This is a genomic window from Brucella sp. NBRC 14130 (assembly GCF_040371715.1).
Classification (GTDB): Bacteria; Pseudomonadota; Alphaproteobacteria; order Rhizobiales; family Rhizobiaceae; genus Brucella; species Brucella intermedia.
In genome coordinates, this window is sequence record NZ_BAABTE010000009.1 from 54,459 (window position 1) to 167,623 (window position 113,165).

Below are 113,165 nucleotides of genomic sequence, written 5' to 3' on the forward strand. Positions count from 1 at the left end.
TGACGCATTTGACGCCATCTGTATCGACTGTGGTTTCTCACAACGTACAGAACGGAACGGTCAAAGCTGCGACGACCGCTCCCAACCGAACGACGCGAAAAACGAAAGCGGCGGGTTTGCCCGCAGCGCAAGGACTTTATGATCCGCGCAATGAACATGATGCGTGCGGCGTTGGTTTCATTGCGCATATGAAGGGCAAGAAGTCGCATCAGGTCGTGGAAAGCGGCCTCCAGATGCTGGAAAACCTCACCCATCGCGGTGCGGTCGGTGCCGATCCGCTGATGGGCGATGGCGCTGGCATTCTGGTGCAGATTCCAGATCGCTTCTTCCGCGAGGAAATGGCGCGTCAGGGCATCGATCTGCCGCAGCCGGGTCACTACGGCGTGGGCTATCTGTTCATGCCGCGCGATGCGCAACTGCGCGCCCATATTGAAGAGATCGTCAAGGAAGTAATCGCTGCCGAAGGCCAGACCTTCATCGGCTTCCGCGAGGTTCCGGTCGACAACTCATCGCTCTCCAAGGCGCCTGACATTGCCGCAACCGAACCTTTTCACGTTCAGGTCTTCATCGGACGCAATCCGATGCTGGAGACGGATGACGATTTCGAGCGCCGCCTGTTCGTTCTGCGCAAGGTCATTTCCAACCGCATCTATCAGGAAAACGACGGCGACGATAAGGGCTTCTATGTCGTGTCCATGTCGGCCCGCACGGTCGTCTACAAGGGCATGTTCCTGGCCTATCAGGTCGGCGCCTATTATCAGGATCTGAAGGACCCCCGTTTTGAAAGCGCGGTGGCGCTGGTGCACCAGCGCTTCTCCACCAACACTTTTCCATCCTGGCGTCTGGCGCATCCATACCGCATGGTTGCGCATAACGGCGAGATCAACACGCTGCGCGGCAACGTCAACTGGATGGCGGCGCGTCAGGCTTCGGTCGACTCGGAACTGTTCGGCAACGACATTTCCAAGCTGTGGCCGATTTCCTACGAAGGCCAGTCGGATACGGCCTGCTTCGACAATGCGCTCGAATTCCTGCATCAGGGCGGCTACAGCCTTGCCCATGCGATGATGATGCTGATCCCGGAAGCGTGGTCCGGCAACAAGCTGATGTCGGATGAGCGTCGCGCATTCTACGAATATCACGCAGCACTGATGGAGCCGTGGGACGGACCCGCCGCCGTTGCCTTCACCGATGGTCGCCAGATCGGCGCGACGCTCGACCGCAATGGCCTGCGTCCCGCACGCTATATCGTCACCGACGACGATTTCGTCATTCTGGCTTCGGAGGCAGGCGTGCTGCCGGTCGAGGAAAAGAAGGTCGTCAAGAAGTGGCGTCTCCAGCCGGGCCGTATGCTGCTCATCGATATGGAAGAAGGCCGCATCGTCTCGGATGAGGAAATCAAGTCGCAGATCGCGCAGAAGCATCCTTACAAGCAGTGGCTCGCCAATACGCAGCTCATTCTGGAAGAGCTGAACCCGGTCGAACCGCGTGCGCTGCGCAAGGATGTAAGCCTTCTCGACCGCCAGCAGAGCTTCGGCTACACGCAGGAAGACACGCGGATACTGATGGCTCCCATGGCCACGACCGGTCAGGAAGCCATCGGTTCGATGGGCACGGACACGCCTATCTCGGCCATGTCCGACAAGTCGAAGCTGCTCTACACCTATTTCAAGCAGAACTTCGCGCAGGTCACCAACCCGCCGATCGATCCGATCCGCGAAGAACTGGTGATGAGCCTGGTCTCCTTCATCGGCCCGCGCCCCAACATCTTCGACCTTGTCGGCACGTCGCGCCGCAAGCGTCTGGAAGTGCGCCAGCCGATCCTGACCAATGGCGATCTGGAAAAAATCCGCTCCATCGGCCACACGGAAGACCGTTTCGACACCAAGACGCTCGACATCACCTATAATGTCGGCGAAGGTGCTGCGGGCATGCATGGCGCAATCGAACGCCTTTGCGACCGCGCGGAAGCAGCCGTCCACGGCGGCTATAACATCGTCATCCTGTCGGATCGTCAGGTCGGGCCGGACCGCATTCCGATCCCCGCCCTTCTGGCAACGGCAGCCGTGCACCATCACCTGATCCGCAAGGGCCTGCGTACCTCGGTCGGCCTTGTGGTTGAATCGGGCGAGCCGCGCGAAATCCATCATTTCTGCTGTCTTGCCGGTTATGGCGCGGAGGCGATCAATCCTTATCTCGCCTTCGACACGCTGCTGGACATGCACCGCCGTCGCGAGTTTCCGCCGGAGGTGGACGAAGATGAAGTGGTCAAGCGCTACATCAAGTCCATCGGCAAGGGCATGCTCAAGGTCATGTCCAAGATGGGCATCTCGACCTACCAGTCCTATTGCGGCGCGCAGATTTTCGATGCGGTGGGCTTGCAGTCGAGCTTTGTCGATAAATTCTTCTTCGGCACGGCAACGAGCATCGAAGGCGTCGGCCTCGATGAAATCGCGGAAGAAACCGTACGCCGCCACCGCGACGCCTTCGGCAATGATCCGGTTCTGCTGACCGCGCTGGAAGTGGGCGGTGAATATGCATACCGCATGCGCGGCGAAGCGCATTTGTGGTCGCCGGATGCGGTGGCAAGGTTACAGCATGCGGTGCGTACCTCCAATCCGGAGACCTTCACCGAATATACCTCCATGCTTGACTCCAAGTCGGCGCAGGCGAAGACCATTCGCGGCCTGTTCAATATCCGCTTCGCCGAAGAACGCGGTCTGAAGCCGGTTTCCATCGATGAGGTTGAACCGGCGGCGGAAATCGTCAAGCGCTTCTCCACCGGCGCGATGTCGTTCGGTTCCATCTCGCGGGAAGCGCATACCACACTTGCCCGAGCGATGAATGCCATTGGCGGCAAGTCGAACACGGGTGAGGGCGGTGAGGAGCCGGATCGTTTCTATCCGCTGCCTGACGGCACGCCGAACCCCGAACGCTCCGCAATCAAGCAGGTGGCATCGGGCCGTTTCGGTGTGACCACGGAATATCTGGTCAATTCCGACCTGATCCAGATCAAGGTCGCACAGGGCGCCAAGCCCGGTGAGGGCGGTCAGTTGCCGGGTCACAAGGTCGACGCGACCATTGCCAAGACCCGACATTCGACGCCGGGTGTCGGCCTCATTTCGCCGCCGCCGCACCACGACATCTACTCCATCGAAGATCTGGCGCAGCTGATCTACGACCTGAAGAACGTCAATCCGGCTGCTGATATTTCGGTCAAGCTGGTGTCGGAAGTAGGCGTCGGAACTGTTGCCGCGGGCGTCGCCAAGGCGCGCGCCGACCATATCACCGTGTCGGGATATGATGGCGGCACGGGTGCCTCGCCGCTCACTTCGCTCAAACATGCTGGTTCCCCTTGGGAAATCGGCCTTGCCGAAACCCACCAGACGCTGGTGCTGAACGGGCTTCGCTCCCGCGTGGCATTGCAGGTGGATGGCGGCTTGCGTACCGGTCGCGACGTCATCATCGGCGCGCTGCTCGGTGCCGACGAGTTCGGTTTCTCGACCGCACCGCTGATTGCGGCTGGCTGCATCATGATGCGCAAGTGCCATCTGAACACCTGTCCGGTGGGCGTGGCCACGCAGGATCCGGTTCTGCGCAAGCGCTTCAAGGGTACGCCGGAACATGTCATCAACTTCTTCTTCTATCTGGCGGAAGAGGTGCGGGCGCTTTTGGCCGAAATGGGCTTCACCAGGCTGGAACAGATTATCGGCGAAACGGAGCTGCTCGAAAAGCAGGCCATGATCGATCATTGGAAAGCCAAGGGGCTGGATTTCAGCCGCATCTTCTACAAGCCTGAGGCCGAAAAGCACGAGATCTACTGGACCGAGCGTCAGCATCATCCGATTGAAGATGTTCTCGATCGTAAGCTGATTGCCGAGGCCATGCCAGCGTTGGAAGACCGCCAGCCGGTGAAGATCGACGTGGAGATCAAGAATGTTGACCGTTCTGCCGGTGCTATGCTTTCCGGCGAGGTGGCAAAACGCTTCCGCCACAAGGGTCTGCCGGAAGACACCATCGCCGTTACGCTTCGCGGTACGGCTGGCCAGTCCTTCGGCGCGTTTTTGGCGCGCGGCATCTCGTTCGAGCTGATCGGCGACGGCAATGATTATGTCGGCAAGGGTCTTTCGGGCGGTCGCATCGTCATCCGTCCGCCGGAAGACACGCGTATCGTTGCCGAAGATTCCATCATCGTCGGCAATACGGTGCTCTATGGTGCGCTTGAAGGTGAGTGCTATTTCCGTGGCGTGGCAGGCGAGCGTTTTGCCGTGCGAAACTCTGGCGCGGTGACGGTTGTCGAAGGTGTGGGCGACCATGGCTGCGAGTATATGACCGGCGGCGTTGTCGTGGTCATCGGGCAGACCGGCCGCAACTTCGCGGCGGGCATGTCAGGCGGTGTCGCCTATGTGCTCGACGAGGAAGGCGATTTCGCCCAGCGTTGCAACATGGCGATGGTTGAACTCGAGCCTGTGCCGGAAGAGGACGACATCCTCGAAAAGCTGCATCACCATGGCGGCGACCTCATGCATAAGGGCCGTGTGGACGTTTCCGCCAACATGACCCATCATGACGAGGAACGTCTCGTGCAGCTGATCGCCAATCACCTGCATTACACCGGCTCGACGCGGGCGAAGGACATTCTCGACAATTGGGAGAGCTATCGCCCGAAATTCGTGAAGGTCATGCCGGTTGAATACCGCCGCGCTCTGGAAGAGATGGAGCGTATGCGGATCGGTGTCGCGGCTGAGTAAGTGCTATCGTCAAAACGCAGTGCTTGTGCGCCTGGGATGGCGCACGGCACGGCGAGCCTCGCACAGCGAGAGGAGAATAATATGGGTAAGGTAACTGGTTTTCTTGAAATCGACCGGCAGGTGGCAAAGTACCAGCCAGCGTCGGATCGTATCCGTCACTTCCGCGAGTTCACCATTCCAATGACGGATGGTGAAGTGCAGAAGCAGGCGGCACGCTGCATGGATTGCGGCATTCCGTTCTGCCATGGGCCGACGGGCTGCCCGGTGCACAACCAGATCCCGGATTGGAACGACCTCGTCTATAACAACAACTGGGATCAGGCGATCCGCAACCTGCATTTGACCAATAATTTCCCGGAATTCACGGGTCGCGTCTGTCCTGCGCCCTGCGAGGAAGCCTGCACGCTGAACCTTGAAGATACGCCGGTTGCGATCAAGACGGTCGAACAGGCGCTCGGCGACAAGGCATATGAGTTGGGCTATATCGTGCCGCAGCCCGCCGCCAACAAGACCGGCAAGTCGGTCGCCATCATCGGTTCCGGCCCGGCGGGTCTCGCGGCCGCGCAGCAGCTGGCCCGCGCCGGTCACATGGTCGACGTCTATGAGCGCGAAAGCCGTCCCGGTGGCCTGCTGCGCTACGGCATTCCCGATTTCAAGATGGAAAAGCACCTGATCGACCGCCGCATCGCACAGATGGAAGGCGAGGGCGTCCGCTTCCTGTGCGGCGTGAATATCGGCGTGGATAAGCCGCTGCGCGGCCTCCTCGATACCTATGATGCCGTGCTTTATTCGGGTGGATCGGAAACGCCGCGTCCGGCGGGCATTCCGGGGGCTGATCTGGAAGGCGTGCATGATGCCATGCCTTATCTGGTGCAGCAGAACCGCCGGGTGGGCCGCGAAAATATCGAATCCGTCGCCTGGGCTTCGGCTCCAATTCTGGCTGGCGGCAAGCACGTCGTAGTGGTCGGCGGCGGCGATACGGCTTCGGATTGCGTGGGCACCGCGTTTCGTCAGGGCGCGGTCAACGTCACCCAGCTCGACATTCGCCCGCAACCGCCGGAAAAGGAAGACAAGCTCAGCGTCTGGCCCTATTGGGCGACCAAGATGCGCACGTCCTCCAGCCAGGCGGAAGGCGCATCGCGCGAGTTTCAGGTGGCGACCTTGGAATTCATCGGCGAAGACGGTCGTCTTACCCATGTGAAGTGCTGTCAGGTCGATGAAAAGCGCAAACCCATTGCCGGCTCTGAGTTCTTCATCAAGGCCGACCTCGCCTTCATCGCTATCGGCTTTGCCGGCCCGGCAGAAAACAGCGTGGTCAAGGAACTGGGCGACAAGCTCGAAATTGCCACCGACCGCCGTGGTTCAAAGTCGGTCAAGGCCAATGAGCGGGATTACCGCACCAATGTCGACAAGCTCTATGCGGCGGGCGATGTGCGCCGTGGCCAGTCGCTCGTCGTCTGGGCCATCCGCGAAGGCCGTCAGGCAGCGCACGCCATCGATGCCGATCTGATGGGGAGTTCGGTCTTACCGCGTTAAAGCTGCGATATTCCGCCTCTGGCGGCCTGCAAATGGCGTTGTTTTGCGCTTCCGGTGCTCATGTACCTTTAAGTACACTCCGCTCCGGTTCTCAAACTCCACCATTTTCGGCTCGCCAGCGCCGCAATCTCATCAGCTTTAAAGAGCGCACTGAAAATAAAAAACCCGGGGTCTCCTCCGGGCTTTTTCGTATCTTGGAGCATTTCCAGCAAAAGTGTGAAACGTCTACGCGGGGAAATCAGTTCATTGGACCGATTTCTTATCCCGCTTCGATGCGTTGGATAATGCGATAAAACAAATAGTTAGAGCGGTTCCGGCGATTCTGTTAGAACAGGAACCGCTCTAGCCGGTCAGCTTTGGCTGCGCCGTGACTTCATCACCAGATAAGCGACGGCGAGAAGCACGAACCACACTGGCGTGATTTTCAGTGCTGCCGCAGTATCCGGCTTTTGTGCCAATGCCCAGAGAATGAAGGCGAAGAAGGCAAAAACCATCACAACGGCTGCGCGTCCACCGGGCATCTTGAATGTAGACTTTTCATGCAGGTCCGGGCGCTTGCGGCGATATTGAAGATAAGACGCCAGAATGACCGACCAGATGAAGATGAAGAGCAACGCCGAAATCGTCGTGACGATGGTGAAGGCTTCAATGATGCTCTGGCCAGCATAAAGCAGCACCACGCCTGCGAGCAGGAAAATGCACGAGAAGAACAGAGCGTTGACCGGTACTTTTCGCTTGTTCAGCTTGCCGAACGCCTTTGGCGCGAGTTTGGACGTGGCGAGACCGTAGATCATGCGCGACGTCGAATAGATGCCGGAATTCGCGCTCGACGTTGCCGAGGTCAGCACGACGAAATTCACGACATGGGCGGCGATGCCGAGACCAGCGAGCGAGAACATGGCGACGAACGGGCTTGAACTCGGGTCAACCTGATCCCAGGGAATGACGGTGATGATGACGAAGAGCGCGCCGAGATAGAACAGCACCACGCGGATCGGAATGGAGTTGATCGCCTTGGGCAGATTGCGCACGGGGTCCTTGGTTTCCGCAGCGGCGGTGCCGACCAGTTCGATGCCGACGAAAGCAAAGACCGCGATCTGGAAACCGGCGACAAAGCCTAGGAAACCATTGGGGAAGAACCCGCCATGGTTCCAAAGATGCGCGACCGATGCTTGGCTGCCGTTCGGCAGGGTGAAGCCGGTCGAGAGCATGTAGACGCCGGCAATAATCAGGCCGACAATGGCAACGATCTTGATGAGAGCGAACCAGAATTCGATTTCACCGAAATTGCGCACCGTTGGCAGGTTGAGCGCCAGAAGCGTAAAAATCAGGCCGAGGGCCGGTATCCAGAGCGCCAGTTCCGGGAACCAGAACGAGACATAGCCCGAAACGGCGACAACATCGGCCACGCCGGTCACAATCCAGCAAAGCCAATAGGTCCAGCCGGTGAAGAACTGCGCCCAAGGCCCCAGATAATCGCCAGCGAAATCCGCGAAGGAGCGATATTCGAGATTGGACAGCAGGATTTCGCCCAGTGCGCGCATGACGAAGAACAGCATGAAGCCGATCACCGCGTAGACGAGCAGGATCGAAGGGCCTGCCAGCGAAATGGTCTTGCCCGAGCCCATGAAAAGGCCGGTGCCGATGGCCCCGCCAATGGCAATCAGCTGAAGGTGCCTGTTGGACAGATTGCGTGCAAGATGGGGTTCCTCCTCCCGATGTGGATCGACAGAAGGCTTTGATGCAATATTCATTCAAACGCCTCTTGTTTTCTGATGGACGCCAAGAACAATTCCCCGCTCATGCGAGTGATTGCGCCCTCCCTTGAGCCTTTTCAGGCCGACGGTGCCTCCTGATAGACGATGCAGACGCTTCTGGAAACAGCGCGGAATGTAGCAATTAGAATCATATTGGGTAGAGGAAGCCGCTGGCTATCAGTTAGGTGATAGTTCAATCATACTGATATGGGTGCAGAAATTAGGGATTTGCGCTCTTCTGCGGCCAGGAAAAATCATCTGCCCGACCGGGGGACGGCTTGCCGTCATTTCGGGGGAGGCGTGCGGCTTGCGGGCGCGCTGCGAGGCTGCCGCCCAGCAGGACTCCGCTTTCATCCTTGTCGATATCGCGAATGCTGACCGGCGCTACGCGATCAACCGGTTTAGACGGATCGTGGGCGCCCGCCGCGGGCAGGGGCTGATCCTCTTCCTTCGCCCCGCCGAGATAGGCGCGAAGCGGTTTTTCGGCATAGAAAGCAAGCTTGCGCTTGCCTGCCGAAGTGATGTTGATGCCGTCATTGCCGCGCAGGCGTGCGGTCTGGCCGTTGATATCGAAGCCAGTCTGGGTAAAATTGCCTTCTTCATCGACAAAACCATCCCAGACATCGGCGAATTTGCCTCCCGCCTTCTCGGTGGCGGTGCGGTGGATTTCGTTGAGCGCCAGCATGTCCTGCGACATGCCCTTCGGGCGGAAAGGCGGCTGGCCGATCCAGGCGAACGGGACGTGCCGGTCACCGATCGCCTTGATGAAAGCCGCGACGCGCTTCTGGTATTCTTCATTCCATTCCGGTGACCGGGGCGGCAGGCTCACGCCCTTCTCTGTCATTGCCTGCCTGTCATTGGAGCCGATCATCACGACAAGGGCAGCAGGCTTCTCCTCATCCAGTATCTTGCCGATATTGTCTGGCCAGTCGAAATGGTCATTGCGGACAAAGCCGGAAGAGCCGTTTATGCGCGATACGACCTTGAGATCGGGGTCAGAAGCGAAGGCAAGGTCGAGCCCTTCCGCAAGACCATTGCCAATGAAATCTCCGACAACCAGAATCTTCCTGGCATCCGGCTTCTTGTCCACGAATTCGACAGCGGGGCTCGCCACTGGCGGCGGTGTCGGGCGTGATGCGGGCGACGCCGCCTTGGGTCGTTTCGGCTTAGGCCGTGCACGCTGGGGAGCGGGCTGCTGATATTGCCGCTGCGGTTGCGCTTGCCGGGGGCCGAACAACAGATCGAAAAGCGTGCGCGGGCGCTCCTGCGCAGAGGCCGTGGCGACGGCTGAAAACAGCAGCGCTGCCAGTGCGAGCACCATGCCAGCAGCTTTCATCAGCTTCCGCAACTTTCGATTTTCGTGCATTCGTCTCGCCTTCATGCCTGTATATTAGCTCGACGATGTTGAAAAACAAAATGGGCGCACTTCTGTTGAAGCGCGCCCATTTGATCAATTCGCCAGTTTAACGGCGGCGCAGGACCGACAGAACTTCCTTGCTCGGATGGCCATCCGGCTGAAGTCCATTCCGCTGCTGGAAGGCTTCGATGGCGGCCCGGGAGGTGGAGCCGATCTTGCCGTCGATATTGCCGTCATAATAACCGAGCGCCTTCAGATGGGTCTGCAATTCCAGCCGCTCATTCATGGAAATGGGCGTGAACGGGCGGTTCCAGTCCTGCCGAAGCCCCTGATAGCCGCCGATACGGTCCGCGAGCAGGCCCACGGCCAGCGCATATTTGTCGGCGTTGTTATAGCGCTTCAACACGAAGAAGTTCTTCGTCATTAGGAAGGCTGGCCCCTGACGGCCATCGGGTACTTTCAGTGTCGCCTTTTCATTCGGATCGGGGAACGGGCGTCCGTTGGCCCGGACAATGCCGATCTGCTGCCACTCGGCAATCGAGAGCGAGCCGTTGGGGAACTTGCGTCCCTGCGGCAGGGCGACTTCGTAGCCCCAGGTGCGGCCGGGCTGCCAGCCATTGCGATGCAGCAGGTTCGCAGCCGTACCAAGCGCATCGGGAACCGAGTTCCAGATGTCACGCTTGCCATTTCCGTCCACGTCGACGGCATAAGCCTGATAGCTGGTCGGGATGAATTGCGTGTGGCCGAGCGCACCGGCCCACGAGCCGGAAAGATGGCCGCGGTCGATATCCCCGGTCTGGAGAATCTTCATTGCGGCAATGAGCTGCGTGCGGCCGTACTTGGCGCGGCGCTGGTCCGCATAGGCAAGCGTTGCCAGCGAACGCACTGCATCCCGCATGACGTCGTCGCGCTTGAGGATTTCGCCGTAATTACTTTCCATCGACCAGATCGCAAGCAGGATATTGCGGTCAACCGAGAAACGCTGCTCGATGCGCTGGAGCCACGGACCCCATTTGCGGGCCATGCTCTGGCCAACGGAGACCGACTGCTCGTTCACGCGATTATCGATGTAGTTCCAGACAGGCTCGGTAAATTCAGGCTGATAGCGCGCCTTCTGCAGCACCACCGGGTCCGGCGCATCCACGCCGCGAAATGCGCGGTCGAACGTGGAAGGCGAAACACCTGCCTTTATGGCGACAGGACGGAAGCTCGCGACCCATTGGCGAAATTGCGCATCAGCCAGTGCAGAACCGGTCGTAAGAGTTGAGGCGAGCGCAGCTATCGCAACCGTTGCAGCTTTCAGCTTCATTGACGGGCTCACCGTGAATGGAAATCGCAGCATTCTGTGTTTCCCTTCTGCAATCAAATTTAGCCGATACCGGCGCGTTTCCCTTCGACCTGGATTCTGCTCGCTCCGGATTGCATTAATCAATTAATACCATCCTGTGTTGAATTTGAGCCAGCGGAAAATTCCTGGTCGAACCGTTGAACGTTCAAATTAGAACCTGTCGGTTAGCAATTGGTTTACCATCGCCGCTTCAGGTAAGAATTTGCCCGAAGTTTCGAAAAATTTTTGAATCAAGCAACATTAAGGGCGGGTCATTGAATGTGATGGGATCGGTCCCGCAATTTCGTCGTTCTTTAATGAAAAGGCCTTATTTGAAATTCAGTCGTTTCAATGCTTTGATAGCAAATCTGAAATAGTGAAATCGAGGAGAGGAATGAGTTCGATCCGAAAAATTCGCAAGGCCGTGTTCCCTGTCGCAGGTCTTGGCACCCGTTTCCTACCCGCCACCAAATCGATCCCGAAAGAAATGCTGACGGTCGTTGACAAGCCCGTCATCCAGTATGTAGTCGATGAGGCGCGCGAAGCTGGTATCGAACATCTGATTTTCGTCACCGGACGCAACAAAGCAGTTATCGAAGACTATTTCGATGCGCAGGTGGAGCTTTATTCCACGCTCGCCGAGCGCGGCAAGACGGCGGAACTGGAGCATCTCCAGGATATCCAGCCGCAGCCGGGAACGACCAGCTTCACGCGCCAGCAGGTGCCGCTCGGCCTTGGCCATGCGGTCTGGTGCGCGCGCGAACTCGTTGGCGACGAGCCGTTTGCATTGCTGTTGCCGGATATGGTCATGCAGTCCAAGAAGGGCTGCCTGAAGGAAATGGTCGAGCTTTACGAAAAGACTGGCGGCAATGTCGTAGCCGTGCAGGAATGCGATCCGGAAGAGGCGCATAAATACGGCATCGTGGGCAAGGGCGAAACCATCGGCAGCGGTTTCGAAATCACGCAGATGGTCGAAAAACCAGCCAAGGGCACAGCGCCATCCAATCTCTACATCAATGGCCGCTACATCCTGCAGCCGGAAATCTTCGAGCTTCTGAGCAAGCAGGAAAAAGGTGCCGGCAATGAAATCCAGCTGACCGATGCGATGCTGAAGCTCGCTGACGCCCAGAAATTTTTCGGCTTCAATTATCAGGGCCTCACCTTCGACTGCGGCTCCAAGGCCGGCTTCATTGAAGCCAATGTCGCTTTCGCCTTGTGGCGCAACGATATTCGCCCCTCGGTGGAAGGCTCGATCGGCCATCTGCTGACTACAATCAAGCCAGCCTGATTAAATCCGGTCTGGACTCTGGTCGCGCCCCCTGAAAAGGGGGCGTTTTTTTGTGATTTGAGCACTATTTCGTGAAATTTGCTTTTCCGGACGACGATAGTAGGTATTTTGCCTAGTATGCATCCCAAAAAGTGTGAAACACCTTTTGGGCGCAATGATAAACGGGCTCCTCCCCACATAAGGAATAAAGCATGCAGGAATTCCAGCAGACGATGGGTGCGGGTGCGCTCATCTCGATAGCGGTTGGCGCTGTCCTCTTATTGCTTTTGCTCATCATCCGGTTTCGCGTTCATGCTTTCGTGGCGCTTGTGATCGTCAGCCTTTTAACGGCGCTCGCGACCGGCATCCCGGCGGGCAACATCCTGACCACCATCACATCGGCCTTCGGATCTACCCTTGGCGGGGTGGCGCTTCTGGTCGGCCTTGGAGCGATGCTGGGCCGTTTGCTTGAAATATCGGGCGGCGCGCAGGCGCTCGCCGATGACCTCATCCGGCGATTCGGCGAAGAACGCGCACCCATGGCGCTTGGCATCGCATCGCTGATTTTCGGCTTTCCGATCTTTTTCGACGCGGGGCTGGTCGTGATGCTCCCGGTGGTCTTCACGGTCGGGCGGCGCCTCAAGGGAAGCCTGCTGCTTTATGGTATCCCGGTTGCCGCAGCCTTTTCGGTGATGCATGTTTTCGTGCCCCCGCATCCGGGTCCGGTAGCGGCATCCGAGCTTCTGGGCGCTGACGTGGGGCTTCTCATTCTCGTCGGGATCGTCGTCGTCATCCCGGTCTGGTTTATCGCCGGGCACCTTTTCGGTGCGTGGATCGGCAAGCGGATCAATCTTCCCATCCCGGACAATTTCGATGCCGGAAGGGACGTGGAAGAGGCGGCGAACCCTCCGAGTTCCAGTCTGGTCGTATTGCTTCTTCTTCTGCCGCTGGTCCTCATTTTCATCAATACCGGTCTCGACTTCGCCCGCGCGCAAGGCTGGGTCAACGCCGATGCAAACTGGTATCAGCTGGCGCGAATGATTGGATCGACGCCGGTTGCTCTCCTGATTTCGGTGCTGGTGGCTTCCTACGTGCTGGGACCACGGCGCGGCACAGATGCAGCCAGCGTGGAACGCATACTCGATTCGGCGCTGGGCCCGGTCTGCTCCATCATCCTGATCACGGGAGCAGGCGGCATGTTCGGCGGCGTCCTGCGCGCTTCTGGCATTGGCGATGCCTTGTCCACTGCGTTCGCGAATACGGGATTGCCCGTCATCGTGGCGGGATTCCTGCTCGCAACGATTTTACGTGTAGCACAAGGGTCGGCAACAGTGGCGCTGATCACTGCTGCCGGGCTTGTTCAGCCTGCCGTTCAGGCTGCCGGATATCACGGACTTGAAACCGCAGCGATGGTGATCTCCCTTGCTGCGGGTTCTGTCATGCTGTCCCACGTCAACGATTCCGGTTTCTGGCTGGTCGGACGTTTCTTCAACATGGATGTGAAGACGACGCTGAAAACATGGACGGTTCTGGAAACCCTTATCGGGCTTCTGGGATTCGGCATCGCCTGTTTGCTGTTCTGGCTCGCCTGAACGCACCACAGCACGGCATCCCGGAAGGGATGCCGTTCTCTTTTCTAGCGCTGAACTTTTACGCCAAGATAGACACTGTCGGCTCTATATTCGCGGTCGGAGATGCGGCTCGTCAGGAATTCGTGACGCAGGCGCGCATCCAGTCCGACGAACCGGTTGATCCAGTAGGTTGCACCAATCTGTGCGCCGAGGGTGTAGTCGGTGCCGGTCCCGTCCTTGTTCTGCCGGATATTCGCGTCGAGCCTGCCATTGAGGCTAAGGTCGGAACGTATGCGGCGGGTCACCTCCAGGCTTGCGAAATGCAGGAGCGACCCGGCAATACCCGGCGTGGTGGAAGTATCGACCGTACTCTGGGCATAAAGGCGCACATCGGTTCCGCGCAGCGGTGACCAGTTGAGCGCAGCATTGACAGACGGACCGCTAACGTCGCCGAGACGGGAATCATCGCTGTTGGCGCGCATGTATCCGGCAGCGAACTCGCCGCTCAGTTTTTCGCCCATGTCGAGCATCAGGCCGCCGCGCAGTGCGAATTGCGATCCGCTGCGCTCATAGCCGTTGCTGTCCACCTTCTCGTCGAAGATGCGCTTGCCCAATTCGACTTCCGCGAAGGGTTTGATCGCCGGCGACAGGCTGAAGCCGCCGCGCAGCGTAATGCTGGCATAGGTGTTGTCGCGGTCCTTCTGGCTGACAGTGCCGCCGGACGACAGTTCGGCGTCACCATAGATATTGTGCTCGACCTGCCCGGTAGCGCTGCCGAAGAGCAGACCCATATCGCGTTCGATGCCGAGACTTCCATTGATGGTATGAACCAGCGGGCGTTGCAGCGCGCCGACCACCCCATTCGGGCTGGACGCGCTTTCACGACGCAACTGATAACCGGCACCGGTATTGACCGTCGTCTGGTCGCCGAGATCGAGCCGAAGCTTGCCCTGAATATCAACGCGCGGTTCGGAAACGTCTTCTCCCGAAATGGACTTGGACCAGGTGCCCGATGCGTCGAGCGTTGCCTGATGGCGCGCCCAGTCCGACTGCGCATTGAGCCGCAATGTTGTTTCATTGAGAACGGCGCTGGAACCGGCAGCGCTATTGTCGCCGTTGGTGGTAGCCCGGATACCCTGTTCGAGCGAGGGTCGCAGGACAAACGAACCGGTGCGAATGCCGAGCGGTGCGAACGGATCGGCGTCCTGTGTAGAACCGCGCCCTTGCTCGGGCAACTGCCGCAGATTTTCGCGCTGTGTCCGGCCCGTTTCCTCACCTGCCTCGGTATCGACCGAGCCGGCACGCATGTTGTCGGGTGGAATGGGCTGGCGGTCCTGCGGCACGGGAACCGTCGGAGCGGTTTGGACTGTAGTGGCCGGGTCAGCCGCCGTGGTGTTTTCAGGCGGGGTGTAACTGTCGTTGTCGGTCGTCTCGCCAGACCCGTCATCATATCCCGGCGCGGCAAGTCCGCGATTTGCCAGTGTCTCCGGCGAGGAGGCCGAAAGCACGTCCTCGGCAACGCTTCCGCGCAGATAGGCTTCCTGGGCAAATGCAGAACCATGACAAATTGCCAGCGCCACGCCCGACAAAAACAGGCATCGCAGCCTGCGGGCAATGGGCGTCGAACCGCCAGATGGGGTCTTGGCAAAAAGCATGTCGTGTTTTCAAACCGTCGCAACGTGGTGGATGAACGGTAAAGGCACATGGTTAATTCTTGGTTGCTGCGGCTCGCATCACGACGGTTCGGGCCACACAAATGTTTGGACAAGCGCCTGCGAAGAAGCTAACCCTTGCGGCCATGGAAAAGCTCGATCAGATCACCCCTCCGGCAAACGCAGAAGCGGCCATCGCGTCAGCGTTGCGTACCATAAAAACCGAAAATGCGGGTCTCGCCGCGCTGGAAGACGCGCTGAACAATGGCCTTTCCGCCCCATTCGTCGAAGCGGTGAAGCTGATCGTCGCTTCGCGCGGACGCCTGGTCGTGACCGGCGTCGGCAAAAGCGGCCATATCGGTTCCAAGCTTGCGGCCACCTTTGCCTCCACCGGCACCTCGGCATTTTTCGTACATTCGGCAGAAGCCAATCACGGTGATCTCGGCATGATCGGCCGCGATGATGTCATTCTGGCCATCTCATGGTCTGGCGAAACGGCGGAACTGAAGGGCATCGTCAATTATTCGCAGCGCTTCCGTATTCCGCTGATCGCGATCACTGCAGGCGAGAATTCGGCCCTCGGCCGCGCGGCGGATGTCGTGTTGCTGCTGCCGAAGACCGCCGAGGCCTGCCCGCATGGTCTGGCGCCCACGACCTCGACCATGATGCAGCTCGCCATCGGCGACGCGCTGGCAATTGCGCTGCTGGAAGCGCGCGGCTTTACCCCGAGCGACTTCAAGACTTTTCATCCCGGCGGCTCCCTGGGCGCAAGTCTGATCCATATCCGCGATATCATGCATCGCGGCGAGCGCCTGCCGTTGGTAAAGATGGGCACCTCCATGCCCGATGCGATGAAGGTACTGGCCCAGAAGAGCTTTGGCTGCGTCGTGGTTGTGGATGATGGCGGCGATCTGGCCGGCATTGTCACGGATGGCGATATCTCGCGCAATCTGAGCCGCAACCTAGCCGCGTTGTCGGTCGATGAAATCATGACGCGCAAGCCGAAAACGGTTGACCAGAACATGCTGGCGACCGCAGCCCTCAATACGATCAACGAAAATCACATCGGTGCGCTGATCGTCGTTGAGGCCGGTCGCCCGATCGGTCTCGTGCATTTCCACGATCTGTTGCGCATAGGCGCAGCCTGATAAGGCGTTCAAGCCGTTTATTTTCGCGCCAATGCGCACGCAATCCGGCCATCGAAACGATAGCCGGATTGCGTGAAAGTCGATTTGCGAGCCTCATAGAGGCTCATTTTCGGGAACTACCTGCAGTCGTCGCCCGGCCAGCAACCCGACGGGGCGACGATGGTTCCACGATCAGGGACGGACTGCGGGGGTAACGTCCTCGATCTTTTCATTGCCCTGGATCGACACTTTCACCATGTCCTTCCCGTCGATATCCATCTTCATGAGATCAACAGAACGGATCTGGCTGTTGTCGTAAGTGCGGAAGAAGTAGCGCTTGCTCTTCAAATCGCTGGCGCCTGTCCAGATCGTATAGTCAGCCATTACATTGCCGTTCGCATCCTTTTCGCCGTCTCGCGACGAGCCCTTAGGAATGTCGAACTGGTTGAGAATCTTGAAGACCTGAAGGACGGCGTCCTGTTCAGTCTTTGGCTGGAATACCGATTGTGAGAATGCAACCGCGCGAACGAAGCGCGATGGCGGCGTGAAATCGCCCGGCAAGCCAAGCATGCCCGAGCCCTGACCCGTCGGGACAATTTCAACCGAGCCGAGCTTGATCGAAGGCTTTCCCGTCATGGAAAAATTCGTGTACTGGCGCAGATTGTTCATATGGAAATCGAAGCCCGGTGTATTCGTGATAACGCCGAGGGGATTGTCATAGACATTCAGCTTGCCGCCGACATATTCAACGACAATGCTTTTTCCCGTCGCATCATGCACGATGTAATGTGCTTCCGGGGCAAAGCCCCATTGGGAGAATACCGAGGACGCTACCACGATATTCCCGATATTTTCCTTCACTTCATCGACGGTAGCAAAATTTCCGAGGACATATGACACGAATTCCCATTGGGAGATTGTTCGGTCAGAAACCTCAGCCGTATAGGGCATATAACCTGCGGAAGTGGGGAAATAGAACATTCCCGCACCCAGTCCCTTTTCGTTCAGGCCATCGAACAGGTCGGGCAGGCCCGCTCCATTCATGCCGACAGATGCGTATTTGGCAGTCCATTTCAGGCCGCCCTTGCCGTCAGGGGTGGTGCCGGTGCGCGAAAAGCCGCGCGGCACCATCATGATTTCTGACTTGAGGTCGAGGCCGAATTCGAGGGTTCGTGCGTAAACGACACTGCCGTCTGCCGCGATCAACCTGATGCCGGTGCACGCCTGGGCTGCCGGAATTACATTTCCCAGCATCAAGGCGCAGGCTGCGGCGATGGACGTAAACTTTTTAAAGGCTCGCCTTTGCATCATTTGTACTAGTCCTCATTGTATGTGGATAAGACGTTGTGGGTGTCCGGTTGGTCGTCTGTGCCGAACCTCGGCTGTCCTGTTGCCCGCGGTGACACGATCCCTCATTGGAGCGAAAGCGCTTCGCCCGGTTGGGTGTCCTTGATTTCATCTCATAACAAAACAAGCAATTGTATCAGTTAGAAGAAGTCCTCACGGCGGGACGTCTCATTTTATTCTTCATTTTATCTCACGAATGTGCTTTAACGTGCCTGCGCTTGCATAAATAAGTGCCCGCTATTTGTAGTTTTAGCGGTCATGCGTGCGAACGAAGGCTTTGCTCTCATCCCGCGCCGGGAATGAAAGTTGGCTGGCGTTACGTCTGTTATCGGTGTCTTGGCGGCGCGTTGCATGGTGGCAGGGGCAATGAGTAACGAAACCTTTATCTCAATCGCTATGGTGGAAGTCGAAGCGCGCAATGATTTCTGGCGCGAGGCCACTCGGCCCGTATTCGACACCATGCCCCTTTCGCCAGACAGCAAGGAACCGCTGGAGGGAGCGATAAGTTCTCGTCCGCTGGGTTCGATTGCAATCGGAACGGTATCGTTCAACGGCCAGCGATATATCCGCGATCACCGCACTATCGTGCACAGCGATCTGGATTATTATCTTATCCAGCTCTTTACATCGGGAAAGATGAACGGCGATTTCAACGGTCTCGGCGTGCGCGCCGACGTTGGCGATATCTGCTTTCTCGACCTTTCGAAAGCCTTCAAGAGCGAGGTCGATGCGGGCTCCAGGATTTCGCTTGCAGTCTCCCGGCGCGATCTTGAAAAGGTGATCGGGCCGCGCAGCCTCCATGGGGTCGTCCTGCGTGGGGATCAGCCAATGACCCGGCTGATCGCAACCTACCTCAAGGGGATACGGTCTCTTGAACGCTCCCTTTCGCCGGTGGAGGCTCTGGCATCGGAGGAAGCACTGATCGCGCTTTTGGCGGGAGCCGTGAAAGGGGATGCGCTGGAGTCCCTGGAAGATTACCCTTCCATGAGCATAGCTCTTCGTCAGAGGGTCCTGGCCTTCATCGATCAGAATATTGGTGAGCAGGAGCTGTCACCCGAGCTTATTCAGCAAAAGCTCAGGGTTTCGCGCTCCCATCTTTATCGTGCATTCGCAGAGGATGGCGGCGTGGCGAAGATCATTCGCGACCGGCGACTGGATGAAGCATTCAAGCAATTGGCCAAGCCGTCCAAGCAATCCCGTTCGGTCAGCCAGATTGCGTATAGTTTAGGGTTTTCGAGCGGTAACCAACTGCTGCGCGGCTTTCGTGCGCGTTTCGACATGACGCCGAAAGAAGCGCAGATCGAACGGGAACGTCTCCAGTTCGAAAGGCAGGCGAACAACGATCTCCACGGATATTTCACGGAGATGCTTAATCGCACCGTCAAGTCGTAGTGCATTTCGACGGGCTAATACACGCCGGTGCCGTCTTACTCGGCAACTTCGATTTCCAGCGAGAGCGGATCGAAGGCAATCACGCGGACTTCAGTGCCGACTGGCAGGTCGGGTCCTTTCACACGCCACATCGTATCGTTGATACGGATACGTCCACGCCCGTTGACGATGGGTTCCGTCAATGTGGCGCGCCGGCCGACCAGCTGCTCCCCGCGACGATTGAGAAAGGCCTCGTCGGCATCGGTGCTGCGCGAGCCGAACAACCGGCGCCCCGCCAGCACGAAGATGACAGCCAGAACAAGGAACACCACGGTCTGAAACTGCCAGCCGAATGCCGCCGTTGAAGACAGGAGAAAGGCGAGGCCGCCTGTCACGAGAGCCGCAAGCCCGAACCAGATGAAGAAAAAACCGGGCGCCAGAATTTCCAGAATGAGCAGGACCAGCCCGAAGACGAGCCAGTTCCATATGCCGAGACCGGATAGAAACTCAATAATCATGGCGCCCTCTTTCCTGGTTTCAGCGCGTTGCTGGCGGAACGCTGCGTGGGCGGGACGGGGCTGGCGACTGCGGCGTCGGATCGACCGGCCGGTTGCCATCGCCAAAGACTTCCCTGGCAATTGCGCCAATGCCGCCAAGCGAACCGATGAGAGAGCTTGCCTCAAGCGGCATCAACACGACCTTCTGGTTCTTGGCGCTCGCGATATTGCTCAGGGCTTCGGTGTATTTTTGCGCGACGAAGTAATTGAGCGCCTGCACATTGCCATTGGAGACAGCTTCGGAAACCATGGTCGTGGCTTTCGCCTCGGCCTCGGCAAGACGCTCGCGTGCCTCCGCCTCGCGCTTGGCCGCTTCCAGCTTGCCTTCTGCTTCGAGAATCTGCGACTGCTTCTGGCCTTCGGCGCGCAGAATCTGCGCGTTGCGGTCGCCTTCCGCTTCCAGAACCTGTGCGCGCTTGTCGCGCTCGGCCTTCATCTGGCGGGCCATTGAAGTCACTATGTCTGCCGGCGGGTTGATATCCTTGATTTCCACGCGGGTCATCTTGATGCCCCACGGATGGGCGGCCTCGTCGACGACACGCAGCAGGCGGTCATTGATCGCATCGCGGTTGGAAAGAAGCTCGTCGAGGTCCATCGAACCCATGACGGTACGAATGTTCGTCATGGTCAGGTTGAGGATTGCATATTGGAGGTTGGCGACCTGATAGGCCGCCTGAGCCGCATTCAGCACCTGATAGAATGCCACGCCGTCGACGCCGACGATGGCATTGTCGCGGGTGATGACTTCCTGCGTCGGGACATCCAGCACCTGCTCCATCATGTTGAGGCGGGCGCCGATGCGGTCGAAAAACGGCACGATCAGATTGAGGCCGGGATTGAGGGTACGCGTGTAGCGGCCGAACCGCTCGACCGTATAATTAAAACCCTGCGGCACGGTCTTGATGCCGGCAAACAGTGTCGCCAGAACCAGCGCGGCCAGAATGAGTAACGTGATATCGAAACCGGTCATTGTTTTTCCTTAAGGCAATAGGGCAGTAGGGCAATAAGGCAGTAGGCGGAATCTAGCACAGATCGGAACATACTGCCTTACTGCCCTATTGCCTTACTCCCTTCAATCTAGACCCAACCCTGCAATTCGCGACGTACCAGCGTCTCGATCACTTTCATGCCGTCCTCGCCGTCATTGAGACAAGGAATGTGGCTGAAATTCTCGCCGCCATTTTCAAGAAATTCTTCGGCTGCTTCGTTGCCGATCTCATCCACCGTTTCCAGGCAGTCGGCAACGAACCCCGGATTGAGGACGGCCATCGACTTCACCCCGTGCTTGGCCAATTCCTCCACCGTTTCGTCCGTATAGGGCTGGAGCCATTCTTCAGGCCCGAAACGCGACTGGAAGGTGGAACGAAACTGGCTATCATCCAAACCCAGCCGCGCCTGCAGCAGGCGTGATGTTTCAAGGCATTGCTGGCGGTAGGGATCGCCCTTGTCCGAATAGCTTTTCGGAATGCCGTGATAGGAAGCGAGGATCACTTCCGGCTTGAAGGAAAGCGTTTCCAGATGCTTCTCGATGGAACGTGCCAGCGCCTCGATATAGACCGGTTCCGCTTCATAGGATGGCACGATGCGCACTGCTGGCTGGAAGCGCTTCTTCATGAGCGCTTCGAAGAACTTGTCGTTCACCGTCGCGGTGGTCGTCGCCGAATATTGCGGGTAGAGCGGGAACATGACGATCCGCTCGCAACCCTGCTCCAGCAGGCGGTCGGTGACGCTTTCAATGGACGGCTGGCCGTAACGCATCGCCCAATCCACCACCACATTGGGATATTCAGCGAGCGCCCCGGCAAGTTTCTCACCCTGCGCGCGGGTATAGGTCCGCAAGGGAGATTCGTTCTTCTCGCGATTCCAGATGCGGTCGTAAAGCCTGCCAGACCGTTTCGGGCGGGTGTTGAGAACGATGCCGTAAAGAATCGGGTACCAGATCAGGCGCGGCCATTCGATGACGCGGCGATCCGAGAGAAACTCGGCCAGATAGCGGCGCATCGGGCCATAACTCGTGCCATCCGGCGTGCCGAGATTGACCAGCAGAACACCAACTTTCGGCAGCTTTCCTTGCGCCTCCGGTCTGGTTGTCTGGTTGGGCTTCTCCTGCACTTTGTCCATCTCACTCATCGTCCGACTCCTGTTCAGCCGGAAAACTAGAGAAAAAAAGACAAATTACAATCCTGACAATTGCCGCTGGCGAAATTCTATCGGCGCGGGTGTTGCCCGCGCCGTCATTATTCGAGATTTACGCGAAATATCCGCTGCTTAACCGGCTGCGCGACGCGTGAGGGAGAAGCGCGAGCCCGACGAGGACGTGCAGTTCAGCTGCGTCGGCGAGACGAGGGCGCAGTTTACCTTCGACGAGGTGCCGCGCACGATGGAGCGCATGTCGATTTCAACAAGCTGTGGCGACTGATAACGATAGTTGCCTTCGGCAAGCTTTTCGTTCGTGTCGGTGGCGCGGGTCTCGAAAATGCCGCCATTGAAGGACGAAACGATGCCGTTGGGATCGACCCAGCTGCCTTCGATGCCAGCCGGCGCGCGGGAGACGACCGGGACATTGCCGCCGACCGGTCCAGTCGTTTCGCACGCTGCCAACGCCAGCGACATGACTGCAAGAGGGGCAATGATGCGGAAGCGTTTCATATCCATGCTCTCCATTAGAGCATTCCGAGCCAGAACCGTAGCTTAGCTGGCATCTGAAATGCGTAACCAGATATTTAGAGCGGTATCAACGATACCGTGCTGATGGGAACCGCTCGGGATGATTAGTTTGATGTATGGAAACTTGCACGAAAACAAGTCCTCAATGCGAGGAATAGGTGCCGGGCTTGTCGATTTGTTAGCAATGATGCAAGATCGCCGCGCCCGGCAAAGGGTGCGCCGGGTCCTTCTGCTTCGCGATTACGACCCCAAAACGAGCATGACGGATATCGCCAGCATGACGGTTGCGATGACCGACGACGTTGCAAGCATGCGGTGGAGATAGCGCCCGGCCGCACTATTGCTCCTGAACGAGGCTTTGGACGCAAGGGATTTCGCTATCTGATAAAGAACGAGATAGACGACAATCGAGATCAGTCCGATTGTCCATCCAAGCCGTACCATTGGCTCAGGGTGACCGGGGACGCCCAGAATCCAGGGCAGAACGAGCAGCCCGCAGATCAGAGCCACCAGATCGGGAAACCGGCTTGCGATCAGCCTCGTCATGTTGCGGGCAGAGAGGGACAGACGCCTATCCTCATGGAATGGCCCGGTCGAAACCGGGCCGGTTCAATCAACGCACCAGAATATTGCGGAACTGCCATGGGTCCTTGGTATCGAGATCTTCCTTGAACAGGTGGCCGCGACCTTCCAGCGGCGTCCAGTCGGTGTAATAGCCCTTCACGGGGCCCAGATACTGCATCTGGACTTCAAGGCAGCGGCGGTAATCCATTTCGTCCGTCTCGACGATCCCGCTCTGCGGATTTTCCAGTGCCCAGACCATGCCAGCCAGAACGGCGGAGGAAACCTGCAGGCCGGTTGCGTTCTGATAGGGCGCAAGTTTGCGCGCCTCCTCGACAGTCAGTTGCGAGCCATACCAATAGGCATTCTTGTCGTGGCCATAAAGCAGCACGCCGAGCTCATCGCTGCCATCGAGAATTTCATGCTCTTCAAGCACATGCTGCACCGGCTGCGCTTTGCCGCCCGCACCGAACATTTCGTCAAGCGCCAGAATGGCGTCGTTGCTGGGGTGATACGCGTAATGGCAGGTCAGGCGGAAGTCGAGCTTGCCCTTCTTGTCGCGCAGCGTGAAAAAATCGGCGATGGAAATTGCTTCATTATGGGTGACCAGCAGGCCATATTGCGCGCCGAGCGTCGGGCACCAGGTGCGGATGCGGGTATTGCCGCCGGGCTGCTCGAGGAAAATCGCGGCCTTGTTGCCCTTCTTCTGCTTGCGGGCGTTCTTGGGCATCCATTTTTCGTGGCTGCCCCAGCCGAGTTCCGCCGGTTGCAGGCCTTCGGCAATAAAGCCCTCGACGGACCACGTGTTCCAGAAAGTGTTGAAGGGCTTGGGCTCCTTGGCGCGCTGAGTGTCACGCTCCGCGATATGGATGCCCTTGACACCAGCCTTCTTCATCAGTTTCGCCCAGCCGTGACGGTCATCCGCCGCCGGTTCGGTGAAATCGAGCTTCAGATCGGTCGCGAGGTCGACAAGCGCTTTCTTGACGAACCAGGAAACCATGCCCGGATTGGCGCCGCAGCAGGAAACCGCGGTCGTTCCGCCGGGGTTCTTGCGCTTTTCAGCGCGGACTGTTTCGCGCAGCGCGTAATTGGTGCGCGAGGCATTGTCGGCTTTTTCATCGAAATAAAAGCCGAGCCAGGGTTCCACCACCGTGTCGATATAAAGCGCGCCATGCTCGCGGGCGTAACGCATCAGATCGAGCGATCCGGTATCGACCGAAAGATTGACGACGAAGGGCTGGCCCTCCGTTCCCTTCAGAAGGGGACCGAGAACCTTCTTGTAATTTTCTTTGGTGATCGCTTCCTTGAGGTAACGGATGCCCTTGTCGTCGAGGATCTTGCGGTTGGCTTCGCTCGGATCGATCACGACCATGCGGGATTTGTCGAATTTGAAATGACGTTCAATCAGCGGCAGGGTACCGCGCCCGATCGACCCGAAGCCGATCATGATGACAGGGCCAGTTATCTCGCCATAGACTTGCCATTTCGCTTTCGCCATTTTCTTCCTCTCAGATGCCGCAGAATTGCGGTCAGATTATCACCCGCTTTAGCTGATGTGCCGGAACGATAACACAACTTCATAGAAAGAAAGAAACGTCACAAGGCTATGACATCAATACATGTTTAATGGATATTAGGATTTCAGAGGTCGACAAGCTTTGCGCGGATCATGCCGCGCAACGAATTGCCGACAAGAATGTTGCGCGCGTTTTTCAGCGTCTCGACGGTCACGATACCTTCTTCAACGACGTTGTCGTTCAGCAATTCACGTCGCAGCACCCCGTCGAGCAGGCCGCATGAAAGCGCGGGCGTCATGCAGGCCGCGCCGCCGATATCGAGAAATATCGACGTGATCGTGCCTTCGCAGACCTCGCCCCGATCATTGAGCAGGATGACTTCGTCAATCTCTGCGGGCGAATATTCCTCGCGAGCCGCGATATAGGCCTGCCGCCGGGTCGTCTTGTGGCGCAACAGGGGATCGTTGTGATTGAGATGCGTGCGGGCTATCGCAACCCGCCATATCGTCTGGGACGGCAACGGTTCGTAGGGAGCGCTCGAGACAGTGGCGACACCGTCCGGAGCGAGCGTCAGCCGCAGTTTCAAGGCCTGTTCGCCAGCCCCGGCTTCCGCGACCTTCTGCCGAATGGCTTCCATGTTGCAGGCAAAGCCGAGTTCACGGGCGGAATTCTCAAGGCGCGCCATGTGCAGGTCGAAGCGCAGAATGCCGGAGAGCGGTTCCGAGCGCATCGTTTCGATCAGTTGATAATCGGGTTCCATCGTCACGGCTTGCGCCCCTTGTGGCTCGACAGTGCCGCGAACCGTGCTTTCAGAAGACATTCCTCGTACTCCGCTTGCGCCGTGGAATCGAAGACCACACCGCCCCCGACATTGAAGATCGCACGATTTTCATCCAGAAGCGAGATCGTACGAATGGCAACGTTGAAACGCATGCGTCCGCCCGGCTCGATCCAGCCGAGCGACCCGCAATAGATGTCGCGCGGCCCGGTCTCCAGTTTACGCAGGATTTCCATGGCGCTGATCTTGGGCGCGCCGGTGATCGACCCGCACGGGAAGAGGGCAGCAAAAAGCGAGCGCAGCGGCAGGTTCTCTTTCAGACGGGCGCGCACACGGCTGATCATCTGATGGACGGTGGGATAGGTTTCGACGCGGAAAAGTTCCGGCACGTCGAGCGAGCCAACCTCGCTGACGAGCGAAATGTCGTTGCGAAGAAGATCGACGATCATGCGGTTTTCAGCCTGATTCTTCGGATCGTTCAGCAGGAACTGGCGGTTTTGCTCGTCTTCTTCAGGCGTGGCACCGCGCGGCATGGTGCCTTTCATCGGGTGGGTCTCGATCCATCCATCGCCATCGACCTCGAAGAAAAGTTCAGGCGAGCGCGACAGGATGATCGGTCCGCACAGATCGCAATAGGTGGCGTAGCGAACCGGCTGACGCTTCGCAAGCATGTTGAACAGGACCAGGGGATCGCCGCCCCATTCCGCGTGGATGGGAAAGGTGAGGTTGCCCTGATAGCAATCGCCTTCGCGTAAGTGCCGGTGCAAGCGCTCGAAACGCGGCGCATAGTCATCGAACGACCATTGCGCGACCGGATTGCACAGGAAGGTGGCCAGGGAGGCGGCGTTGTCTTCGCTGCGACCGTGCATCCGTTCATCGGATGGGCCGTCGAATACGCCGAAGCAGAGAAGCGGCGCCTTGCGTCCTTCGGGCAGAAGCGGCTCGAGCTTGGGTTCTAGAAAATAGCCGGCTTCATAGGAAAGATAGCCCGCAAGCCATCTTCCGGCCTCGTGCGCTTCTTGCATTGCATCCCATGCAGGCTCGAATTCATCCGGCGTGTCGGCACGGATGATCAATGAAGGGGCCGCGAAAAGCACGTCGCGGCCCGCCTTGTCGTCTCGAAAGAGAATGAGCGGTTTGTTACCCGTTCGGGTCACTGTCGCCTCAGTCTTCCATGGCTTCAAGCTCGTCAATAATGCCTTCGATCACCGACAGGCCCTTGCTCCAGAAATCGGGATCGCTCGCATCAAGACCGAATGGCGCCAGCAATTCCTTGTGGTGTTTGGTGCCCCCAGCCTTCAGCATGTCGAAATATTTCTCCTGGAAGCCCTTTTCCGAGTTCTGGTAAACCGCATAAAGCGAGTTCACCAGGCAGTCACCGAAAGCATAGGCATAGACATAGAACGGCGAGTGGATGAAATGCGGGATATAGGTCCAGAAGGTCTCGTAACCCGGATTGAGATTGACGGCATCGCCAAGGCTTTCGCGCTGCACATCCATCCAGATTTCGCCGATGTGCTCAGCCGTCAGCTCGCCTTCGCGCCGTTCGGTGTGGACGCGACGTTCGAACTGGTAGAAGGCGATCTGGCGCACGACCGTGTTGATCATGTCTTCGGCCTTCTGGGCCAGCATGGCCTTGCGTTCACGCTTGTCCTGTGTAGCGGCCAGAAGCGAGCGGAAAGTCAGCATTTCGCCGAACACGGATGCGGTTTCAGCGAGCGTCAGCGGCGTTGAAGCCATCAGAGCACCCTGGCTGCCCGCCAGAACCTGATGTACCCCATGGCCCAATTCGTGCGCCAGCGTCATCACATCGCGCGGCTTGCCCATATAGTTGAGCAGCACATAGGGATGCGCCGACGGAACCGTCGGGTGCGCGAATGCGCCCGGTGCCTTGCCGGGGCGGACCGGCGCATCGATCCAGTTCTTGTCGAAGAACTTCTTCGCGATCTCGGCCATTTCCGGGGCGAAGTTGCCATAGGCGGAAAGCACCGTTTCGCGTGCATCGTCCCATGGGATCAGCGCCTGCGGCGTTTCCGGCAATGGTGCGTTGCGATCCCAGTTCTCAAGCTTTTCAAGGCCGAGCCATTTGGCTTTCAGGGCGTAATAGCGGTGCGAAAGACGCGGATAGGCGTCTTCCACCGCCTTTGCCAGAGCATCCACAACGTCGCGCTCCACGCGGTTGGCAAGGTGGCGGCTGTCGGCGATGTCCTGAAAACCGCGCCAGCGATCGGAGATTTCCTTGTCCTTGGCCAGCGTGTTGGTGATCAGCGTGAAAGTGCGCAGATTGGCTGCGAAAGTCTTTGCCAGCGCTTCCGATGCCTTCCTGCGCACAGCGCCATCGGCGTCCTGAAGCATGTTCAGGGTCGGCTCGATGCTGAGTTCCTTGCCATCGATTTCAAACCGAAGTCCCGACATGGTTTCATCGAACAGCCGGTTCCAGGCGCTATAGCCCGTGATCGACTTTTCATGGAAGAGCTGCTCCAGCTTGTCGTCGAGCTGGTAAGGCTTGTCCAGGCGCAGATCGGTCAGCCATGGGCGGTAATGACCGATTGCCGCATTGTCGTTCATAGCCTTTTCGAGAACGGCGTCCTCGATGCGGTTCAGTTCGAGACCGAAGAAAATGAGATGCGTGCTGGCGTCGGTCAGCTTTTGCTGCGTGTCGCCGAAAAGCTTCATGCGCTTCGGATCTGTGGTGTCGCCGTAATAATAGAGGCCGGCGAAAGAGCCGATACGGCCCATCAGCTCGTCCAGAGCCTCGAATTCCTTGATTGCATCGGCAAAGTTACCGCCATTTGGCTTGGCCGCTTCTTCGCCGAGTTTGCCTTTCCAGCGCTCCTCGAAGGCCGCTGCATCCTTTATGGCTTTTTCAATATCGTTTTTCAGTTCCGGGCTGTCGGCAGACGGATAAAGATCGCCCAGATTCCATTCCGGCAGGTTGCCGAGATCAGCCTTTTCGGCCGCAGCCGCATCGCCGGCAGGCGTATGCGAAGCTTTGTTGAAGAAAACGGATTCTGAAAAACGGGTCATGAACATTCTCCAAGAGCATTTCCAGAAAAAGTGCGAAGCGGCTTTTCGTCGGATAATGCGTACAAACAAAGAGAGAGCGCGGCTCCGCGATCCGGCGCTGACCGGAGCCGCTCTGTCAGGCTCCTTCTCGCACGTCTTGTCAGGATCGCCAAGAGGTGGGAAAAGGGCTTCGATCATTTGTGATGGCCCCCCGATCAGGCCGCTGGATAAGCGGATGGTTGAAGCAGGGAGTGGATTCAGGATACAAATTTTGTGAAATGGGACACCGAGGCACATTTTAGTACCTTGCATTCGCTGAAGGCTTGGCACCAAATAACGCGCCTAGAATATGAGACATTTAAACTGTTTAAGTATTTCGGGCGCGGGAACTCCATAGGTAATGATAACGGTTAATGGCCACGCGCATTCTCATAGCGGATGACGATCCGATCCAACGACGCAATCTGGAAGCGGTAGTCATGCGCATGGGCTATCGGACCATCCTGGCGGATGGCGGGGCCAGCGCACTCAGCTTCGTCAGCCAGCGCAAGGACATTGTGCTGATGCTGCTCGATCTTTCCATGCCGGATATGGATGGCCTGACCGTTTTGCGGCGCATGCGTGAAGCCGGAAATAGCGTGCCGGTGATCGTTCTCGTCCAGAACGATGATCTCCAGCCGGTTCTCCAGGCTATGAAAATGGGCGCGGTCGACTTCGTGACCAAGCCGGTCGCCTTCGAGCGCGTTCAGGTTTCCGTTTCCAATGTGTTGAAGATCGATGCGCTGACGCAGGAAATCCGCCGCGCGCGTTCCTCTCTGAAGGCTCATCTGACGCTTTCCGACATGGCGATCAAGAGCCCCGAAATGGAGCGGGTCGGGATTCTGGCGCGTCGGGCTTCGGCGCTGGATGCGCCGCTTCTGATCGAGGGAGAGCCCGGCAGCGGCAAGGAGACGCTGGCGCGCGCCATTTGCAGCGGCAGTGTCCGCTGGCGCGGCCCTTTCGTGACCGTCGATTGCCGCACCCTGACGGTGGATAATGCCGACGAGGTTTTTTTCGGCGTTTCGACAGCACGGCGCGACCGTCGCGATGGCGATGCCCTGCGCAGCCTTGGAAAGCTTGCGGAAGCCGATGGCGGCACGCTTTTCCTTGACGAAGTCGGCGCGCTGCCCCGCCACACGCAGATCAAGCTTTTTGCCGCAATGCAATCGGGCCAGTTCGAAAGCGGCGGCGAGCGCACGCTTTCCAATGCGCGCATCATGGCGTCGAACAGCCGTCCGCTGGCCGATCTCGTCGATATGGGACGTTTTCATGCCGGGCTTTATCATCTGCTCGGCTCCTTTGCGGTAGCCATGCCGCCCCTACGCAATCGTCCGGAAGATATTCCGATCCTGCTGCATCAGTTCATGATGCGCTTTGTCAGCGAAGAGCGCATGGGACATATCACCGGCATCACCACCCATGCGCTGGAAAAGCTGAAGGCCTATCATTGGCCCGGCAATGTGCGGGAACTGAAAAATGCCGTTTACCGTGCGGTGATCCTCTGCGACACTGGCGAGCTGACAGCGGGTGATTTCGCGCAGATAGGTGCGGGCAGCGAGGCCATGAGGCCTGCACAGCAATCCGCCCGGTTCAACCTTGTCGATCAGGATCCAGGCGTGACTTCGGCCGGTCTGTTCAGTGGAATAGACGGAGCGGGCGAGGTTCGCACGCTTGCCGCAGCCGAGGAGGAAATGATCCGGTTCGCCATCGCTCATTATGACGGACAAATCAGTGAAGTGGCCCGGCGTCTGGGTATCGGAAGAACCACGCTTTACCGGAAGCTGAAGGAATATGGCATCGATGTGGCGTCGATTTCCGGCAAGGGATCAGGCGCCGAGGAAGAGGCAGGTATCACCCCTTTCAACCGCGTTGCGGGCTGATCGATCCGGCCTAACATATTGAATTTCAGTCATTTGTAATAGACATACTGTCGGTCCTCGCAGGTACTGTTGCGAATTAAAGACTGTTAATAATTTTTTAACCATGGCGAAAATAGATGCACGTGTGTGGCTTTTTTGCCATGGTGTTTCCTCATTTGTTGTTCACTAAGCGTCCATTAACCATTAAATCCGACAATCGGAGTTCAAGCGGAACTGGGACGCAGGCTTTTTGTGGCACCACAAAGAAAGCCCCGAGGGAAGCCTGGAGAATGCCTCTGGGGGCGGAAAACGGTAAGGCGATACGATTCGATGAACAGCATATCGACCATTAAAGCGCGCTTTGCGAAGGTTTGGACCGGAATAAAGGCCACGATGAAGGTATCTGTGTCCGCTCCGTCTGCCCTTGCCGTCGCTGCGGTTGTCCTGGCGCTGTCTCCTTCGCAGGCTTCGGCTGAAACCCGCTCTCTCAAGCTTTATTACGTTCATACCGGTGAAAAGGCCGAAATCGTCTTCAAGAGAAATGGTCGCTTCGATGCGCAGGGCTTGAAGAAGCTGAATGTTTTCCTGCGGGACTGGCGTCGTAACGAGCCTACCAAGATGGACCCGCGCCTGTTCGACCTGATCTGGCAGGTTTATCGCTCCACCGGTTCGAGCCAGTATATCACCGTCGTCTCCGCTTATCGTTCCCCGGCAACCAATGCCATGCTGCGTTCGCGTTCCGCCAACACCGGCGTTGCCAAGAAGAGCCAGCACATGCTTGGCCGCGCGATGGACTTCTACATTCCCGGCGTTCCCCTGGCCAAGCTGCGCGGCATCGGCATGCGCTACCAGATCGGCGGCGTCGGCTATTATCCGCGCTCCGGCTCACCCTTTGTCCATATGGATGTCGGCAATGTCCGTTCCTGGCCGCGCATGAGCCGCCGCGAACTGCTCGCGCTGTTCCCGGATGGCAAAACCGCCCACCTTCCCGCCGATGGCAAGCCATTGCCCGGTTATGAGCAGGCACTGGCCATGATCGAAAGGCGCAAGGCTGGTGGCGGCGAGGTCATGGTGGCCAGCAATACATCCCCACGCCGTAGCAAGAGCCTGTTCGGTGCACTGTTTGGTGGTGGTGCCGACGAAGAAGAGGAAAGCGGCGGTGAGGTGAGTGCTCCACCGGCATCCGCACGTCCTGCCCGCGCAGTGCCTGCGCGTCAGGCTCCGGCGGTTCCGGAAGAACCGGTCCAGCAGCCGCGGGAAACGATGATTGCCGCCTTGCCCGCCCGTGAGGCTCCGGTGCCGATGCAGGCGCCGCGTCCCGAAGCCGGGCTCGATGCCCAGGCGCAGGCCGCAGCCGAAGTTCCGGTGGCCGCGCTCAATGTTCCGATACCGGCTCGCAAGCCGGCGATGGCGCCGCAGGATGCCGTGGCGCTTGCCGCAGCCGAACCGGCCGCCGATGCTGCTGCCGCGGCTCGCGCCGCCGTGGCCGCGAACACGGTTCAGGTTGCCGAGGCCGGTACGCCTTCGCCGCTGATGAACGGTTTTGTGCCGGTGCCGTCGGCCCGTCCGCAGCTTGAGACGGATAATATGCAGCTTGCCGCCGCAGTGATCCCGTCAGCACGTCCGATGCGCCCGGGCGAAAAACCTGCCGCAAGCGGCCAGGATGCGATTGCCGCGCTGGTCAACAGCGAGCAGAACGAACCGACACAGGTTGCAGATGCTGGCACTGTAGCCGTGCCGCAGCCGGGCGAAACGGCAGCTTTCTCGCTGCCGAAGGAAGCGCCGCGCGCCAATACACAGCTTGCCCTGCTTTCCAAGAAGGATGAGATCGGTGAGCTGATCGCACCGCCTTCCGACGATTATTATGACAGCAAGCCGGTTGTAGACGCCGCACCGAAGCAGGCGCCGGCAGCTGTGCAGACGGCTTCTGTGGCCCGGACCGCGTCAGCCAAGGCGACTGCTACGGCTTCCGCCGCAGTCCAGAAGAAGGTCGCAGCGATTGGCAAGGCTGCCGAGACGGGCGTTCGCGCCACAGCAAAGGGCGGACGCTATATCGCCAAGGCCCAATCCACGCCGCGTGCGGTGGTTCAGCCTGCCGTAATGCCGACTTCGGAAGTTGCCCTGTCGGCGGAATCCGTTTCCAGCGCCGTACCGGTGACAAACCCGGTCCTCCGCAACGATGCGCTGCGTTCCGCACCGGCCATGGTCTACACGGCAGGTTTCCAGCCTGGCAATCTGCCTACCGAACGCGCCAACCAGTTCAGCGGCAATGCCGTTACCTTCCTGACGGTGGCCAAGTTCACGGAAACCAACTGATCGTCGGTCAGATCGAAACAATGCAAAAGAAAAAGGGCCCTGAAGGCCCCTTTTTATTTTCCCGTTTGGGCTCGCTCAGCCTTTCAGGCCAGCCGCTTCGCTCGCAAGCCGGGTAATCGCATCCCAGTCACCTGCCTCAACGAGTTCCTTCGGTGCAACCCACGAGCCGCCGACGCAGACAACGTTCGGCAGTGACAGGTAGTTTTTTGCATTGGCGAGGCTGATGCCGCCGGTTGGGCAGAAGACCGTTCCAGCCAGGGGTGAGGACAACGCCTTCAGGAACGATGCGCCGCCAGCCTGTTCAGCCGGGAAGAATTTCAGATGGGTGTAGCCTTCTTCGCGCAGCGCCAGCATCTCGCTCGGCGTGATGGCTGCGGGCAGCAGCGGCACGTCGCTGTCATTGGCGGCTGCAACGATATATTTGGTCGCGCCGGGGCTGACGATGAAGCGCGAACCCGCCTTCGCCGCATCCTCATATTGCTTGGCGTTGAGGATAGTGCCAGCGCCGACGATTGCTTCCGGCACTTCCGACGCCACTGCACGGATGGCGTCAAGCGCCGCAGCCGTGCGCAAGGTGATCTCGATAGCGGGCAATCCACCCTTGGCAAGCGCCCGTGCCAGCGGAACAGCATGTTCTACCCTGTCGATCAACAAAACCGGAATGACCGGCTGGCCTGTCATGATGGGAACGAGAAGGTCGGTTTTCTGGGACATCGGCTTGCTCGGCTGTTTGAGTGGATAAATCGATTTAAATCCCTGTCGGCAGTTTGTCCACCACCGAAAGTTACTGGTTCATGCGGCTCTTTTAAGCGTGTCGAGCTGTTTTTGCCAGCGCTGATAGGCTTCGGCCATCCGCTTGTCATATTCGTTGCGGGCAAAGGCAGGGCCATTATAGCGGCGGGCGAAATCGCGCCAGTTGCGGGCCTTCAACACTTCAAGAAGCTCCGCCTTTTCGATAAAGCGCAGCATCAGCCGCGCTTGCCCGGCAACCGACCCGCGTGCTTCCGCCACAAGATCGTCAACCGTCATGTAGCCAAGCCATTCCCAATGTGCGCCCATGACCTGTCCCAGCCCCCAGGAGGTGGATTCAAGCGCTGCCTTCTTGTTCAGGCCCATTGCCCGTTCAAGCAGAAGCCAGCGTTCGCCCTGCGATTTGGGATTGCGTATCCGCCCTGCAATGGGCGATGACAGGCCGTTGCTCCTTGCGTAATCGCGCAAGCGCCCGGATAGCCTGCGGTCGAAATAATGTCCCTCGAACCGGATGGCGGGTTCCTTGCCGCCATTGACGTTGTGAAGTGCGCGACCGCCGCTTTCCACTTCCGCGATCGCCAGCAAGGCCGCCGGTTCGATTTTCGCCTCCTTCGCCATCATTGTCAGGGCTGCAATCGTCTGGCTCTCGAACATCTATTGCTCCTCGAAAAGTTGATCTGCGAGGCCGATTTTGGGGCGACTTCGACGCAGGAGGATAAAGTTGACTTGAATTCGCCGTTTGCCGGGATTAGTTGCGAGGTGAATTTTCAAAGAAGACAGAACCGATGAGCAATTTGCCTTTCACCGTTGCCGCCCTTTATTGCTTTGCGCCGCTGCCGCAATATGAGAGCCTGCGCGAGCCGCTGGCTCAGCTTTGCTGCTCGAATGGCATCAAGGGAACGCTGCTTCTGGCGGCGGAAGGCATCAACGGGACGGTTGCGGGCACAGCCCAGGCGATTGAAAAGCTCGTGCAGCACATCACGGTCATTCCCGGCCTGGCAGAGCCCGAACTCAAATATTCCCATGCCAGCGAAATGCCGTTCCATCGCATGAAGGTGCGCTTGAAGCGCGAGATCGTCACCATGGGCGTCGAGGGCATCGACCCGTTGAAAAGCGTGGGCACCTATGTCGCGCCGCAGGACTGGAACGCCCTCATCGCGGATGAAGACACTGTCGTGGTCGATACGCGAAACGACTACGAATATGCCATAGGCACATTTGAAGGGGCGATCGATCCGCAGACCAAGACTTTTCGCGAGTTTCCCGAATGGGTCGAGCAGAACCGCGACAAGCTCGAAGGCAAGAAGATCGCCATGTTCTGCACCGGCGGCATTCGCTGCGAAAAGGCGACGGCCTTCGTCAAGGGGCTGGGCTTCGATGATGTCTTCCATCTCAAGGGCGGTATCCTGAAATATCTTGAAGAAGTCCCGCGTGAAGAAAGCATGTGGAACGGCGAATGCTTCGTGTTCGATGAGCGCGTGGCCGTTGGCCACGGCCTTGCTGAAAGCGACGTCGAACTCTGCCGCGCCTGCCGCCGTCCGATTTCGCCGGAAGACAAGCTTTCACAGTTTTTCGAGGAAGGCGTTTCCTGCGCCGGTTGTTATGACGAGCGGACGCCGGAAGATCGCGCCCGTTATGCGGAGCGCCAGAAGCAGGTAAAGCTTGCCGAGAAGCGCGGGGCGCACAAACATATCGGTAGCTGACGGCATTTTGCGGCAATGATCTATTGCCGCATATGCCCGCATAGGGCTGGTCAAACGGGTTTCACCGCATTATGGTGGCTCTGGTTCCGGAACGATCTGAATTCGTTACGGAATTTTGGGCGGCTTTTGCATGGACGCCCATGCATCAAGGGTTTGACGGCATCCGGGTCGCGTTTGCCTCCATCACACCCATCATCGCAAGTCAGGGCATGGAAATTTCCCATGTCCGAACAGAAACAGCGCCGGTTTTCCGGCGGATGATGGTTTGCCTGCTGTTGCAGGTGATATGGAGGATATTCATGAAGAAACTGATCGCCGCATTTCTCATCACTGTTGCTGCTGGTGCTGCCTCGGTTGCTCATGCTGCCGAAAAGGTGACCGTTTTCGCGGCCGCCAGCATGAAGGACGTTATCGAAGAAGCCGCCAGGCAGATGAAGGCCCGGGACGGCACCGAAGTGGTCGCGTCCTTTGCTTCTTCGTCGGTTCTGGCCAAGCAGATCGAGCAGGGCGCTCCGGCGCAGATTTTCATCTCCGCCGATCTCGACTGGATGGATTATGTCGAAAAGGCTGGTGCCATCGACAAGGCTTCGCGCAAGGTGATGGCAGGCAATGCGCTGGTGATCGCAACGCAGAAGGACACGCCGAAGGGCGAGGCCAAGGAGCTTTTGGGCGGTGGTCGTTTCGCCATGGGCGACCCATCGAACGTGCCGGCGGGCAAATACGGCAAGACGGCGCTGGAAAAGCTCGATATCTGGAAGGATGTCGAAAAGAATGCGGTCTTCGCCGAGAATGTGCGCGTTGCGCTGCAATATGTCAGCCGTGGCGAAGTCGGGGCGGCCATCGTCTATGCATCGGACCGTGCGGCGGCACCCGGACTGGTCGAAGCCTATCGGTTCCCGGCTGACAGTCATGCGCCGATCCTCTACCCCGCGGCGCTTGTAGCGAAAAACGAAACCGACGCCGCCAGGGCTTTCCTCGCTTTCCTTGAAAGCGATGCCGGTCAGGCGATCATCAAGGACAAGGGGTTCGTGGGCGCGTCGGAGGCTGCTGAATAAATGATCGCCAAAAATGATTGAGAGTAATGTCTGGCAGATTGTGTCTCTGTCGCTCCGGGTTGCCGGAATAGCCATTATTGTCGCTCTGCCGATTGCCTTTGTCGTCGCATGGATTCTTGCCCGGTTCAATTTTCCGGGCAAGTCTCTGGCGCAGGCTATCGTCACCATGCCGCTGGTTCTGCCCCCGGTGGTGACGGGCTATCTGCTTTTGATCCTGTTTGGCGCGCGGGGGGCGCTTGGCGCTCCCTTGCAGGAATGGTTCGGCCTTTCCTTTTCCTTTCGCTGGACGGGTGCTGCCCTTGCCGCCGGTGTGATGGCGTTTCCGCTGCTTGTCCGCCCGATCAGGCTTTCGATAGAAGGGCTTGACCGCGGGCTGGAGGAAGCTGCCCGCACGCTTGGTGCCAGCCGTTTCACCGCCTTTTTCACCGTCATTCTGCCGCCGCTTCTGCCCGGTGTGCTGGCAGGCGCCGTGCTTGGCTTTGCCAAGGCGCTGGGCGAGTTTGGCGCCACGATCACTTTCGTGTCCAACATTCCGGGCGAAACGCAGACCCTTTCGCTTGCCATCTATGCCCTGATGCAGACCCCATCCGGCGACGCGGAAGCATTCCGCCTGATTGCGATATCTGCTGCCATTTCAGTGGTTGCCGTGGTGCTGTCCGAATGGCTGCAGCGCAGGCTTGCGGGAGCAACGAAATGAGCGGGCTTGCTATTTCGATTAATGGCCGCAACGGCAAGTTCATTGTGGAAGCCGATTTCGCAGCCGATTGGGGCGTGACCGCTTTGTTCGGCCACTCCGGTGCGGGCAAGACGACGCTCCTGAAAATGATTGCCGGAACGCTTCGCCCCGAAAGCGGGCGTATCGCTGTTGGCGACTTCACGCTGTTCGATGCCGAAAGAGGCATAAACCTGCCGCCGGAAAAGCGCCGCATCGGCTATGTGTTTCAGGAGGCACGGCTTTTTCCGCATATGAGCGTCAAGCGCAACCTGACTTACGCGCGCTGGGCAGGCCGCAGGCAGGCGACGCGCAGCTTTGACGAAGTGGTGGCGCTGCTTGGCATTGGCCATCTTCTCGACAGGCGGCCATCGACGCTTTCGGGCGGTGAGCGTCAGCGTGTCGCCATCGGTCGCGCGCTTCTGTCCGATCCGGCGCTCCTGCTACTGGACGAGCCGCTTTCCTCGCTCGACCACGCGCGACGACAGGAAATCCTCCCTTTTATCGAACGTCTTCGTGATGAAAGCCATGTGCCGATCGTCTATGTGAGCCATGAGATCGATGAGGTGGCGCGGCTTGCCGACCAGATCGTGCTTCTGTCCGCTGGCCGGGTGACGGCAAGCGGTGCGGCGGCGGATGTGTTTCCGCTGATCGACGCCGAGGGCGAGGGCGGCGGCGTGCTGCTGGAAGGGACGGTTTCGTCCTATGACGAGCATTACAAGCTGGCGGAGATCGATCTTGGCGGCGCATCGTTTCAGCTCAGCGATGCGGGGCTGAAACGGGATATGCATGTGCGGCTGCGCGTGCGTGCGCGCGATGTTTCCATTGCCCGCAAGGCGCCGGAAGCGATCAGCATTCGCAACGTGCTGCCGGTGACGGTCACGGCCATCACGATGGATAGCGGTCCCAACGCCTATGTCGCGCTCGACTTCCGGGGGCGTCATCTGGTTGCGCAGCTGACGCGACGCTCGGTCGACGAACTGGCATTGCGCGCGGGTGATGAAGTGGTGGCGCTGGTGAAAGCCGTTTCGGTTGATCGCGCGGCCATTCGGGAAAAATGACACGGAAACAATAATCCGGTTTTCGTCCCGCTTCTTTTATGCTCCTGTCCGGTCGAATGGGAGAATTGGCATGACTGATTTGCAGAACTGGACGCCGCGTCCACAGCCGGAACGCAAAGTGCTTGAAGGCCGCTATGTGCGGCTGGAACCGCTGAACCCCGGAAAGCATGGTGACGAATTGTTTGCTGCTTCCTCGGTTGAGGATGCGGACCGGCGCTTTACCTGGCTGTTCGAAATTCCGCCTGCAACGCGCGACGAATTCGAGCCGTGGCTGGAAAAGGCGTCCAAAAGCGACGATCCGCTGTTTTTCGCCGTCATAGACAAGGCGAGCGGCAAGGTGGCGGGGCGGCAGGCGCTGATGCGCATAGATCCCGTCCATGGCGTCATCGAGATCGGCAGCATCTATTGGGGGCCGCAGATTTCGCGGAAACCCGCCGCCACGGAAGCGCAGTTCCTGTTCATGCAGTATATTTTCGATGAGCTTGGCTACCGCCGCTACGAATGGAAGTGCCACAATGAAAATGGGCCTTCCAAGCGTGCCGCCGAGCGTTTCGGGTTTCAGTTCGAGGGTGTATTCCGCCAGCATATGGTGGCCAAGGGCCGAAACCGCGATACGGCATGGTTTTCCATTCTCGACAGCGAATGGCCTGCCTTGAAGAAAGCCTATCAGGCATGGCTTGCACCGGAAAACTTTGATAGTGACGGCCAGCAGAAGAAGAAGCTGGAGGAGTTTCGTGACCGTGGATGAGCGCAAGAAGAGCAATCCGGCAATTGCCGCCGCCGTCATCCTGATCGGCTTCGGGGTGCTTGCCTATTTCGTGCCCAGCATCATGCTGGCGCTGGGCGAGCGCTCACAAATCGCGGCGATCATCTTCTCGATTGTCTTCGTTCTGGGCTTCTTCGCAATTTTCTGGCTGCGCTCGAAGCGGCAAAATAAAGATTAGAGCGCATCCCGAAAAGTGTGAAACGGTTTTCGGAAAAGATGCGCATCAAAACAAAGAGATAGAGCGCCGATCTGATTCACTCAGATCGAAACGCGCTCTAACTCACCAGCGAAGCGCTCAACAACAGCGCACCGGTCAGAGCGATGAACAGGGCGGCGGCCACCTCGATTGCCGCCTTCAGGCGACCCGACATGGCCTTGCTGCCCGCAAAGCGCAACGCCGTGTTCTTGGCGGTGACGGCCAGGGTGGCAAGAACAGCCACCGTGATGAACGTGCCGAAGGCCATCGCGAAGACCGAAAGCAGACCGCCAACCATCAAGCCATTCAAAAGCGCAAATGTCAGCACGATCAGCGCGCCCGAGCATGGGCGCAGGCCCACCGACAAAATCGCCGACCACGCCGTCTTCCAGTTGAAATCGTCGCCGAGCGTCGAAGGATCGGCAATATGGGCATTGCCGCATGCGGCGCACACGTCCCCTTCGCCGATGAAGATATGATCCGATGCAGCAGCGGTTGCGGGCTTGTAATTGAGCTTGACCGCGCTGCCGGTCGCAGCCGCGCGTGTGGCTTGCGAAATCGTACCCTGCCATGCCGGGCCGGAAGCCATTGCCGGCTCGGGCGCGGCGGCAAAGAGCGATGCGGTCGGGCCGGGGCCTGCATCCTCGCGCTTCCTGAAAAGCAGCGGCAGCTTGCGCGCCAGCAGCCAAAGGCCGAAAAACAGCACAAGCGCAAAACTGGCGATCTCCATGTAGCGCGCTGTCTGGTTCATCGAGATGCCGGTGCCGCGCAGCAGGAACCATGCGAGGCCGACGACGGCAATCGCCATGAGTGCCTGCAAAAGCGACGAAATGAACGAAAGGAAGATACCGCGCCGCAGCGCCGTTTCATTGGCGATCATATAGGACGAGATCACCGCCTTGCCGTGGCCCGGCCCCGCCGCATGAAAAATGCCATAAACGAAGGAAAGTCCAACGAGAACCGAAGCCTGCCATGGGTCTTCGCGCATGGCTTTCAGAGCGTTGGTCATGGCGAGATAGAAAGAGCGCTGCTGTTCGTTCATCCAGAGGATGATATGCGCGAAAGGCCCGGTCGGCTTCATCGCCACCTCATTCGCGCCGATACCGAGCGAGGACTGCGCATAGGCTTGCGCAACGATCATCGTAAGGCAGAGGGCCAGAACGAAGGCTGCCGCTTTTCTCATCAGCCGGTCTTTCCTTTCGGTTCGCAGTCTATCTCGAGACGGGTTGCAAATATCTTCGACATGTCCGTGCCCGTCGGATCGTTGAAAAAGGCATCGGTCAGTGTCGCCTGGTTCTGGGCAAGCGCCTCGTCCGGATCGGGACGGACAACCTTGGATGTGCAGCCTGCGGGCAGGCCCTTCACGATCAGGTCGCTGTCATTCATGTAATCGATGGCGGTATAGAAGGTCGGGTCATAGACACCGAAGCTGATCTTGTGACCCGCGGCAAGCTTCAACGGTTTGTCGGGCTTGCTGGTGAAGATGATGAGCAGGCGATTGTCCGTGAAATCAGCGGCAAGATCGGTCGGCCTTGCCATTTTCACATCCTTGCCATTGTCCAGAACGGTCTGGAAATATTTGAATTCGGCAATGGAGCCATTGATGACATGGCCAAGGTCGATCAACTCCTGTTTGTCGAGCTTGAGATCGCCATTCTTGTCGAATTCCATGAGGACGGTGGAGGAAAAAACGTCATCAAAGCGCCAGACATGGGCAAGCTGCTGCACCGTGCCGTCGGGCGATATGGAGAGTTCCAGCCGCGCCTCGGCAAAGACATGCGGGTGGGCAAGTGCAACCGTGGGCAAACAGCCCGCCAGCAATGCGATTGCTGCAGGCCGGATGAAACCGCGCTTGAACAAGGATGAAACCACCATCGAAAATTCCATTAGAACACGCTTATGCCCGAAGGCGGCGAAAGTGCGACGTCTCTGGAAAATCCAGAGCATGTTTCCCAAAAGTTTGACCCGGTTCGGGAGGAGGCAAACAGGAACGCTTTACTGCATTTCCCTGGAGTTGTTTTCCCTGTCCTTGAACCATTGGGTCAGAAAATCGACCAGCGCCCGGATTTTTGCCGGCAGATAGCGCCGATGCGGATAGACAGCGTAGATGCCGCCATCCTTCACGATAAATTCGTCCAGACAGGAGACCAGCCTGCCGCGCTCGATTTCTTCTTCGGCGATGAAGGCGGGCAGCATGGAAAAGCCAAGACCGGCGAGTGCGGCGTTCTTTGTGGCGACGGGGCTGTTCACTTCAATCGGGCCGTTGACGGGAACCGTCATCATCGAGCCATCCGTATTGCGGAAATGCCAGTTGTTGCGCGAGCGTGCATTGGTGTCGATGATGCAGGGCCGGTCGGCCAGATCTTCGGGGCGCTCCGGTTTGCCGACACGGGCAATCAGTTCCGGCGCGCCGCACAGGACGGAGTGGAAGGGCGACAATCGCTTTGCGATGAGGGAAGAGTCCTGCAAGCGCGTGATGCGGATCGCAAGATCGAAGCCTTCTTCCACCAGATCGACAAACCGGTCATCCAGCCGTACGTCGAGCACGATTTCGGGATGGGCGAGACAGAAATCGATCAGGGACTGGCCGATGACGGCATCGGCGAAGGTGCGCGGGGCGGACAGCTTGATGCGTCCGCGCGCATCGGAACTGGTTTCGCTGACGGCATCCTGCAGCGCGTCGATCTCGCGGATGATTTCGACCGCCCGGTGATAATAGGTGTGCCCGGCTTCGGTCAGCGAGAATTGCCGCGTGGTGCGGTTGAGAAGACGCGCTCCAAGCTCGTCTTCCAGCTCGCGCACATATTTGGAAAGGAGTGCCTTGGAACGCCCGATTTTTCGCGCTGCGGCGGAAAAGCCTTCCGCCTCGACCACGTCGATGAAGGCGCGCATACGTGTGAGGGTGTCCATGGTCTAGCCCCGCTTCCCGATGATGTTTCTGGCCAGCCCGATCAGCGCCCGGTCGCTGCCGCGTGGTCCGATGAAAGAAATGCCGAAAGGTGCGCCCTGCACCCGCCCCAAAGGTAATGTGATTTGCGGCAGACCGGAAAGCACCGAAAGGCAGAGCAGGCGCAATGCCTGCTCGCGATAGGCCTGCAAGGTTTCGAAAGGTTCCTTTGCGAGCGGAGCCGCACCCGGTACGGTCGGCAGCGCCAGCACGGCGTCGTTCCCGATGATCTTCTCAAGTTCCTGCGTGAATTGCGCCCGGCGCACGCGCTGGCTGGCAACGAGATCAGCGGCGATTTCCGCGCCGAAGGCAAAACGGTCCGCGACGCCGGGCCCGAGCTTGCGATCACCCGAGGAAATCCAGCCACCATGCGTTGCCCAGGCTTCCGCACCCTGAATGTGGCGGAAGACCAGATAGAGTTCATCTATTGAAAGCGTCGGCTGGCTTGCCGCCTTGAGGCTCGTAAAGTGCGGGCGCACTTCGGCAAACATCGCGCGATAGGCATCCGTTTCGGCCTCGCCCAGCAGAAGCTGTTCGAGAACCGGCATATAAAGAAGCTTCGTCAGACTGAATTCTCGGGCGTCGTCGCCAAGCAGGATGGCGCCAACCCGGTCATAAAGCTCAATGTCGCGCGCAAACCATCCGATCGTGTCGAGCGAGGGCGCAAGCGGCATGATGCCCTGGAGCGGAATGCGGCCATGGGTGCTGCGCAAGCCCACGAGACCGCAGAAGCTGGCAGGAGCGCGAATGGAGCCGCCCGTATCCGAACCGAGCGCAATGTCGGCGAGCTTGCCTGCAACGGCCGCCGCCGAGCCGGAGGATGAGCCGCCGGTAACGCGGTCCGGCGCTGCCGGATTGATCGGATAGGGGAAATGCGAATTCTGCCCCATCAGGGAAAAGGCAAGTTCGTCGGTCTGTGCCTTGCCGACAAATTCCGCCCCGGCGGCGAGCAGCCTTTCCACCACCGGAGCCGATCTTTCGGCGCGCGGTGATTCGGCCTCGATCTGCGGATTGCCGCATCCCGTCACCATTCCGGCAACGTCATAAATGTCTTTTACGGCGAGCCGTTCGCCTTCAAGCGGCCCTTCCAATGCGTGAACGGGCGGCTTTTCAGCTTTTGCAATGATGGCGTTGAAGGGATCGAAACTGGCCATTGTTCACAACATGCAACAATTAACGGGATATTTACGCTCTTTCGAGACGGATTTGCCTGTTGAATGTTTCACTAATATTGAACAATGGCAAGCGTGCAGCGCACTGCGATCCTGCCAAAAATAAATTCGCTCAACGAATTTTTTGTCATTGAATGGACACGACTTTGCGCTTATATCGCGCTTGCCCAAAGTCGCACGTGCCTGTGGGTGTCCGCCGATCCTCGAATGGTGAGGAATTCGGTACGGTACCTGGACCTAACCGCTCCAGTCGATCTGATGGCCAACCGCCAGATCGAGGACATCTTGAAGCAACGACGGTGCGGGCCTTTCTAGTGTCTTTCGGCTGTCCAAAAGCCGAAATTACTGAAGAGGCACACCTTCATTGCCAGAAGTGCGGATGCGGTTCTCCAATTCCAATCCAAGGCAGACAAAGCGGAGTAACGCGGGTTTAGCGTTGTTCCATCGCCGCATGAGTTTTCGCGTGACATCAGCACCTCCAAAGGCTGGCTTCACGGCGGATGCGTTCATGCACACTTTGTCCCTTTGAAAGCGGTGAAGACAACCGCGCGGGAGAACGACCATGGCAACGCAGCGTATTATCGACTTCCTCAACACCCGTCGTCCGGACGGTCCTTGCCTCGTCGTCGATACCGACGTCGTGCGCGACAACTATCTGAGCTTCGAGAAGGCTTTACCCTATTCGCGCATCTTCTATGCGGTGAAGGCAAATCCTGCGCCGGAAATCCTGCGCCTGCTCGCTTCGCTCGGCTCGTGCTTCGATACCGCTTCGGTCGCCGAAATCGAAATGGCGCTGGAAGCCGGCGCGACGGCGAACCGCATTTCCTATGGCAACACCATCAAGAAGGAGCGCGATATTGCGCGCGCTTTCGAGCTGGGCATTCGCCTTTATGCGGTCGATTGCGTGGAAGAAGTCGAGAAGGTTGCGCGCGCCGCCCCCGGCAGCCGCGTGTTCTGCCGCGTGCTGACGGACGGTGAAGGCGCCGAATGGCCGCTGTCGCGCAAGTTCGGTTGCGTGCCTGCGATGGCCATCGACGTTCTGCGCCATGCAAAGTCGCTGGGTCTCGATTCCTATGGTGTGTCGTTCCACGTCGGCTCTCAGCAGACGGACCTCACCGCATGGGACCGTGCGCTCGGCGATGCGGCCAAGGTGTTCCGCACCCTTGCCGATGAAGGCATCGTGCTGCGCATGGTCAATATGGGCGGCGGTTTCCCGACCCGTTACCTCAAGGACGTGCCGACCGCGCAGGCCTATGGCATGGCGATCTTCGACGCGCTCTCCAAGCATTTCGGCAATCGCATCCCGGAAACCATCATTGAACCGGGCCGCGGCATGGTCGGCAATGCAGGCGTGATCAAGACCGAAGTGGTTCTGGTCTCGCGCAAGGCGGACAACGACAATGTGCGCTGGGTCTATCTCGACATCGGCAAGTTCGGCGGTCTCGCCGAAACCATGGACGAGGCGATCCGCTACCAGATCGTGACCCCGCATGACGGCAGCGAAACCGAACCATGCGTGCTGGCTGGCCCGACCTGCGACAGTGCGGACGTTCTTTACGAAAAGACGCCGTATCCGCTGCCGGTCTCGCTGACCATCGGTGATGAAATCCTCATCGAAGGCACGGGCGCATACACCACCACCTACTCGGCGGTGGCGTTCAACGGCTTCGAACCGCTCCGATCCTACGTCATCTGATCTTTGGGGCTGGGGTATGATCCCGGAAAGCGCGAACGCTTTCCGGCCTCGATCATACCTTTGAAAGTCTGAAAGATCCTCTCAATCCGCCCGGTGCTGCAAGGCGTCGGGCGGGGTGTGCTGCTGCCGCTTTGCGGGGATAGATGTGATGAACGCAACTCTTGAAATTCAGGAAAACACCGTAACCCTCGTTGCCCCGGCTTTCACGATTGCGGGCGAGGCGCTGCAGCATGTGCTGGCGCGCGAAGCCTTGCTGGATCGCGCGATGGGTGAAGGCCGCCGCCGCAAGTCATCGGAAAAGCTGCGTCGCGGTCGCCTGCCCGCAGAGGGGCTGGCCTTTGCCGCGCTTGGCGAAGATGGAGCGCTCGCAGGCACCGTGCGGCTGTGGGATGTCCATGCCGGGCTCGACGCCTTCGGCTTTCCCGTGTCCGCCTTGCTGCTCGGTCCGCTGGCCGTTGAACCTTCCGCTGCCGGTTGCGGCATCGGTTCGGCCCTGATGCGTCATGCCATCGATGAAGCCATGCGCCTTGGCCATGGCGCGATCCTGCTCGTGGGCGATCCAGAATATTACGGGCGCTTCGGCTTTACCGCTGAAAAGACCGGCGAGCTTGCCATGCCCGGCCCATATGAAAAGCGCCGTTTTCTGGCGCTCGAATTGAAGCCGGGCCATCTGGACGGCGCACATGGTGTCTTGCGCGCCAGCGGGCGCAAGGTGCCGCGCGCCGAGGTGCTCGCACGCCAGTCGGCATGAGTTGATCGATAAGATTATACTTCAAATGGAAGAGATTGGAACATTTCCAGCAAAAGTGTGAAACGTCTAGGCGGGGAAATCAGTTCACTGGACTGATTTCCTATCCCGCTTCGATGCGTTGGATAATGCGATAAAACAAAGAGTTAGAGCGGTTCCGGCGTTTCTGTTAGCAGGAACCGCACTAGAGGCGCAGCAGCCGTCCGAAATTGCGGACGGCTGTGATCGCAAGCCCTGCTAGGAAGCCGGCAATCAGCCCGGCGATGACGATCAGCTTGCGCGATGTGCTGGCCGGATCGAGCGGCGGGCGTGCTTCCGACAACACCCTGACATTGGCGGTATTCAGCCCTTCCTGTTCGTTCGTCTCGCGCGAGCGCAGGAGGAAGGCTTCGTAGACGGAGCGGCGCGCGGTCGCCTCGCGCTCAAGCTCGCGCAATTTCACCAGATCGCCGCTATTGTTCGCCTGCTGTGACTTGAGCTGCGCCAGACGCGCGGTCAGGTCTTTTTCCTGCTGCACGGACCGCGAGACTTCGACTCGCAGCGAGGAGCGGATGCGCCGCAATTCAGCGTCGATGTCGTTCAGCACCGTGCCCGCCTGCGACTGCGCCTGAATGAGCGCCGGGTGACGGGGGCCAAGCTGGGTGGACAAGCCGCTTGCCGTCTGGCGCGCCTGCGCATATTGCGCCCGCAGCGCCGTCAGCGTGTTGGATCGCAAATCCTCCGGCAAAGTCCCAGTCACCACGCTGTCGGAAGTGGCGTTGCTCAGCACCTGTACGCGGGCCTGAAGCCGCATGGTTTCGGCGCGCTGGTTGGTCAGTTGATCGTTGAGCCGCGTCAGGTCGTTATCGCTGATCAGCTTGCCATCGACATTGACGAGATCGTGCGATGCGCGGAAATCAGCCGCTGCGCGCTCCGCCTGTTCGACATTGGCGCGCATGTCGGCAAGCCGGTTCGACAGTTCGTCCGAAGTGCGCCGCGCGGCATCGGATTGCAGCGATGCAAGCTCGCTCTGGAAAACGGTGCTGATGGTGTTCGCAAGCGAGGCCGATTTCTGCGGATCGCGGGTTTTCACCGAGATCGAATAGATAAAGGTCTTGGCGTCGCGCCCGATGGCGATGCTCTTGTGCAGGTTATAGAGAACGCGGGTTTGCTGCGTCTGGCTGTCGCTCGCCTTTTTGGGGGACAAGATATCCTTGATCTGCGCAAACAGTCCGGCAATGCCGGTCGGAACCAGCGTGCCGTTGAATTCGGGGTCTTTTGTCAGGTCCGTCCTGTCGATCACTTTCAGCAGAACACTGCTGGAATCGATGATGCGGGCCTGGCTTTCGGCGACGGCAAGCGACGCATCGGTCGGGAGTTGCCCCGGGGTCAGTTCGTCTCCAACCGTCTTGATGTTGCGCGGATCGACCAGAATATCGGTCGAAGCGACGTACATCTGCGGCAGCGACAATGCATAGAGCGCGGCGACCACACCGCCCAATATCGTGCTGACCAGCAGGAGCCTGCGCGATCCCCGCACCACATCGATGGCGATGCGCGGATCGATCAGCGGCTTCCATTCGGCATCCGGTGCCGGGCGGTCGGCAACAGGATGCTCGCGCATGACGGGTTCGCGGGCCGGCTCGGGGGTTGGAGCGTCAGCCTCGATTGCGATTTTGCGACGTTCGCGTTCCTGAACCTTGCGCTCCAGTTCCGCTTCGATCAGGGCCACGCGTTTTTGCAACTCGGCCACGTCCGCATCGTCCAGTTCTTCCTCGATAACGGGTTCTCGCGTTTCTTGCGCATCATGGTCGTGTTCATGAAAGAACGCAGCGCGTTCATCCGATGTCGCGGGCGGTGTCCATGGCGGTGCGGCTTCGCTATCACGTGGAGCAGGCGGGCGACCGGTTGGGCGACCCGTCGGGCGCACGTCGGAAAATGCGAGAAGAGGTTTCTCAACTCCCGCCTTTCTGCGCCCCTCATGATCGCTCATTGTCGAATTCGTCCGTATCTGTAGCCGTTGGGCCGTTTCCGATGCAACCGCCGCCATGAAATCCATAAAACAGGGCTTGCGCATGCCAAACCGGAATCCGCTTGCCCCAAACCTGATGGCCGAATGTAATTTTTTATAGAAAACAAAAAGTTAAAATAATGTCGGCCTGAGCCGCGAAATGCTTGGCCCTCTTATTTTAGCTTTTGCTTGTCTTCTCTTTGAGCTTGCAAAGAAGAGTTTAAGTCTTTTTAGCTAAATCTCTTTATCTCGTCCCGCTCCGATGGGTCGAACGCACCACGAGACCACGATGGATGAGGCTCCCTGTTGATAGCGAAAGCGCTGCGGAAACTGTCAGGCAATAATGCCGGAATAGTGCGCGATTACCTGTCCCTGTTTTCCGGCTCCGCTGGCAGGCTGGTGGTTTCACTCGTCTATTTCATCGCGCTTGCAAACACGCTGCCGACGGGCGATTTCGGCATATTCGCCACTGCGTCGGGCACGGGCGTGGTGCTGTCGCGTATCGTTTCCCTCGGGTTCAGTTCGCCGCTTTACCGCATATCGACAGTGAAGCCGCGCCTGCTCGGCATCTATACGGCGGGTTTTCTCGTCGCCATTCTGGTGTCGCTGCCGCTGTTCGCGCTGGCGTCCTGGCTGGTTTACTTCGTCTTTTTCAGCCGCGATATCTCCTTCCTGCCCTTTGCCGTTGTGGTGTTTGCCGAGGCCCTGTTCTGGCGGTCGACGGAAATCGTCATCATCGTCAATAACGGCCTGCGCCGCTTCGGCATATCGGCGGGACTGGTGATTTTCGGCACGACCACGCGAGCCGTCGCAGCCCTTCTGTTCATGTGGCTGGCAAGCGCCCACGATATCGCGCATTGGGCATGGTGGTATGCGGCTGCAAATGGGGTCGCGCTGCTTGCTGCGCTGCAATTTTACCCGTCGATCCGGCTTCGCTTCAGACCATCGCTTTATATGCGGCGGCTTTCCGATGCGATTGCCGTGATGGGGGCCGAACTGCTGTTCTATATCCAGGCCGAGCTGGACAAGCTTCTCGTCTTGACTGTCGGCGGGCCTGCGACGGCGGGGCTTTACGCGATCATCATGCGCCTTGTGGATCTTACTGCCCTGCCGGTTCGCTCCTTCAACATGATGCTGGTGCAAAAGCTCATGCGCGCGCCGGACATGCTGTCTTCCTTGCGCATCCGCGCCGGACTGGAGCTTGCGGTCTTCTCCGTTTCGGTGGCGGGTCTCGGCGCGATGGTCGTGTTTCTGCAAATCTTCCCGAACGCACTCGGTTCAAGCGTTGCGCCCATTGTGGGCCTGTTGCCGCTGGTGCTGCTCGTACCCGGTTTCCGCAACCTGATCGAATACCAGACCGAAATTCTGTATGCGCGCGGCCAGTCCGGTCTCAGGACCTTGAGCATGGTGCTGATGACTGCGGCCAAGGCGTTCTTCGTCTGGCTGTTGCTGGTGAACTATGCCGACAGTCACGACTGGATTCTGGGGCTCAATATCGTGTTTGGCGGCCTCTATCTGCTGTCGCTGGTTTTCACCTATTCCAGCATCCGTTTGCCAGCTAAACGAATTTGAGGTTCAGGCTCCGATAATGCGCCGGATATCGTCGACCGAAAGGCCGAGAAAGGATTGCATGCCGATGGCGACCTGATGCGGTTCCATTTCGGCGATGAAGGTGCGGAATTCCTCTTCGCTCGGTGGCGGGGCGAACCATTGCATCCGGCAGAGATCATGCGTGTCGCTGAAATGGCCCGAGCCTTGCAGCACGTCATCGACATAGCGGCCATAGATGAAGCATTCGGAAAAGCGTCTTATATTGCCAAGGGCCGCCACCCAATGCTGTCCGGTATGGGCTTCGATCCGCTCGCACATCGAAATCACGCTGTCGCGCCGCCATGAAACAAGCTGGCCGATATAGTCGTTAAGCCCGCTTTTGCCGTTTTCGATGCCCAGCAGTTTCGCTGCATTGGCCGCCCAGACCGGATGCTCCGGCCATTCGGGATTGGCGAGCGCATTGGGGCGCACGAAAAGCCGAAGCTTTTCACCATGCCAGAGTGTGCCGCAGTCGAAGGGGCGCAGAAAGGCCGTGTCGGAATCCGTGTAGAGAAAACCGTCTTCCTCCACGGCAGCAGCAAGCGCGATCCGGCGCAACTGCTGCACATGCCAGCCACGCAGCGGCTTGGTCCGGAGCGAAAGCCAGACCCGTCTGCGCCAAAGATAGGTCGGGTCCCAGAAGGCGTGCAGCCAGGAGGGGAGAAGATCGCGCTCATCGATGATGACCCGGTGCGCGCTTTCGAGCTTGCGAAACAGGGCAACATCCTTGCTGTCTACGAGGATGTAGTGCTTCGTGAAACCGCTGACATATTTGTCCACGGTTTCGCAAAGCAGCCTGCAGCGCTCGAAATCCTGATCCCAGCTGGCCGTGACGATTGCGGTTCTCACCGGGGTTCTCCCTTCACCCAGCCTTTGGCGACGCGCCACAAAAATACGGGATTGCCGATGAGATAGCGTTTCGCGAGCCTTCGCGGTTCCTGCAACAGCCTGTGCGCCCATTCCATCTGGATCTTGCGCATCCAGTGCGGTGCGCGCTGCACCCGGCCCGTATGCAGGTCGAACAGCGCTCCGACCGCACTCGCTATCGTGCAGTGCTCCGCGGTGATATGCTTGTCGATGAAGAGTTCCTGGCGCGGGACGCCCATCGCGACGAGCAATAGGTCGGCGTGGAATTCCTTCAATTGCGCCAGAATGCCGTCGAGATCGGCGGGCTTGAAGAAGCCGTCGGAAATGACGCGATATTCATGGTGGGGTATCTGCTGCCTGAAAAGCTGTGCGGCGTCGGCCGCGACGCCCGGACCGCCGCCGAGAAGTGCGACCTTCAGCGGGCGTTTCATGTGCTGCAAAAGCCCCGGAATGAAGTCCGTTCCGTTGAGATTGGCAGGGAACTTGCTGCCATAGGCGACCTTGCTGGCAATATCGACACCCACCCCGTCGGGCAGGATCAGGAAATCCTGCAACGCAGCGCGATAATCCGGGGTTTCATCCGCAATGTTGGAATTGTTGGCGTTGAGCCAGCCTTGCTTCATGAACCGGCCTTCAGTGATGCGGTTCTCGAAGAAGGCGAAGGCGCCGTCCCAATCAAAACAGGCGACCTTCACGCCAAGGATGTTCCGGTAGGTTACATTTTCGGTATGCATCATGCCTGGTCCGTCATTCTATTTTCGCCGCGAAGTGCTTGCAGACCGCGGGCAACCGCGCGGTCCATGCCTTCGATTTGTGACCGGGTGAAGGCCTTGCCGTCCAGTCTCTGACTGTCCCCCGATCTTGCCTTCCCGATCCGTTCGATGATTGCCGCCGCGAAGGCTCGCGGGTCATCTGCAATGGTGCAATTGGCCGGGATATTGCCGATACCGCGCACGGAATGCGTCGTGGCGACGCTTGGCATGCCCAGCTCGAATGTTTCAATGGTTTTCAGCTGCACCCCGGTCCCGGCGCGGCTGACGAGCGGAACAAGCGCCCCGCTTTCCACGAATTCCGTCGCATCCGGCACCTTGCCGACGAAGTTGACGCCAGACCAGGCAGAGACGAGATCAGCGGGCGTGTTGCCTGCAATCGCGATGGAAATATCGCCAGGGAGATGCGGCTTTACCTCGCGCAGGAACCATTCCAGCCCGATGCGGTTCGGGTGCCACGTCCATGTGCCGATGAGGGCAAGGTCGTATTTTGCCGGGCGTGGCTGCGCCGCCTGCGTTCCGCCCGGCGTGACGAGCGGCATCGTCGCAAACCGGTCGGGACCAAGTCCAAGCGCCGGGCCGTCATCTTCGGCAAAGGTGAAGACGAAACGCGCTTTTGCGCTGAGGCGGCTTTCCAGCCCTTTGAGAATGCGCGCCTCGCGGGCGAACAGGAATTTCTGAATGAAGCTTCGGGCGTCGGCGGCATTTTCCTCCGCCGAGCGATATTCCACATTATGCGCCACGAAGAGCGACGGCTTGTCCTTGAAAATATCTTCAAACGCGCCGGGCAGGGTCACGCCGTTCAGCACATAGGCATCGAAAGCGCCGATCTGTCCGATGGCCTCGCGCAGTTTCTGTGCTGGAATCACCCGCAACTTCGCCGAGGAGACAGTCAGGCCGGTCAGGAATGATTTCACCACCCAGCCGATCTTGCGCCTGATGCCAGCGCCTTCGGTTCGCACTTCCACCTCGCCCAGCACGACCGTATCCGCAGCATCGGCTTTCGCGCCCGGCCATGTGAAACCAAGCACGGTCACCTTTGCACCCGAACGCCGCAGGCCATCGACCACAGCCGAATTCGCCACTTCATAACCGGTAGTCGGGATTCCATGCGGAACAATCGATGTTACGAAAACAAGGTGAGGGGACGGCAAGTCAGCTCCTGCATATTACGGATCAGCGTTCTCTATGATAGTTTCAGGCTGTGCTTACAACCACGCGGTGAACTTTTCTTTAATTGTTTTTGAATAGGCCCGGTGAAAACATGGGTCGTTAAATATTGGGTGGCGTAATGTCTGTATTACCGGATCATATACAAGTAATTGCTAAAACACCTAAACTTCGTTTCGATGAAGTAGAGGTGGTGGTGACCTTGCCGACATTTCGCCGTCCGGAGCATGTCATCCGCACGCTGGATACGCTCAACGCCCAGGTCACCAGCCGCCGCTTCGCGGTCGTGGTGATCGAAAACGAGGCGGAGGACCGGGAAGGCGCCAAGGTTGCTGCACCGCAGTTCGAGGCCGGTAAATATAACGGCATGCTGATCGTGGAATCCCATCGCGGCAACTGCAATGCCTACAATGCGGGCTGGCTGACGGCGACGACCTATTTCCCGAATTTCAAATATGTCATCGTCATCGATGATGACGAACTCGCCGATCCGGCCTGGATCGAAAACATGGTGGCAACCGCCGAGCGCTATAATGCCAGCCTCGTCGGCGGTCCCCAATATCCGATCTTTGAAAAGCCGGGGTCGGAAAAATGGGCAAGGCATCCCGTTTTCCTGCCGCATTACAGCAAGACCGGGCCGGTTCCAATCATCTATTCATCCGGCAACCTGTTGATCGCCCGCCCGGTTCTGGAAGCCATCGGCTATCCGTTCATGGACCTGAAGTTCAATTTCACCGGCGGCGGCGATTCCGATTTCATCAACCGCTCCCGCGCCAAAGGCTTCACGATTGCCTGGTGCAACGAAGGCATCGTGCGGGAGACCATTCCGGCACGGCGGCTGGAGAGCGACTGGATCACGGCGCGGGGCCTGCGCAACGGCGTCCTGTCAACGCTGATCGAGCAACGCCAGCGCAAGGACGAGCCTTTGGGTCAGGTGCGTGTTTTTTTGAAAAGTCTCGCTCTTTTGGCTTATTCTCCGATCAAGGCCCTGCGGCGCGGCATCGCGGCGCGCTTCGTGCCGGTCGGGACTTACTTCATCCATATCGGGCTGGGCCGCGTCATGGCCCATTTTGGATATCTGAATGAGCAATATCGCAACCCGGACAAGAACTGACGCGCGTTCCGATGTTGCGGCGCAAGCCAACGTGCGGGCGACAGTCCGCACGATTGCGCTCGTTATCGCCACGATAACATTCTGCATTCTGCTGATTTCCTTCCGTCCCTTCAATCCGCTCAGCGCCGCGGCGAGCGGGGATGCGTCGGGCGGCGGCGATGCCATCAACCAGCTCGGTTTCGGCTGTCTCGGAGCCGTATCCCTGCTGTCGCTTGCCATGTTCGCCGATCCGAAGAAGGTGGCCAAAATCGTCAGCCCCGGCTGGCTGCTGATGTTTGCCTTCCTGTTGGCGTCGGTTTTCGCAAGCCCCGATCCGGCAACCGCGATACGCGGCGTATTGTTGACCATGATCGGCATTCTGACGGTCATTGCCGTCCTCAGCCTGCCGCAGGATGGCGACGCCTATTCGGCCATGCTGGTCACCGTGGCTTCGATCGTCATCGTCGTTTCCTATGCGGGCGTCGTGCTTCTGCCAAATCTCGGCACCCACGGCGCCGACGCGCTGGAGCCGCAAAACGCCTATCTCTGGCGCGGTGTCTTCACGCACAAGAACATTGCCGGTCCGGTCATGGCAGCCTTTTCCTTCGCCGGTGTCTATCTGTGGCGGCGCGGCTGGCGGGTGAGCGGATTCCTGATTGCGGTATCAGCATTGGTCTTCGTCTCGCAGACCGGATCGAAGACGACGGCGGCACTGGTGCCGCTGGCCATGCTGCTCGTGATCACCCCCGGTCTTTTCGGCCTCCGTTTCCTCGCGCCGGTGGCAGTCTTCACGATCCAGTTTCTGCTTGCGCTGTTTACCTTCGGCACGGTCCTGTTCGAGCCGATGCATCAGCTTGTTCTGCAACTCGACGTCGATCCGACCTTTACCGGGCGCACCTCAATCTGGGCCTTTGCGGTGGAAGCGCTGTCCCAGCGCCCCTGGACCGGCTTCGGCTATGAAAGCTTCTGGGGCACACCGATCGCGAAGCAAGCCGCCAATCCGTATTATCTCGACTGGGATGTGCGCGGCATCGTGCATGGGCACAATGGTTATCTCGATATCGCGCTGTCGATGGGGATTCCGGCGCTCATCTGCGCCATTTTCGTCATCATCGTCATGCCGCTGGTCAATTACGCGCGCTGCCGCCCGGTGCGGGAAAACCTGCTGCTTGCCGATTTCTTCCTGATGGTCGTGTTCTTCGGAACGTTGAACGCCATGCTGGAAAGCTTCTTCTTCCGCCGCATGGACCCGGTCTGGCTCACGCTCGTCTTTGCGATCTTCGGCCTCAGGCTGACCGCGAAAATCATCATCCCGAAACGATAGAGCGGTTTCAGTGAAAACAGAATCGTAGAACCGCTCTATCTCTTTGTTTACACGCATTATCCAACGCAGGACCGTTTCGCACTTTTGCTGGAAATGCTTTTAGCCGGAGCCACTTCATGAATATCGCAATTGTCGGGACTGGATTTGTTGCCGACTACTACATGACCACGCTGCGCAATTATCCCGAACTGACGCTGCGCGGCGCCTATGACCGCTCTCCCGAGCGGCTGAAGGCGTTCTGCGCGCATTACTCGGTCAGCGCTTATGAGAGTTTCGAGGCAGTCCTCGCCGATCCGGACGTAGAGATCGTCGTCAACCTGACCACGCCTGAAAGTCATTTTGAAATCTCCCATGCAGCGCTTTCGGCGGGAAAGCATGTCTATTCCGAAAAGCCGCTGGCGATGAATTATGACGATGCGGAAGCGCTGGTCGCTTTTGCGCGGAAGGCAGGGCTCACGCTCGCGGCGGCTCCGGCCAATGGCCTCAGCGATGCCTATCGTCTGGTGGCAAGCGTAATGAATGGCATCGGCGTGCCGCGTCTTGTCTATGCGGAAATGGAAGACGGGCCGGTATTTCGTGACAAATGGTCAAGCTGGCGTTCGCAGTCGGGAGCGCCGTGGCCCGGCCTGCACGAATTTGAGATCGGCTGCACGCTGGAACATGCGGGCTATGCGCTGTCATGGCTGGTGTCGCTGTTTGGTCCGGTTGAAAGTGTCTCGGCATTTTCCGCAATAACCTTTCCGGACAAGGGGCCGGGAACCGAACATCTGCATATGGCGCCTGATTTTTCGGTCGGCTGTCTCGTTTTCAAGTCGGGGCTGGTGGCACGTCTCACATCGGGGCTTGCCATGCCGAAGGATCGCAGCCTGACGATTGTTGCCGACAAGGGCTCGATAGTGGTGGATGATCTCTGGGATAATCGTTCGGCTGTTCGTCTTGAACGCACGGAGGAAAAGCGCCGTTTTCTCGCGCGCCTGTTCGGCATCATCGAAATGCGCGTCGGCAAGTTTCTGCCATGGAAACCGACCGTCGGCACAAAGCTGTCCTATCCGAAGGCCGACAAGCGGTCGCTGCCCATGTATCCCTCACAGATCGATTTTGTGCGGGGCATCGCCGATCAGGCCCGCGCAATCCAGACGGGCGACAAGGCATTCTTTTCTGGCGATGTGGCGCTGCATATCACCGAAATCGCGCTTGCCCTGAACAATGCCGGTCAAAATGCGCAGCCCTACAGGATGAGAAGCAGTTTCTAGAGAGCCGATCTCAGCTCGTCTTTCTGAAAATTTGTCCTGGCGCGCTTCTTATCCGAGAACCGTTTCACTTTTCGGGATGCGCTTCTAACCCTTCGACAGCACCTTGCGGACGATGTCGGCAACGGCTGCACTGTGGTCGAGCGGCATGATTGCATCGGATATCCGGCCGCTTCGCACCGCATCGCGGACCGCTTCGGCCTGAAACTGCAATCCATTGCCGGAAAAGGCATAGGTTTCGATGGTGCGGCCCGGCAGGGGCAGGCGATTCATGACCTTGCCTACAAATCCCTTGCCGCCATTCGGCCCAAGCGATGACCGCGCGGCAAAGGCAGAAAACAGCGTCAGCCTCTGGGCCTTCAGAAATGGCGCATGGATCAGGATCGTGCCTTTGGTCCCCTCGATCAGCATGCTGTTCTCGCCGTCGCGGTCGAAGCCGCAGGAGAGGCTGGCTGTAGCGCCCCGCCAGCCGAGTTGGAAATCGGTGCGCATGTCGACGCCGCTTCTGGCGCGCTGCCAGCGGCCGTCCGCATGATCCGGCAAGCCAAGGAAATACAGTGCCAGCGAAACCGGATAGACGCCGAGATCGAACGCAGCGCCGCCGCCAAGTTCCGGGCTGAAGAAGCGGCTTTGCGGGTCATAGGCACGGATATAGGACAGATCGGCTTCGATGCGCGTCACCGCTCCGATGCGACCGCTGTCGATATGCTTCCTGGCGGCGCGGATCGCTGGCAGAAAGCGGCTCCACATCGCCTCCATGGCGAAGACATTTTTTGCTTTTGCAGCGGCTTCGATCTGCCGTGCGCCAGCCGCATCCAGCGACAGCGGCTTTTCGATCAGGCATGGCTTGCCCGCCGCGATTGCCTGCATGGCCTGCAGCACATGCATCGCGCTCGGAGTGGCGATGTAGATGGCATCGATATCCGGATGGGCGAGAAACGCGCCTGAATCGCTGAACGCCTTGTCAGCGCCGATGCGCCGGCGGAAAGCTTCGGCGGTCTCCGCCGCGCGCGAGCAAACAGCGGTGACACGCATCCCCGTGCTTGCCTGAATATCGTCCGCAAAGGCGTTGGCTATCGTGCCAGTGCCCCATATGCCCCAGCGAAAGTCTGTCTTTGCCTGCCTGTCGTGATTCACGTGCTTGCCCCGCAGCTTCATACAGGTGCTATATAGCTCATGTAATGCGGCTAACGAAGTTTCTTTGTCCTGTCAGGATGTCTTTCACAAGGTGGATTTGATGAGCGGATTTGTCGTGGCTGTAGCGCGGGACGGTGAGCATCGTTTTTCCAAACAGGTCGTGCCGGAAATCCGCATCATCACGGGGCATGGCGTCGAAGGCGATGCGCATCAGGGCGTGACGGTAAAGCACCGTTCCCGCGTGCGGGCCGACCCGACACAGCCCAATCTGCGGCAGGTGCATCTCATCCATGCCGAGCTTTTTGACGAGCTGGCCGAAAAGGGGTTCGATGTCGCACCCGCCGACCTTGGCGAGAACATCACCACGCGCGGTGTCGATCTGCTGGGTCTACCCCAGGGTGCGCTGATCAGGATCGGCGGTGAAGTCGTTCTGGAAGCGACCGGCCTGCGCAACCCTTGCGCCCAGATAGAGAATTTCCAGGCCGGGCTGCTGGATGCTGTGCTGGACCGCACCCCCGATGGCGAACTGGTCCGCAAGTCGGGCATCATGACCATCGTTCTTGCAGGTGGCATGGTGAAGGCGGATGACGCGATCACTATCGAATTGCCGCCGCTGCCGCATCACAAGCTGGAACGGGTGTGAAAATCGCGAAACACGGGGTTTTCAGGCCAGCTAACCGATTTAAGAAGGCGGTTGTGCGGGCAAAACCGGTGATTTTCGTGACGGGAGGTCTATCAACTTTGCGTCATATGCCCTAGATCATCCCACAATAGGATACAGATTGACATGCGCTGCCGCCGAAATCCGGCGGCGGCCTATTCTTATCGGTTCGGCTTGTCGGCGTTCGATGTTCTGCATGTGTCTAGACGACGGCCGGTCGGTTGCATTTGCGAAGGGCACAAAATGGAAAAAGCAGATATCGGAATGGTCGGCCTTGGCGTCATGGGCTCCAACCTGGCGCTGAACATAGCCGAGAAGGGCTATACGGTAGCCGTCTATGACCGTGATGAGCCTGTGCTGAAAGCCTTCCTCGAAAAGGCTGGCCCGCTGCGCGACAAGATCATTCCTTGCCCCACTTTCGAGGATCTCGCGGCGAATATCCGCAAGCCGCGCCCGATCATCTTCCTCATCAAGGCAGGCGCTCCCGTCGATGCTGAGACCACCCGCCTCAAGGCCTATCTTGAGAAGGGCGACATCATGATCGACGCCGGCAATTCCGATTATCGCGACACGGTGCGCCGCCTGAAGGCGCTCGGCCCCAATGATCCGACCTTTGTCGGCATGGGCGTTTCCGGCGGTGCGGAAGGTGCGCGCCACGGTCCGTCGATGATGGTTGGCGGCACCGAGGAAGCCTATGAGCGCATCGCGCCGATCCTGCTTGCCGCTGCCGCCAAATACAAGGACGAACCGTGCTGTGCGCTGGTGGGGCCCGATGGCGCCGGTCACTTCGTCAAGACGATCCACAACGGCATCGAATATGCCGACATGCAGATGATTGCCGAAATCTACGGCATCCTGCGTGACGGTCTCGGGCTTTCCGCCCCTGCCATCGGCGATGTGTTCGAAAAGTGGAACCAGGGGCCGCTCAACTCCTATCTGATCGAGATCACCGCCAAGGTGTTGAAGGCGACCGATCCGGAAACCGGCAAGGCGATGGTCGACATGATCCTCGATGAAGCCGGCCAGAAGGGCACGGGCCGCTGGGCGGCCATCGAGGCGCAGATGCTGGGTGTTCCGGCAACCGCGATTGAAGCCGCGGTCGCTGCCCGCTCCCTGTCCTCGCTGAAGGCGGCGCGCGCGCTTGCCGCAAAGGCCTACAATCCCGGCCAGCGCAGCCTCGAGATTTCCGATCAGGCAAAATTCCTTGCCGATCTGGAGCAGGGCCTGCTGGCGGGCAAGATCGCCGCTTACGCTCAAGGGTTCGCGGTGATGGAAGCCGCATCGCAGGAGCACGGCTGGAACATCCCGCTTGCCGAAACCGCCCGCATCTGGCGTGCGGGCTGCATCATTCGTTCGCAGCTTCTGGACGATATCGCCCACGCCTTCGAGGACAGCGAAAGCCGCAATCTGCTGCTGGCGCCCGCCTTTGTCGAACGCATGAGCAAGGCTTCCAACGGCCTTCGCCAGATCGTCGCCAAGGCGGCGCTCGCTGGCCTGCCTTTGCCTGCACTGGGCTCGGCGCTCAGCTATTTCGACAGTTTTACGCAGGCGCTTGGCACCGCCAATCTCATCCAGGGCCAGCGCGATTTCTTCGGCTCGCACGGCTTCAAGCGGATCGACAAGGACGGGGATTTCCACGGTCCCTGGGGCGAATAAAATTTCGCTGTAATTGAAAAAGCCGCCCACTGGGCGGCTTTTTTGTCTCAGTCTGCCAGGACCAGAAGATCGCGCGAGGCGAAATGCACGGTCACCTTGTCGCCGCGCTGCGGTGGCGGATGGGTCGGATCGTTGAACGTGTCGAACGAAAGGCGGTTCTTGCCCAGCGTCACGCGCGTGCGAATGACGGAACCGAGGAAATGCACATCGTCGATCGTTGCTTCCAGCGCTGTATCGTGGCTCTTGCGCGCTTCGAGGCTGACAGCTTCCGGGCGCAAGGCCAGCGTCAGCGGCTTGCCCTTCGGATGATGATCGAGCGTTTCTTGCACCGTGATGGTGCGGCCGTCGAGCTCGATGCTGTTCCGGCCCGGTTCGCTGACCGAGGCTTCCAGCATGTTGAGCGTGCCGACGAACGACGCCACGAAGCGCGAGGCAGGGCGGTTGTAGATGTCGAAAGGCGATCCGATCTGGTCGGCGCGGCCTTCATGCATGACCACGATGCGGTCGGAGATCGACAGCGCTTCTTCCTGATCGTGGGTGACGAAGACGGTCGTAATGCCGAGCTTCTGCTGGATGGCGCGGATTTCTTCGCGCAACGAGATGCGGATTTTGGCATCGAGTGCCGATAGCGGCTCGTCGAGCAGAAGAACCTGGGGCTTGGTGGCAAGCGCGCGCGCCAGCGCCACGCGCTGCTGCTGGCCGCCTGACATCTGGTAGGGATAGCGGTCCGCCAGATGGTCGAGGCGGATGAGGCCCAGCATTTCCTTCACCGTGGCGTCGATTTCCGCCTTCGGCTTTCCGGCAACGCGCAGGCCGAACGAAACATTCTGCGCAACCGTCATATTCGGAAACAACGCATAGGCCTGAAACACCATGCCGATATTGCGCTGGTTGGGCTTGAGGTCCACCACATCCTTGCCGTTGATTTCTATGGCGCCGCTGTCGGGCATCTCGAAACCGGCGATCATGCGCAGAACGGTCGTCTTTCCGCAGCCTGACGGGCCGAGGAAGGAGACGAATTCGCCCTTTTCCACGGCAAGGTTGAAATCGTGGACGACGGTATTGGCGCCGAAGCTCTTTTTCAGGTTTTTGATATTCAGAAAAGCCATGAATCTTACCCGGCGGTTGTCTTGAATTTATTGAGGCGCGAGACGAGCTGCAGCATGATGATGCTGAGCCACGTTATGCCAAACGAAATGATTGCCAGCGCTGACGGTTCGTAGGCGCGGTTTGCGCCGACAAGCTGCAGATAGGGACCGAAGGCAGGGCGGTTCAAAAGCGAGGCCAGCGTGAATTCGCCGATGACGATGGCGAATGTGATGAAGGCACCGCTCATCACGCCGGAGATCACATTCGGAAAAATCACCTTGAACATGATGTGGCCCCAGCCAGCGCCAAGGCTTTGCGCGGCTTCCGTCAGTGTATTAACGTCGATAGTGCGCATTGCCGTATCGACGGCGCGATACATATAGGGCAGCGAAAGCGTCATATAGCCGAACATCAACAGGAGGTCGGTCGCTCGTGTGGATGCCGTGAACGGCAGCCAGGATGACGAGTTGTAGATGCGCAGATATCCGAACACGATGACGATGGCCGGAATGACCAGCGGCAACAGCGTGATGAATTCCATCACCGGGCGCAATTGCGGCAGGCGCAGGCGCACCCAATAGGCGGTCGGCACGACCAGAAGCACGCCGAAGATGATGGTCAACAGGCCAAGCAGGATCGAATAGCCGAAGGTTGCCTGGAAATTCGGGTCGGAGAACACGACGCGATAGGCGTCGAAGGAATATTCGCCGCGCCGCATGCGCAGCGAGAATTCGAACGTGCCGATGAGCGGTACGAGGAAATAGATCGCGCCAATCAGGAAGGCGATCCAGGCACCGATTTTCTGGGCATTTATGCCTTTCTTTTTCATCGCTGCCACCTCTCGGCGCGAATGCGCAGCCAGATATAGATGAGGTTGGAAATACCTGTGATGACGATCATGCCGAGGGCCAGCGCATAGCCGAGGTTCTGGTTATGCAGAACGTCGCCGCGGATCTGGGCAAAGAGCAGGATCGGTACGATGTTGAGCGAGGAACCCGTCAAGGCGTAGGCGGTGGCGATGGCGCCGAAGGCGTTGGCGAACAGGAGAAGCGTCGTGCCGAGCAGGCTCGGCCACAGGATCGGAAAGGCCACCATGCGCCAATATTGCGCGGTGGTCGCCCCCAGAATGGAAGATGCCTCGCGCCACTCTTTCTTCAGCCCGTCGAGGGCGGGCGTCAGGATCAGCACCATCAGCGGTATCTGGAAGAACAGATAGGTCAGCGTCAGGCCGAAGAAGGAGAGCAGGTTGAAACCCGTCGCATAGAGGTTGAAGCCGAACCATTCCTTGAGAAGGATCGTCACGAAGCCGGTTCGCCCCAGCGTCGCAAGAAAGGCGAAGGCAAGCGGCACGCCTGCGAAGTTCGAGGCAACGCCCGAAAAGGTCAGCACCGTCGGCCGCAGCCAGGAGGGCAGGTTGCCGAGGACAACCGCCCAGGCCAGAAAGAAGCCGATGATCGCGCCGCCGATGGCCGAGGCCAGACTGACCTTGATGGAAATCCAGTAGGCGCTCATGATCTGCGGCTGAAAGAGATCATGGATGTTCTGGAGCGTGAAGTTTCCAGCCGGGTCATGAAAGGCGCCGATGATGAGGTACATCGTCGGCCAGATCAGAAACAGGATGGCGAAGATGAAAAACGGCGTCACGCCAAGCCATGACAACGGAAGCCGGCGCTTGCGCACTCCGCTGGGGGCTGATGTTTCGGCAATTGAACTCATAGGTTCTTTCTTTGGACCGGTTCCCGGCAGAACGGAACTGACAGAACCGTTCCGACTTCTTGTTTATATCTTGCGATCGGCAGGGCCGTCATTCGCCCCTCGGGGAATTTCATTGCATCTTTGCAGTCTGCCCATCCTGTTTGCCAAAGAGCGCGGCGCTGTTTGGAAAAGAGGACGGGAGGGCAAATGAAACCAGTTTGATGTCGCGCCGACCGTTTGAGGCCGACGCGACATGTGTTCGATGCGACAGAAGCGCTTACTGGACGTTTGCGCCCACGACGCTGTCCCATTCCTTGGTGATCGTGGCCTGTGCTGCCTCGATCTGTTCCAGGGTCGGGAAGATAGCCTTTTCATAGGCTGCTGCCGGCGGCAGCTTGTCGAGCAGTTCCTGCGGGATCTTGCCAGCCTTCGCCATCGCGTTGAAGCGGATCGGATGGCAGTAGCCCTTCAGGTAGCCGAGCTGGCCTTCATCCGAATAGATGTGCTCCATCCACAGCTTCGCAGCGTTCGGATGCGGTGCGTAGGCGCTGATCGCCTGCACGTAGACACCGGCGATGACGCCCGTCTTCGGGATGACGGTTTCGATTTCCGGATTGCCCTTGAGCGTATCGCGGTCGGCGAGCGCGTTATAGTCCCAGCGGATGACGATAGGGGTCGAGCCCTGCGCCAGCGAAGCGGCCTTGCCGATGACCGGAACGAAATTGCCGTTGGCGTTCAGTTCCTTGTAGAACTCGAGGCCCTTCTTGCCTGCGGCTTCGCCCGGCTCACCGCCACGGGCGATGCCGGCGGCATGAACGCCGAGAATGGCCTGTGCGGAAACGCGCGGATCGCCTGCAAGCGCAACGGAATTTGCGTAGTCGCTCTTGAGCAGGTCTTCCCAATCCTGCGGGATGTCCTTGACGATGTCCTTGTTCACTTCGAAGGCGAGCACGCCGTAATAGTCGCCATACCAGTGGCCTTCAGGGTCCTTGGCGCTGTCCGGGATTTCGTCCCAGGTCGCGACCTTGTAAGGCTGGATCAGGCCGTCCTTCTTGGCCGAAGCGCCGAAGGCGAAGCCGACGTCGATGACGTCAGGAGCCTGTGGGCCCTTGTTGTCCTTGTTGGCCTTGATGGCTTCGATTTCATCGCCCGAACCGGCGTCCGGGTTCAGTTCGTTGACCTTGAGGCCGTACTTGTCCTTGAAGCTCTTGATGATTTCGCCATAGCCGCACCAGTCATGCGGGAGTGCGATGGTGGTCAGTTCGCCTTCCGCCTTGGCAGCGGCGATCAGTTCGGCTGACGGTTCGGCAGCGGCGATGGAAACCCCGGCAACGGCGATTGCCGTCGAAAGCGACAGCAGACGCGCTGTGTAAGCAAGCATTGTTTGACTCCCCTGTTTAAGGTCCGGCGAACGCCCCCGGTCGATTCCGGTGCTCGCGCATTCCCGATACCCGCCCTATATGACGGTTGGATGACAGTTTGTGGCTTGTCACAAACTGCCAGCGGTGGAAAGTGAAACACGTTTTCAGAGACTTAGCAATTCATCCGTTTGCGGGAGCAGCATTTTTATGACAGGAAATGTGACAGTAAATTCGTCGTTGTCATAATTCTGCAAGAGGCTTTTCCCTGCGCGACAGGGGTTTGTCTCCGCGCGGCATCACGGTCGAATAGCTGCGATAAACGAAAATTTCTGAAAGATGATCGAACCCTAATAGGTTTCGTATGAAATTGGGAGGCGGAGAGCTAATGCCCTCCACCGCCACCGCCGACCTGCTTGGGTTTGCGCAGCATGATGGCGCAGACGGCAAGCGAGCAGAACATCATCGTGAGGATGAAAAACACGTCGATGAAGGACAGAAGGGTGGCCTGCTGGCGCACCATGCCGGAAAGCTTGGCGATGGCAATCGTCGCGCCGTCCATGCCTGCCGCATTGTATTTGGCGGTCAGGTTGGCGATCATCCTTTCCGCTTCGGCATTGCCCCAGCGAACATGTTCGGCCAGCCGCTCATAATGCATGTCGCCGCGCCGGGTCAGGATCGTATTGATGACGGCAAGGCCGACGGCGCCGCCCAGATTGCGCGTCAGGTTGAAAAGGCCCGATGCGTTTTTCAGCAGGGAAGGCGGAAGCGTGCCGAGCGCCAGATTGTTGATCGGCACCATGCACAGCATCAGCGAGCAGCCACGCAGAATCTGCGGCAACAGCAATTCGTGGAAATCCCAGTCGGCGGTCAGACCCGTCACCATCCATGTGCCTGCCGCAAAGCCGAGGAAGCCGATCATCATCATGAGGCGCGGGTCCATCCTGTTGGAAAGGAAACCCGCCACCGGGGCGGTGAAGAACATGGCGAGACCGCTGACGAACAGCGCTTCGCCGATCATCAGGGCATCATAGCCGCGAACAGTGCTCAGATAGAGCGGATATAGATATGTGAGGCCATAAAGACCGACGCCCATCACGAAGGAGAACACCGAGCCGAATGCGAAATTGACATTCCTGAAGGCTCGCAGGTCCACGATAGGCTCTTCGGCGGTAAAGGCCCTGAAGAAGAAGAGAATGCCGCCGACGATCATAACGCCGGTCAGGACGAAGATGGCTTCATCCTGAAGCCAGTCATTGCGCGGGCCTTCTTCCAGAACATATTCCATCGAACCGAGGAATGCGGCCATGCCGAGAAGGCCCCACCAGTCGAACTTGCTCAGAAGGGAGCTGTCGCCTTCGTCGAAGTCGATGAGGTTCCATGCGGCGATGGTAACGAGGATGCCGGGGCCGACATTGACCAGAAACAGCCAGTGCCATGAGAAGGCGTGGCTCAGATAGCCGCCGATCGTCGGGCCGATGGTTGGCGCAAGCGTTGCGACCAGACCGATCATCGGCGAAACGATGGAACGCTTGGAAGGCGGGAAGATGGTGAAGGCGGCTGCGAACACGCTCGGGATCATGCCGCCGCCGATGAAGCCCTGAATGGCGCGGTAGACAATCATCTGCTCGATGTTCGTCGCCGTCGCGCAGAGCATGCTGGCCAGCGTGAAGCCTGCCGCGGAAACGGTGAAGAGCACGCGCGTCGACAAAAGGCGTCCAAGGAAGCCCGACAGCGGAATCATGATGACTTCCGCAATCAGGTAGGACGTCTGGACCCAGGAGATTTCGTCGGAACTGGCGCTGAGACCCGCCTGGATTTCAGCCAGCGAAGCCGAGACGATCTGAATGTCCAGGATCGCCATGAACATGCCGAACACCATGGCCAGAAAGCCGATGGCCTTCTTGGGGTCGATGCGGTCTTCTGCCGGGGCCATTGGCCCCATTGTCGTGTCTGCGGCCATGACGGCGCACTCCGGAATGGAAGAGAAAGGCGGCGCGAAATCCGTTTCGCCGCGCCGCCATCTGTTATTTCAATTGAGCCAAAGGGCTCGATCAATCGGCCTTTTGCTCGGGGGCCGTGCGCGTGTCGATATCGACCACGACGCTGAGGCCCGCGCGGATCTTGCCGGATTCCAGCGCTTCCTTCGGGATCATGATGCGCACGGGAACGCGCTGCACGATCTTGGTGAAGTTGCCGGTCGCGTTTTCCGGCGGCAGCAGCGAGAACACGGCGCCCGAAGCCGGAGCGATGGACGCGACCTTGCCGTCGAACTTCGTGCCGTCGATGGCGTCGACATAGATATGCGCGGTTTCGCCGGTCTTGATCTTTGCGAGCTGCGTTTCCTTGAAGTTCGCGTCGATATAAAGCTCATTGACCGGGACAAGCGCCGCAATCTTCTGGCCCGGCGAAACGAGATCGCCCTTCTTGCCGGAAAGATTGCCGACCACGCCGTCGAAGGGCGCGCGCAGCGTCGTGAAGGATAGGTCGCGTGCGGCTTTGTCGCGGGCAAGTTCCAGCGATTTTACCGTGCTTTCGGCTTCGCTATATTGAGCGTTGAGCACTTCGATATTGGCCTTGGCAGAAGCGATCTGCGCATCGCTGCCGGCAACCTTGGCGCGCGCCTGGTCCAGCGAGGACTGGGCCGTGTCGAGTTCGGCCTGCGCGACGAAACGCGTGTCGTGCAGCTTCTGCACGCGCGCGATCGTGTTCTGCGCATTGGTCAGGACAGCCGTTGCGGCCTGCTTGTCGGCATCGGCCTGTTGCAGGGTTGCCTGCGCGGCGTCGGTCTGGGCCTTGATGCGAACGAGGGTCTGTTTCTGGGTCGCGAGCTTGGCTTCGGCTTCGTCGAGCGCGATCTGGTAGTCGCCTGCATCGAGCTGGAAGATCACATCGCCAGCCTTGACCTGCTGGTTCGCGGCCACGGGAATGTTTTCGATATAGCCGGTAACCTTCGGCGCGATGGACGCAATGTCGCCCTGCACATAGGCGTCGTCGGTCGAAACCATGAACCGTCCGACCGTCCACCAGTCATAGGCGAACCAGAGGCCGCCTGCGACCGCGACCGCCAGAATGCCGGGCAAAAGGACGCGTTTGCCGAAGCCCTTCTTCTTGCCACCCTTGGCGGTTTCCCCGGTTTCCCTGGGTGCGGCTTCCTGCGGGTTCGGCACGGTATGGGGCTGCGATCTCTCGCTCAGCGGCACCTCATTCGTCGCCGGCTGGGTTGCCGAGGCGAAGTTCTTGGCGTTGGGAAACGGATGAATATCGGCCTTATCAACGGACTTCGGGGCGGACATAGGGAAACTCTCTGGACATCCTTGGGATTGAACCGCTCGGTTCGATGTTGACATAGATCAATAAGATGCGCATATCAAGAGCATATCGAACCGCTTGGTTCGAAAAAATTCAAGAGTCTCTAAAATGAAGCCTGATCGCAAGACCAAAGGAACAACGGATACGATGATGCATGACCGGAACCGGCATGATGGGAAAGATGTCGGCATTATGGGTCAAAGCAAGTCGTCCTGCTCCGAAACGGAATGCGGTCGCACGCGGCTGGGTGCCGGTCAGGACCCTGCAAAACGCCGCCAGATTCTCGAAGGCGCTCAGGACGTGTTCCTTCGCATGGGTTTCGATGCCGCCAGTATGAACGACATCACGCGTGAGGCTGGCGTGTCGAAGGGCACGATCTACGTCTACTTCAACAGCAAGGAAGACCTGTTCGTCGCATTGTGCGAACACTACCGCCACACGATGTTCAGCGAATTGATCGCCACCCTCGACAGCGGTTTCGGGAACCGTCAGGAGTTGACCGATTTCGGCGTGGCGCTGGTGACGCTCATCACTTCCTCCACCGCCATCCGCGCCCAGCGGATCGTGCTGGGCGTGAGCGAGCGCAAGCCGGAGCTTGCCGCGCGGTTCTATGAACGTGGCCCGAAGCGCAGCCTCGTGGTGATGGCCGACTATCTCAGGCGGATGATCGAAAGCGGCAAACTCAAGCCTTTCGATGCCGACCGGATGGCCTATCAGCTTTCCGATCTTTTCCTGTCGGGCCTCTACAGGCCGCGGCTGTTCGGGGCCTTGTCGGAGCCGCCATCAGCGGAAACGATTCGCAGCAATGTCGAGCTGGCAGTGGATTTCTTCTACAGAGCTTACGGAAATGAGAATGAAACTGTTCTGAAATAGAACAAGTTGAGCATGGCATTGCTTGATTCTCAAAAAAAGTTTACCGCCACACCAATTAACTTCTCATTTAGGCCTTATTTCGGCACCGCTTTTGTGTGCAATTCTTTGCTATCGATTAATTGAAGGTTGTCAGACCCCCTGTTTTTTTTGTCACTTATACAAAAGATTGAATGGCTCCAGGCCCCGATTCGGCCCCCTTTTTGGACACGGTAATAATCGCCTGCCAGCATTAAGGACATTATATTAATGACACTCGATCTGATTCATTTTCCGAATTTTAAGAAGACATTTTTTGGCACTTCCTTCCAGAGCGATACGCTTGCTCTGCTGACACGAATTCGCGACGAGATCGGTTGTCGTCACATCTTGCACACTTATCGTGGACGGATGGGCGATTGCTCGAAAACCAGTTCTTCCGACATGACGGTTGTGATGACCGTGCCCGCCAACTGGGCTGCCCGCTACTCCACCAAGAACTATTTCGTTGTCGACCCGATCTTTCAGGAAGATGCGCCCTATTTCAAAGACGATGTAAGCGGCATCGTTCGCAATCTACAGGAAGACGCAGACCGGTGTCCGGCTGTCGCCGACATGCTGCAGGATGCGGAAAAGCACGGGCTGGGCAATATTTTCATCGCCGTCTCGGCCCGCGGCCAGAAAGGTGCGGTCGGCTGTTCCCTGTTCAGCTTCGAGATCAGCCCGGACGAAGACCGTGAACAGTTCGTGGCGAAGCTTCGCCCGCGCCTGTTGAGCCTGTCGGGCATCATCCATTCGGCGCTGTGCGGCTGCAAGGATGTGGCGACGGTGTCCAGTCTTCTGACCCCGCGCGAAGTCGACTGCCTGCGCTGGGCCGCAAATGGCAAGACGGACGGCGAGATCGCGGAAATCCTGAACATCGCGCGTTGGACGGTGGTGACTTATCTCCAGAACGCCAAGATCAAGCTCAACTGCTCCAACCGCACTTCAGCCGTGGCGACGGCGCTGTCGCTCGGCATCATCGAAATGCCGGAAGTCCATCATCTGAACTGATGCCAGCGGACTTGCAGAGACAAGAACACCGGATGTTTCAGGCATCCGGTGTTTTGTGCTTTCAGGCCCTTTTTCTGAGCGGCAGGCGGGCGGCGTCGAAGGCGTTGGCAAGCCGCGCCGTGTTCCTGGCCGGGTCTTCGTCGGCGTCCTCGAAGGCGATGTGGTTCAGCTCAATCCCCGCCGTCTTGTCGGTCAGCGTCAGCCGAAAATAGGCGTAGACGCCCTGATTGCGAAACTCCATGTCGAGCACGATGGCCGGTGGCGACTGCCAGTCGCAGCGATATTCCCCGCCATGTCCGAGTTCCAGCGTGCCGGGAAAGAAATAAAGCTCGGTCGCCGAACTGACGATATCGGCGATATTGGCAAAAAGCTCGCAGCGTATGAAGGCGATGTAGTCGGACGGATCGACCAGACGAAGATCGGTTGCGACTTCGCGCAGGTTTCCGGCAATGATCGCCTCGCGCTCGTTGGAGAATTGCAGGCTTTTCATGGTCTCACCGCCAATCTGGGGAACAGGCCGTCACTGTTCCGGAACATATAAATATCATGATTATCCATTTGTTCTTATGCATGTCTCACTCCCAGTTCCCACCTTTGAGACATGCTCTAATGTAATGCATGCCGTGTATTGATGACCCGGATCAGCTCGGCCACGGCCTTGTAGAATTCCGGTGCGATCATCTGGTCGACATTGACCTGTTTATAGAGCGCGCGCGCCAGCGGAACGTCCTCGAATATCGGGATGGAATGCTGCGCGGCGATCTCTCTTATTTTGAGAGCGATCAGATCCTGCCCCTTTGCCACGACGACCGGGGCCGCATCCTGATCGGGCTTGTAGCGCAGTGCTACGGAAAAATGAGTCGGATTTGCGACGATGAGCGTTGCCGTCGGAACCGTGTTGATCATGCGGCGGCGCGCACGGTCGCGACCGAGCGATCGCAGGCGAGACTTGACCAGCGGGTCGCCTTCCGACTGCTTCAGTTCGTCCTTCACCTCCTGCCGGGTCATGCGCAGTTCCTGCCGCCAGTGAATGCGCGACCAGGCAAGGTCGAAACCGGCAATTGCCGTGATGGCCAGAACATTGGCGACCAGCAGGCGCACCATGTTCTCGCGCAGGAATTCGGGCAAGGCGCTGGGGTCCGAGGCGACCGCATCGGTGAAAAGGCTGTTGCCACTGAAAAAGACGACGAAGACGATGACGCTCGCCGCCAGAAACTTGGCCAGCGACTTGAGAAACTCGACCTGACCGCTGCGCCCGAAAATACGCTGCCATCCCTTGAGAGGCGATATGCGCGAGGCCTGCGGGCGGATGCGCTCACCAACGAAGCGCGGCGCATTCTGGAACGCGGAGGCCGCAATGCCGGCAAGCGGAATGATGATGAATACCGGCACGAGAGCCGCGCCGACGGCGAGCGCCAGAACGCCGAACAGACGGCTCGCATCCTCGGCGCTGTTGAGGAGCCAGTCTTCGGGACGGTCGATCAGTTCCCGCAGGAAGACGGCAAGCTTCGTGGTGGCAGGTCCAGCGACAAAGACTGCGATAATCAGAAAGGAAGCGATGCCGGCGAGGATCGGCGTTTCGCGGGAGAAGGGCATATTGCCCTTTTCCAAGGCGTCGCGGATCTTCTGTTCGGTGGCTTCTTCTGTTTTGCTTTCCTTGTCAGCATCATCTGCCATGGGTCACCGCAATCAGGACGAAGCTTCGCCAGCGTCAAGCGTGATGATGCCGCGTTCGGAAAGATCGATGGCGATACGGGCTATCGTGCGGCGCGCATCGGCAATGTTCTGCGCGGTTATGTTGCCCTGCTCGGCGCCCAGTTCGGTTTCCACCATGCGGCGGCCACGGGTCGAGAGCGAGGAGAGAACGAGTTCCTGAAGCCTTGTGTCCGCTCCGCGCAGCGCCGTTGCGATCTGTTCCGTCTGCACTTCATCGAAGAGCAGCAGGCGCGCGCGCTGCGGCAGGCGCTCGATGTCCTCAAAGGTGAAGAGCTTGGCCTTGATGCGGTTGAGATCGTCGCGGTTGAGGTCTTCAAGGCTCGCCATCAGTTCTTCCATCTCGCTTCTGTCGAGCTGGTTGAAGATATTGGCGATCTGGCCGTGATGCGCCTTGACCGGTCCTGAATCGCTGCGGCCCAGAAGATCGCGCCGCAGCACGTCTTCGAGAAGTTCCGCCGCAGCCGGTGCGACATTGCCGATATGGAGCGAGCGCTGCACGACGGCGTTGCGCAGCTGCGGCGGCAATACCACGAACAGCCGGGCTGCAAGGTCGGACGGCAGCTTCGACACGATATAGGCGATGATCTGCGGATGCTGGTCCGTCAGATAGGCCTGCAGGCGTTCCACCGGCAGGCGGCCGAGCTGCACCCAGACGGATTCCTGAACGAGTTGCGGCTGGACACGCTCTTCCAGAACCGCATCGACCTCTTCCTGCGGCAGCGTTTCGCGCAGCAGACCCTCGAACCGCTGGGCAGCTTCCGAAACCGGCGCGCCCTCGGCAAAGGAATCCTCGAACTGCTTGACCAGCTGTTCGAAATCGAGCGGTGAAATCGGCTCCAGCGTGCGGGCATGACCGGCAAGCTTGCGCAGGTCCTCGGCATTGAAATGCTTGAGAAGACGCGCGGCGGCAGGGCGACCGATGGCAACGAGGATCGCCGCCGCCTTTTGCGGGCCGGTCAGCGTATCGACGAGGCCGCTGGCGGTTCCTTCAAGGTCTTCCGCGAGGGCTTGCTGTTCATTGTCGGCCATGGTCACGTCCGTTACTTGCCGATGATTTCGGTGAGGCTGACACCGAAACGCGAGGAATCGTCTTCAAGGACGATCACTTCGCCACGGGCGATGACGCGGCCATTGACCACGATATCGACCGGATCGCCGATCTGCTTGTCGAGCGTGATGACCGCACCGCGACCGAGCTTCATCAGATTGGCAACCGGCATGGTCGTGCCGCCAAGTACAACCTGCACATCGACGGGAATGCCCATGATGAGTTCGAGATTCGGCTTGGATGGCCCCTTCTGCGCGCTGCGCGGCTTTTCCTCACGCAGTTCCTCAATGGCTTCGTCCAGTTCCTGCTGCATGTTCTTGTCCTCGGTTTCCTTGCTCATGCCTGGCCTGCGAGTTCGACCGTTGCCTTCCTGACCGTGCGGCGCACGAAGACCGGCAGTGCGTTCTTTTCCTTCGGGAGCGATTGTTCGGCGGCGGCGGTCCGGTCGTCGGTGCGCCGCGCGCTGTCGGCGACATTGCGCGCATGGCGGATGTCACGGGTCAGCGCCTTGCGCAGCCGGTTCAGCTCCTCGATCGCCTCTTCCATTTCGCGGCGCACGCGCTGCGTTTCGGCAAGACGGGCTTCAAGCCTGGTGTTTTCGTCAGCCAGGGCAGTGCCAAGATCGGTGCGCTCGCTCTGGATGGCCTTGACGGCGCGCTCCAGCCCGTTGGAGGCGGCTGCGACGCGCAGCGCCAGCAGCTTGCCGAGCTTGATCGTCTCATTGGCCTTGCGGCCAACCACGATCAGGGCCGCGAGCGAGGCGAGAGCCATCAATGTGGAAAGCACGTTAGCCAGCAACAAGCTCATCGATGAAATCCTCTTCCTGATTGACGGGGTCGCCGACCTTGACTGTGAAATGAATGCCCGATTTGCCGAGCGTGCACTTGAAAAGCTGCTGATCGCCGGCGCGCAGGCGCACCTGCTCCATGGCGTCGGCGGGCAGTTTCAGAACCTGGCCGATTTCCAGCATCGACAATGCGTCCAGCGTCATCGATCCCTGCTGGATGAATGCCTCAAGCTCGATGCGCGCGCGGCTGACCTCGTGCCGCATCTTCTTCGCCCAGCTCGGATCGGCCTGATTCATCGGGCGGCGCAAAAAGGCGGCCACGGCATCCTGCATCGGCTTGTGCGTGCTGCGCGGCAGCAGCAGGTGCACCCGGCCGGTCTTGCCCGCGGCGGTAACATCGATGCGGCAGGCGAAAAGGCGCGAGCGCTCGAAATTCTCCCGGTCGAATTCGGCGGTATCGATGCATTCACCGGCAGCAAAAAGCGCCTGCCCGTTCCCGGCGAACACCTGATCGAGCGATTTGGCAAGATGACCGGCCAGAAGTGCAGAAATCTTCTGCTCCAGCATGCCGAAGGGACGGTCCTCATCGACGGAACCGATATTGCCCCCGATATTGCCTTGCGCACCGAACATCGCCTCGATCACGGAGAAGACGAGGGTTGCATCGGCGGTCAGATAAAGCGTGCAGCCCCAGCGCTCGGCCTTCAGCGGCGCGATGATCGCAGCCTTGTCGAGAATGTCGGCAAAGGCGGCATCGTCGGTGCTTTCCACCTGACCCGCATCAATGTCGAACGCGGCGGCGCAGCCATGTTTCAGCCGGTCGCAGAAATGCGTCGAGGCATCCTTGAACACATGGGCAAGCGATTTCAGGTCGTCGCCGGAAAGGCCGGCTGCGCGCAGCACATTCTCGGCCAGAACATCGGTTTTGCGGTTTTGTCCCAATGCGGCGGTTTCGGCGGTGGTCATCTTATGCGGCCTGCTGTGTCGGCGCGCTCGCCATGGTTTCCTGCTCGACCACATCGATGGTCGGGCGATCATAGGCGGAGATGGTCTTGCGGCCATATTCCACGGCGATCTGCGGCAGGGAGCCGTTCATATAGGCGAGCAGCGTCTGCTTCACGACGATATAGAGGCGGTTGTTCTTTTCGCGGGTCGATTTGATCTTGGCTGCGATCGGGCCGACCACGCCATAGGAGAAGAAGATGCCGGCGAAGGTGCCGACGAGGGCCGCGCCGATCAGGTGGCCCAGCACTTCCGGCGACTGGTCCAGCGCGCCCATGGCCTTGATCACGCCAAGGACTGCGGCAACGATGCCGAGCGCCGGAAGCGCTTCGGATATGCTGACCATGGCATGGTAGGGCTTGAGCTTGTCGCGGGCGATGGTGTGGATTTCCTCGTCCATCAGCGCCTCGATTTCATGCGAGCGCACATTGCCGACGATGATGAGGCGGCAATAATCGCAGATGAAATTGGTGAGGTCCTCTTTCTTCAAGACGCTTGGATAGGCCTGAAAGATCGGCGATTCCTTCGGATTGTCGATATGCACTTCAACTTCATTGCGCGACTTGGCGCGCAGTTCGCGCATCAGGCTGTAGAGCACGCCCAGAACGTCCAGATAATCGCGCTGCTTTGGGACGGCATTGCTGAATGCTTCCATGCAGGCGCGGCCCGTGTCCTTCACGAGCGAAAAGGGGTTGGCGATGAAGAAGGTGCCGAGTGCGGCACCCAGAATGATGACGAACTCCCAGGGCTGGATAAGCACGCTCACATGTCCGCCCATGGCGATAAAGCCGCCCAGCATACAGCCCAGTGTGATGACAAGACCGACAATAATGCCCAAAGCTCGAGACTCCCGCCTACATTCTGTTTGCCGGGAACCTAAGCGCTGCGCCTTGCGCGAACCTTGTCTGCATCGCGCAGATAAAATCAGCTTCGGACAAGCTTGGTCCTGCATAAGGATCGAAATAGAGTCAGGGGGGCATGCGCATGGTCGATACGATGACGAGCTATCGCCTGATCGCGTCGGATATGGCGCGGTCGTTGCAGCGTGTTTCGAAGGAACCGATGGTGGAGCGGGAAACCGCCTACTACAAGGAGAATATCGGCAAGGTGAAATCCGTGGATGATTTCATGGCCGACAGCCGCCTTTATAATTATGCGCTGAAGGCGTTCGGGCTGGAAGACATGGCCTTCGCCAAGGCGTTCGTGCGCAAGATATTGACCGAAGGCATCAAGAGCGATGATGCCATGGCCAACAAGCTGACCGACAAGCGCTACAAGGAATTTGCGACGGTCTTCGATTTCGAGGGCAAGGGCGCGGAGGCGACCCAGAGCACAGCGGCGCAGCAGGGCGTGGTCGACAAATATCTCCGCCAGACGCTGGAGACGGAAGCCGGAAGCCAGAACGAAGGCGTGCGGCTGGCGCTCTATTTCCAGCGCAAGGCGCCGACGCTGACCAATGCCTATGAAATTCTGGGCGACAAGGCGCTGGTGTCGATGATCCAGACGACCTTCGGCTGGCCGTCCACCATCTCCAATGCCGATATCGACAAGCAGGCGAAGATGATCGAGGACAAGATCGACTTCACCAAGATGTCGGACCCCGATTACGTCTCGAAGCTCATTTCGCGCTTTACCGCCATGTACGAGATGAACAACCCGACCGCGAGCAGCCCGGCGTCGATTGCGTCCCTGCTTCTGGGCGGCACTTCCTCCGTCGGCATTTCGATGGATATTCTGAGCACCTTGCAGAACTTCAAGCCGGGCGGGCGCTAGGCGATGCAGAACAATTCTATCTATGTCGGGCTTTCCTCGCTCATCACGCTGGAACGGCGGATGGATGCCATTGCCCATAATGTGGCCAATGTCTCCACGGTCGGCTTCCGGGGCGAGGGCACCAAGTTCAGCTCGATTGTTTCGGACAAGGCCAGCGACGATGTGAGTTTCGCGACCGCAGGCAAGAGCTTCATCCGCACCGAGGCGGGCCCGATGATCAAGACCGACAATCCGCTGGATGTTGCGGTCAAGGGCGATGCGTGGATGTCTGTCTCCACGCCGCAGGGCCAGATCTATACGCGTGACGGGCGCATGAACATGCTGCCGACGGGCGATCTCGTCACCGTCACCGGCCATCCGGTGCTGGATGTCGGCGGCGCGCCGATCGTGCTCAACCCGGCAGGCGGCGCACCGAAGATTTCAAGCGATGGCGCGATCTACCAGAACGGCGCGCAGATCGGCGCGATCGGTCTCTTCACCATCCCCGCCGATGCGGAGCTGACTTATGCCGGTACATCCGGCGTGATCCCCAACAAGCCCGCCCAGCCGGTGGCCGATGACAACAGCGTTGGCGTCGTGCAGGGCATGATCGAGGGATCGAATGTCGATGCCATGACGGAGATGACGCGCCTCATCAGCGTGAGCCGCGCCTTCGAGCAGGTCAACAACCTGCTGGCGCAGCAGGAGACGACCGTCTCCGAAGCCATCAAGACCCTGGGCTCCAGAAACGGATGACGCCTGATCTGCCGCTCTCCCGCCTGGCCGCCTTTGCCCGCCGGCAATCGGTAGCGCCGAAGCCGCTCACCGGTATCGGCGGAACGGTAAGCGACGTGTCGCGTTCGGCGATTGCCGTGCGCGGGCTTTCGCGGGATGCGCGGCTGGGCGATGCGGTGGCGATCCACGCGCAGGGCAGCCAGTGTCTTGCCGAGATCATCCGGGTGGCGGACGCGCAGGTGCTGGTGAAACCCTTTGACGACCGCATCATTCCCTCGCTTGGCGCTGCGGTTTTCGAGGAAGGCCCGCTGCAGATCCGCCCCGCGCCGGAATGGCGCGGCCGGGTCATCAATGCGCTGGGGCAGGCGATTGACGGTAAGGGCGCGTTGCAGCCCGGAACCCGGCCCATGGCGTCCGAGAGCCTTGCGCCCGCCGCCTTGCGCCGTGCGCGGGTGGATCGGGGTTTGCGCACCGGCGTCAATGTCATCGATATTTTCACGCCGCTCTGCTTCGGCCAGCGCATCGGCATCTTTGCGGGTTCGGGTGTGGGCAAGTCGACCCTGCTCGCCATGATGACGCGTGCGGCGGATTTCGACACGGTGGTGCTGGCCTTGACGGGCGAACGCGGACGCGAAGTGCGCGAGATGCTGGAAGAAACCATGGCTGGCCATCTCGACAAGACCATCACCATCGTCGCGACGGGCGACGAAAGCCCGATGATGCGCCGCCTCGCGCCCAACACCGCGACGGCGATTGCCGAATATTTCCGGGACCTTGGCCACAATGTGCTGCTGATTGTCGATTCCGTCACGCGCTTTGCCCATGCTGCGCGCGAGGTGGCGATTGCGGCGGAAGAGCCGCCGGTTTCGCGCGGCTATCCGCCGAGCGTCTTCAGCCAGCTGCCGCGCCTTCTGGAGCGGGCAGGGCCGGGCATTACAGAAGCTGGCGGCAGCATCACCGGCATTTATTCCGTGCTGGTCGATGGCGATGATCATAACGATCCGGTTTCCGACACCATTCGCGGCACGCTGGATGGCCACATCGTGCTCGACCGCGCAATTGCGGCGCAGGGGCGCTTTCCGGCGGTCGATATTCCGGGCTCGGTTTCGCGCCTTGCCAAGCACAACTGGACGCCGGAGCAGCGCAAGCTCGTCAGCCAGTTGCGGGGCATGGTCGCCCGTTTCGAGGAAACGCGCGATCTGAGGGCCATCGGCGCCTATCAGAAAGGCCATGACGGCCTTTTGGACCAGGCGGTCGATCTCGTGCCGCGCATATATGACGCCTTGCAGCAATCGCCGGAAACCGGCCTATCGGACGATCCCTACAACGACCTTGCCGCGGCACTGCGCGGCGACAGACAGGCGCAACACGCATGATGACGGGCTTTCAAAAGTCGAAGGAAGACAAGAACCTTGCCCAGCTTACGGCGGAGGTGGAAGCCGCCGCACGGCTCGAGGGCATGAAGAAACCGCAGAGCAAGGTGGACCGCTATCTCAAGATTGCGGCAATCACGCTTGCCGCCGGAAGTGCGATGCTGCCCTTCATCACCTATTTGCAGCGGGCCGATCTGGGCGCGCCGGAAAAGGCCGAGCGCAAGATCATCGATCCTCTCGACCGTTCCGAACAGAAGACGGTGCGCCGCTTTCCGTCCTTCCGCCCTTCCGAACAGGTCGCGCCGAATGCGGATGTGGACGATACGATGACGGGTTCCGTCATGTCGAACGGCAAGGGCCTTCCGGGAACGGCCGCTGGCGGCGGCGACGGCAATGGCGGCGACGGGCAGGCCATGCCCAAGCCGGTTTTCGCATTGCGCGAGGTGGTCGGCGGCATGGCGATGATCGAGGATACGTCCGGCTACTGGTTCGTCGAAAAAGGCTCGCTGCTGCCCGATGGCAGCCGCCTCGTTTCCATCGGTCGCGGTGCGGGAACATGGCAGCTTACGACGTCATCGGGCGATGTGATCCAGAAGGCGCCGTAAGCCATTTTCAGGTCCCCGCTCCCCCTCCCCGAGGGCGGGGCAGCTAGAGCATTTCCAGCGAAAGTGGGAAACGTCTACGCGGGGAAATCAGTTCACTGGACTGATTTCTATCCCGCTTCGATGCGCTGGATAATGCGACAAAACAAATAGTTAAAGCGGTTCCGGCTTTTCTGTCAGAACAGGAACCGCTCTGGTCAGAACTCATATTTCATGATGAGTTCGCCGCCGATGACCTCTCCCGTCATCCGGAAGCCTGTCTGCTCATAGAGCCTCCGGGCACCATCGTTGCCCGGCTGAAGGCCGAGGATGACGAAAGGGCAATCCGGCAGTTCCGACAGCAGGCCCAGCAATTGCCTGAGGGCTGCGCGCCCATAGCCCTTGCCCTGATGGCGCGCATCGATCATGAGGCGATAAATCCAGTAGTTTCCATCGTCCTCATCAAGGGCATACATGGCAAAGCCGACCGGCTCGCCTCCAGCCCTGACAAGGAGCGGAACACAGGCCGGATTCTCCCCGGCATCTTCAAGCGATTCCTCATTGCTGGCCACGAAGTCCTGCTGATGCGGATGGGGATTGAGGGCAATCACCTGCTGGTAGTCCTTCTGCCTGACCGGTTCGAGGGTCACGGCGATATCGTCTGCAGCGCGAGGCTGTCCATTCTGTTTCATGACAGTGGGTTCCTGTAAGGCGCATGTGCGCGCCATGAAGCGACTTCATGCATCCGGTGGATGCACGACGCTCCGGGTTTCGATGAAGAATGCCCGCTGGCCGACAGGAAACGTCGGAAACGCCTTAAACGGTCGCGCCTCCGCGCGATCCGAAACCAGCGAGCGCGGCAAATTCTGTCTTGTTCAGCATGTCGCACCTCCCGGTTCGCGTTGACGATGGCTCGCAGTTAACCGGTTTCCCGGCATCACGCAAGTCTCGCACAAGATTCGCCCTGTAGGTTAACGAACAGTGAATATGGATGGCGGGTAATAGATATGGGGCCGATTCATCTCTTCGATCTGGCCGCAAGGCAGGCGCAATGGCTGTCGGTAAGGCAGGCCACGGTGGCGGGCAATGTCGCCAATGCGAATACGCCGGATTTTCGCGCGCGTGACGTGCAGCCCTTTGCGGATGTGCTGGACAAGACGCAGCTCACCATGGCTGCCACCAGCCCTTTGCACCTGGAAGCCGAGGCCGACGGGATCGCCGGCGCGCGCCTGCGCCCCGACGACATCACCGAGCAGACCCATTCCGGCAACACGGTCGATGTCGAACAGGAAATGATGAAGGCCGGTGAGATCGCCCGCGAATATTCGCTCAACACAAGCATCGTGAAGGCGTTCCACCGCATGATGCTGTCGGTAGCGAAGGGATAGTCATGTCTTCCGATGCCTTGCAGAGCACATTGAAGATCGCAGCGTCGGGCCTTTCGGCCCAATCGACGCGTCTGCGCATCGTTTCCGAAAACATCGCCAATGCGCAGTCGACTGCCAAGACCGCCGATGCCGATCCCTATCGCCGCAAGACGGTTTCCTTCCGCACCGAGCTGGAACAGGGCACCGGCGCCGCCGAAGTCCGCATTGCGGAAGTCGGCAAGGACACGTCGCCCTTCATCGAACAATACGAGCCGAGCCATCCCGCAGCGGATGAGCGCGGCTATGTCCGCTATCCCAACGTCAACATGGTCGTTGAAATGGCGGACATGCGCGAAGCAAATCGTTCCTACGAAGCCAATTTGCAGGTCGTGAAACAAGCCCGTGAGCTGATTTCCATGACCATCGATCTCTTGAGGAGCACATAATGTACGACTCGATCATGAGTATTTCGGCGCGCAATGCCCTGTCGCGCCTTTCCGAGACTGTCGCCGAAAAGGGCGTGGGCTCGGCTTCCGCGCCGCAGGCCGTTCCGGCGGCGCCGGGCGCTTCCTTCGGCGAGGTTCTGTCGCAGATGACGGATTCCGTCGGCCAGAAGCTGCAGGCCGCCGAAGCAACCTCCATCCAGGGTATCAAGGGCGATGCGCCGGTGCGCGATGTGGTCAGCTCCGTCATGGAAGCCGAGCAGTCGCTTCAGACCGCCATCGCGATCCGCGACAAGATCGTGCAGGCCTATCTCGAAATCAGCCGTATGCCCATCTAGCGTCTGATCCGGGGTCGCCGTTTGCAACCCGCAGGGCGACTTGTGATTCAGACTTCTGTCCAGACGAGAGATTAAGGACGCGCCATGAAAGCCCTGACGATTGCCGCAACAGGCATGAACGCCCAGCAGCTCAATCTGGAAGTGATCGCCAACAACATCGCCAATATCAACACGACCGGCTTCAAGCGCGCACGTGCGGAATTTTCCGATCTTCTGTACCAGTCCGAGCGGACGGCAGGCGTGCCCAATCAGGCAAACCAGTCCATCGTGCCGGAGGGCGCGCTGGTCGGCCTTGGCGTGCAGACGGCGGCGGTGCGCAACCTCCACATTCAGGGCAGTTTCAACCAGACTGGCAATCCTTACGACGTGGCGCTGACCGGGCGCGGCTGGTTCCAGATCCAGAGCCCGACCGGCGAGACGCTTTACACGCGCGCCGGTGCGTTCAACAAGAACCCCGACGGCCAGCTCGTGACGCTCGACGGCAATCCGGTCGAACCGGCGATCACCATTCCGCCGGATGCCATTGAAGTGACGATCACCGATACGGGCCAGGTTTTCGCGAAATTGCAGGACCAGATCAATCAGGTCGATCTCGGCCAGCTCACCCTTGCGAACTTCACCAATGAAGCAGGTCTGGAGCCGCTCGGCGGTAATCTCTACCGCGAAACGGAAGCATCCGGCGGCCCATTGGTCGGCGTTCCGGGCGATCCCGGCTACGGCTCGATCAAGCAAGGCTATCTCGAAGCGTCGAATGTCGATCCGGTGAAGGAAATCACCGATCTCATCACGGCGCAGCGCGCCTATGAAATGAATTCCAAGGTCATTCAGGCTGCCGACGAAATGGCGGCAACCGTGTCGAAGAACCTGCGCTGACGGTGATGGCGATGGGGCTGGCGAAAGCAATCTTCCGGAAAACAGGGCTGGCGCTTGCAGGCGGCTTGCTGCTCGCGGCAACAGCCGGTGCGAATGCTGCCGACCGCATCGCGTTTGTCGTGCCTTCGGCGACCGTCTATCCCGGCCAGATCGTGAGCGACACGGCCCTGCTGGAAAAGCAGTTCTTCATCAATGCGCCCGCAGCAAGCCAATATGTGCTGTCGCTCGATCAGGCGGCGGGCAAGGTGGCGCGCAAGACGCTGCTTCCGGGCAAGCCGATCCTCGTTTCCGCATTGGGCGAGCCGTCGCTGGTCACGCGCGGCGTTCCGGCGCCGCTGGTGTTTACCGCCGGTACGCTGACAATCACCGCCATGGGAACGCCGCTCGAATCGGGTGCGGCTGGCGATTTCATCAAGGTTCGCAACGTCGATAGCGGCATCATCGTGTCCGGAACGGTGCTGGCCGATGGGCGTATTCAGGTGGGGATGCAGTGAGAAAGACTTTCGCCACCCTGCTCGCCGTCCTGGCCCTCGTTTCCCAGCCTGTCGCAAGCCTTGCGGACGAGTCGTCCAAGAATGCGCGGGAATTCGGCTCCGCGGTTGATGCCGATGCCGATTGGCTCGGCTCCGGCGGCGATCCGTCCAGAATGGCTTATGCGGAGCTTGGTCGCGGCAGCGCGGTTGCCCGCCTGAAGGACATCGCCACCATTCAGGGCGTACGCGAAAACCAGCTCGTGGGTTATGGCCTCGTCATCGGCCTCAAGGGCACGGGCGACAGCCTGCGCAATTCGCCTTTCACCGAACAGTCCATGCGCGCCATGCTGGATAATCTCGGCATCAGCGCGCCGCGCAATTCCACCCGTTCCAAGAACACGGCCGCGGTCATCGTGACCGCCAACCTGCCCGCCTTTGCCGGTGCCGGTTCGCGCATCGACGTCACGGTATCGTCGCTTGGCGATGCGACCTCGCTGCAAGGCGGCACACTCGTCATGACCCAGCTCATGGGCGCGGACAACCAGATTTATGCCGTCGCGCAGGGCAACATGATCGTGTCCGGCTTTTCGGCCGAAGGTGAAGCTGCAAGCGTGACGCAGGGCGTGCCGACCTCCGGGCGCATTCCCAACGGCGCGCTGGTCGAGCGCGAAGTGGCCGGTAATTTCGGCAAGGAAAGCGAAATGATCGTCGAGCTGCGCGATCCCGATTTCACCACTGCCGTGCGCGCTGCCGATACGATCAATGTCTTCGCCAAGCGCCGTTATGGTCGCGGTGTGGCCATTGCGCGCGATGCCAAGACGATCCGCCTGTCACGTCCGAAGAATGTGCCAGCGGCGCGTTTTCTGGCCGAGCTCGAGGGCCTGCCGATCACGACCGATGAAGTGGCGCGTGTGGTGGTGGATGAGCGGACGGGAACCGTTGTCATCGGCGAGAAGGTGCGCATTTCCAAAGTCGCGATCAGCCACGGCAGCCTGACGGTCCGCGTGACGGAAACGCCGATGGTCGTCCAGCCAGAGCCGTTCAGCGACGGCGTGACGGCGGTCGAGCCGAATACCGATATCGCCGTGAAACAGCAGAACGCCAAGATCGGCATCCTGACCGGCGCCAACCTTGAAAATCTGGTGAAGGGCCTGAACCAGATCGGCGTGAAGCCGACCGGCATCATCGCGATATTGCAGGCCATCAAGACATCCGGCGCGCTTCATGCGGAACTGGTGGTGCAATGACCAAGGCTCGTAGAATGATCCGGTATGGTTCGGCGGTGGCGCTGTTTCTGGCGGCGTCCGTTCCCGCTTTCGCCGATCCGCCATCACTCGGCAATCTCGATGAAATCCGCAAGTTCTGCGGCAATATCGACGATCAGGCGGCAGATGCCCGCTATGCGCTTCAGGCCAGACAATTGACCGAGCTGAAGGCCGATGTCGAGGAGCGGATGCGGGCGCTTGAGGAAAAGCGCCGGGAATATGAGATGTGGCTGAAGCGCCGCGACGAGTTCGTCAGCAAGGCGCAGGATTCGCTGGTCGATATCATCTCGAAGATGAAGCCGGAGGCGGCGGCGGCGCAGATGACGCTGATCGGCGATGAAGCGGCGGCGGCCCTGATCCTCAAGCTTAATCCGCGCGTCTCCAGCATCATCCTCAATGAAATGTCGCCGGAAAAGGCGGCCAAGCTCGCCCGCGTCATCGTCGGCTCGCAGCGCACCTCGACCGCGCCGCAGCCTGTCAGCGACCAGCGCGCCGCAGCGCAGACCGGGAATACGGTGCAATGAAGAACAACATGAACAAAGCCACCCTTGCAGCAGCAACCCTGGTCCTTCTTGCCGGTTGCGCGACCAAGCCGGAGGAAATCGGCCGCGCGCCCGACCTGTCCCCCGTTGCGGCCAATCTCGGCATGCAGAACAATCCGCAGTTCAACGGCTATCCGGCGCGCCCGAGCAAGGCGTCCTATTCGCTCTGGGATCAGCGTTCGACCAATTTCTTCAAGGATCCGCGCGCGGCGACGCCCGGCGATGTGTTGACGGTTATCATTTCCATCAACGACCGCGCAAATCTGGATAACAAGACGGATCGCGAGCGCGTGTCGAAGGGCATTTACGGCGCGGGCGGTTCCTTCGCGACCAGCAGCAGCACAGGCGCTGGCGCCGGCGGCGACATGGACGCTTCGGTCAACACCCATTCCGACAGCAAGTCGAAGGGCAAGGGCACCATCGAGCGCAGCGAAGACATCCGCCTGCAGGTCGCGGCCATCGTCACCGACACGCTGCCGAACGGAAACATGATCATCCGCGGGTCGCAGGAAGTGCGCGTCAACAATGAACTGCGCGTGCTGAACGTCGCCGGTGTCGTGCGCCCGCGCGATATTTCCGGCAACAACACGATTTCCTACGACAAGATCGCCGAAGCCCGCATTTCCTATGGCGGGCGCGGACGACTGAGCGAGATTCAGCAGCCGCCTTACGGCCAGCAGATTCTCGATCAGGTTTCTCCCTTCTGAGGCATGCCGGATATGAGCGACACGACGACAACGGAAACGGACGGCAAGGCGAAAAGCTCGCTGACGACGCTGCTTGCGGCTGTCGCGGTCCTGACCGTCATCGCCGGTGGCGGCGGCTGGTATCTGGGCGGCATGATTTCCGCCGATCAGCTGGCGTCGGCAAAGGTCTCCGGCAAGGAAGACAAGCCGAAAAAGGGCGACTTCGAATCGCGCTCCATCGGCACGGTGGTGCCCCTGCAGCCGATTGTGACCAATCTCGGCATTCCGCAGGATACATGGGTGCGCCTCGAAGCGTCGCTGGTGGCAAAGCCCGGACATGAAATTCCGGCGGCGCTGGCGGCAAGCGTCGGCGACGATTTCCTGAGCTTCCTGCGCAGCGTCAATCTCATGCAATTGCAGGGCGCGGCGGGGCTTGCCTATCTGCGCGCCGATCTGGAAGAACGCGCGCGCCTGCGTTCGGAAGGCGCGGTCGACCGCGTCTTCATCTCGGCGCTGGTGGTAGAATGAAAAAGCTCCTTGGCCTCGGCGTCGTCCTGACGCTCGCCCTCACGGTGTCCGCTCAGGCGCAGCAGGCGCTGACGCTCGACAACCTGCTTCCGGCAGGCAGTGGCGCGGCGAGCGGCCAGATCGTGCAATTGTTCGGGCTGCTGACGGTGCTTTCCATCGCGCCGGGCATTCTTATCATGGTGACGAGCTTCACGCGCTTCGCCATCGCCTTTTCGCTTTTGCGTTCGGGCCTCGGCCTCCAGACCGCGCCCGCCAGCATGGTGATGATTTCGCTCGCCCTGTTCATGACGTTCTATGTCATGGCGCCCGCCTTCGACCGCGCGTGGAACAACGGCGTGCAGCCGCTGATGCGCAATGAAATCACCCAGCAGGCGGCTTTCACCGAAATTTCCCAGCCTTTCCGCGAATTCATGCTGGGGCAGGTGCGCGACAAGGACCTGCGGCTCTTTGAAGATCTCGCCGATCCATCCTTCCGCACAGGCGAGGACGGCATCGTGGATTTCCGCGTGCTGGTCCCCGCCTTCATGATTTCGGAACTGCGGCGCGGGTTTGAAATCGGCTTCCTGATCGTGCTGCCCTTTCTGGTGATCGATCTCGTCGTGGCCACGCTCACCATGTCCATGGGCATGATGATGCTCCCGCCGACGGTGATCTCGCTGCCGTTCAAGATTCTGTTCTTCGTGCTGATCGACGGCTGGAACATACTGGTCGGAAGCCTGATACGTTCGTTCTCGTAGACTGGAACGAGCTGACAAACCGCAGCTCGTTGTCGTCTTCAGTTATTGATGCGGACGGTCAGCTTGTAGTCGCAGGTGTCATGATTGACCTCTTCGGCTACAAGAGTGCAGGTGGGGCTGCTACCGGTACCATCGGATTTCAAGAAATGCCGACTATAACCTGCAGCCTTGCATCCAGGTGTTGGGTTGGTGAAGCTCGGTCCTTCAGCATAAACCGTCAACTGACACGACTTATAGACGGTGTTGTCGGAATAGCGATACCGCGCAATCATCGAACGCAGATATGTATTATCTTCCGCCTTGTGTGTGAGGACGCCCGTTGCACCATTTGCGATGGTCGACGGTCGCGTGCACTTTCCATCCGGATTGCATGCGCCTTGCGTATAACTGATAGACTTGCCCGCATTGTTGATCCAGTTCACCGTGATTTGATTGTCGGCCAGTGCGGTCGACGCGGCTACAAGCGAAACAGCCAGAGTTGAAAAACGAAGCATTGATCTTCCCTCCATTAATTGATGCGGAAGGAACATACAGCGAACATTGCGGGTGGGGATAAATTTGGAGCGGTGAACCGCTTGATGAAAAAGACAGTCCTAATTAAAATTTGAGCAGATTATTTAGTAATCTCTTAATATTTGAGGCTTACGACGATCTTCATGGTGGGTTTCCGCGCGTTACGCGGCAACAGGCATGATGCCGCTCCACCATGCCGGTAATCTGAAACCCGGCCTGTCCCTCAGATTGTTTTTCCCAAGGGGCAAAAAACTATGGCAAGTCTTCTGACTAATTCTTCCGCTCTGACCGCTCTCCAGAACCTGGCTTCGACGAACCGGTCGCTGGAAACCACTCAGGGCCGTATTTCCACCGGTCTGCGCGTTGGCGAAGCCGCCGACAACGCTGCTTACTGGTCGATCGCGACCACGATGCGCTCTGACAACAAGGCAAACTCTGCCGTTCAGGACGCTCTGGGCCTCGGCGCCGGTAAGATCGACACGGCTTACACCGCCATGAACAAGGCGATCGAAGTCGTCGACAAGATCAAGGAAAAGGTTGTTTCGGCAATCGGATCGAGCGCTTCCGACAAGGAAAAGATCCAGTCGGAAATCAAGGTCATGATCGACCAGCTGAGCAGCACCGCCAAGGGTGCGAACTATGCCGGTTCGAACCTGCTCGCTTCCGACACCGCAGGCGCAGCCGCTGGTTTCAGCGTTGTGTCGTCCTACGACCGTGCATCTGACGGCACCGTCAAGGTTGGCAAGATCGACGTCGACACTTCCAATCTCGTCCTGACCAAGGCTGACGGCACTGCTGGCGGCGTTCTGGTCGACGTGATGGCCATCGACGTCGAAGCAGCAGCCGACGACGCCGCAATCGAAGCTTTCCTGGGCACCATCGAAACCGCAATGGGCAAGATGGCCAACGGCGCAGCTGAACTCGGCGCAGCAAAGTCCCGCATCAACATGCAGAAGGATTTTGTCTCGAACCTTTCCGACTCCATCGAAAAGGGCGTTGGCCAGCTCGTTGACGCTGACATGAACAAGGAATCGGCTCGTCTGTCGGCTCTCCAGGTTCAGCAGCAGCTCGGCGTTCAGGCTCTCTCGATCGCCAACTCGTCGAGCCAGTCGATCCTGTCGCTGTTCCGCGGCTAATCATAACTGATCCAGCATGGGAGCGCGTCCCGAAATGAGACGCGCTTCTGCAACGGGCGCCGGGTTGCCGGCGCTCGCGAGTTCTCAGGCAAATCAGGGGTTCGCATCCGAACCGACCTGATCGGATCGGATGTCTTTGGGCGGAAAACGGGGCGCGGGATTCATTCCGCGCCCCAATTCTTTGCGCTCATTTCCAGTTTCCGGAAGCACTTGCTTCATCAGCCGCCACTTTCGCGCAAGCTTCGCGGGCTAGGTTGCATGCAACATTATGGCGGTGGTGTGGATGCAGCAGAATTTCCAGCAATTGATCGAACAGCTCAAGGGTACGCTCGGCAAGCTTGGCGCGCGAAAACTCGTGGCGCTCGGACTTGTGGGCGCCGCGCTCATGGCCGCGATCCTCTATACGAGCATCTATCTGAGCCGCCCCTCCTATGAGACGCTCTATGTCGGTCTTTCGCGTGACGACGTGAACCGCATGGGTCTGGCGCTTGGCGAGGCAGGCATTCCTTTCGATGTGAAGGCCGATGGCTCGTCCATTCTCGTGCCCATCGGCAAGGCGGAAAACGCCCGCATGTATCTGGCCGAAAAGGGCCTGCCGACCTCGAACAATGCCGGTTATGAACTCTTCGACAATATGGGTTCGCTCGGCCTGACCTCGTTCATGCAGGAAATCACCCGCGTGCGCGCGCTGGAAGGCGAAATCGCCCGCACCATTCAGGCCATTCGCGGCGTGAAGGCCGCCCGCGTCCACATCGTGCTCGCCGAAAAGGGTTCGTTCCGCCGTGGCGACCAGAAGCCGTCGGCCTCGGTCGTCATCCGCGCCGAAGGCGGCTTTGCCGCCGAATCCGCCCAGTCCATCCGCCAGCTGGTTGCCGCCGCCGTTCCCTCGCTCGATGCTTCCGCCGTGACCGTCCTCGACACCAATGGCCGCCTCCTCGCGTCAGCGGGCGAAGCCGCCAATGGCGCAGCGCTGATGACCGCCTCGCTGGAGCAGCAGGTCGCAGGCAATGTAGACGACAGCATCCGCAAGGCGCTGGCGCCCTATCTCGGTATGGGGCATTTCCAGACGAGCGTTCAGGCCGTGCTCGATACGGACCGCCGCCAGACCAACGAAACGATCTTCGATCCCGAATCCCGTGTCGAACGTTCGGTGCGCGTTGTCCGTGAAAGCGGCGATTCCCGCAACAATCGCAACGACAACGCAACCGGCGTCGAACAGAACATTCCGCAGGAAGAAATCCAGAACCGCAACGGCGAAAGCTCGTCGGAAAAGACCGACCGCCGCGAGGAACTGACCAATTACGAAATGAACAGCAAGACGGTTTCCACCGTCAGCGACGGCTATACCGTCAAGCGCCTGTCCATCGCCGTGGTCATCGATCAGGCGCGGCTTCTGGAAACCGCAGGCACCACGCCGCCGCCCGCCAATTTCGTCGACCAGCAGATCGCCAAGATCCGCGACCTCGTGGCAACCGCCGCCGGCCTCAACGCGGATCGCGGCGATGTCATCAACGTGACCGCCGTCAACTTCCTCGATCCTGCCGGTGCCGATATGGAACCGGTCTCCACGCCGTGGACCGACACGGTGCTTCGCCAGAGCGGCTCCTATGTCAATGCGCTTGCGATCCTTGCCGCTGTCGGTCTGCTGATCTGGTTCGGCCTGCGCCCGCTGCTGCGTGACCAGAATGCCAGGACTGCGGGCACTGAAGTCGCCATCCGCGAGACAAGCGACGTGGCTGCCCCCGATTTCGTGGGCGGTCAGGCGGCAGGCGAAGGCGTACAAGGGGCACAGGGCGTACAGGCCGTCATCGGCGGGCCGGAAGCCTATGCCGACCAGATGAAGACAAGCCTCAGCGATCTTCGCCAGCGCATGCGCATGCCCGCAAAGCTGCGACTGGAACAGATGATCGACATGGACGAGGAGCGCGTCGCAGCCGTTCTCAAACAGTGGATTCACGAAACCGCCGCCAGCCGTGAGGCCCAGCCATTGAGGGAATCGACCGCAAAGGCTTCGGTCATGCCGGAGCTTGAGGCGGCCTGACGATGAGCGCGCTTTCCCTCAGCCGTTATCTTCCCGATTTCTCGACCCATCACATTGAGGATGAGGCGGTCGAGATCATTGCCGCGCCTTTGCCGCCGAAACCGCTGAAGGAAACGCCCGCGCCGCACGCTGGAAGCGAGGCGCCGAAGCGTGCGGCTTCCTCCGAAAAGTCCGCTGCCGCCGAGCAGGCGGAAGTCGCGGCCATCATCGCCGGCGAGGAAGAAAGGCGCGCTGCCTTTGAAGCCGGGCGGGAAGATGGACACCGCGAAGCCGAGGCGCTCTACGAGGCGGAGAAAACGCGGCTTCTGCGGGAGCATGAGGCCGAAATCGAAACGTTGCGCGCTGCATTCTCGCGTGAGCAGGCCCTGCTTCTGGCGGGAAGCCTTACCGAAGCGCTGGCGGCGCTGGAGCGCAGTTTTTCCGGCCAGATCGCGGAAATCCTGATGCCATTGCTGGCGCAAAAGATGGAGCGCGAGGCGGTTGCCGAATTTGCGCGCGGCATTGCGGGGCTGGCGCTCGACGGCGAAGCGCCGGAAATTTCCGGCCCGGCGCGGCTGGTTGCGCCGCTCCGCAATCACGCCGCCCTGCTGCCGTCCGGCTGCCGGTTCTCGGAAACCGGCGCGGACGAACTTTCCTTTTCTTTTGGCGACCGGGTGCTTGAAACGCGCATCGCGCCGCTTGTTGAAGAATTGAAGGCTGCGGTTCAATGAACATCGATCCCGAAACCAAGCGCGAGATCATCATTGTGCGCCGCGGCGGGCATGACGACCATGACAGCCACCATGGCGGCGTGTGGAAGATCGCCTATGCCGACTTCATGACCGCCATGATGGCCTTCTTCCTCGTCATGTGGCTCATCAATGCCGCCAATGAGGAAACCAAGGCGGCGGTTGCCAGCTATTTCAATCCCGTCAAGCTGATGGACCGGCATTCAAGCCCGAAGGGCGTGCAGGATGTCGAGGAGAAAGACGGCAAGGTTCGCTATGAAAGCGACCAGAAGATCGAAAACAGCACCAAGGTCATCAACGATACGACCGTCGCGCCGCCCAGCGAACAGGAAGAGCGCCAGCTTTTCCGCGAACCTTATGCGGTGCTGTCGGAACTGGCCCACGAAACCGGCGTTCTGCAGAACCAGTCTGCCAAGGGCGATGGCGGCACGTCGAAATCCGGTCCCGCAACAGGCGCCGATGGCGGCGAAGCCTATCGCGATCCATTCAGCCCCGATTACTGGTCGAGCAAGGCTGTCGAGGATCTGACGCCGCCGGATGCGGCACCGGCCACGCCGCCCAAACCGGAAGCGGCCCAGCCGAAACCGGAGGAAGCTGCAAGGCCTGCGGAAGCGCCAGCAGGAACGCCAGCAGAAAAGCAGGAGCAGCTCATCGCCGATCTGAAAAAGGCGGCTGAGGGCGAAACCGCGAAGAAAGGTGCGGCGGCAAAGAAAGCCGAGCCGATGCCCGACGTGACGGTCGTTCCCGTCGATGGCGGCGTGATGATCCAGCTTACCGACAAGATCGACTACGGCATGTTCACCATCGGCTCCGCCAAGCCGGATGCCCGCGTGGTGCAGATGCTGGAGCGCATCGCGCAGGTGATTTCCCGCCAGCCGGGCGAAGTCATTATCAGCGGGCATACCGATGCGCGTCCGTTCAAGAGCGCGACCTATGACAACTGGCGTCTCTCATCGGCGCGCGCGCAGATGGCCTATTACATGCTGGTTCGCGGCGGGCTTGATGAAAAGCGCGTGCTGCGCGTGGAAGGCTATGCCGACCGCCAGCCGAAGAACGCCAGCGATCCGAATGCGGCTGAAAACCGCCGTATCGATATTTTCCTCAAGTCCGCGCCATGAAGCGGTTCGCCACGCGCTCACTCCTGGCATGTGTGGCAGGCCTTTCCCTGGCGGGAGCGGCCTCTCCGGCCTTTGCGCAAGCTCAAGTTCCAGCACAGGCGCAGACGCCAGCCGAGACGCGCACGCTGCCGGTGCTGGAACCCTACAAGCTCGTGCGTTCGCTGCGCATGCTGCAGGACCAGATCGTCGCCGGAAAGCCGGAAGCAGTGGTCATGCTCAACAAGCTTCTGGGCTTCGTCAGCACGGATATGGGGCGGGCGCCGGGCGACGTCTGGAACAATCCGGAAAATGTCTACGCGGCGATCATCTATCTCTTCAATGGCGGCAATCCGGAAGCGGTACGCAAGGTTCTTGCCGACCTCAAGACGGATGCCGTGCCGCCGGAACTGGTCAAGGGAGCGCTTGCCTATGCTTCCGGCCAGACGATTGAAGTGGTGAAGCTTTTCTCGGTTCCGCTGTCGCCCGATGTTCCTTCGGAACTGAAGGCATCGATCGTGCTCGTGACCGCCAGCCAGATGACGGCCTTCGATCCGGCGACGGCCCTGATGCGGCTCGATCAGGTGCGGCTTGATGCGCCGGGCACCCTGTTCGAGGAAGCGGCGATCCGCCGTTCGATGCCGATTGCAGCCCGGCTTGGCGATGCCGACAAGATCAGGCTTCTGGCGCGAAATTATCTCCAGCGCTTTCCCCGTTCGCCCTATATGCGTGATTTCATGGCGCAATTTGTCGACGCGGCGGTGAAACTCAACGACCGGATCGGCAATGCGGAACTGGCAAGGCTGATCGGTTCGGCTGATCCGGTGATGCAATATTCGCTCTATCTGCAAATCGCGCGCGGAGCGCTTGTCGATGGCCAGACGGAGCGGGCGCGTTTCATGTCGGCGGAGGCGAAAAAGCTTGCCGACAAGCTGAAAACCGACCCCACCCGCGCCAATCTCTATGCTGCGGCAAGCGATGTTGCCTCGGATTCGGCAGGCAGCGCGCTGCGGGAACTGTCGCAGATTTCGCCCGACAAGCTGCAGGAACCGGACCGCAAGCTGCTGAAGGCCGCCGAAGCGGTCGGCACCGTCGTCACCCGCACGCCGGATGCCTCGCCGCCCGCAAAACCGGCCCTTACCGAAAGGGATGTGCCGCCGATGGCGACAGCGAATCCGCCGGAAAACCGGGCGGAAAAGCCGGTTGCGAACCCCGCGCCAGCTCCGATGGCCGTCAGCCTGAAGCCCGCCAAAAACCAGCCGGAAGACGATTTGCAGAAAACGATGGAAGATGCACGGCGCAAGCTTGCCGAAATCGATGCCTTGCTAGGAAAGACCGTTCAATGAGCATTGATATTTTGCTGAATTCGACCAGCCGACTTGCTTCGCTCGCCCGAAATTCCGGTCCGTCGCAGGCAAAGGCGGAGGCGGAAAGCGAGGGGCAGGCCGACCCGGCGAAATTGTTCAGTTCGCTTCTGGAACGACCGCAGGGCAAGGTCGAAAGGAAAGATGAAAACGACGACACAGCCAGGGCGGACGAGGCTGAAACGAGGGATGAAGACGGGGCGAAACAGGCTGCGATTTTCGCTCTGCCACAAAATCTCCTCTCTTTGGCCACTTCTTCGCCTGATTTGAAGGGGGCAAATCACAATTTTGCCACAGGAAATATCGCGAAAAACGACAAAAACCCCTCTGATCCGCTCTCTGCCTTAATTAAGGAAGCGGGTCCGGAAGGGGGAGAGAAGCAGGCTGGCGAACTGCCTGATGCGCATGTCGAACCGAAGAAGGGGCAAGCCCCGGCGACGCCTCCGGCCAGCGCGAGGGCGGAGCAGTTTATCGCTCCTGACGCATCGAAGGCGACCGGCGGCAATCCGAGCGAAAACGCTGCGGACGATCTCGCCAGCCTCGCGACCGCGGACAAGGGACAAGCGCGGCAGTCGGGCCAGACGTCCGACAGGGCCGATATCCAGCCGCTGCAACCGGCACCCAAAAGCAGTGTGCCGGGAGAAAGCAAGGCAGCCGCCACGCCGTCGCAAGGCGCGGCACGGATCGCCGACATTCAGGTGGTTTCCGAACGCAGCTTCGGCACGGTCAAGACCTTGCAGATCAGGCTCGACCCGGCAGAACTCGGGGCGGTGACGGCGCGCATCCGCGTGGGATCGGAAGGGGTGGAGGTGCATCTCGTCGCCGAAAAGACCCATGCGGCGGAAACGCTGGCCGCCGACCGCTCCATGATCGAGAAAGCCCTGAAGGGGGCAGGCGTCGCGGACGATGCGAAAATTTCCGTGACCGTCACCGACCGCAATGCGGCGGGCGCGGTGCAGCAGGCGCAGGCATCGCAGAATGCGGGGCAACAGCAGGCCAGCGGCCAGCAATCGGGCCAGCAGCAGGCTTTCAGCATGCAGCAGGGTTTTGACGGGCGAAACGGCAGCGAGACGCAGGCGGGTCTCATGGGCGGCGAGGGCAGGCGGAATGATGAATCCGGTCAGGCAGGACGCGAGCGTTCGGACATGCAGGGCGCGCAGGATGGCGGGAACGGTATTGTTCGCAATAACGACCGCAATCGCGGCTTGGTTGTCTGACAGTCGCCCGGCCAGCGCCGAGAATATCTGCGAGCGCGAAATGCACCGGGCATCGGCCCGCTACGATGTCCCGCTCGGCATTCTCTACGCGGTCGGGCTGACGGAAACCGGCCGCAAGAACTCCCTGCAACCCTATGCGATGAACATCGAAGGGCGCGCCGAATTCATGCCGTCGCAGATGGCGGCGGTGAGGCGTTTCAACGAGGTCAGGGCCGAAGGCGCAAAGCTGATCGACCTCGGCTGCATGCAGATCAACTATCACTATCACGGCAAGGAATTTCCGTCGGTCGCCGCGATGCTGATGCCAAGCCTCAATGTCGATTACGCGGCCCGATTCCTGAAGCAGCTCCGCCAGCGCGAAGGCAACTGGACGATGGCCGTCGCGCGCTATCACGCGGGGCCGAACAACGACCCCGCCCAGAAGCGTTACGTCTGCCGCGTGATGACGAATATGGTCGCCACCGGCTTCGGAAACTGGACGCCGCAGGCGCGAAACTTCTGCTTCGGGTAAACCCGATTCCTGCGAATTCTAACAGGTTGTAACACAGTGTCAGGTGCACCCATGTTGCGCCTGTTCAATTGGCGGTTGCAGCCTTCGGCAAGTGCTGTTAAAGCGACCGAAATTTTAAGCCCTTGTAAAGAATCGTAAATGTTCGTGAGCCGTTAATATTCGGTTAAGGTTTCTGCGCCTAAAGGATGAGGCGCGTTGCAATCAATGCGATTCCCTCTATTTTAGCATCTACTAAAATGCCTCCCAATTTATTGCGGGCAACTAATTGCCATTGTTGCTGATTCCTCTCGCCAGTTATTGCTAGCGTGCTTGGGCTAACATATTGATTCGGAAGGCGGGCCGATGATCGTTGTCGTAGACGACAGAGATATTGTGACTGAAGGATACTCATCCTGGTTCGGTCGCGAAGGCATCACGACGACAGGTTTTACCCCTACCGATTTCGATGAGTGGGTGGAGAGCGTTCCACAGCAGGACATCATGGCTGTCGAGGCCTTCCTGATCGGTGAATGTGCCGATCAGCATCGCCTTCCGGCCCGAATTCGTGAACGCTGCAAGGCGCCCGTGATCGCCGTCAACGACCGTCCGTCACTGGAACATACGCTGGAGCTGTTTCAATCAGGCGTTGACGATGTTGTGCGCAAGCCGGTGCATGTGCGTGAAATCCTCGCGCGCATCAATGCGATCCGCCGCCGCGCGGGCGCTTCCGCCGCTTCCAGCGACGATGGCACCGAGCTTGGCCCGATCCGCGTTTTCTCCGATGGCCGCGATCCGCAGATCAACGGCGTCGATTTTCCGCTGCCGCGCCGCGAGCGCCGCATCCTGGAATATCTGATTGCCAATCGCGGCCGCCGCCTGAACAAGGCGCAGATTTTCAGCGCGATCTACGGCATTTTCGACAGTGAAGTCGAAGAAAACGTCGTTGAAAGCCATATCAGCAAGTTGCGCAAGAAGCTGCGTGAGCAGATGGGTTTCGATCCGATCGATTCCAAGCGCTTCCTCGGCTACTGCATCAATATCGAATGAGGTTGATGCGCACTGTCTCTTTGTCTTCACGCATGTTCTCACCGCATTGCAGCGACATCAGAGGCCAGGCCGGCGGACTGACTTCCCCGCCAAGGCGGTTCCCACTTCCGGGAGACATGCTTTCAGTATCGCGATTTCGAGCAGGTCTGCGGATTTCCGAAACCGCATCGGTTCCCCAGTAAAAGCGTAAAACATCCCGAGGCTACAGTTTCACGCAAGCGTGGCTCATTAGCTTGATCGCGGATGAGTGGGTCGGGTCGCCGATTCCATCGCTGGACTTCACGGATTCCGGCCCAGAACTCTTGGATTTTGGCCGGTGACACAATGATGGTGATACAACCAATCAGGAGCTGCTAATGAGCCTCTACGGTATGATGCGGACCGGTGTTTCGGGAATGAACGCGCAGGCGAACCGCCTGTCGGCGGTCGCTGACAACATCGCGAATGCAAGCACCGTCGGTTACAAGCGCGCCGAAACCCAGTTTTCGTCGCTCGTTCTGCCCAGCACCGGCGGACAGTATAATTCCGGCAGCGTGCTGACCAATGTTCGTTATGGCATTTCCGATCAGGGCGGCATCCGCTCCACATCGTCCACGACCGACCTTGCCATCGATGGCAACGGTTATTTCGTGGTGCAGGGCGCGGACGGCTCCACCTTCCTGACCCGCGCCGGTTCCTTCGTTCCCGACAAGAACGGCAATCTGGTCAATTCAGCCGGCTATTATCTTCTGGGCGCTGGCCCGAACGACCCCGCCGGAGCGCTGACGATCCCCGGCCTGAACATCATCAATGTCAACAGCGCGGCCCTTCCGCCGGAAGGCAGCACGTCGGGCACCTTCACGGTTAATTTGCCGTCTAGCGATCAGGTTCCGGCAGCGGGCGAGTTCAATCACAAGACCTCGCTGATCTCCTATAACGACAAGGGCGAGAAGATCACGCTCGACGTCTATTTCAGCAAGACCGGCACGGACGAATGGAGCGTGACGGTCAAGAACGCAGCCGACAATGCAGTGGTCGGCGGCCCGACGACGCTGACCTTCGATCCGACCACGGGCGCGATGACGTCCGCGGGCGACGTGACGGTCGATCTCGGGCCTTATGGCGGCCAGAGCCTCAGCCTCAATCTCGGCGCCTCGACGCAGCGCGCCGGTGAATACACGATCTCGCAGGCGCAGATCAACGGCCAGGCGCCGTCGGCGGTCAAGGGCGTGGATGTGGCCAATGACGGCTCGGTCGTCGCCATCTACGAAAACGGCACGCAGAAGGTTCTGGCGCGCATTCCGCTTGCCAATGTCGCAAGCCCGGATCGCATGACGGTGGTGAGCGGCAACGTGTTCCTGCCGAGCGCTGAATCGGGTGACGTTCGCCTCGGCTTCCCGCAGAGCGAGGGCATGGGCAAGGTCATGTCCGGCACGCTGGAGGAATCCAATGCCGATATCGCGCAGGAACTGACCGACATGATCGAGGCGCAGCGCAGCTATACGGCCAATTCGAAAGTCTTCCAGACCGGCTCCGAACTGATGGACGTGCTGGTCAATCTGAAACGATAACCGGACACTTCCGGGGAGGGTGAAAAGCCTTTCCCGGAAACAGTGGTTTGAATTTGGCATTTGCACGGCGCCTCTATCCGAGGGAACGCAAATGCCGGAACCGGACCACTGGCATTGAGAATACGGACCGTCCGGGCAACGGGCACGGTTCACGCACGATGGGGCAGTTCCGATAGAAGCGGAATTATCAGGGGCTTTCCAGGTGTTTGTTTTAGCCGCATTTCCGGGCGCGAGACCGCATCGCGCCTGCCGGGATTGCACTTGTAGGATGGGGTAAGATGTCGCTTAGTTCTGCTCTTCTGACGGCCAAAAGTTCGCTTGCGGCAACGTCCAAGCAGACCTCCGTTGTCTCCAGCAATATTGCCAGGGCCAACGATCCGGATTATTCCCGACGCACCGCTTCTCTCGTATCGGGGCCTTACGGCTCGCTTTACGTGGGGATCAGCCGGTCGGCGGATGAGGCCTTGTTCAACAGGTTCATCCAGTCGAACAGCACGGCCTCTTCCTCTTCCATTCTCGCAGGCGGGCTCGACCGCCTTTCGTCGCTTTATTCGGCGGACAATTATTCCGGCTCGCCGTCGGCGCTGATCGGCGATCTGCGCGATGCGCTCCAGACCTATGCCGCTTCGCCTTCCAACAGCGCGCTTGGCGACAGCGTGGTGTCGACGGCGCAGTCGCTCGCCAATGCGCTCAATGCCGGAACGAAGCAGATCCAGTCGCTGCGCAACGATGCTGACCGGGAAATCGCGGATTCCGTCGCCAGCATCAATGATCTTCTGGCCAAGTTCGAGAAGGTCAATCAGGAGATCGTCGGCGGCACGCGCGCCAATCGCGATGTGTCCGACTATATGGATCAGCGCGATGCGATCCTGAAGCAGCTTTCCGGCGAGATCGGCATCACCACCATGATGCGCGGCGACAATGACATGGTGATCTTTGCCGAAAACGGCGTGACGCTTTTCGAAACGACGGCGCGCAAGGTCAGCTTCGAGCAGTCGACGGTGCTGGCGCCGGGTATTTCCGGCAAGGCGGTGCTGGTGGATGGGGTTCCGCTCAATCACGAAACATTCGACCAGCCTTATGGAACAGGCCGTCTCAGCGGCTTGCTGCAACTGCGCGACCAGATCGCCCCGCAATACCAGATGCAGCTTGACGAGATCGCGCGCAATCTGGTGACGATGTTTGCCGAAAGCGACCAGACCGGCGTCGGCGCCGACAAGACGGGTCTGTTCAGCTGGGCCGGATCGCCGGATGTTCCGGGCGCAGGTGTGTCGGCGGGCATTGCAGGCAGCATCAAGGTGTCTTCGGCTTTCGTTGCCTCCGAGGGGGGCAGCGCGCTCTTGCTGCGTGACGGCGGGGCCAACGGGCCCGATTACAAATATAATAGCGAAGGCGCAGCCGGTTTCAGCGAGCGCCTGCGGGCGCTCAACGAAGCCTTCTCGGAGCCGATGACGTTCGATCCGGCAACAGGTCTTTCGGCCAGCTCCAGCCTGATGGACTACAGCGCGTCATCCATCAGCTGGCTTGAAGGCAAGCGCCAGAAGGCCAACAGCGAATTCTCCTATAATGCGACGGTTGCCACCCAGGCAGACGCAGCCCTCTCCAACGCCAACGGCGTCGACATGGACACCGAAATGGCGCTGCTTCTCGATCTTGAACATTCCTATCAGGCATCGAGCCGGGTGCTGACCACGATCAGCGCAATGCTCGACGATCTTCTCAACGCGGTGTGAGGCCAATGAAAGCGCAATCGATTTCCACCTATGGCGCAACGTCAGCCCTCCGGGCCATGGTCGCGAAGAACAAGGCCGAGATGCTGAAAGCCCAACAGGAAGCGACCACGGGAACCGTGTTCGATGTCGGGCTTTCGCTGGGCTCGAAATCCGGGCAGACCGTGTCCCTGCGCAAGGAATATGACCGGCTGAGCGTGCTGACGGACATGAACAAGCTGGTGCAGCAGCGCATGAATGCCACGCAGACCGCTGCCGGCACGATCATCGAGAACACGCAGAACTTTCTGGGCGACCTGACGGGCGCCAACAATACCGCCGAAAGTGCCGCCACGATTGCCAAGTCGGCAAAGTCTATTCTCAACTCCGTCACCGGCCTGCTCAACACCAGCTATAACGGCGAATATATCTTCGCCGGTGTGAACACCGATGTGAAGCCGGTTGCCGATTATACCGAAGGCAGCGCCGCGCAGACCGCCGTGCGCCAGGCCTTCCAGAACCATTTCGGCTTCGCCATCGACGATCCGCAGGTGGCGAACGTCACCGGCGACGAGATGACGGCCTTTCTCGACGGCGATTTCGCCGAGGAGTTCAACGATGCCAACTGGGCCGCGAACTGGTCGGATGCATCGGACACGGTGATCAAGAGCCGCATCTCGCCCACCGAAACCGCCGATACATCGATCTCGGCCAATGCCGACGGCTTCCGCAGGACGATCATGTCGGCGGTCATGGTCGCCGAATTCGCAACCATCGGCCTCAACAGCCAGGCTTTCGAAGCCCTGACTGGAAAGGCCATGCAGACCACGACGACGGCGATCACCGAAACGACGTCGGAACAGACGACGCTCGGTCTGGCGCAGTCGCGCACGCAGGCGGCGACGACGCGTATCGTGGCGCAGCAGAAGATTCTGAACCAGTCGGTGCTCAATCTCGAGGAAGTCGACCCTTACGAGGCGGCGACCCGCGTCAACGCTTTGAAGACGCAGATCGAGACTTCCTATTCGCTGACGGTTCAGCTGCAGAATATGAGCCTGCTCAACTATCTCAGATAGTCGGGATGATCAGGACGGACGCAGCATGATGCGAGCCCGTCCGGACTGATAGACGGAGAAAACCATGTATCAGATGCGCTACGAAGATGTCATGACTGACGATATGGCGAGCGCCAGGGAACGGGAGCGGGCGCTGTTCGACCGTTCCATCGCAATGCTCGAACTGGCGAAGGAAAACGGCAGCGGCTCGCGCGAGGGGATCGACGCGACCTATTTCACCACGAAGCTCTGGACCACGATCATCGACGATCTGGGGTCTGAGGAAAACGTGCTGCCGAAGGAACTGAAGGCGGCGATCATTTCCGTCGGCATTTTCGTGCTGAAGGAAATCGAGCGCATCCGTCAGGGCGAAAGCAATGATTACGCCACGCTGATCGAGATCACCCAGTCGATCCGGGACGGACTTTGAAATGGCTCCCAACGGAAAACCGGCCATTCGCCTTTCGCTGCGCGCGGGCGAACGCATCTTTATCAATGGTGCAGTGCTGAAGGCCGACCGCAAGGTCTCGCTCGAGCTTCTGAACGACGCCACCTTCCTTCTGGAAAACCACGTTCTCCAGCCCGAAGACACGACCACGCCGCTGCGCCAGCTTTATTTCGCCGCGCAGATGATGCTGATCGAACCGGCCATGCGCGAACAGGCCCACGCCACCTTCGCGCAGATGCTGAGGGGCATGTTCTCCACGTTCAAGGATGTGGAAATCCTGAATGCGCTGAAGCTGGTCGACGAGCTGGTGCATAACGGGCGCGTTTTCGAGGCGCTCAAGACCATTCGCGCGCAATATCCACGCGAGGCCGAACTGATGGGCCTTGAAGCCCCGGCTTCGCCCGTGGCTGCAATCCGGAAATCCGCAGAGGCAAACCGATGACCACGACACCGCCGGTCGGCACGAACACGACGAACAACAATACGCCGAACAACAGCAATTCGGCGGCCAACAAGGCAAGCGTCGACTACAATTCCTTCCTGAAACTTCTGGTGACGCAGATGCAGAACCAGGACCCGACGCAGCCGATGGACGCGACGCAATATGTCTCGCAGCTTGCGACCTTCTCCAATGTCGAACAGGCCGTGCAGATGAACAGCAAGCTTGAAACGCTGATCGCCAATACGTCGCTGACGCAGGCCGAAGGCTGGATCGGCCGCACGCTGACCAATGCCGATGGCAGCATATCCGGCGTCGTGAAATCCGTCACCATCCAGTCCAACGGCATGCTGGCCGAACTGGAAGACGGCAAGACGCTGATGATCGGCGCAGGCGTCAAGATCAGCTAGGACATGATGCGGTGAACGAGGCCGACGCGCTCGATATCGTCAATTCCGCGATCTGGACCGTGCTTATGGCAAGCGGCCCGGCGGTGCTTGCCGCGATGCTGGCAGGCATCGGCATCGCGCTTTTCCAGGCGCTGACCCAGATTCAGGAAATGACCCTGACCTTCGTGCCGAAGATCATCGTCATCTTCGTCGTGCTGGCCCTGACCGCGCCTTTCGTCGGCGCGCAGATCAACTCGTTCACGCTGCTCGCATATTCGCGCATCGAGAAGGGGTTCTAGCTGATTGTTTTAGTAAGCATCCGGCCCGAAAACCGCTGCGCAGTTTTCGTTGCGCCTTGGTAGCCTTCGCGCAAGCTTCGCAAGCTAAGGTCCCTCCGCAAACAGGAGACGGACGTGCAGCAGGCAGCGGCTAAACCCTTCATAAAAGGCGGATTTCTGACCGGCAGCGACATGGGTCTGGCGGTTGGCATCATCATCATCCTGACGGTGCTTTTCCTGCCTGTCCCGGCGGTGGTGCTGGATATCGGGCTGGCATTCTCGATTGCCTTTTCGGTCCTGATCCTGATGGTGGCGCTGTGGATTCAGCGCCCGCTCGATTTTTCCGCCTTTCCGACGGTGCTGCTGATCGCCACCATGATGCGATTGTCGCTGAACATCGCGACGACGCGCGTGATCCTGACCCACGGCAATGAAGGCTATCTCGCCGCCGGTCATGTGATCCACGGCTTCTCCCAATTCGTGATGGGCGGTGATTTCGTCATCGGTCTGGTGGTCTTCTGCATCCTGATCATCGTCAACTTCCTGGTCATCACCAAGGGTGCGACGCGTATCGCGGAAGTGGGCGCGCGCTTTACCCTCGACGCCATTCCCGGCAAGCAGATGGCCATCGATGCCGACCTTTCGTCCGGCCTGATCGATGAAAAGGAAGCGCAGCGCCGCCGCCGCGAGCTGGAAGAGGAAAGCTCCTTCTTCGGCTCCATGGACGGTGCTTCGAAATTCGTGCGCGGCGATGCGATTGCGGGTCTCATCATCACCGCCGTCAATATTTTCGGCGGCATCATCATCGGCGCCACGCGCCACGACATGGACATCGCGCACGCCGCCGACGTCTTCACCAAACTGTCGGTCGGCGACGGTCTGGTCACGCAGATTCCGGCCCTGATCGTCTCGCTCGCCGCCGGTCTTCTGGTGTCGAAGGGCGGCACGCGCGGCTCCGCCGACCAGGCGATCTTCGGCCAGCTCGGCGCCTATCCGAAGGCGCTTCTGGTCGCGGCGATGCTGCTTTTCGTCCTCGGCATCATGCCGGGCCTGCCAGCCTTCCCGTTCTTCATGCTGGGCGGCGCAATGGCCTTTGTCGGCATTGCCGTGCCGCGCCGTCAGGCGCGCCAGCGCGAGGCGGAAGCCAGCGAAGCCGACAAGAAGCAGCGCGAGGCGGAAGAGCAGGAGCGCAACTCGGTCAAGGCGTCGCTGGAAACCAACCAGATCGAGCTTTGCCTCGGCAAGCAGCTTTCCGCCCGCCTGATCGCCTCGCAGCAGGAACTGGCGCACCGCGTCAACAAGATGCGCCGCAAGTTCGCGCAGGAATACGGCTTCGTCATTCCCGAAATCAAGGTGACGGACGATATTGCGCTGCCACCGAAAAGCTATCGCATCAAGATACACGGCACGGCGGTCGCCAGCCATGAGCTGCGCGTCGGCGAAACGCTCGTCGTGCTGGGCGAGCGCCCGATCCCGTCCATTCCGGGCGAAGAAGTGCGCGAGCCGGCCTTCGGCATGCGCGCCTATTCGGTGCCGGAAACCTTCGCGGCTGATCTGCGCCGCGATGGTTACATGACCGTGGACAATCTCTCCGTCCTGCTGACGCATCTGAGCGAAATCGTCCGCAACAATCTCGCCCAGCTTCTATCCTACAAGGACATGCGCATCCTGCTGGATCGTCTGGGCTCTGAATATCGCAAGCTTCTGGAAGATATCTGCCCGACGCATATTTCCTATTCGGGCTTGCAGGCGGTGCTGAAACTGCTGCTCGCCGAGCGCATTTCCATCCGCAACCTGCACCTGATCCTCGAAGCCATCGCGGAAATCGCGCCGCTCGTCCGCCGTCCGGAAATGATCGTGGAGCATGTGCGCATGCGCATGGCGCAGCAGATTTGCGGCGATCTTTCCGACAATGGCGTGCTGAACGTTCTGCGTCTCGGCAACCGCTGGGATCTGGTCTTCCACCAGAGCCTCAAGCGTGACGCCAAGGGCGAGATCGTCGAATTCGACATCGATCCGCGCCTGCTGGAACAGTTCGGCACCGAGGCTTCCGCCGTCATCCGCAAGCATTTCGACAATGGCGAGCGCTTCGTGCTGGTGTCCTCGCCGGAAGCGCGGCCATATATCCGCATGATCATCGAGCGCCTATTCGCCACCCTGCCGGTGCTCTCCCATGTCGAAATCGCCCGGGGCGTGGAGGTGAAGTCACTTGGCGCGATTTCGTAGTTCCCGACCGGTCGGTACTTCGGTCTCTCGATCCTTCGATCCTTCGAGACGGTCCCCTTCGCTGCGCTCAGGGCACCTCCTCAGGATGAGGGGAGCGAGGGTTGGAGACGCCCTGCCCGCGCTCAGGGCACGTCCTCAGGATGAGGAAAGAGTTCTAGCGCCCACACCCTCATCCTGAGGAGCCATGCCGAGCTTGTCGAGGCCTGGCGTCTCGAAGGACGAGGGGACTAATTATTGCTACATACGATGAAAGGGCCCTGAGTGCCTGTCGCGCAATTGCCGCTTAACGAGATCATCCTGGCCGCCGTTCTGGCGTTCTGCCGCATCGGCGCGTGCCTGATGCTGATGCCGGGACTTTCGAGCGCGCGCATTCCCCTGCAGGTCAGGCTGTTCATCGCGCTCGCCTGTTCGTTCGCGGTTCTGCCCCTCGTGCTGCAACGCATCGTCACCGTTGTCGATGCCGGGCAGCCCTGGACCCTGTTCCGCCTGATGGCGAGCGAAATATTCATCGGCGCGGTCATCGGCATTCTGGCGCATATCTATTTCTGGGCGCTGCAATTCATGGCAAGCACGATGGCCGTTTCCATCGGCTATTCCGGCTCTCCCTCCGATGCCATCACGGAAAGCGAACCGCAGGCGACATTGGCGACGATCGTTACCTTCAGCGCTCTGTTCCTGTTCTTCATCACCGACATGCATCTGGAAATCTTCCGGGCGCTGCTCAATTCCTATGTGGCCATTCCGGTGGATGGGCAGTTTCGTCCCGATGCAGTGATGATCGACTTCACCGATGCGCTTTCGGGGGCATTTCTGGCGACGCTGCGCATTGCAGCGCCCTTCATCGTCTTTGCCATCCTCGTCAATTTCGCCATCGGTCTGGTGAACAAGCTGACGCCAACCATACCCGTCTACTTCGTGTCGATGCCGTTCGTGTTGGGGGGAGGGCTGCTGGTGGTCTATTTCATCCTGCCGGAACTGCTGCGCTTCTTCACCAATGAAACTGCCACGCAGCTGCGTGAATTGTTCTGAGGGCCGCGATGACCAATCCGCGCAATCTGAAGAAGCTCATTGAACTGCAAAAGCTTGGCAGCGCCCGGCTTGAACAGGCGCTTGCCGCAGCCAATGCGCGCAAGGGCGCGCTGGATGAGGAGCGCGAGGCGCTGATCGCCATGCAGGATCGTCGCTATGATGGCGATGCGCTCAGTATCGATCCCTCGCTGCTTATCAGGCGCCTCGGCAACAACGCAGCCGAATCGCAGCAGCTTGAGCAGCGTCTTCAGGCGCAGCGCAAGGCCCTGTTGCAGGAACGGCGGCGTGTCGAATTGCTGGAGGATCGCCTGACGGACACCAGAAACGAGCGCGAACGGCGCGAACTTTCCAGCCTTATCGAGGAATTTATTAGCCGGAAAACGACAAACCGGTCGCAAGGCCCTGATTGAGCGCAAAAACGAGGCTGAACGCACGCACAAGTTTCAGTCAAGTTTGACCCGTTATGGTGCAATCAACAGAAGAGGGAGTGTCTTGCATGGCGATCAACCCGCCGTCAGATCTGGTGATGGACGTGGCGCGCGCCGCCGATCCGAAAGCCTATCGCATGGCGGCGGAACGGTTGAAAGCGCCGTCGGCACCGGGAACCATGGTGGCCTCGGCTGCCGGTGGCCTGACGCGGGACAATTTCGCCAGCTTTTCCGACAGTCTTGCGGCGGGCGTCAGCGTGCGGCCGGATGCGCAGAATGCGGCCAGCCCGGCCTATCGCAAGTTCGAGGCCTTCATGCTGCAATCCTTCGTGCAGTCGATGTTTACCAGTGACACGACGGCGACCTTCGGGAAGGGGATCGCCGGTGAATACTGGAAGTCCATGATGGCGGAAGCCATGGCAAACAAGATGGCGGATGGCGGCGGTGTCGGCATTGCCAGGTTGCTTGAGGAACAGGCGGCGCGCAACGCGCGGCCAGAAGCACCGACAACGGTAGCGTTGGGAGACGTGATCAATAATCTGGGAGGAGAACTGAGCGAAAACGCCGTTTCGAAGGACATCGTGCATGGTTTCGAACGCAAGCTCATTCAAAAGCAGCTGGAGCATGTCTCCCGAAAGGGGGAACCGGTTTCGGGATGAAGACATGCGGGAAAATAGAGAGATAGAACCGTTCCGAGGACTGCGTTTCACCGGAACTGTTCCACACAAAGATAGCGACACGGACAGCGCGCGCGGCTGATTGGCCCGTAACGACAAGCGTCATAATTGAGGACCCCCGAAATGACCGAGACAAGCTCTGAAAACAGCCTGCCAGAGGATTCGCTGATCGTCGCCGTGACGAGCGAACCCGGTCAGGCGCTGGCAGAGGAGCCGGCCGAGAACCCAGCATTGAAGCCGGTCGTGCGGGCGATCCAGCGTCTGGAAGACGTCATCGATACGGAGACGCGCCTTCTGCTGGAAGGCGGCAACCCCGATCTTGCGGAAATCAACGCACGCAAGAGCCGCGGGCTCTATGATTTCAACAAGGCGATCAAGAAGGCGGCCGGCGCTGCCGAACCGGCGACGATGAAGCCGCTTCAGCCACTGCTCGACAGCCTGAAGCACAAGCTTGAGAAAAACTGCGAAGCGCTGCAACTGCATCTGCGGGCTGTCGGCGAGCTGGCCGACCTCATTCGGGGTGCGCTGGAAACGCAGGAAGCCGACGGCACCTATTCCATGCAGAGCGCGAGGCTCGGTCACGCACGATGATCCGCATCATTGCCATCGGCCTGTGGATCTGCGCCGTCGCTTTCGGCTCGCTTTTCTTCGCGGTTCGCCAGAACGCCTCATCCCCGGATGGGGCGCAGGCCGCGGTCGGCGGGTTTGGAGGCGTGGACTACGTGAAGACGGATGTGATGAGCGTGCCGATCCTCTCGAACGGCGGCGTTGCCGGTTATGTGGTGACGCAGCTCGTCTATACGATCGATTCGAACGTTCGCAAGAAGCTCAGCGTGCCGCTCGAATTCTTCATCAGCGATGAAATCTTCCGCAAGTTCTATGGCAGCTATTCGGATACGAAAGAGGTTGAAAAGGTGAGCTTCGAGGATGTGCGCGCCTCGATCATCGCCGATCTCAATGCGCGGTTTCCAGAGCCGGTCATCAAGGACCTATTGGTCGAGCAGTTCAACTATATTTCAGCCGAGGAAATCCGCGCCATGAACATGCGCGGCGCGCCGACGCCGACCGCGCCGGGGAAACAGGCCCCCGAAAAGCAGGTTCCTGAAAAGCAGGCAGCCGCGCAGCCTGTCAGTCACAGCGAATAATATTTTCCTGAAAGCTGGGCGAGGCGTTCTTCGTCCAGCGGCGTGACTGCCGGGTCGGATACGAGTTCCACACCCATTTCACGGCCATTGCGCCAGGCGACGCGGGCCAGAAGCGCGCGGCCGTAATAATCGTCGAACAGCCAGAAACGCTCGGGCAGAGTGGGGACTTCCACGGTTCTGAGCTTGGCGCCATGGGGCGCGATATCGCTGAACTGGCATTCGATGATAAACCGCCCGTCGAGGCCCACGATCTTGCCGGAGCGCAGCCTTGTTCGCTGCCTCTCTTCCCTGCGACGTTCATGGGATGGCTTAACCCGTGCCATATCGAAATCTTACCTGCTTTTCCCCTCCGGCATCGGCCTGAAAATCGGAAAGGATTTTCAGAAAGCTCGATGCGCAGTTTCAGGAGAGCAATCTAGCAGGTTTCGATTGCCGATGCGTTACTTTTTAAACCGGGAACCTTCGGACATGGTTACCTTGAACAGGTTCGTAGCTGTTCAGTGATCCCCGCAGGCTTCGCAGAGGCCGCGCAGCTCCAGTGTCGTCTTGCTCGACTTGAAGCCGTTCTGCAGGCTCCATGCGCTGACGAGATTTTCGATCGCCGCGTCGGAAAACTCCGTCACCTGACCGCATTTCTCGCAAATGGCGAAAGCCACCAGACCCTGCTGGTGGCATTGCGGATGCGCGCAGGCAACGAAGGCGTTGAGGCTTTCGAGCCGATGGATCAGCCCGTAGTCGAGCAGCTTTTCCAGCGCGCGATAGACTTGCAGCGGCGCGCGGAAACCGTCATCGCGCAGCTGGTCCAGGATCGTATAGGCGCTGAGCGGGCCTTCCGCCTTGGACAGCACGTCGAAAACCAGTGTCTGATTGCGGGTCAGGTCCTGCGGGGCGTGATGATGGTGATGGGTGCTCATTGTCCAGCGATCCGTTTCGGTGATGCTTGTTCCCTCTTATGTAGGGGTAACAGGCTCAAAATGAAAATGGCAAGCGCCGCGACCACGATGGACGGGCCGGAGGGCGTGTCGAAATGAATGGAGCCATAAAGTCCGCCGATGACGCCTGCCGCGCCGATCAGCGAGGCGAGGATGGCCATCTGCTCGGGCGTGGAGGCAAAGCGGCGTGCGGTCGCTGCCGGTATGATCAGCAGCGAGGTTATCAATAGGATTCCGACGATCTTCATCGCAATGGCGATGACGATGGCCAGAAGCAGCATGAAAACGATACGCGACAGGGCGGGGTTCATGCCCTCGGCGCGGGCAATGTCCTCGCTGACGGTGGCGGCGAGGAAGGGACGCCACAGCCAGGCCAGAACCGCCAGCACGAACACGCCGCCGCCATAGATGAAGACGATATCCATGCGCGAGACGGCCAGAATGTCGCCGAACAGGAAGGACAGCAGATCGACGCGCACCCATGTCATGAAGGCGACGAGGACGAGGCCAAGCGACAGGGTGGCATGGGACAGGATGCCGAGGAGCGAATCCGCCGACAATGTATGGCGGCGCTGCAAAAGCAGCAGAATGGCGGAAATCGCCACGGCGACGGCAAACACGCCGATCATCAGATTGATGTCGAAAACAAGTGCCAGCGCCACGCCGAGCAGGGCGGAATGCGCCATCGTATCCCCGAAATAGGCCATGCGCCGCCACACGATGAAGCAGCCAAGCGGCCCGGTGGTGAGCGCCAGTCCGACACCGGCGATGATGGCGCGGGTGAAGAAATCGTCAAGCACGGGGCGCGCTCCCTTCGTGATGATGGTGGTCATGCTCGTGCTCGTGCTCATGATGATGGCCGTCATCGGCATGGCAGTGATCGGTCACGGAACCGTCGGCATGAAGCACGCGCCCGTCGGGCAGATGCGTGTGATCGTGGTGATGCTCATAAACGGCAAGCGGCCCGACGGCGCGGCTGCCGAACAGGCGCATATATTCAGGGCTCGCCGTCACATCGCGCGGCGTCCCGCTGCAGCACACATGGCCGTTGAGGCAGATGACGCGGTCGGTCGCCGCCATGACGAGATGCAGGTCGTGCGAAATCAAAAGAACGCCGCAGCCCGTATCGTCGCGCAGTTTCGCGATCAGCTCGTAGAGCGCAGCCTCGCCGGAAAAATCGACGCCCTGCACCGGCTCGTCCAGCACCATGAGGTCCGGCTTGCGGGCCAGCGCGCGCGCCATCAGCGCCCGCTGGAATTCGCCGCCCGACAGGTTGGCGATCTCGGCCTTTGCAAGATGCGGAATGCCGACCACTTCCAATGCCGTCTCAATATCCTTGCGTGAGAGAGGTCCTGTCAGCGTCATCAGGCGCTCGACCGAAAGCGGCAGCGTGCGGTCGATATTTATCTTCTGCGGCACATAGCCGATGCGCAGTCCAGGCATGTGGGTCACGCTGCCCTCGTCGGGCTTCAGGATGCGTAGCGCCATCTTGGCGGCGGTGCTCTTGCCCGCGCCATTCGGCCCGATCAGGGTCACGATCTCCCCGCGCTCGACGCTCAGGCCGACATTGCGCACGAGCCAGCGCCCGTCGCGATAAACGCCGGCGTCCTTCAGTTCGATCAAGGTTTCCCGCGCCTTTTGGACGGGGAGGGCGGTCTTCCTGCTCATCTGTTCCGGGCTTTTCTCAGTGTCTTTTCGTTGCGCCACCCCGGTTGCGATTTTTGCAAAAATGGGGGTTGCCTCACCTTATGACAGACGTTATAGCATAACGCAACAGACGTAATAGAATAACATATCACTTGAATATGGTATCCTTTCCCAACCGCACAAGAGAGAGACCATGAAACACTTCCGCTCCCTTCTTCTCGCCTCGGCTTTCCTTGCTGGTGCGACGAATATCTCGCTTGCCGCAGAGCGCGAAGGCGTTGTGGTATCAATCAAGCCGCTCCATTCTATCGTGTCGGCAGTCATGCAGGGCGTGGGCGAGCCGAAGCTGATCGTGCAGGGGGCGGGTTCGGAGCATGTCTACAGCCTCAAGCCTTCCGATGCCGAGGCAATCGAGCACGCCAAGGTGATCTTCTGGGCCGGGCCGTCGATGGAAACCTTCCTCGACAAGCCGATCGATACGCTGGGCGAGGGCGCGAAGGTCGTCGCGCTTGGCGATGCGGACGGCCTCACCCGGCTGAAGTTCCGTGAAGGCGGTCCTTTTGAAGCGCATGACCACGGGCATGAAGGTCATGACCATGGCCATGATGACAAGAAGCACGATCATGCCGCGGAAGCTTCCGAAGCCGGGCATGATCATGACCACGGCCATGGCGAATATGACCTGCATTTCTGGCTCGACCCGCAGAACGGAAAGGTTCTGGCAACGGATATTGCGAAGACGCTGGGCGCAAGCGACCCGGAACATGCCGAGCAATATGAAAAGAACGCCAGGGACTATGGCGAGAAGATCGACGCTCTGACCAGGGAAATCGCGAGCGAACTGGAGCCGGTCAAAGACAAGCCCTTCATCGTCTTCCATGACGCCTACCAGTATTTCGAAAATCGCTTCGGTGTGAAGGCCGCCGGGTCGATCACGGTCAGCCCTGAAAAGGCGCCGGGCGCAGCGCGCATCAAGGAAATCCACGACAAGATCAAGTCGCTTGGCGCAACCTGTGTGTTCTCCGAACCGCAATTCGAGCCGAAGCTGGTAAAGACGGTTATCGACGGGCCCGAGGCCAGAACCGGTATTCTCGATCCTCTGGGCGCGGAACTGAAGGACGGGCCGGATCTCTACCCGCAGCTTATCCGCAATCTGGCGGATTCGCTTAAAACCTGCCTGTCGAAATAACAGTCGCAGCCGCTTCCCTTTGCTGGATGCACGCGCGTTCAGAACGCGGCTGCAAATGTGCCGGGCTGCAACTATCGACAGCCCGGCACTCACGAACCAAAACCGGAAAAGGCTTCGCCCCTTCGCCTGAAAGCGCGTCAAACCCAGACCGTCTGGAGCATTTTCATAAAGTGCGTAGGGATTCCGCGATTGCGTTTGAACGGAACCGCTCTGGAGCATGATCCGACCGGAGCGAAACGAGGGTCGACAAGATGTTGCTCCACGCAGAAGGGGCTGGAGCGTCGATCTGATTCAATCCGATCGAAACGCGCTCCGGGTTTTCCGGGACATTTCAGGGCGGCTTCCCCGCCCATTTTCACCGCCAAGATTGTTACGATATAACATAAAGGAGAAATGAATGCGCAGCTTTTTGAGGACGCTTCACGCTGGTGCCGTTATGGTCTTTCTCGCTCCTGCGGTTGCAGGTGCGCATGGCATCTGGATTGCCGAGCGTCATGGCACGCAGGCTGTTGTTTACGGTCACGGCGCGAGCGACGAGGCCTATGATCCGCAGAAGCTGAAGACGGTCACTGCCCGGGATGTGGACGGCAAGGAACTCGCCGTTGAGATCAGGCGGCAGGAAGATCATGCCCTGCTCGGTGTGCCCGGGGATGCGGTCGTGGTCAGCAGCGTCTTCGATAATGGCTTCTGGGCCGAGGGGCCGGACGGCAAGTGGGTCAACAAGCCGAAATCGGAAGTGCCGGGCGCAAAACAGTCCAGCCAGAGCCGGAAGTTCGCCGTCGCCATTCTCGACCATCTGCGCAAAAAGCCCGAGCCGCAGGGCCTGCCGTTTGAAATCGTGCCGCTGATGGACCCGACGATTTTGCAGGCGGGCAACGAACTGCCCGTGCAGGTTCTGGTTGACGGAAAGCCGGTCGAAGACGTGGAAGTCGCGGCGGACTATGTCAATGACAGCCATGCGGCACCCGTGAAGACCGATGCGGAGGGCATTGCCAGGATCAGGATTCGCAATGCGGGTCTCAATGTCGTCGGGGCTGCCTATTCCAGCCCGCTTTCCGATTCAAAGGAAGCCGACAAGCTCAGCTATTTCACCACGCTGACCTTCAATCTCGATCACCATCACCACGATTGATCCCACCCTGTCATCAAGGAACGGAGTCATGCGAAAGAGACTGCCCGTTACGGTCCTGTCCGGCTTTCTTGGAGCCGGAAAGACGACGTTGCTCAACCACGTGCTCAACAATCGCGAGAACCGCCGCGTTGCGGTGATCGTCAATGATATGAGCGAAGTGAACATCGATGCCGCCCTCGTTCGGGAGGGCGGCGCCAATCTGTCCCGCACGGATGAGCAGCTGGTCGAAATGACCAATGGCTGCATCTGCTGCACCTTGCGCGATGATCTCCTGAAGGAGGTCTCACAACTGGCAGCTCAGGGACGTTTCGATTATCTGCTGATCGAATCGACCGGCATAGCCGAGCCCTTGCCGGTCGCCGCCACGTTCGAATTTCGCGACGAGAAGGGCAACAGCCTTTCCGATGTCGCCCGGCTCGATACGATGGTGACGGTTGTCGATGCCGCCAATCTGCTGAAGGATTATGCGTCGAGCGACTTTCTGCGCGATCGCGGCGAATCCCTCGGCGTGGAGGACGAGCGCACGCTCGTCGACCTGCTGGTCGAACAGATCGAGTTCGCCGACGTCGTCGTGCTGAACAAGATATCGACGGCTTCGCGAGAGGAGCGTGATCTCGCCCACAAGGTCATCCGTTCGCTCAATCCCGATGCCCGCATCGAGGAAGCTGATTTCGGCGAAGTGCCGCTCGACGCCATACTGGACACGAAGCTCTTCGACTTCAACAAGGCGCATGAGCATCCGCTCTGGTACAAGGAACTCCACGGCTTCGCCGCGCACACGCCCGAGACCGAGGAATATGGCGTCCGCTCCTTCGTCTATCGCGCGCGGCGCCCCTTCGATCCCGGACGATTCCAGTCGTTCATCGATAAGGGCTGGCCGGGCGTCGTGCGGGCGAAGGGCTTCTTCTGGCTGGCGACCAGACCGGATTTCGTAGGCGAAATCAGTCAGGCTGGCGCCTTGGTGCGCACCGGCAAAAGGGGTCGCTGGTGGTCGTCCGTGCCAAAGCAGTACTGGCCGGCGGAACCCGAATGGCAGCGCGCCATGGAACCATATTTCCATAAGACATGGGGTGACCGGCGTCAGGAAATCGTGTTCATCGGCGTCGATCCGATGCAGGAAGACGCGCTCATCGATGAGCTGGACCAGTGTCTGCTTGAGGAAGAAGACTTCGTGCCGGAGCGCTGGTCCGGCCTGAACGATCCGTTCCCGAACTGGTCGCCCGCCTGAGCCTGTTTGGCCAGCGATTCCAGAGCGGTTCCCATTGAATCGGGGCGTCTGAAACCGCTCTGTCTTTTGTTTCTACGCAAGCCTAATCCCAAAGCAGGTTCCCGCTTTTGGGGGCGTGCTCCATATCCAGAGCCCTGCTGTCGGCCAGCGTTCGGTGATCCAGAACGCTGGCGATGGCTTCGCGCACATCCAGCATCATCTGGCGCACTTCGCATTCGTCCTCATCGCAATCGTCGCAGGGGCGATAGTCGGTCTTGCTGGCGCAGGCGATAGGCGCAAGCGCGCCGTCAAGCGCACGGATGATATTGCCGATGGCGATCTCGTTGGCCGGGCGGGCGAGGCAGAAGCCGCCGCCCTTGCCTTTGCGGCTTAGAACGAAACCGGCATTGCGAAGCTCAGTGAAAATATTGTCGAGAAACTTGCGCGGTATATGGTGCTTTTCGGCGATCTCGCTGGCGGAAACCAGCTGTCCATCGGTAACGCCCGCCAGATGTACCATGGCTTTCAGGCCATATTTGCCCTTTTTGGTCAGCATGCCACCCCTGTGGGGCATTTCCTCGAAGTACCGAAACCGGCTTTGTCCGGAAATGCACGAAAAGAATACGCAACACACGCCGCCAGCCAAAACCGGCGCCGTTCGCAACATCAGGCCAAAGCCTGCTCCTTGGAAGTTAGGCGCTAAACCCGGCTGCGACAAGTCTTTTTGCCGCCGCAGCTTCGGGACGAAACCGGAATCGATTTCCTGAAAGCGCTATGCGTCGATACAACGGTGTGGATCCTGCCCGTTCTCCAGCAATGCGAGCGATAATGCGCCTTGCAATGCGTCGCCAAGTGCGGGCCGATAGAGTCCCCGATACGGCAGGAAGGGCAGTGCTGCATAAGAAGAGGCTAGGCCTCCGGTCAGGCTGAACCGGCCAAGCCTTTCCGTGTCGAGCCGCTCCAGACCGCGTGCAATATAAGAGCAGGCGCGTTGCAGGATCGAATTGCCGAGCGGATCGCCCGCATGGGCGTGGTTGAAAACGAGGGGAGCGAAGGCGGCGTAGTCGGCGGCTGTTGCCTTGCGCGAGAAGGCGATGATCTGGCGAAGCTCGCCGTTGAACCGCGCCAGCACGGCGTCGACAAGTGCCGTACGCTCCGCCATTCCATCCAGTGCGAGCAGCGTTTCTTCGAGAAGTTCCCGCCCAAGCCGCGCGCCACCCGCGTGGTCGCTCAGCATGAAGCCGCGTCCGCCGACAATCTCGAAGGCGCCCCGTTCCCTTTTGACGAAGACCGAACCGGTGCCGAGAATGACGATAGCGCCGTCGTCCTGACCGAGCGCGCCTTGCAGGGCGCTGACCGCGTCGGAAACGATCTTCACATGGCCAAAGGGGAACTGGCGTTCCATGCTGTCCTTGTCGGCAAACGAATTTGCGCCCGCGAGCCCGAGCACCGCGCAGGTCTCTCTTAGTATGGCGACATCGAGCCCCGCGTCCTGCACGGCCTGCTTCGCCGCGCGCTTTATATTATCCAACGCGGCGACCGGCTCCGCGCCGATATTGGCGGGGCCGCTGGTCCCCCGGCCCATGGTCGCGCCATCGCGGTCGGCGAGAAGCGCCCGGCACCCGGTGCCGCCGCCATCGACCGCCAGAATATAAGGCATTGGCTTCATGTTCATTCACCCGATTGTCATGTCAGCCGTCACGGAATCGTCGCAACTGTTCGAATCGCCAGTTTTTCACGGTTGAAATTTGGTTAAAAAGGACCATATTGGCTGTG

Annotated in this window: 108 protein-coding genes (1 of these 108 only partly in view); 62 read left to right on the forward strand and 46 right to left on the reverse strand. The window is 59.5% G+C overall.

Going from position 1 to position 113,165, the window contains the following annotated elements; genetic code table 11:
• Positions 1–4,751: the 3' portion of a glutamate synthase large subunit gene (gene gltB, locus ABWW28_RS18485; protein WP_006473192.1), read on the forward strand. It extends 1 nt beyond the left edge of the window; the window shows 4,751 of its 4,752 coding nt (coding positions 2–4,752); the start codon is cut by the window's left edge — 2 of its three bases fall inside, at positions 1–2; the stop codon is at positions 4,749–4,751.
• Between the two features lie 81 nt (positions 4,752–4,832).
• Positions 4,833–6,287: a glutamate synthase subunit beta gene (locus ABWW28_RS18490; protein ID WP_022570088.1), complete on the forward strand. Its 1,455-nt coding sequence runs from the start codon at positions 4,833–4,835 to the stop codon at positions 6,285–6,287.
• 350 nt (positions 6,288–6,637) lie between these two features.
• Here the strand turns inward: ABWW28_RS18490 and ABWW28_RS18495 are convergent, their stop codons facing one another.
• The 3 genes from ABWW28_RS18495 to ABWW28_RS18505 form a co-directional block, all read right to left on the reverse strand.
• Positions 6,638–8,041: an amino acid permease gene (locus ABWW28_RS18495; RefSeq protein WP_006473358.1), complete on the reverse strand. Its 1,404-nt coding sequence runs from the start codon at positions 8,039–8,041 to the stop codon at positions 6,638–6,640.
• 223 nt (positions 8,042–8,264) lie between these two features.
• On the reverse strand, positions 8,265–9,410 hold the full coding sequence (locus ABWW28_RS18500; RefSeq protein WP_113342354.1) for an SGNH/GDSL hydrolase family protein: 1,146 nt from the start codon (positions 9,408–9,410) through the stop codon (positions 8,265–8,267).
• Between the two features lie 97 nt (positions 9,411–9,507).
• Positions 9,508–10,743 (reverse strand): lytic murein transglycosylase, encoded by a 1,236-nt coding sequence (locus ABWW28_RS18505; protein WP_006473356.1) that lies wholly within the window; start codon positions 10,741–10,743, stop codon positions 9,508–9,510.
• Positions 10,744–11,122: 379 nt separating this feature from the next.
• On the opposite strand from ABWW28_RS18505, the gene galU reads away from it, so the two are divergent.
• Positions 11,123–12,016 (forward strand): UTP--glucose-1-phosphate uridylyltransferase GalU, encoded by an 894-nt coding sequence (gene galU / locus ABWW28_RS18510; protein WP_113342353.1) that lies wholly within the window; start codon positions 11,123–11,125, stop codon positions 12,014–12,016.
• A 191-nt stretch (positions 12,017–12,207) separates the two neighbouring features.
• The gene (locus ABWW28_RS18515; protein WP_025091787.1) at positions 12,208–13,587 is read left to right on the forward strand and encodes a GntP family permease; all 1,380 of its coding nucleotides are present in this window, start codon (positions 12,208–12,210) and stop codon (positions 13,585–13,587) included.
• A 44-nt stretch (positions 13,588–13,631) separates the two neighbouring features.
• Here the strand turns inward: ABWW28_RS18515 and ABWW28_RS18520 are convergent, their stop codons facing one another.
• Positions 13,632–15,221, reverse strand: coding sequence for an outer membrane beta-barrel protein (locus ABWW28_RS18520; protein WP_113342352.1), 1,590 nt, complete (start codon positions 15,219–15,221; stop codon positions 13,632–13,634).
• 143 nt (positions 15,222–15,364) lie between these two features.
• Between ABWW28_RS18520 and ABWW28_RS18525 the strand changes: the two genes are divergently transcribed.
• On the forward strand, positions 15,365–16,366 hold the full coding sequence (locus ABWW28_RS18525) for a KpsF/GutQ family sugar-phosphate isomerase (protein ID WP_063621283.1): 1,002 nt from the start codon (positions 15,365–15,367) through the stop codon (positions 16,364–16,366).
• Positions 16,367–16,537: 171 nt separating this feature from the next.
• Here ABWW28_RS18525 and ABWW28_RS18530 read toward each other — a convergent pair whose 3' ends face one another.
• A complete protein-coding gene (locus ABWW28_RS18530) occupies positions 16,538–17,656 on the reverse strand; it encodes a linear amide C-N hydrolase (protein WP_247886243.1) in 1,119 nt (372 codons plus the stop codon).
• 402 nt (positions 17,657–18,058) lie between these two features.
• Here ABWW28_RS18530 and ABWW28_RS18535 point away from each other — a divergent pair, with 402 nt between their 5' ends.
• The gene (locus tag ABWW28_RS18535; protein ID WP_247886244.1) at positions 18,059–19,084 is read left to right on the forward strand and encodes an AraC-like ligand-binding domain-containing protein; all 1,026 of its coding nucleotides are present in this window, start codon (positions 18,059–18,061) and stop codon (positions 19,082–19,084) included.
• 35 nt (positions 19,085–19,119) lie between these two features.
• Here ABWW28_RS18535 and ABWW28_RS18540 read toward each other — a convergent pair whose 3' ends face one another.
• The 9 genes from ABWW28_RS18540 to ABWW28_RS18580 form a co-directional block, all read right to left on the reverse strand.
• Positions 19,120–19,581, reverse strand: a complete 462-nt coding sequence (locus tag ABWW28_RS18540) for an NfeD family protein (RefSeq protein WP_113342351.1) — start codon at positions 19,579–19,581, stop codon at positions 19,120–19,122.
• Between the two features lie 19 nt (positions 19,582–19,600).
• Positions 19,601–20,590, reverse strand: coding sequence for an SPFH domain-containing protein (locus tag ABWW28_RS18545; RefSeq protein ID WP_021585319.1), 990 nt, complete (start codon positions 20,588–20,590; stop codon positions 19,601–19,603).
• A 107-nt stretch (positions 20,591–20,697) separates the two neighbouring features.
• On the reverse strand, positions 20,698–21,750 hold the full coding sequence (gene hemH, locus ABWW28_RS18550; RefSeq protein WP_121991078.1) for a ferrochelatase: 1,053 nt from the start codon (positions 21,748–21,750) through the stop codon (positions 20,698–20,700).
• 138 nt (positions 21,751–21,888) lie between these two features.
• On the reverse strand, positions 21,889–22,269 hold the full coding sequence (gene omp10, locus ABWW28_RS18555; protein ID WP_006473350.1) for an outer membrane lipoprotein Omp10: 381 nt from the start codon (positions 22,267–22,269) through the stop codon (positions 21,889–21,891).
• A gap of 258 nt (positions 22,270–22,527) precedes the next feature.
• A complete protein-coding gene (locus tag ABWW28_RS18560; RefSeq protein ID WP_113342349.1) occupies positions 22,528–22,833 on the reverse strand; it encodes a hypothetical protein in 306 nt (101 codons plus the stop codon).
• A gap of 67 nt (positions 22,834–22,900) precedes the next feature.
• Positions 22,901–24,346 (reverse strand): homospermidine synthase, encoded by a 1,446-nt coding sequence (locus ABWW28_RS18565; RefSeq protein ID WP_113342348.1) that lies wholly within the window; start codon positions 24,344–24,346, stop codon positions 22,901–22,903.
• Positions 24,347–24,489: 143 nt separating this feature from the next.
• Positions 24,490–25,185 carry an aminotransferase class IV family protein gene (locus tag ABWW28_RS18570; RefSeq protein WP_006469469.1) on the reverse strand — a complete coding sequence of 232 codons (696 nt, stop codon included), beginning with the start codon at positions 25,183–25,185 and terminating at the stop codon, positions 24,490–24,492.
• A complete protein-coding gene (locus ABWW28_RS18575; RefSeq protein ID WP_113342347.1) occupies positions 25,128–26,300 on the reverse strand; it encodes an aminodeoxychorismate synthase component I in 1,173 nt (390 codons plus the stop codon). Before ABWW28_RS18575 ends, ABWW28_RS18570 begins: the two co-directional genes overlap by 58 nt.
• Before the next feature lie 7 nt (positions 26,301–26,307).
• On the reverse strand, positions 26,308–28,170 hold the full coding sequence (locus ABWW28_RS18580) for a M3 family oligoendopeptidase (protein ID WP_113342346.1): 1,863 nt from the start codon (positions 28,168–28,170) through the stop codon (positions 26,308–26,310).
• A gap of 392 nt (positions 28,171–28,562) precedes the next feature.
• On the opposite strand from ABWW28_RS18580, the gene ABWW28_RS18585 reads away from it, so the two are divergent.
• Both ABWW28_RS18585 and ABWW28_RS18590 read left to right on the forward strand, forming a co-directional pair.
• On the forward strand, positions 28,563–30,068 hold the full coding sequence (locus ABWW28_RS18585) for a sigma-54-dependent transcriptional regulator (protein ID WP_113342345.1): 1,506 nt from the start codon (positions 28,563–28,565) through the stop codon (positions 30,066–30,068).
• A gap of 309 nt (positions 30,069–30,377) precedes the next feature.
• Positions 30,378–32,363 carry a peptidoglycan L,D-endopeptidase MepK gene (locus ABWW28_RS18590; protein ID WP_176588263.1) on the forward strand — a complete coding sequence of 662 codons (1,986 nt, stop codon included), beginning with the start codon at positions 30,378–30,380 and terminating at the stop codon, positions 32,361–32,363.
• Between the two features lie 75 nt (positions 32,364–32,438).
• Here ABWW28_RS18590 and ABWW28_RS18595 read toward each other — a convergent pair whose 3' ends face one another.
• Positions 32,439–33,077, reverse strand: coding sequence for a 2-dehydro-3-deoxy-phosphogluconate aldolase (locus ABWW28_RS18595; RefSeq protein ID WP_025091773.1), 639 nt, complete (start codon positions 33,075–33,077; stop codon positions 32,439–32,441).
• A 78-nt stretch (positions 33,078–33,155) separates the two neighbouring features.
• A complete protein-coding gene (locus tag ABWW28_RS18600; protein WP_176588264.1) occupies positions 33,156–33,767 on the reverse strand; it encodes an N-acetylmuramidase family protein in 612 nt (203 codons plus the stop codon).
• 131 nt (positions 33,768–33,898) lie between these two features.
• Here ABWW28_RS18600 and trhO point away from each other — a divergent pair, with 131 nt between their 5' ends.
• The 6 genes from trhO (at position 33,899) to ABWW28_RS18630 (ending at position 38,588) form a co-directional block, all read left to right on the forward strand.
• On the forward strand, positions 33,899–34,816 hold the full coding sequence (gene trhO, locus ABWW28_RS18605) for an oxygen-dependent tRNA uridine(34) hydroxylase TrhO (protein WP_176588265.1): 918 nt from the start codon (positions 33,899–33,901) through the stop codon (positions 34,814–34,816).
• 299 nt (positions 34,817–35,115) lie between these two features.
• The gene (gene modA / locus ABWW28_RS18610) at positions 35,116–35,871 is read left to right on the forward strand and encodes a molybdate ABC transporter substrate-binding protein (RefSeq protein WP_176588266.1); all 756 of its coding nucleotides are present in this window, start codon (positions 35,116–35,118) and stop codon (positions 35,869–35,871) included.
• Positions 35,872–35,884: 13 nt separating this feature from the next.
• Complete coding sequence (modB, locus tag ABWW28_RS18615) at positions 35,885–36,568, forward strand: molybdate ABC transporter permease subunit (RefSeq protein WP_113368727.1); 684 nt, start codon at positions 35,885–35,887, stop codon at positions 36,566–36,568.
• Positions 36,565–37,644: a molybdenum ABC transporter ATP-binding protein gene (gene modC / locus ABWW28_RS18620; RefSeq protein ID WP_353391738.1), complete on the forward strand. Its 1,080-nt coding sequence runs from the start codon at positions 36,565–36,567 to the stop codon at positions 37,642–37,644. Before modB ends, modC begins: the two co-directional genes overlap by 4 nt.
• 70 nt (positions 37,645–37,714) lie before the next feature.
• The gene (locus tag ABWW28_RS18625; protein ID WP_176588268.1) at positions 37,715–38,392 is read left to right on the forward strand and encodes a GNAT family N-acetyltransferase; all 678 of its coding nucleotides are present in this window, start codon (positions 37,715–37,717) and stop codon (positions 38,390–38,392) included.
• Complete coding sequence (locus tag ABWW28_RS18630; protein WP_176588269.1) at positions 38,379–38,588, forward strand: hypothetical protein; 210 nt, start codon at positions 38,379–38,381, stop codon at positions 38,586–38,588. The genes ABWW28_RS18625 and ABWW28_RS18630 overlap by 14 nt, the downstream gene beginning before the upstream one ends.
• A 97-nt stretch (positions 38,589–38,685) precedes the next feature.
• On the opposite strand, the gene ABWW28_RS18635 is transcribed toward ABWW28_RS18630, so the two are convergent.
• The 4 genes from ABWW28_RS18635 to ABWW28_RS18650 all read right to left on the reverse strand — a co-directional run bounded on the left by ABWW28_RS18635 (position 38,686) and on the right by ABWW28_RS18650 (position 42,707).
• Positions 38,686–39,789 (reverse strand): nickel/cobalt transporter, encoded by a 1,104-nt coding sequence (locus tag ABWW28_RS18635; protein ID WP_176588270.1) that lies wholly within the window; start codon positions 39,787–39,789, stop codon positions 38,686–38,688.
• A complete protein-coding gene (locus tag ABWW28_RS18640; RefSeq protein ID WP_176588271.1) occupies positions 39,789–40,493 on the reverse strand; it encodes a DUF1007 family protein in 705 nt (234 codons plus the stop codon). The genes ABWW28_RS18635 and ABWW28_RS18640 overlap by 1 nt, the downstream gene beginning before the upstream one ends.
• Before the next feature lie 108 nt (positions 40,494–40,601).
• Entirely contained in the window at positions 40,602–41,516 is a 915-nt protein-coding gene (locus ABWW28_RS18645) for a LysR family transcriptional regulator (RefSeq protein WP_006469450.1), read from the reverse strand.
• Between the two features lie 3 nt (positions 41,517–41,519).
• Positions 41,520–42,707 carry an amidase gene (locus ABWW28_RS18650; RefSeq protein ID WP_176588272.1) on the reverse strand — a complete coding sequence of 396 codons (1,188 nt, stop codon included), beginning with the start codon at positions 42,705–42,707 and terminating at the stop codon, positions 41,520–41,522.
• Positions 42,708–43,287: 580 nt separating this feature from the next.
• On the opposite strand from ABWW28_RS18650, the gene odc2 reads away from it, so the two are divergent.
• The gene (gene odc2 / locus ABWW28_RS18655; RefSeq protein ID WP_100649131.1) at positions 43,288–44,421 is read left to right on the forward strand and encodes an ornithine/lysine decarboxylase; all 1,134 of its coding nucleotides are present in this window, start codon (positions 43,288–43,290) and stop codon (positions 44,419–44,421) included.
• Between the two features lie 148 nt (positions 44,422–44,569).
• Complete coding sequence (locus ABWW28_RS18660; protein WP_176588273.1) at positions 44,570–45,172, forward strand: GNAT family N-acetyltransferase; 603 nt, start codon at positions 44,570–44,572, stop codon at positions 45,170–45,172.
• Between the two features lie 181 nt (positions 45,173–45,353).
• On the opposite strand, the gene ABWW28_RS18665 is transcribed toward ABWW28_RS18660, so the two are convergent.
• Positions 45,354–47,141, reverse strand: coding sequence for a GumC family protein (locus tag ABWW28_RS18665; protein ID WP_176588274.1), 1,788 nt, complete (start codon positions 47,139–47,141; stop codon positions 45,354–45,356).
• 324 nt (positions 47,142–47,465) lie between these two features.
• Here ABWW28_RS18665 and ABWW28_RS18670 point away from each other — a divergent pair, with 324 nt between their 5' ends.
• The gene (locus ABWW28_RS18670) at positions 47,466–48,731 is read left to right on the forward strand and encodes a lipopolysaccharide biosynthesis protein (protein WP_176588275.1); all 1,266 of its coding nucleotides are present in this window, start codon (positions 47,466–47,468) and stop codon (positions 48,729–48,731) included.
• A gap of 3 nt (positions 48,732–48,734) precedes the next feature.
• On the opposite strand, the gene ABWW28_RS18675 is transcribed toward ABWW28_RS18670, so the two are convergent.
• The 3 genes from ABWW28_RS18675 to ABWW28_RS18685 are packed head-to-tail and all read right to left on the reverse strand — an operon-like array spanning position 48,735 to position 51,540.
• Positions 48,735–49,598 (reverse strand): DUF6492 family protein, encoded by an 864-nt coding sequence (locus tag ABWW28_RS18675; RefSeq protein ID WP_176588276.1) that lies wholly within the window; start codon positions 49,596–49,598, stop codon positions 48,735–48,737.
• The gene (locus ABWW28_RS18680) at positions 49,595–50,353 is read right to left on the reverse strand and encodes a WecB/TagA/CpsF family glycosyltransferase (protein WP_176588277.1); all 759 of its coding nucleotides are present in this window, start codon (positions 50,351–50,353) and stop codon (positions 49,595–49,597) included. Before ABWW28_RS18680 ends, ABWW28_RS18675 begins: the two co-directional genes overlap by 4 nt.
• Positions 50,350–51,540 (reverse strand): glycosyltransferase family 4 protein, encoded by a 1,191-nt coding sequence (locus tag ABWW28_RS18685; protein ID WP_176588278.1) that lies wholly within the window; start codon positions 51,538–51,540, stop codon positions 50,350–50,352. Before ABWW28_RS18685 ends, ABWW28_RS18680 begins: the two co-directional genes overlap by 4 nt.
• 137 nt (positions 51,541–51,677) lie before the next feature.
• Between ABWW28_RS18685 and ABWW28_RS18690 the strand changes: the two genes are divergently transcribed.
• From ABWW28_RS18690 to ABWW28_RS18700, 3 genes are all read left to right on the forward strand, one after another.
• On the forward strand, positions 51,678–52,670 hold the full coding sequence (locus ABWW28_RS18690) for a glycosyltransferase family 2 protein (RefSeq protein WP_006471419.1): 993 nt from the start codon (positions 51,678–51,680) through the stop codon (positions 52,668–52,670).
• Positions 52,639–53,973 carry an O-antigen ligase family protein gene (locus tag ABWW28_RS18695; protein WP_112670995.1) on the forward strand — a complete coding sequence of 445 codons (1,335 nt, stop codon included), beginning with the start codon at positions 52,639–52,641 and terminating at the stop codon, positions 53,971–53,973. Before ABWW28_RS18690 ends, ABWW28_RS18695 begins: the two co-directional genes overlap by 32 nt.
• Positions 53,974–54,089: 116 nt before the next feature.
• The gene (locus ABWW28_RS18700) at positions 54,090–55,226 is read left to right on the forward strand and encodes a Gfo/Idh/MocA family protein (RefSeq protein ID WP_176588279.1); all 1,137 of its coding nucleotides are present in this window, start codon (positions 54,090–54,092) and stop codon (positions 55,224–55,226) included.
• A gap of 84 nt (positions 55,227–55,310) precedes the next feature.
• On the opposite strand, the gene ABWW28_RS18705 is transcribed toward ABWW28_RS18700, so the two are convergent.
• Entirely contained in the window at positions 55,311–56,360 is a 1,050-nt protein-coding gene (locus ABWW28_RS18705) for a Gfo/Idh/MocA family protein (RefSeq protein WP_376780817.1), read from the reverse strand.
• A gap of 100 nt (positions 56,361–56,460) precedes the next feature.
• Here ABWW28_RS18705 and ABWW28_RS18710 point away from each other — a divergent pair, with 100 nt between their 5' ends.
• Positions 56,461–57,003, forward strand: coding sequence for an MOSC domain-containing protein (locus ABWW28_RS18710; RefSeq protein WP_113477074.1), 543 nt, complete (start codon positions 56,461–56,463; stop codon positions 57,001–57,003).
• 261 nt (positions 57,004–57,264) lie between these two features.
• Positions 57,265–58,677: an NADP-dependent phosphogluconate dehydrogenase gene (gnd, locus tag ABWW28_RS18715; protein WP_113342328.1), complete on the forward strand. Its 1,413-nt coding sequence runs from the start codon at positions 57,265–57,267 to the stop codon at positions 58,675–58,677.
• Between the two features lie 47 nt (positions 58,678–58,724).
• On the opposite strand, the gene ABWW28_RS18720 is transcribed toward gnd, so the two are convergent.
• The 6 genes from ABWW28_RS18720 to ABWW28_RS18745 all read right to left on the reverse strand — a co-directional run bounded on the left by ABWW28_RS18720 (position 58,725) and on the right by ABWW28_RS18745 (position 66,115).
• Positions 58,725–59,786, reverse strand: a complete 1,062-nt coding sequence (locus ABWW28_RS18720; RefSeq protein ID WP_025091750.1) for an ABC transporter ATP-binding protein — start codon at positions 59,784–59,786, stop codon at positions 58,725–58,727.
• Between the two features lie 5 nt (positions 59,787–59,791).
• Positions 59,792–60,595: an ABC transporter permease gene (locus ABWW28_RS18725; protein WP_176588281.1), complete on the reverse strand. Its 804-nt coding sequence runs from the start codon at positions 60,593–60,595 to the stop codon at positions 59,792–59,794.
• Positions 60,592–61,482, reverse strand: coding sequence for an ABC transporter permease (locus tag ABWW28_RS18730; protein WP_176588282.1), 891 nt, complete (start codon positions 61,480–61,482; stop codon positions 60,592–60,594). Before ABWW28_RS18730 ends, ABWW28_RS18725 begins: the two co-directional genes overlap by 4 nt.
• Before the next feature lie 256 nt (positions 61,483–61,738).
• Positions 61,739–62,842 (reverse strand): ABC transporter substrate-binding protein, encoded by a 1,104-nt coding sequence (locus ABWW28_RS18735; RefSeq protein ID WP_006469432.1) that lies wholly within the window; start codon positions 62,840–62,842, stop codon positions 61,739–61,741.
• A 362-nt stretch (positions 62,843–63,204) separates the two neighbouring features.
• Positions 63,205–64,782, reverse strand: coding sequence for a DHA2 family efflux MFS transporter permease subunit (locus tag ABWW28_RS18740; RefSeq protein ID WP_112671003.1), 1,578 nt, complete (start codon positions 64,780–64,782; stop codon positions 63,205–63,207).
• A gap of 91 nt (positions 64,783–64,873) precedes the next feature.
• The gene (locus ABWW28_RS18745; RefSeq protein WP_176588283.1) at positions 64,874–66,115 is read right to left on the reverse strand and encodes an HlyD family secretion protein; all 1,242 of its coding nucleotides are present in this window, start codon (positions 66,113–66,115) and stop codon (positions 64,874–64,876) included.
• 124 nt (positions 66,116–66,239) lie between these two features.
• Between ABWW28_RS18745 and ABWW28_RS18750 the strand changes: the two genes are divergently transcribed.
• Positions 66,240–67,004 (forward strand): TetR/AcrR family transcriptional regulator, encoded by a 765-nt coding sequence (locus ABWW28_RS18750; protein ID WP_006471427.1) that lies wholly within the window; start codon positions 66,240–66,242, stop codon positions 67,002–67,004.
• 246 nt (positions 67,005–67,250) lie between these two features.
• Positions 67,251–68,033 carry a helix-turn-helix transcriptional regulator gene (locus ABWW28_RS18755; protein WP_112700805.1) on the forward strand — a complete coding sequence of 261 codons (783 nt, stop codon included), beginning with the start codon at positions 67,251–67,253 and terminating at the stop codon, positions 68,031–68,033.
• Positions 68,034–68,094: 61 nt separating this feature from the next.
• Here the strand turns inward: ABWW28_RS18755 and ABWW28_RS18760 are convergent, their stop codons facing one another.
• The 7 genes from ABWW28_RS18760 to motA form a co-directional block, all read right to left on the reverse strand.
• On the reverse strand, positions 68,095–68,523 hold the full coding sequence (locus ABWW28_RS18760; protein ID WP_353391748.1) for a BspJ family T4SS effector nucleomodulin: 429 nt from the start codon (positions 68,521–68,523) through the stop codon (positions 68,095–68,097).
• Positions 68,524–68,639: 116 nt separating this feature from the next.
• On the reverse strand, positions 68,640–69,710 hold the full coding sequence (gene flhB / locus ABWW28_RS18765) for a flagellar biosynthesis protein FlhB (protein ID WP_006469427.1): 1,071 nt from the start codon (positions 69,708–69,710) through the stop codon (positions 68,640–68,642).
• A gap of 12 nt (positions 69,711–69,722) precedes the next feature.
• Positions 69,723–70,778 carry a flagellar motor switch protein FliG gene (locus tag ABWW28_RS18770; protein WP_176588284.1) on the reverse strand — a complete coding sequence of 352 codons (1,056 nt, stop codon included), beginning with the start codon at positions 70,776–70,778 and terminating at the stop codon, positions 69,723–69,725.
• Positions 70,779–70,789: 11 nt separating this feature from the next.
• On the reverse strand, positions 70,790–71,137 hold the full coding sequence (gene fliN, locus ABWW28_RS18775; RefSeq protein WP_006469425.1) for a flagellar motor switch protein FliN: 348 nt from the start codon (positions 71,135–71,137) through the stop codon (positions 70,790–70,792).
• Entirely contained in the window at positions 71,134–71,604 is a 471-nt protein-coding gene (locus ABWW28_RS18780; RefSeq protein ID WP_006469424.1) for a BAB2_0123 family type IV secretion system effector, read from the reverse strand. Before ABWW28_RS18780 ends, fliN begins: the two co-directional genes overlap by 4 nt.
• Positions 71,585–72,550: a FliM/FliN family flagellar motor switch protein gene (locus ABWW28_RS18785; RefSeq protein WP_176588285.1), complete on the reverse strand. Its 966-nt coding sequence runs from the start codon at positions 72,548–72,550 to the stop codon at positions 71,585–71,587. Before ABWW28_RS18785 ends, ABWW28_RS18780 begins: the two co-directional genes overlap by 20 nt.
• Before the next feature lies 1 nt (position 72,551).
• Positions 72,552–73,424 (reverse strand): flagellar motor stator protein MotA, encoded by an 873-nt coding sequence (gene motA / locus ABWW28_RS18790; RefSeq protein ID WP_021585290.1) that lies wholly within the window; start codon positions 73,422–73,424, stop codon positions 72,552–72,554.
• A 146-nt stretch (positions 73,425–73,570) separates the two neighbouring features.
• Here motA and ABWW28_RS18795 point away from each other — a divergent pair, with 146 nt between their 5' ends.
• The 4 genes from ABWW28_RS18795 to ABWW28_RS18810 are packed head-to-tail and all read left to right on the forward strand — an operon-like array spanning position 73,571 to position 77,051.
• Complete coding sequence (locus ABWW28_RS18795; protein ID WP_006471433.1) at positions 73,571–74,359, forward strand: DUF1217 domain-containing protein; 789 nt, start codon at positions 73,571–73,573, stop codon at positions 74,357–74,359.
• Positions 74,360–74,362: 3 nt separating this feature from the next.
• Positions 74,363–75,094: a flagellar basal-body rod protein FlgF gene (gene flgF, locus ABWW28_RS18800; protein ID WP_113462904.1), complete on the forward strand. Its 732-nt coding sequence runs from the start codon at positions 74,363–74,365 to the stop codon at positions 75,092–75,094.
• Complete coding sequence (gene fliI / locus ABWW28_RS18805; protein ID WP_025091741.1) at positions 75,091–76,449, forward strand: flagellar protein export ATPase FliI; 1,359 nt, start codon at positions 75,091–75,093, stop codon at positions 76,447–76,449. The genes flgF and fliI overlap by 4 nt, the downstream gene beginning before the upstream one ends.
• On the forward strand, positions 76,446–77,051 hold the full coding sequence (locus ABWW28_RS18810; protein WP_025091740.1) for a hypothetical protein: 606 nt from the start codon (positions 76,446–76,448) through the stop codon (positions 77,049–77,051). The genes fliI and ABWW28_RS18810 overlap by 4 nt, the downstream gene beginning before the upstream one ends.
• Before the next feature lie 194 nt (positions 77,052–77,245).
• On the opposite strand, the gene ABWW28_RS18815 is transcribed toward ABWW28_RS18810, so the two are convergent.
• Positions 77,246–77,719 (reverse strand): GNAT family N-acetyltransferase, encoded by a 474-nt coding sequence (locus ABWW28_RS18815; RefSeq protein WP_176588286.1) that lies wholly within the window; start codon positions 77,717–77,719, stop codon positions 77,246–77,248.
• A gap of 315 nt (positions 77,720–78,034) precedes the next feature.
• Between ABWW28_RS18815 and flgB the strand changes: the two genes are divergently transcribed.
• The 10 genes from flgB (at position 78,035) to fliP (ending at position 84,279) form a co-directional block, all read left to right on the forward strand.
• Entirely contained in the window at positions 78,035–78,415 is a 381-nt protein-coding gene (flgB, locus tag ABWW28_RS18820; protein ID WP_006469417.1) for a flagellar basal body rod protein FlgB, read from the forward strand.
• 2 nt (positions 78,416–78,417) lie between these two features.
• Positions 78,418–78,840 carry a flagellar basal body rod protein FlgC gene (gene flgC, locus ABWW28_RS18825; RefSeq protein WP_006469416.1) on the forward strand — a complete coding sequence of 141 codons (423 nt, stop codon included), beginning with the start codon at positions 78,418–78,420 and terminating at the stop codon, positions 78,838–78,840.
• Positions 78,840–79,175: a flagellar hook-basal body complex protein FliE gene (fliE, locus tag ABWW28_RS18830; RefSeq protein ID WP_025091738.1), complete on the forward strand. Its 336-nt coding sequence runs from the start codon at positions 78,840–78,842 to the stop codon at positions 79,173–79,175. Before flgC ends, fliE begins: the two co-directional genes overlap by 1 nt.
• A gap of 84 nt (positions 79,176–79,259) precedes the next feature.
• Positions 79,260–80,048: a flagellar basal-body rod protein FlgG gene (gene flgG / locus ABWW28_RS18835; RefSeq protein WP_006471437.1), complete on the forward strand. Its 789-nt coding sequence runs from the start codon at positions 79,260–79,262 to the stop codon at positions 80,046–80,048.
• 11 nt (positions 80,049–80,059) lie between these two features.
• The gene (flgA, locus tag ABWW28_RS18840; protein ID WP_006471438.1) at positions 80,060–80,542 is read left to right on the forward strand and encodes a flagellar basal body P-ring formation chaperone FlgA; all 483 of its coding nucleotides are present in this window, start codon (positions 80,060–80,062) and stop codon (positions 80,540–80,542) included.
• The gene (locus tag ABWW28_RS18845; RefSeq protein ID WP_176588287.1) at positions 80,539–81,768 is read left to right on the forward strand and encodes a flagellar basal body P-ring protein FlgI; all 1,230 of its coding nucleotides are present in this window, start codon (positions 80,539–80,541) and stop codon (positions 81,766–81,768) included. Before flgA ends, ABWW28_RS18845 begins: the two co-directional genes overlap by 4 nt.
• Positions 81,765–82,310, forward strand: a complete 546-nt coding sequence (locus tag ABWW28_RS18850; RefSeq protein ID WP_006469411.1) for a MotE family protein — start codon at positions 81,765–81,767, stop codon at positions 82,308–82,310. Before ABWW28_RS18845 ends, ABWW28_RS18850 begins: the two co-directional genes overlap by 4 nt.
• Positions 82,307–83,035, forward strand: a complete 729-nt coding sequence (gene flgH / locus ABWW28_RS18855; RefSeq protein WP_176073834.1) for a flagellar basal body L-ring protein FlgH — start codon at positions 82,307–82,309, stop codon at positions 83,033–83,035. The genes ABWW28_RS18850 and flgH overlap by 4 nt, the downstream gene beginning before the upstream one ends.
• Before the next feature lie 12 nt (positions 83,036–83,047).
• On the forward strand, positions 83,048–83,542 hold the full coding sequence (locus ABWW28_RS18860; RefSeq protein WP_006471440.1) for a flagellar basal body-associated FliL family protein: 495 nt from the start codon (positions 83,048–83,050) through the stop codon (positions 83,540–83,542).
• A complete protein-coding gene (gene fliP, locus ABWW28_RS18865; RefSeq protein WP_176588288.1) occupies positions 83,539–84,279 on the forward strand; it encodes a flagellar type III secretion system pore protein FliP in 741 nt (246 codons plus the stop codon). The genes ABWW28_RS18860 and fliP overlap by 4 nt, the downstream gene beginning before the upstream one ends.
• Positions 84,280–84,317: 38 nt before the next feature.
• Here the strand turns inward: fliP and ABWW28_RS18870 are convergent, their stop codons facing one another.
• Complete coding sequence (locus ABWW28_RS18870) at positions 84,318–84,773, reverse strand: hypothetical protein (RefSeq protein WP_176588289.1); 456 nt, start codon at positions 84,771–84,773, stop codon at positions 84,318–84,320.
• 273 nt (positions 84,774–85,046) lie between these two features.
• Here ABWW28_RS18870 and ABWW28_RS18875 point away from each other — a divergent pair, with 273 nt between their 5' ends.
• The 21 genes from ABWW28_RS18875 (at position 85,047) to ABWW28_RS18975 (ending at position 105,282) form a co-directional block, all read left to right on the forward strand.
• Positions 85,047–85,928, forward strand: a complete 882-nt coding sequence (locus ABWW28_RS18875) for a flagellin N-terminal helical domain-containing protein (protein WP_100649102.1) — start codon at positions 85,047–85,049, stop codon at positions 85,926–85,928.
• A gap of 268 nt (positions 85,929–86,196) precedes the next feature.
• Positions 86,197–87,969, forward strand: a complete 1,773-nt coding sequence (gene fliF, locus ABWW28_RS18880) for a flagellar basal-body MS-ring/collar protein FliF (RefSeq protein ID WP_112671025.1) — start codon at positions 86,197–86,199, stop codon at positions 87,967–87,969.
• A 2-nt stretch (positions 87,970–87,971) separates the two neighbouring features.
• Positions 87,972–88,679 (forward strand): hypothetical protein, encoded by a 708-nt coding sequence (locus tag ABWW28_RS18885; RefSeq protein WP_176588290.1) that lies wholly within the window; start codon positions 87,972–87,974, stop codon positions 88,677–88,679.
• Complete coding sequence (locus ABWW28_RS18890) at positions 88,676–89,815, forward strand: MotB family protein (RefSeq protein WP_176588291.1); 1,140 nt, start codon at positions 88,676–88,678, stop codon at positions 89,813–89,815. Before ABWW28_RS18885 ends, ABWW28_RS18890 begins: the two co-directional genes overlap by 4 nt.
• Complete coding sequence (locus ABWW28_RS18895) at positions 89,812–91,137, forward strand: chemotaxis protein (protein ID WP_176588292.1); 1,326 nt, start codon at positions 89,812–89,814, stop codon at positions 91,135–91,137. Before ABWW28_RS18890 ends, ABWW28_RS18895 begins: the two co-directional genes overlap by 4 nt.
• Entirely contained in the window at positions 91,134–92,372 is a 1,239-nt protein-coding gene (gene fliK, locus ABWW28_RS18900) for a flagellar hook-length control protein FliK (protein WP_176588293.1), read from the forward strand. The genes ABWW28_RS18895 and fliK overlap by 4 nt, the downstream gene beginning before the upstream one ends.
• Complete coding sequence (locus ABWW28_RS18905; protein WP_113342320.1) at positions 92,317–92,883, forward strand: transglycosylase SLT domain-containing protein; 567 nt, start codon at positions 92,317–92,319, stop codon at positions 92,881–92,883. The genes fliK and ABWW28_RS18905 overlap by 56 nt, the downstream gene beginning before the upstream one ends.
• Positions 92,884–93,225: 342 nt before the next feature.
• On the forward strand, positions 93,226–93,909 hold the full coding sequence (gene ftcR / locus ABWW28_RS18910) for a flagellar transcriptional regulator FtcR (protein WP_006469399.1): 684 nt from the start codon (positions 93,226–93,228) through the stop codon (positions 93,907–93,909).
• A 356-nt stretch (positions 93,910–94,265) separates the two neighbouring features.
• Entirely contained in the window at positions 94,266–95,459 is a 1,194-nt protein-coding gene (locus tag ABWW28_RS18915; RefSeq protein ID WP_006471443.1) for a flagellar hook protein FlgE, read from the forward strand.
• A 278-nt stretch (positions 95,460–95,737) separates the two neighbouring features.
• Positions 95,738–97,192 (forward strand): flagellar hook-associated protein FlgK, encoded by a 1,455-nt coding sequence (gene flgK / locus ABWW28_RS18920; protein WP_176588294.1) that lies wholly within the window; start codon positions 95,738–95,740, stop codon positions 97,190–97,192.
• 5 nt (positions 97,193–97,197) lie between these two features.
• Entirely contained in the window at positions 97,198–98,244 is a 1,047-nt protein-coding gene (locus ABWW28_RS18925) for a flagellar hook-associated family protein (RefSeq protein ID WP_176588295.1), read from the forward strand.
• Positions 98,245–98,308: 64 nt separating this feature from the next.
• Positions 98,309–98,653: a flagellar biosynthesis regulator FlaF gene (flaF, locus tag ABWW28_RS18930; RefSeq protein ID WP_112700820.1), complete on the forward strand. Its 345-nt coding sequence runs from the start codon at positions 98,309–98,311 to the stop codon at positions 98,651–98,653.
• A 1-nt stretch (position 98,654) separates the two neighbouring features.
• The gene (flbT, locus tag ABWW28_RS18935) at positions 98,655–99,113 is read left to right on the forward strand and encodes a flagellar biosynthesis repressor FlbT (RefSeq protein WP_006469395.1); all 459 of its coding nucleotides are present in this window, start codon (positions 98,655–98,657) and stop codon (positions 99,111–99,113) included.
• Complete coding sequence (gene flgD, locus ABWW28_RS18940) at positions 99,110–99,520, forward strand: flagellar hook assembly protein FlgD (RefSeq protein WP_006469394.1); 411 nt, start codon at positions 99,110–99,112, stop codon at positions 99,518–99,520. The genes flbT and flgD overlap by 4 nt, the downstream gene beginning before the upstream one ends.
• Before the next feature lie 11 nt (positions 99,521–99,531).
• Positions 99,532–99,798, forward strand: a complete 267-nt coding sequence (gene fliQ / locus ABWW28_RS18945; protein ID WP_006469393.1) for a flagellar biosynthesis protein FliQ — start codon at positions 99,532–99,534, stop codon at positions 99,796–99,798.
• A gap of 114 nt (positions 99,799–99,912) precedes the next feature.
• On the forward strand, positions 99,913–102,003 hold the full coding sequence (flhA, locus tag ABWW28_RS18950) for a flagellar biosynthesis protein FlhA (RefSeq protein ID WP_025091725.1): 2,091 nt from the start codon (positions 99,913–99,915) through the stop codon (positions 102,001–102,003).
• Between the two features lie 261 nt (positions 102,004–102,264).
• Positions 102,265–103,032, forward strand: coding sequence for a flagellar biosynthetic protein FliR (fliR, locus tag ABWW28_RS18955; RefSeq protein ID WP_176588296.1), 768 nt, complete (start codon positions 102,265–102,267; stop codon positions 103,030–103,032).
• 8 nt (positions 103,033–103,040) lie between these two features.
• Positions 103,041–103,442, forward strand: coding sequence for a hypothetical protein (locus tag ABWW28_RS18960; protein ID WP_176588297.1), 402 nt, complete (start codon positions 103,041–103,043; stop codon positions 103,440–103,442).
• A gap of 86 nt (positions 103,443–103,528) precedes the next feature.
• Positions 103,529–104,119: a rod-binding protein gene (locus ABWW28_RS18965; protein ID WP_176588298.1), complete on the forward strand. Its 591-nt coding sequence runs from the start codon at positions 103,529–103,531 to the stop codon at positions 104,117–104,119.
• 141 nt (positions 104,120–104,260) lie between these two features.
• A complete protein-coding gene (locus tag ABWW28_RS18970; RefSeq protein WP_006471447.1) occupies positions 104,261–104,728 on the forward strand; it encodes a hypothetical protein in 468 nt (155 codons plus the stop codon).
• The gene (locus ABWW28_RS18975; RefSeq protein WP_176588299.1) at positions 104,725–105,282 is read left to right on the forward strand and encodes a hypothetical protein; all 558 of its coding nucleotides are present in this window, start codon (positions 104,725–104,727) and stop codon (positions 105,280–105,282) included. Before ABWW28_RS18970 ends, ABWW28_RS18975 begins: the two co-directional genes overlap by 4 nt.
• On the opposite strand, the gene ABWW28_RS18980 is transcribed toward ABWW28_RS18975, so the two are convergent.
• From ABWW28_RS18980 to ABWW28_RS18995, 4 genes are all read right to left on the reverse strand, one after another.
• The gene (locus tag ABWW28_RS18980) at positions 105,270–105,605 is read right to left on the reverse strand and encodes a PilZ domain-containing protein (protein ID WP_006469386.1); all 336 of its coding nucleotides are present in this window, start codon (positions 105,603–105,605) and stop codon (positions 105,270–105,272) included. The genes ABWW28_RS18975 and ABWW28_RS18980 overlap by 13 nt on opposite strands.
• Positions 105,606–105,779: 174 nt before the next feature.
• On the reverse strand, positions 105,780–106,196 hold the full coding sequence (locus ABWW28_RS18985; protein WP_176588300.1) for a Fur family transcriptional regulator: 417 nt from the start codon (positions 106,194–106,196) through the stop codon (positions 105,780–105,782).
• Complete coding sequence (gene znuB, locus ABWW28_RS18990) at positions 106,193–107,047, reverse strand: zinc ABC transporter permease subunit ZnuB (RefSeq protein ID WP_176588301.1); 855 nt, start codon at positions 107,045–107,047, stop codon at positions 106,193–106,195. Before znuB ends, ABWW28_RS18985 begins: the two co-directional genes overlap by 4 nt.
• On the reverse strand, positions 107,007–107,882 hold the full coding sequence (locus tag ABWW28_RS18995) for an ATP-binding cassette domain-containing protein (RefSeq protein WP_176588302.1): 876 nt from the start codon (positions 107,880–107,882) through the stop codon (positions 107,007–107,009). Before ABWW28_RS18995 ends, znuB begins: the two co-directional genes overlap by 41 nt.
• Positions 107,883–108,054: 172 nt before the next feature.
• On the opposite strand from ABWW28_RS18995, the gene znuA reads away from it, so the two are divergent.
• The 3 genes from znuA (at position 108,055) to zigA (ending at position 111,410) form a co-directional block, all read left to right on the forward strand.
• On the forward strand, positions 108,055–109,050 hold the full coding sequence (gene znuA / locus ABWW28_RS19000; RefSeq protein ID WP_353391762.1) for a zinc ABC transporter substrate-binding protein ZnuA: 996 nt from the start codon (positions 108,055–108,057) through the stop codon (positions 109,048–109,050).
• Positions 109,051–109,447: 397 nt separating this feature from the next.
• Entirely contained in the window at positions 109,448–110,182 is a 735-nt protein-coding gene (locus ABWW28_RS19005) for a DUF4198 domain-containing protein (RefSeq protein ID WP_025091717.1), read from the forward strand.
• Positions 110,183–110,210: 28 nt separating this feature from the next.
• Positions 110,211–111,410, forward strand: a complete 1,200-nt coding sequence (zigA, locus tag ABWW28_RS19010) for a zinc metallochaperone GTPase ZigA (protein ID WP_313012886.1) — start codon at positions 110,211–110,213, stop codon at positions 111,408–111,410.
• Positions 111,411–111,492: 82 nt separating this feature from the next.
• On the opposite strand, the gene ABWW28_RS19015 is transcribed toward zigA, so the two are convergent.
• Both ABWW28_RS19015 and ABWW28_RS19020 read right to left on the reverse strand, forming a co-directional pair.
• Complete coding sequence (locus ABWW28_RS19015; RefSeq protein ID WP_100649082.1) at positions 111,493–111,945, reverse strand: RrF2 family transcriptional regulator; 453 nt, start codon at positions 111,943–111,945, stop codon at positions 111,493–111,495.
• A gap of 216 nt (positions 111,946–112,161) precedes the next feature.
• Positions 112,162–113,064, reverse strand: a complete 903-nt coding sequence (locus tag ABWW28_RS19020) for a glucosamine kinase nucleotide-binding domain-containing protein (protein WP_176588305.1) — start codon at positions 113,062–113,064, stop codon at positions 112,162–112,164.
• Between the last annotated feature and the right edge of the window lie 101 nt (positions 113,065–113,165).

Excerpts from the sequence above, each read along its gene's own strand:
- flbT (WP_006469395.1), top strand. The coding sequence starts at position 98,655 with ATGGCTCCCAACGGAAAACCGGCCATTCGCCTTTCGCTGCGCGCGGGC.
- flgB (WP_006469417.1), top strand. The coding sequence starts at position 78,035 with ATGGGGCCGATTCATCTCTTCGATCTGGCCGCAAGGCAGGCGCAATGG.
- ABWW28_RS18925 (WP_176588295.1), top strand. The coding sequence starts at position 97,198 with ATGAAAGCGCAATCGATTTCCACCTATGGCGCAACGTCAGCCCTCCGG.
- flgH (WP_176073834.1), top strand. The coding sequence starts at position 82,307 with ATGAAGAACAACATGAACAAAGCCACCCTTGCAGCAGCAACCCTGGTC.
- ABWW28_RS18595 (WP_025091773.1), bottom strand. The coding sequence starts at position 33,077 with ATGTCCCAGAAAACCGACCTTCTCGTTCCCATCATGACAGGCCAGCCG.
- ABWW28_RS18985 (WP_176588300.1), bottom strand. The coding sequence starts at position 106,196 with ATGAGCACCCATCACCATCATCACGCCCCGCAGGACCTGACCCGCAAT.
- ABWW28_RS18745 (WP_176588283.1), bottom strand. The coding sequence starts at position 66,115 with ATGTCCGCCCCGAAGTCCGTTGATAAGGCCGATATTCATCCGTTTCCC.
- ABWW28_RS18520 (WP_113342352.1), bottom strand. The coding sequence starts at position 15,221 with ATGCTTTTTGCCAAGACCCCATCTGGCGGTTCGACGCCCATTGCCCGC.
- ABWW28_RS18690 (WP_006471419.1), top strand. The coding sequence starts at position 51,678 with ATGTCTGTATTACCGGATCATATACAAGTAATTGCTAAAACACCTAAA.
- ABWW28_RS18590 (WP_176588263.1), top strand. The coding sequence starts at position 30,378 with ATGAACAGCATATCGACCATTAAAGCGCGCTTTGCGAAGGTTTGGACC.
- ABWW28_RS18875 (WP_100649102.1), top strand. The coding sequence starts at position 85,047 with ATGGCAAGTCTTCTGACTAATTCTTCCGCTCTGACCGCTCTCCAGAAC.
- ABWW28_RS18810 (WP_025091740.1), top strand. The coding sequence starts at position 76,446 with ATGATGACGGGCTTTCAAAAGTCGAAGGAAGACAAGAACCTTGCCCAG.
- ABWW28_RS18490 (WP_022570088.1), top strand. The coding sequence starts at position 4,833 with ATGGGTAAGGTAACTGGTTTTCTTGAAATCGACCGGCAGGTGGCAAAG.
- ABWW28_RS18850 (WP_006469411.1), top strand. The coding sequence starts at position 81,765 with ATGACCAAGGCTCGTAGAATGATCCGGTATGGTTCGGCGGTGGCGCTG.
- ABWW28_RS18635 (WP_176588270.1), bottom strand. The coding sequence starts at position 39,789 with ATGAGAAAAGCGGCAGCCTTCGTTCTGGCCCTCTGCCTTACGATGATC.
- ABWW28_RS18700 (WP_176588279.1), top strand. The coding sequence starts at position 54,090 with ATGAATATCGCAATTGTCGGGACTGGATTTGTTGCCGACTACTACATG.
- omp10 (WP_006473350.1), bottom strand. The coding sequence starts at position 22,269 with ATGAAACGCTTCCGCATCATTGCCCCTCTTGCAGTCATGTCGCTGGCG.
- flhB (WP_006469427.1), bottom strand. The coding sequence starts at position 69,710 with ATGGCAGATGATGCTGACAAGGAAAGCAAAACAGAAGAAGCCACCGAA.
- zigA (WP_313012886.1), top strand. The coding sequence starts at position 110,211 with ATGCGAAAGAGACTGCCCGTTACGGTCCTGTCCGGCTTTCTTGGAGCC.
- ABWW28_RS18495 (WP_006473358.1), bottom strand. The coding sequence starts at position 8,041 with ATGAATATTGCATCAAAGCCTTCTGTCGATCCACATCGGGAGGAGGAA.
- fliP (WP_176588288.1), top strand. The coding sequence starts at position 83,539 with ATGAAAAAGCTCCTTGGCCTCGGCGTCGTCCTGACGCTCGCCCTCACG.
- ABWW28_RS18980 (WP_006469386.1), bottom strand. The coding sequence starts at position 105,605 with ATGGCACGGGTTAAGCCATCCCATGAACGTCGCAGGGAAGAGAGGCAG.
- ABWW28_RS18965 (WP_176588298.1), top strand. The coding sequence starts at position 103,529 with ATGGCGATCAACCCGCCGTCAGATCTGGTGATGGACGTGGCGCGCGCC.
- flgA (WP_006471438.1), top strand. The coding sequence starts at position 80,060 with ATGGGGCTGGCGAAAGCAATCTTCCGGAAAACAGGGCTGGCGCTTGCA.
- ABWW28_RS18500 (WP_113342354.1), bottom strand. The coding sequence starts at position 9,410 with ATGCACGAAAATCGAAAGTTGCGGAAGCTGATGAAAGCTGCTGGCATG.
- ABWW28_RS18795 (WP_006471433.1), top strand. The coding sequence starts at position 73,571 with ATGGTCGATACGATGACGAGCTATCGCCTGATCGCGTCGGATATGGCG.
- fliK (WP_176588293.1), top strand. The coding sequence starts at position 91,134 with ATGAGCATTGATATTTTGCTGAATTCGACCAGCCGACTTGCTTCGCTC.
- ABWW28_RS18525 (WP_063621283.1), top strand. The coding sequence starts at position 15,365 with ATGGAAAAGCTCGATCAGATCACCCCTCCGGCAAACGCAGAAGCGGCC.
- ABWW28_RS18515 (WP_025091787.1), top strand. The coding sequence starts at position 12,208 with ATGCAGGAATTCCAGCAGACGATGGGTGCGGGTGCGCTCATCTCGATA.
- ABWW28_RS18640 (WP_176588271.1), bottom strand. The coding sequence starts at position 40,493 with ATGGAATTTTCGATGGTGGTTTCATCCTTGTTCAAGCGCGGTTTCATC.
- ABWW28_RS18975 (WP_176588299.1), top strand. The coding sequence starts at position 104,725 with ATGATCCGCATCATTGCCATCGGCCTGTGGATCTGCGCCGTCGCTTTC.
- ABWW28_RS18755 (WP_112700805.1), top strand. The coding sequence starts at position 67,251 with ATGACACTCGATCTGATTCATTTTCCGAATTTTAAGAAGACATTTTTT.
- ftcR (WP_006469399.1), top strand. The coding sequence starts at position 93,226 with ATGATCGTTGTCGTAGACGACAGAGATATTGTGACTGAAGGATACTCA.
- fliF (WP_112671025.1), top strand. The coding sequence starts at position 86,197 with ATGGCGGTGGTGTGGATGCAGCAGAATTTCCAGCAATTGATCGAACAG.
- ABWW28_RS18915 (WP_006471443.1), top strand. The coding sequence starts at position 94,266 with ATGAGCCTCTACGGTATGATGCGGACCGGTGTTTCGGGAATGAACGCG.
- ABWW28_RS18730 (WP_176588282.1), bottom strand. The coding sequence starts at position 61,482 with ATGAGTTCAATTGCCGAAACATCAGCCCCCAGCGGAGTGCGCAAGCGC.
- galU (WP_113342353.1), top strand. The coding sequence starts at position 11,123 with ATGAGTTCGATCCGAAAAATTCGCAAGGCCGTGTTCCCTGTCGCAGGT.
- flgK (WP_176588294.1), top strand. The coding sequence starts at position 95,738 with ATGTCGCTTAGTTCTGCTCTTCTGACGGCCAAAAGTTCGCTTGCGGCA.
- gnd (WP_113342328.1), top strand. The coding sequence starts at position 57,265 with ATGGAAAAAGCAGATATCGGAATGGTCGGCCTTGGCGTCATGGGCTCC.
- ABWW28_RS18725 (WP_176588281.1), bottom strand. The coding sequence starts at position 60,595 with ATGAAAAAGAAAGGCATAAATGCCCAGAAAATCGGTGCCTGGATCGCC.
- ABWW28_RS18885 (WP_176588290.1), top strand. The coding sequence starts at position 87,972 with ATGAGCGCGCTTTCCCTCAGCCGTTATCTTCCCGATTTCTCGACCCAT.
- ABWW28_RS18870 (WP_176588289.1), bottom strand. The coding sequence starts at position 84,773 with ATGCTTCGTTTTTCAACTCTGGCTGTTTCGCTTGTAGCCGCGTCGACC.
- ABWW28_RS19020 (WP_176588305.1), bottom strand. The coding sequence starts at position 113,064 with ATGAACATGAAGCCAATGCCTTATATTCTGGCGGTCGATGGCGGCGGC.
- ABWW28_RS18895 (WP_176588292.1), top strand. The coding sequence starts at position 89,812 with ATGAAGCGGTTCGCCACGCGCTCACTCCTGGCATGTGTGGCAGGCCTT.
- flgC (WP_006469416.1), top strand. The coding sequence starts at position 78,418 with ATGTCTTCCGATGCCTTGCAGAGCACATTGAAGATCGCAGCGTCGGGC.
- modC (WP_353391738.1), top strand. The coding sequence starts at position 36,565 with ATGAGCGGGCTTGCTATTTCGATTAATGGCCGCAACGGCAAGTTCATT.
- ABWW28_RS18995 (WP_176588302.1), bottom strand. The coding sequence starts at position 107,882 with ATGAGCAGGAAGACCGCCCTCCCCGTCCAAAAGGCGCGGGAAACCTTG.
- ABWW28_RS18540 (WP_113342351.1), bottom strand. The coding sequence starts at position 19,581 with ATGATTATTGAGTTTCTATCCGGTCTCGGCATATGGAACTGGCTCGTC.
- ABWW28_RS18860 (WP_006471440.1), top strand. The coding sequence starts at position 83,048 with ATGAGCGACACGACGACAACGGAAACGGACGGCAAGGCGAAAAGCTCG.
- ABWW28_RS18580 (WP_113342346.1), bottom strand. The coding sequence starts at position 28,170 with ATGACCCGTTTTTCAGAATCCGTTTTCTTCAACAAAGCTTCGCATACG.
- ABWW28_RS18905 (WP_113342320.1), top strand. The coding sequence starts at position 92,317 with ATGGCGGGAACGGTATTGTTCGCAATAACGACCGCAATCGCGGCTTGG.
- ABWW28_RS18740 (WP_112671003.1), bottom strand. The coding sequence starts at position 64,782 with ATGGCCGCAGACACGACAATGGGGCCAATGGCCCCGGCAGAAGACCGC.
- ABWW28_RS18815 (WP_176588286.1), bottom strand. The coding sequence starts at position 77,719 with ATGAAACAGAATGGACAGCCTCGCGCTGCAGACGATATCGCCGTGACC.
- ABWW28_RS18535 (WP_247886244.1), top strand. The coding sequence starts at position 18,059 with ATGAGTAACGAAACCTTTATCTCAATCGCTATGGTGGAAGTCGAAGCG.
- modA (WP_176588266.1), top strand. The coding sequence starts at position 35,116 with ATGAAGAAACTGATCGCCGCATTTCTCATCACTGTTGCTGCTGGTGCT.
- flaF (WP_112700820.1), top strand. The coding sequence starts at position 98,309 with ATGTATCAGATGCGCTACGAAGATGTCATGACTGACGATATGGCGAGC.
- ABWW28_RS18665 (WP_176588274.1), bottom strand. The coding sequence starts at position 47,141 with ATGAGCGATCATGAGGGGCGCAGAAAGGCGGGAGTTGAGAAACCTCTT.
- znuB (WP_176588301.1), bottom strand. The coding sequence starts at position 107,047 with ATGACCACCATCATCACGAAGGGAGCGCGCCCCGTGCTTGACGATTTC.
- ABWW28_RS18780 (WP_006469424.1), bottom strand. The coding sequence starts at position 71,604 with ATGAGCTTGTTGCTGGCTAACGTGCTTTCCACATTGATGGCTCTCGCC.
- hemH (WP_121991078.1), bottom strand. The coding sequence starts at position 21,750 with ATGAGTGAGATGGACAAAGTGCAGGAGAAGCCCAACCAGACAACCAGA.
- ABWW28_RS18750 (WP_006471427.1), top strand. The coding sequence starts at position 66,240 with ATGAAGCCTGATCGCAAGACCAAAGGAACAACGGATACGATGATGCAT.
- flgG (WP_006471437.1), top strand. The coding sequence starts at position 79,260 with ATGAAAGCCCTGACGATTGCCGCAACAGGCATGAACGCCCAGCAGCTC.
- ABWW28_RS18710 (WP_113477074.1), top strand. The coding sequence starts at position 56,461 with ATGAGCGGATTTGTCGTGGCTGTAGCGCGGGACGGTGAGCATCGTTTT.
- ABWW28_RS18645 (WP_006469450.1), bottom strand. The coding sequence starts at position 41,516 with ATGGACACCCTCACACGTATGCGCGCCTTCATCGACGTGGTCGAGGCG.
- odc2 (WP_100649131.1), top strand. The coding sequence starts at position 43,288 with ATGGCAACGCAGCGTATTATCGACTTCCTCAACACCCGTCGTCCGGAC.
- ABWW28_RS18565 (WP_113342348.1), bottom strand. The coding sequence starts at position 24,346 with ATGGCGAAAGCGAAATGGCAAGTCTATGGCGAGATAACTGGCCCTGTC.
- ABWW28_RS19005 (WP_025091717.1), top strand. The coding sequence starts at position 109,448 with ATGCGCAGCTTTTTGAGGACGCTTCACGCTGGTGCCGTTATGGTCTTT.
- znuA (WP_353391762.1), top strand. The coding sequence starts at position 108,055 with ATGAAACACTTCCGCTCCCTTCTTCTCGCCTCGGCTTTCCTTGCTGGT.
- ABWW28_RS18680 (WP_176588277.1), bottom strand. The coding sequence starts at position 50,353 with ATGATGCATACCGAAAATGTAACCTACCGGAACATCCTTGGCGTGAAG.
- ABWW28_RS18625 (WP_176588268.1), top strand. The coding sequence starts at position 37,715 with ATGACTGATTTGCAGAACTGGACGCCGCGTCCACAGCCGGAACGCAAA.
- ABWW28_RS18720 (WP_025091750.1), bottom strand. The coding sequence starts at position 59,786 with ATGGCTTTTCTGAATATCAAAAACCTGAAAAAGAGCTTCGGCGCCAAT.
- fliI (WP_025091741.1), top strand. The coding sequence starts at position 75,091 with ATGACGCCTGATCTGCCGCTCTCCCGCCTGGCCGCCTTTGCCCGCCGG.
- ABWW28_RS19015 (WP_100649082.1), bottom strand. The coding sequence starts at position 111,945 with ATGCTGACCAAAAAGGGCAAATATGGCCTGAAAGCCATGGTACATCTG.
- ABWW28_RS18960 (WP_176588297.1), top strand. The coding sequence starts at position 103,041 with ATGACCAATCCGCGCAATCTGAAGAAGCTCATTGAACTGCAAAAGCTT.
- ABWW28_RS18560 (WP_113342349.1), bottom strand. The coding sequence starts at position 22,833 with ATGACGAGGCTGATCGCAAGCCGGTTTCCCGATCTGGTGGCTCTGATC.
- ABWW28_RS18660 (WP_176588273.1), top strand. The coding sequence starts at position 44,570 with ATGAACGCAACTCTTGAAATTCAGGAAAACACCGTAACCCTCGTTGCC.
- ABWW28_RS18570 (WP_006469469.1), bottom strand. The coding sequence starts at position 25,185 with ATGTCTTCTGAAAGCACGGTTCGCGGCACTGTCGAGCCACAAGGGGCG.
- ABWW28_RS18530 (WP_247886243.1), bottom strand. The coding sequence starts at position 17,656 with ATGATGCAAAGGCGAGCCTTTAAAAAGTTTACGTCCATCGCCGCAGCC.
- flgF (WP_113462904.1), top strand. The coding sequence starts at position 74,363 with ATGCAGAACAATTCTATCTATGTCGGGCTTTCCTCGCTCATCACGCTG.
- modB (WP_113368727.1), top strand. The coding sequence starts at position 35,885 with ATGATTGAGAGTAATGTCTGGCAGATTGTGTCTCTGTCGCTCCGGGTT.
- ABWW28_RS18545 (WP_021585319.1), bottom strand. The coding sequence starts at position 20,590 with ATGACCGGTTTCGATATCACGTTACTCATTCTGGCCGCGCTGGTTCTG.
- ABWW28_RS18585 (WP_113342345.1), top strand. The coding sequence starts at position 28,563 with ATGGCCACGCGCATTCTCATAGCGGATGACGATCCGATCCAACGACGC.
- ABWW28_RS18650 (WP_176588272.1), bottom strand. The coding sequence starts at position 42,707 with ATGGCCAGTTTCGATCCCTTCAACGCCATCATTGCAAAAGCTGAAAAG.
- ABWW28_RS18505 (WP_006473356.1), bottom strand. The coding sequence starts at position 10,743 with ATGCTGCGATTTCCATTCACGGTGAGCCCGTCAATGAAGCTGAAAGCT.
- ABWW28_RS18735 (WP_006469432.1), bottom strand. The coding sequence starts at position 62,842 with ATGCTTGCTTACACAGCGCGTCTGCTGTCGCTTTCGACGGCAATCGCC.
- ABWW28_RS18760 (WP_353391748.1), bottom strand. The coding sequence starts at position 68,523 with ATGAAAAGCCTGCAATTCTCCAACGAGCGCGAGGCGATCATTGCCGGA.
- ABWW28_RS18600 (WP_176588264.1), bottom strand. The coding sequence starts at position 33,767 with ATGTTCGAGAGCCAGACGATTGCAGCCCTGACAATGATGGCGAAGGAG.
- ABWW28_RS18695 (WP_112670995.1), top strand. The coding sequence starts at position 52,639 with ATGAGCAATATCGCAACCCGGACAAGAACTGACGCGCGTTCCGATGTT.
- ABWW28_RS18970 (WP_006471447.1), top strand. The coding sequence starts at position 104,261 with ATGACCGAGACAAGCTCTGAAAACAGCCTGCCAGAGGATTCGCTGATC.
- ABWW28_RS18770 (WP_176588284.1), bottom strand. The coding sequence starts at position 70,778 with ATGGCCGACAATGAACAGCAAGCCCTCGCGGAAGACCTTGAAGGAACC.
- fliE (WP_025091738.1), top strand. The coding sequence starts at position 78,840 with ATGTACGACTCGATCATGAGTATTTCGGCGCGCAATGCCCTGTCGCGC.
- fliN (WP_006469425.1), bottom strand. The coding sequence starts at position 71,137 with ATGAGCAAGGAAACCGAGGACAAGAACATGCAGCAGGAACTGGACGAA.
- trhO (WP_176588265.1), top strand. The coding sequence starts at position 33,899 with ATGAGCAATTTGCCTTTCACCGTTGCCGCCCTTTATTGCTTTGCGCCG.
- ABWW28_RS18785 (WP_176588285.1), bottom strand. The coding sequence starts at position 72,550 with ATGACCACCGCCGAAACCGCCGCATTGGGACAAAACCGCAAAACCGAT.
- ABWW28_RS18890 (WP_176588291.1), top strand. The coding sequence starts at position 88,676 with ATGAACATCGATCCCGAAACCAAGCGCGAGATCATCATTGTGCGCCGC.
- flgD (WP_006469394.1), top strand. The coding sequence starts at position 99,110 with ATGACCACGACACCGCCGGTCGGCACGAACACGACGAACAACAATACG.